Origin of the sequence: Variovorax xiamenensis (assembly GCF_050916385.1) — a bacterium.
Taxonomy (GTDB): domain Bacteria; phylum Pseudomonadota; class Gammaproteobacteria; order Burkholderiales; family Burkholderiaceae_C; genus Variovorax.
On record NZ_CP139038.1, the window covers coordinates 6,193,022 to 6,305,682 of the forward strand.

104 protein-coding genes and 2 tRNA genes (2 of these 106 running past the window's edge) are annotated in these 112,661 nt (G+C 68.3%); 48 read left to right on the forward strand and 58 right to left on the reverse strand.

Going from position 1 to position 112,661, the window contains the following annotated elements:
- The 10 genes from pyk to oxc form a co-directional block, all read right to left on the reverse strand.
- Positions 1–942 carry the 5' portion of a pyruvate kinase gene (gene pyk / locus SFB74_RS28400; RefSeq protein WP_432727767.1) on the reverse strand. 477 nt of this gene lie to the left of the window's left edge, so 942 of the gene's 1,419 nt are visible here — the first part of the coding sequence; the start codon lies at positions 940–942; the stop codon falls past the left edge of the window.
- 4 nt (positions 943–946) lie between these two features.
- Entirely contained in the window at positions 947–1,957 is a 1,011-nt protein-coding gene (locus tag SFB74_RS28405) for a 2-dehydropantoate 2-reductase (RefSeq protein ID WP_432727768.1), read from the reverse strand.
- A gap of 46 nt (positions 1,958–2,003) precedes the next feature.
- A complete protein-coding gene (locus SFB74_RS28410) occupies positions 2,004–2,786 on the reverse strand; it encodes a fumarylacetoacetate hydrolase family protein (protein WP_432727769.1) in 783 nt (260 codons plus the stop codon).
- A gap of 54 nt (positions 2,787–2,840) precedes the next feature.
- Positions 2,841–3,740, reverse strand: coding sequence for a succinate--CoA ligase subunit alpha (sucD, locus tag SFB74_RS28415; RefSeq protein WP_432727770.1), 900 nt, complete (start codon positions 3,738–3,740; stop codon positions 2,841–2,843).
- A 37-nt stretch (positions 3,741–3,777) separates the two neighbouring features.
- The gene (gene sucC / locus SFB74_RS28420) at positions 3,778–4,956 is read right to left on the reverse strand and encodes an ADP-forming succinate--CoA ligase subunit beta (RefSeq protein ID WP_432727771.1); all 1,179 of its coding nucleotides are present in this window, start codon (positions 4,954–4,956) and stop codon (positions 3,778–3,780) included.
- A 31-nt stretch (positions 4,957–4,987) separates the two neighbouring features.
- Positions 4,988–5,305 (reverse strand): hypothetical protein, encoded by a 318-nt coding sequence (locus SFB74_RS28425; RefSeq protein WP_432727772.1) that lies wholly within the window; start codon positions 5,303–5,305, stop codon positions 4,988–4,990.
- A 259-nt stretch (positions 5,306–5,564) separates the two neighbouring features.
- Positions 5,565–6,812: a formyl-CoA transferase gene (frc, locus tag SFB74_RS28430; protein ID WP_432727773.1), complete on the reverse strand. Its 1,248-nt coding sequence runs from the start codon at positions 6,810–6,812 to the stop codon at positions 5,565–5,567.
- Positions 6,809–7,255 (reverse strand): PAS domain-containing protein, encoded by a 447-nt coding sequence (locus SFB74_RS28435; protein WP_432727774.1) that lies wholly within the window; start codon positions 7,253–7,255, stop codon positions 6,809–6,811. The genes frc (SFB74_RS28430) and SFB74_RS28435 overlap by 4 nt, the downstream gene beginning before the upstream one ends.
- Positions 7,256–7,349: 94 nt before the next feature.
- A complete protein-coding gene (frc, locus tag SFB74_RS28440) occupies positions 7,350–8,621 on the reverse strand; it encodes a formyl-CoA transferase (protein ID WP_432727775.1) in 1,272 nt (423 codons plus the stop codon).
- Positions 8,622–8,654: 33 nt separating this feature from the next.
- Positions 8,655–10,484, reverse strand: coding sequence for an oxalyl-CoA decarboxylase (gene oxc, locus SFB74_RS28445; RefSeq protein ID WP_432727776.1), 1,830 nt, complete (start codon positions 10,482–10,484; stop codon positions 8,655–8,657).
- A 151-nt stretch (positions 10,485–10,635) separates the two neighbouring features.
- Here oxc and SFB74_RS28450 point away from each other — a divergent pair, with 151 nt between their 5' ends.
- Positions 10,636–11,244, forward strand: a complete 609-nt coding sequence (locus tag SFB74_RS28450; RefSeq protein ID WP_432727777.1) for a Crp/Fnr family transcriptional regulator — start codon at positions 10,636–10,638, stop codon at positions 11,242–11,244.
- Positions 11,245–11,279: 35 nt separating this feature from the next.
- Here the strand turns inward: SFB74_RS28450 and SFB74_RS28455 are convergent, their stop codons facing one another.
- From SFB74_RS28455 to SFB74_RS28470, 4 genes are all read right to left on the reverse strand, one after another.
- Positions 11,280–12,116, reverse strand: a complete 837-nt coding sequence (locus SFB74_RS28455; protein ID WP_432727778.1) for a cytidylate kinase family protein — start codon at positions 12,114–12,116, stop codon at positions 11,280–11,282.
- A 17-nt stretch (positions 12,117–12,133) separates the two neighbouring features.
- Complete coding sequence (locus SFB74_RS28460) at positions 12,134–13,666, reverse strand: tripartite tricarboxylate transporter permease (protein WP_432727779.1); 1,533 nt, start codon at positions 13,664–13,666, stop codon at positions 12,134–12,136.
- 25 nt (positions 13,667–13,691) lie between these two features.
- A complete protein-coding gene (locus SFB74_RS28465; protein WP_093206545.1) occupies positions 13,692–14,213 on the reverse strand; it encodes a tripartite tricarboxylate transporter TctB family protein in 522 nt (173 codons plus the stop codon).
- Positions 14,214–14,317: 104 nt separating this feature from the next.
- Positions 14,318–15,340 (reverse strand): Bug family tripartite tricarboxylate transporter substrate binding protein, encoded by a 1,023-nt coding sequence (locus SFB74_RS28470; protein WP_432727780.1) that lies wholly within the window; start codon positions 15,338–15,340, stop codon positions 14,318–14,320.
- A 251-nt stretch (positions 15,341–15,591) separates the two neighbouring features.
- On the opposite strand from SFB74_RS28470, the gene SFB74_RS28475 reads away from it, so the two are divergent.
- Positions 15,592–15,666 (forward strand) — tRNA-Arg (locus SFB74_RS28475).
- Positions 15,667–15,767: 101 nt separating this feature from the next.
- On the opposite strand, the gene SFB74_RS28480 is transcribed toward SFB74_RS28475, so the two are convergent.
- Positions 15,768–16,829, reverse strand: coding sequence for an AraC family transcriptional regulator (locus tag SFB74_RS28480; RefSeq protein ID WP_432727781.1), 1,062 nt, complete (start codon positions 16,827–16,829; stop codon positions 15,768–15,770).
- 215 nt (positions 16,830–17,044) lie between these two features.
- Here SFB74_RS28480 and SFB74_RS28485 point away from each other — a divergent pair, with 215 nt between their 5' ends.
- The 9 genes from SFB74_RS28485 to SFB74_RS28525 all read left to right on the forward strand — a co-directional run bounded on the left by SFB74_RS28485 (position 17,045) and on the right by SFB74_RS28525 (position 26,052).
- Positions 17,045–17,893 carry a TauD/TfdA dioxygenase family protein gene (locus SFB74_RS28485; RefSeq protein WP_432727782.1) on the forward strand — a complete coding sequence of 283 codons (849 nt, stop codon included), beginning with the start codon at positions 17,045–17,047 and terminating at the stop codon, positions 17,891–17,893.
- A 49-nt stretch (positions 17,894–17,942) separates the two neighbouring features.
- Positions 17,943–19,001, forward strand: coding sequence for a 3-keto-5-aminohexanoate cleavage protein (locus SFB74_RS28490; RefSeq protein ID WP_432727783.1), 1,059 nt, complete (start codon positions 17,943–17,945; stop codon positions 18,999–19,001).
- 24 nt (positions 19,002–19,025) lie between these two features.
- On the forward strand, positions 19,026–20,003 hold the full coding sequence (locus SFB74_RS28495; RefSeq protein WP_432727784.1) for a Bug family tripartite tricarboxylate transporter substrate binding protein: 978 nt from the start codon (positions 19,026–19,028) through the stop codon (positions 20,001–20,003).
- Positions 20,004–20,033: 30 nt separating this feature from the next.
- Complete coding sequence (locus SFB74_RS28500) at positions 20,034–20,663, forward strand: RBBP9/YdeN family alpha/beta hydrolase (protein ID WP_432727785.1); 630 nt, start codon at positions 20,034–20,036, stop codon at positions 20,661–20,663.
- Entirely contained in the window at positions 20,638–21,609 is a 972-nt protein-coding gene (locus SFB74_RS28505) for a quinone oxidoreductase family protein (RefSeq protein ID WP_432727786.1), read from the forward strand. The genes SFB74_RS28500 and SFB74_RS28505 overlap by 26 nt, the downstream gene beginning before the upstream one ends.
- Positions 21,610–21,722: 113 nt before the next feature.
- On the forward strand, positions 21,723–22,949 hold the full coding sequence (locus SFB74_RS28510) for a porin (RefSeq protein WP_432727787.1): 1,227 nt from the start codon (positions 21,723–21,725) through the stop codon (positions 22,947–22,949).
- A gap of 200 nt (positions 22,950–23,149) precedes the next feature.
- Entirely contained in the window at positions 23,150–24,067 is a 918-nt protein-coding gene (locus tag SFB74_RS28515) for a tripartite tricarboxylate transporter substrate binding protein (RefSeq protein ID WP_432732011.1), read from the forward strand.
- Between the two features lie 34 nt (positions 24,068–24,101).
- Positions 24,102–24,944: a TauD/TfdA dioxygenase family protein gene (locus tag SFB74_RS28520; protein WP_432727788.1), complete on the forward strand. Its 843-nt coding sequence runs from the start codon at positions 24,102–24,104 to the stop codon at positions 24,942–24,944.
- Between the two features lie 49 nt (positions 24,945–24,993).
- Positions 24,994–26,052, forward strand: coding sequence for a 3-keto-5-aminohexanoate cleavage protein (locus SFB74_RS28525; protein WP_432727789.1), 1,059 nt, complete (start codon positions 24,994–24,996; stop codon positions 26,050–26,052).
- 61 nt (positions 26,053–26,113) lie between these two features.
- On the opposite strand, the gene SFB74_RS28530 is transcribed toward SFB74_RS28525, so the two are convergent.
- Positions 26,114–27,139, reverse strand: a complete 1,026-nt coding sequence (locus SFB74_RS28530) for an AraC family transcriptional regulator (RefSeq protein ID WP_432732012.1) — start codon at positions 27,137–27,139, stop codon at positions 26,114–26,116.
- A 241-nt stretch (positions 27,140–27,380) separates the two neighbouring features.
- On the opposite strand from SFB74_RS28530, the gene SFB74_RS28535 reads away from it, so the two are divergent.
- Both SFB74_RS28535 and SFB74_RS28540 read left to right on the forward strand, forming a co-directional pair.
- Positions 27,381–29,045 (forward strand): methyl-accepting chemotaxis protein, encoded by a 1,665-nt coding sequence (locus tag SFB74_RS28535; protein ID WP_432727790.1) that lies wholly within the window; start codon positions 27,381–27,383, stop codon positions 29,043–29,045.
- Positions 29,046–29,282: 237 nt separating this feature from the next.
- Entirely contained in the window at positions 29,283–32,771 is a 3,489-nt protein-coding gene (locus tag SFB74_RS28540; RefSeq protein WP_432727791.1) for a hypothetical protein, read from the forward strand.
- A gap of 212 nt (positions 32,772–32,983) precedes the next feature.
- Here SFB74_RS28540 and SFB74_RS28545 read toward each other — a convergent pair whose 3' ends face one another.
- Positions 32,984–33,310 (reverse strand): hypothetical protein, encoded by a 327-nt coding sequence (locus SFB74_RS28545; protein ID WP_432727792.1) that lies wholly within the window; start codon positions 33,308–33,310, stop codon positions 32,984–32,986.
- A gap of 199 nt (positions 33,311–33,509) precedes the next feature.
- On the opposite strand from SFB74_RS28545, the gene SFB74_RS28550 reads away from it, so the two are divergent.
- Positions 33,510–35,030, forward strand: a complete 1,521-nt coding sequence (locus SFB74_RS28550; RefSeq protein ID WP_432727794.1) for a hypothetical protein — start codon at positions 33,510–33,512, stop codon at positions 35,028–35,030.
- Positions 35,031–35,058: 28 nt separating this feature from the next.
- On the opposite strand, the gene SFB74_RS28555 is transcribed toward SFB74_RS28550, so the two are convergent.
- The 10 genes from SFB74_RS28555 to SFB74_RS28600 form a co-directional block, all read right to left on the reverse strand.
- The gene (locus SFB74_RS28555; protein ID WP_432727795.1) at positions 35,059–35,760 is read right to left on the reverse strand and encodes an EthD family reductase; all 702 of its coding nucleotides are present in this window, start codon (positions 35,758–35,760) and stop codon (positions 35,059–35,061) included.
- Between the two features lie 23 nt (positions 35,761–35,783).
- Complete coding sequence (locus SFB74_RS28560) at positions 35,784–36,944, reverse strand: NADH:flavin oxidoreductase/NADH oxidase (protein ID WP_432727796.1); 1,161 nt, start codon at positions 36,942–36,944, stop codon at positions 35,784–35,786.
- Between the two features lie 12 nt (positions 36,945–36,956).
- Positions 36,957–37,886, reverse strand: coding sequence for a DMT family transporter (locus SFB74_RS28565; protein ID WP_432727797.1), 930 nt, complete (start codon positions 37,884–37,886; stop codon positions 36,957–36,959).
- A gap of 1 nt (position 37,887) precedes the next feature.
- Entirely contained in the window at positions 37,888–38,856 is a 969-nt protein-coding gene (locus SFB74_RS28570) for an MBL fold metallo-hydrolase (RefSeq protein ID WP_432727798.1), read from the reverse strand.
- 29 nt (positions 38,857–38,885) lie between these two features.
- Positions 38,886–39,596 carry an ABC transporter ATP-binding protein gene (locus SFB74_RS28575; protein WP_432727799.1) on the reverse strand — a complete coding sequence of 237 codons (711 nt, stop codon included), beginning with the start codon at positions 39,594–39,596 and terminating at the stop codon, positions 38,886–38,888.
- Between the two features lie 20 nt (positions 39,597–39,616).
- Positions 39,617–41,407 carry a branched-chain amino acid ABC transporter ATP-binding protein/permease gene (locus SFB74_RS28580; RefSeq protein WP_432727800.1) on the reverse strand — a complete coding sequence of 597 codons (1,791 nt, stop codon included), beginning with the start codon at positions 41,405–41,407 and terminating at the stop codon, positions 39,617–39,619.
- A complete protein-coding gene (locus SFB74_RS28585; protein ID WP_081268848.1) occupies positions 41,404–42,327 on the reverse strand; it encodes a branched-chain amino acid ABC transporter permease in 924 nt (307 codons plus the stop codon). The genes SFB74_RS28580 and SFB74_RS28585 overlap by 4 nt, the downstream gene beginning before the upstream one ends.
- A gap of 38 nt (positions 42,328–42,365) precedes the next feature.
- A complete protein-coding gene (locus SFB74_RS28590) occupies positions 42,366–43,565 on the reverse strand; it encodes an ABC transporter substrate-binding protein (RefSeq protein WP_432727801.1) in 1,200 nt (399 codons plus the stop codon).
- Between the two features lie 62 nt (positions 43,566–43,627).
- On the reverse strand, positions 43,628–44,404 hold the full coding sequence (locus SFB74_RS28595; RefSeq protein ID WP_126471209.1) for an SDR family NAD(P)-dependent oxidoreductase: 777 nt from the start codon (positions 44,402–44,404) through the stop codon (positions 43,628–43,630).
- A gap of 41 nt (positions 44,405–44,445) precedes the next feature.
- A complete protein-coding gene (locus SFB74_RS28600; protein ID WP_432727802.1) occupies positions 44,446–46,206 on the reverse strand; it encodes an FAD-dependent oxidoreductase in 1,761 nt (586 codons plus the stop codon).
- A 186-nt stretch (positions 46,207–46,392) separates the two neighbouring features.
- Here SFB74_RS28600 and SFB74_RS28605 point away from each other — a divergent pair, with 186 nt between their 5' ends.
- Positions 46,393–47,190, forward strand: coding sequence for an IclR family transcriptional regulator (locus tag SFB74_RS28605; protein WP_093205606.1), 798 nt, complete (start codon positions 46,393–46,395; stop codon positions 47,188–47,190).
- A 78-nt stretch (positions 47,191–47,268) separates the two neighbouring features.
- On the opposite strand, the gene SFB74_RS28610 is transcribed toward SFB74_RS28605, so the two are convergent.
- The 6 genes from SFB74_RS28610 to SFB74_RS28635 form a co-directional block, all read right to left on the reverse strand.
- Positions 47,269–48,015 (reverse strand): lysophospholipid acyltransferase family protein, encoded by a 747-nt coding sequence (locus SFB74_RS28610; protein WP_432727803.1) that lies wholly within the window; start codon positions 48,013–48,015, stop codon positions 47,269–47,271.
- A 165-nt stretch (positions 48,016–48,180) separates the two neighbouring features.
- Positions 48,181–49,467, reverse strand: a complete 1,287-nt coding sequence (locus tag SFB74_RS28615) for a dihydroorotase (protein WP_432727804.1) — start codon at positions 49,465–49,467, stop codon at positions 48,181–48,183.
- 138 nt (positions 49,468–49,605) lie between these two features.
- Positions 49,606–50,568, reverse strand: coding sequence for an aspartate carbamoyltransferase catalytic subunit (locus tag SFB74_RS28620; RefSeq protein WP_019656265.1), 963 nt, complete (start codon positions 50,566–50,568; stop codon positions 49,606–49,608).
- Positions 50,568–51,065: a bifunctional pyr operon transcriptional regulator/uracil phosphoribosyltransferase PyrR gene (pyrR, locus tag SFB74_RS28625; protein ID WP_432727805.1), complete on the reverse strand. Its 498-nt coding sequence runs from the start codon at positions 51,063–51,065 to the stop codon at positions 50,568–50,570. The genes SFB74_RS28620 and pyrR overlap by 1 nt, the downstream gene beginning before the upstream one ends.
- On the reverse strand, positions 51,062–51,496 hold the full coding sequence (gene ruvX, locus SFB74_RS28630) for a Holliday junction resolvase RuvX (protein ID WP_432732013.1): 435 nt from the start codon (positions 51,494–51,496) through the stop codon (positions 51,062–51,064). Before ruvX ends, pyrR begins: the two co-directional genes overlap by 4 nt.
- A gap of 11 nt (positions 51,497–51,507) precedes the next feature.
- Positions 51,508–52,107, reverse strand: a complete 600-nt coding sequence (locus SFB74_RS28635; protein WP_093205621.1) for a YqgE/AlgH family protein — start codon at positions 52,105–52,107, stop codon at positions 51,508–51,510.
- Here SFB74_RS28635 and SFB74_RS28640 point away from each other — a divergent pair, their 5' ends adjacent.
- Positions 52,108–53,610 (forward strand): cryptochrome/photolyase family protein, encoded by a 1,503-nt coding sequence (locus SFB74_RS28640; protein WP_432727806.1) that lies wholly within the window; start codon positions 52,108–52,110, stop codon positions 53,608–53,610.
- Between the two features lie 49 nt (positions 53,611–53,659).
- On the opposite strand, the gene SFB74_RS28645 is transcribed toward SFB74_RS28640, so the two are convergent.
- The 6 genes from SFB74_RS28645 to SFB74_RS28670 all read right to left on the reverse strand — a co-directional run bounded on the left by SFB74_RS28645 (position 53,660) and on the right by SFB74_RS28670 (position 63,780).
- Positions 53,660–59,821, reverse strand: coding sequence for an Hpt domain-containing protein (locus tag SFB74_RS28645; RefSeq protein WP_432727807.1), 6,162 nt, complete (start codon positions 59,819–59,821; stop codon positions 53,660–53,662).
- 32 nt (positions 59,822–59,853) lie between these two features.
- Entirely contained in the window at positions 59,854–62,163 is a 2,310-nt protein-coding gene (locus SFB74_RS28650) for a methyl-accepting chemotaxis protein (protein WP_432727808.1), read from the reverse strand.
- 45 nt (positions 62,164–62,208) lie between these two features.
- On the reverse strand, positions 62,209–62,742 hold the full coding sequence (locus SFB74_RS28655) for a chemotaxis protein CheW (protein ID WP_176663434.1): 534 nt from the start codon (positions 62,740–62,742) through the stop codon (positions 62,209–62,211).
- A gap of 19 nt (positions 62,743–62,761) precedes the next feature.
- Positions 62,762–63,127, reverse strand: a complete 366-nt coding sequence (locus tag SFB74_RS28660) for a response regulator (RefSeq protein WP_093304503.1) — start codon at positions 63,125–63,127, stop codon at positions 62,762–62,764.
- On the reverse strand, positions 63,127–63,525 hold the full coding sequence (locus tag SFB74_RS28665; protein ID WP_019656274.1) for a response regulator: 399 nt from the start codon (positions 63,523–63,525) through the stop codon (positions 63,127–63,129). Before SFB74_RS28665 ends, SFB74_RS28660 begins: the two co-directional genes overlap by 1 nt.
- An 84-nt stretch (positions 63,526–63,609) precedes the next feature.
- The gene (locus SFB74_RS28670) at positions 63,610–63,780 is read right to left on the reverse strand and encodes a rubredoxin (protein ID WP_007838397.1); all 171 of its coding nucleotides are present in this window, start codon (positions 63,778–63,780) and stop codon (positions 63,610–63,612) included.
- A 111-nt stretch (positions 63,781–63,891) separates the two neighbouring features.
- Between SFB74_RS28670 and thiD the strand changes: the two genes are divergently transcribed.
- The 3 genes from thiD to SFB74_RS28685 are packed head-to-tail and all read left to right on the forward strand — an operon-like array spanning position 63,892 to position 66,628.
- On the forward strand, positions 63,892–64,854 hold the full coding sequence (gene thiD / locus SFB74_RS28675; protein ID WP_432727809.1) for a bifunctional hydroxymethylpyrimidine kinase/phosphomethylpyrimidine kinase: 963 nt from the start codon (positions 63,892–63,894) through the stop codon (positions 64,852–64,854).
- A gap of 4 nt (positions 64,855–64,858) precedes the next feature.
- A complete protein-coding gene (gene hemL / locus SFB74_RS28680) occupies positions 64,859–66,139 on the forward strand; it encodes a glutamate-1-semialdehyde 2,1-aminomutase (RefSeq protein WP_432727810.1) in 1,281 nt (426 codons plus the stop codon).
- 3 nt (positions 66,140–66,142) lie between these two features.
- On the forward strand, positions 66,143–66,628 hold the full coding sequence (locus tag SFB74_RS28685; RefSeq protein ID WP_432727811.1) for a hypothetical protein: 486 nt from the start codon (positions 66,143–66,145) through the stop codon (positions 66,626–66,628).
- A 99-nt stretch (positions 66,629–66,727) separates the two neighbouring features.
- Here the strand turns inward: SFB74_RS28685 and purH are convergent, their stop codons facing one another.
- From purH to dusB, 3 genes are read right to left on the reverse strand one after another with little or no spacing between them, the layout of a single operon-like run.
- A complete protein-coding gene (purH, locus tag SFB74_RS28690) occupies positions 66,728–68,335 on the reverse strand; it encodes a bifunctional phosphoribosylaminoimidazolecarboxamide formyltransferase/IMP cyclohydrolase (RefSeq protein ID WP_432727812.1) in 1,608 nt (535 codons plus the stop codon).
- 16 nt (positions 68,336–68,351) lie between these two features.
- Positions 68,352–68,588, reverse strand: a complete 237-nt coding sequence (locus SFB74_RS28695; protein WP_007838304.1) for a Fis family transcriptional regulator — start codon at positions 68,586–68,588, stop codon at positions 68,352–68,354.
- A gap of 19 nt (positions 68,589–68,607) precedes the next feature.
- Positions 68,608–69,672 (reverse strand): tRNA dihydrouridine synthase DusB, encoded by a 1,065-nt coding sequence (gene dusB, locus SFB74_RS28700; protein WP_432727813.1) that lies wholly within the window; start codon positions 69,670–69,672, stop codon positions 68,608–68,610.
- A 174-nt stretch (positions 69,673–69,846) separates the two neighbouring features.
- Between dusB and SFB74_RS28705 the strand changes: the two genes are divergently transcribed.
- Complete coding sequence (locus SFB74_RS28705) at positions 69,847–70,317, forward strand: YqaA family protein (protein ID WP_125949473.1); 471 nt, start codon at positions 69,847–69,849, stop codon at positions 70,315–70,317.
- Between the two features lie 12 nt (positions 70,318–70,329).
- Here SFB74_RS28705 and SFB74_RS28710 read toward each other — a convergent pair whose 3' ends face one another.
- The 4 genes from SFB74_RS28710 to ychF all read right to left on the reverse strand — a co-directional run bounded on the left by SFB74_RS28710 (position 70,330) and on the right by ychF (position 72,938).
- Complete coding sequence (locus SFB74_RS28710; protein WP_432727814.1) at positions 70,330–71,004, reverse strand: glutathione S-transferase; 675 nt, start codon at positions 71,002–71,004, stop codon at positions 70,330–70,332.
- 112 nt (positions 71,005–71,116) lie between these two features.
- The gene (locus SFB74_RS28715; RefSeq protein ID WP_126471195.1) at positions 71,117–71,302 is read right to left on the reverse strand and encodes a hypothetical protein; all 186 of its coding nucleotides are present in this window, start codon (positions 71,300–71,302) and stop codon (positions 71,117–71,119) included.
- Complete coding sequence (locus tag SFB74_RS28720) at positions 71,299–71,820, reverse strand: zeta toxin family protein (RefSeq protein WP_432727815.1); 522 nt, start codon at positions 71,818–71,820, stop codon at positions 71,299–71,301. Before SFB74_RS28720 ends, SFB74_RS28715 begins: the two co-directional genes overlap by 4 nt.
- A 26-nt stretch (positions 71,821–71,846) precedes the next feature.
- Positions 71,847–72,938: a redox-regulated ATPase YchF gene (gene ychF, locus SFB74_RS28725; protein ID WP_093205654.1), complete on the reverse strand. Its 1,092-nt coding sequence runs from the start codon at positions 72,936–72,938 to the stop codon at positions 71,847–71,849.
- A gap of 208 nt (positions 72,939–73,146) precedes the next feature.
- Here ychF and SFB74_RS28730 point away from each other — a divergent pair, with 208 nt between their 5' ends.
- The 6 genes from SFB74_RS28730 (at position 73,147) to rbsD (ending at position 79,227) form a co-directional block, all read left to right on the forward strand.
- The gene (locus SFB74_RS28730; protein ID WP_432727816.1) at positions 73,147–74,100 is read left to right on the forward strand and encodes a sugar ABC transporter substrate-binding protein; all 954 of its coding nucleotides are present in this window, start codon (positions 73,147–73,149) and stop codon (positions 74,098–74,100) included.
- A gap of 38 nt (positions 74,101–74,138) precedes the next feature.
- Positions 74,139–75,740 carry a sugar ABC transporter ATP-binding protein gene (locus tag SFB74_RS28735; RefSeq protein ID WP_432727817.1) on the forward strand — a complete coding sequence of 534 codons (1,602 nt, stop codon included), beginning with the start codon at positions 74,139–74,141 and terminating at the stop codon, positions 75,738–75,740.
- Entirely contained in the window at positions 75,737–76,732 is a 996-nt protein-coding gene (locus SFB74_RS28740) for an ABC transporter permease (protein WP_432727818.1), read from the forward strand. The genes SFB74_RS28735 and SFB74_RS28740 overlap by 4 nt, the downstream gene beginning before the upstream one ends.
- Before the next feature lie 34 nt (positions 76,733–76,766).
- On the forward strand, positions 76,767–77,867 hold the full coding sequence (locus SFB74_RS28745; RefSeq protein WP_432727819.1) for a LacI family DNA-binding transcriptional regulator: 1,101 nt from the start codon (positions 76,767–76,769) through the stop codon (positions 77,865–77,867).
- A gap of 74 nt (positions 77,868–77,941) precedes the next feature.
- A complete protein-coding gene (gene rbsK / locus SFB74_RS28750; RefSeq protein ID WP_432732014.1) occupies positions 77,942–78,838 on the forward strand; it encodes a ribokinase in 897 nt (298 codons plus the stop codon).
- The gene (gene rbsD / locus SFB74_RS28755) at positions 78,835–79,227 is read left to right on the forward strand and encodes a D-ribose pyranase (RefSeq protein ID WP_432727820.1); all 393 of its coding nucleotides are present in this window, start codon (positions 78,835–78,837) and stop codon (positions 79,225–79,227) included. Before rbsK ends, rbsD begins: the two co-directional genes overlap by 4 nt.
- 22 nt (positions 79,228–79,249) lie before the next feature.
- On the opposite strand, the gene SFB74_RS28760 is transcribed toward rbsD, so the two are convergent.
- Positions 79,250–80,131 (reverse strand): MOSC domain-containing protein, encoded by an 882-nt coding sequence (locus tag SFB74_RS28760; RefSeq protein ID WP_432727821.1) that lies wholly within the window; start codon positions 80,129–80,131, stop codon positions 79,250–79,252.
- A gap of 181 nt (positions 80,132–80,312) precedes the next feature.
- Here SFB74_RS28760 and SFB74_RS28765 point away from each other — a divergent pair, with 181 nt between their 5' ends.
- Genes SFB74_RS28765 through SFB74_RS28775 form a run of 3 tightly spaced genes read left to right on the forward strand, consistent with a single transcriptional unit; the run spans position 80,313 to position 84,035 of the window.
- Complete coding sequence (locus tag SFB74_RS28765) at positions 80,313–81,440, forward strand: FAD-dependent monooxygenase (RefSeq protein ID WP_432727822.1); 1,128 nt, start codon at positions 80,313–80,315, stop codon at positions 81,438–81,440.
- Positions 81,441–81,486: 46 nt separating this feature from the next.
- Positions 81,487–82,209 carry a DsbC family protein gene (locus SFB74_RS28770; protein ID WP_432727823.1) on the forward strand — a complete coding sequence of 241 codons (723 nt, stop codon included), beginning with the start codon at positions 81,487–81,489 and terminating at the stop codon, positions 82,207–82,209.
- Positions 82,209–84,035 carry a M61 family metallopeptidase gene (locus SFB74_RS28775; protein WP_432727824.1) on the forward strand — a complete coding sequence of 609 codons (1,827 nt, stop codon included), beginning with the start codon at positions 82,209–82,211 and terminating at the stop codon, positions 84,033–84,035. The genes SFB74_RS28770 and SFB74_RS28775 overlap by 1 nt, the downstream gene beginning before the upstream one ends.
- Here SFB74_RS28775 and SFB74_RS28780 read toward each other — a convergent pair.
- Entirely contained in the window at positions 84,032–84,625 is a 594-nt protein-coding gene (locus tag SFB74_RS28780) for a DUF2325 domain-containing protein (protein WP_432727825.1), read from the reverse strand. The genes SFB74_RS28775 and SFB74_RS28780 overlap by 4 nt on opposite strands.
- A gap of 134 nt (positions 84,626–84,759) precedes the next feature.
- Here SFB74_RS28780 and SFB74_RS28785 point away from each other — a divergent pair, with 134 nt between their 5' ends.
- The gene (locus SFB74_RS28785; RefSeq protein ID WP_432727826.1) at positions 84,760–85,539 is read left to right on the forward strand and encodes an enoyl-CoA hydratase; all 780 of its coding nucleotides are present in this window, start codon (positions 84,760–84,762) and stop codon (positions 85,537–85,539) included.
- Between the two features lie 15 nt (positions 85,540–85,554).
- On the opposite strand, the gene SFB74_RS28790 is transcribed toward SFB74_RS28785, so the two are convergent.
- Both SFB74_RS28790 and SFB74_RS28795 read right to left on the reverse strand, forming a co-directional pair.
- Entirely contained in the window at positions 85,555–86,970 is a 1,416-nt protein-coding gene (locus SFB74_RS28790) for a hypothetical protein (protein WP_432727827.1), read from the reverse strand.
- Positions 86,967–87,635 (reverse strand): sigma-70 family RNA polymerase sigma factor, encoded by a 669-nt coding sequence (locus SFB74_RS28795; protein WP_432727828.1) that lies wholly within the window; start codon positions 87,633–87,635, stop codon positions 86,967–86,969. The genes SFB74_RS28790 and SFB74_RS28795 overlap by 4 nt, the downstream gene beginning before the upstream one ends.
- Positions 87,636–87,771: 136 nt before the next feature.
- On the opposite strand from SFB74_RS28795, the gene SFB74_RS28800 reads away from it, so the two are divergent.
- From SFB74_RS28800 to SFB74_RS28825, 6 genes are all read left to right on the forward strand, one after another.
- Positions 87,772–89,313, forward strand: a complete 1,542-nt coding sequence (locus SFB74_RS28800) for a vWA domain-containing protein (RefSeq protein WP_432727829.1) — start codon at positions 87,772–87,774, stop codon at positions 89,311–89,313.
- 55 nt (positions 89,314–89,368) lie between these two features.
- Positions 89,369–89,445 (forward strand) — tRNA-Met (locus SFB74_RS28805).
- A gap of 103 nt (positions 89,446–89,548) precedes the next feature.
- Positions 89,549–89,950, forward strand: a complete 402-nt coding sequence (locus tag SFB74_RS28810) for a DUF2946 family protein (protein WP_432727830.1) — start codon at positions 89,549–89,551, stop codon at positions 89,948–89,950.
- Positions 89,951–90,081: 131 nt separating this feature from the next.
- Positions 90,082–90,696 (forward strand): SCO family protein, encoded by a 615-nt coding sequence (locus SFB74_RS28815; RefSeq protein ID WP_432727831.1) that lies wholly within the window; start codon positions 90,082–90,084, stop codon positions 90,694–90,696.
- Between the two features lie 33 nt (positions 90,697–90,729).
- Positions 90,730–91,221, forward strand: a complete 492-nt coding sequence (locus SFB74_RS28820; RefSeq protein WP_432727832.1) for a copper chaperone PCu(A)C — start codon at positions 90,730–90,732, stop codon at positions 91,219–91,221.
- A gap of 312 nt (positions 91,222–91,533) precedes the next feature.
- Entirely contained in the window at positions 91,534–91,989 is a 456-nt protein-coding gene (locus tag SFB74_RS28825; protein WP_432732015.1) for a hypothetical protein, read from the forward strand.
- A gap of 231 nt (positions 91,990–92,220) precedes the next feature.
- On the opposite strand, the gene SFB74_RS28830 is transcribed toward SFB74_RS28825, so the two are convergent.
- Positions 92,221–93,861 (reverse strand): 3-(methylthio)propionyl-CoA ligase, encoded by a 1,641-nt coding sequence (locus SFB74_RS28830; protein WP_432727833.1) that lies wholly within the window; start codon positions 93,859–93,861, stop codon positions 92,221–92,223.
- 121 nt (positions 93,862–93,982) lie between these two features.
- On the opposite strand from SFB74_RS28830, the gene SFB74_RS28835 reads away from it, so the two are divergent.
- The 8 genes from SFB74_RS28835 to SFB74_RS28870 all read left to right on the forward strand — a co-directional run bounded on the left by SFB74_RS28835 (position 93,983) and on the right by SFB74_RS28870 (position 99,358).
- Entirely contained in the window at positions 93,983–94,654 is a 672-nt protein-coding gene (locus tag SFB74_RS28835) for a nitroreductase (RefSeq protein WP_432727835.1), read from the forward strand.
- A gap of 65 nt (positions 94,655–94,719) precedes the next feature.
- A complete protein-coding gene (locus SFB74_RS28840; protein ID WP_432727836.1) occupies positions 94,720–95,514 on the forward strand; it encodes a phosphodiesterase in 795 nt (264 codons plus the stop codon).
- A 128-nt stretch (positions 95,515–95,642) separates the two neighbouring features.
- The gene (locus SFB74_RS28845) at positions 95,643–95,921 is read left to right on the forward strand and encodes a hypothetical protein (RefSeq protein ID WP_432727837.1); all 279 of its coding nucleotides are present in this window, start codon (positions 95,643–95,645) and stop codon (positions 95,919–95,921) included.
- Positions 95,922–95,958: 37 nt separating this feature from the next.
- The gene (locus SFB74_RS28850; protein WP_432727838.1) at positions 95,959–96,723 is read left to right on the forward strand and encodes a helix-turn-helix domain-containing protein; all 765 of its coding nucleotides are present in this window, start codon (positions 95,959–95,961) and stop codon (positions 96,721–96,723) included.
- Positions 96,724–96,778: 55 nt separating this feature from the next.
- Positions 96,779–97,696 carry a DMT family transporter gene (locus tag SFB74_RS28855; protein ID WP_432727839.1) on the forward strand — a complete coding sequence of 306 codons (918 nt, stop codon included), beginning with the start codon at positions 96,779–96,781 and terminating at the stop codon, positions 97,694–97,696.
- A gap of 55 nt (positions 97,697–97,751) precedes the next feature.
- Positions 97,752–98,591: a dienelactone hydrolase family protein gene (locus SFB74_RS28860; protein WP_432727840.1), complete on the forward strand. Its 840-nt coding sequence runs from the start codon at positions 97,752–97,754 to the stop codon at positions 98,589–98,591.
- Positions 98,592–98,624: 33 nt separating this feature from the next.
- On the forward strand, positions 98,625–98,990 hold the full coding sequence (locus tag SFB74_RS28865; RefSeq protein ID WP_432727841.1) for a hypothetical protein: 366 nt from the start codon (positions 98,625–98,627) through the stop codon (positions 98,988–98,990).
- Between the two features lie 23 nt (positions 98,991–99,013).
- A complete protein-coding gene (locus SFB74_RS28870) occupies positions 99,014–99,358 on the forward strand; it encodes a hypothetical protein (protein WP_432727842.1) in 345 nt (114 codons plus the stop codon).
- 22 nt (positions 99,359–99,380) lie between these two features.
- On the opposite strand, the gene SFB74_RS28875 is transcribed toward SFB74_RS28870, so the two are convergent.
- From SFB74_RS28875 to SFB74_RS28890, 4 genes are all read right to left on the reverse strand, one after another.
- A complete protein-coding gene (locus SFB74_RS28875; RefSeq protein ID WP_432727843.1) occupies positions 99,381–100,550 on the reverse strand; it encodes a GGDEF domain-containing protein in 1,170 nt (389 codons plus the stop codon).
- Positions 100,551–100,621: 71 nt separating this feature from the next.
- On the reverse strand, positions 100,622–101,434 hold the full coding sequence (locus SFB74_RS28880) for an enoyl-CoA hydratase-related protein (protein ID WP_432727844.1): 813 nt from the start codon (positions 101,432–101,434) through the stop codon (positions 100,622–100,624).
- A gap of 2 nt (positions 101,435–101,436) precedes the next feature.
- Positions 101,437–102,615: an acetyl-CoA C-acetyltransferase gene (locus tag SFB74_RS28885; protein ID WP_432727845.1), complete on the reverse strand. Its 1,179-nt coding sequence runs from the start codon at positions 102,613–102,615 to the stop codon at positions 101,437–101,439.
- A 47-nt stretch (positions 102,616–102,662) separates the two neighbouring features.
- Positions 102,663–103,445 (reverse strand): SDR family NAD(P)-dependent oxidoreductase, encoded by a 783-nt coding sequence (locus SFB74_RS28890; RefSeq protein WP_093304555.1) that lies wholly within the window; start codon positions 103,443–103,445, stop codon positions 102,663–102,665.
- Between the two features lie 102 nt (positions 103,446–103,547).
- Here SFB74_RS28890 and SFB74_RS28895 point away from each other — a divergent pair, with 102 nt between their 5' ends.
- From SFB74_RS28895 to SFB74_RS28910, 4 genes are all read left to right on the forward strand, one after another.
- Entirely contained in the window at positions 103,548–106,226 is a 2,679-nt protein-coding gene (locus tag SFB74_RS28895; protein ID WP_432727846.1) for a LuxR C-terminal-related transcriptional regulator, read from the forward strand.
- Positions 106,227–106,448: 222 nt separating this feature from the next.
- A complete protein-coding gene (locus SFB74_RS28900) occupies positions 106,449–107,297 on the forward strand; it encodes an AP2 domain-containing protein (protein ID WP_432727847.1) in 849 nt (282 codons plus the stop codon).
- A 239-nt stretch (positions 107,298–107,536) separates the two neighbouring features.
- A complete protein-coding gene (locus SFB74_RS28905) occupies positions 107,537–108,343 on the forward strand; it encodes an AP2 domain-containing protein (protein WP_432727848.1) in 807 nt (268 codons plus the stop codon).
- 73 nt (positions 108,344–108,416) lie between these two features.
- Positions 108,417–108,794, forward strand: a complete 378-nt coding sequence (locus SFB74_RS28910; protein WP_432727849.1) for a hypothetical protein — start codon at positions 108,417–108,419, stop codon at positions 108,792–108,794.
- A gap of 16 nt (positions 108,795–108,810) precedes the next feature.
- Here the strand turns inward: SFB74_RS28910 and SFB74_RS28915 are convergent, their stop codons facing one another.
- The 3 genes in view from SFB74_RS28915 to SFB74_RS28925 are tightly spaced (at most 44 nt apart) and all read right to left on the reverse strand, a layout consistent with a single transcriptional unit that may run on beyond the window.
- Positions 108,811–109,959, reverse strand: coding sequence for an acyl-CoA dehydrogenase family protein (locus SFB74_RS28915; RefSeq protein ID WP_432727850.1), 1,149 nt, complete (start codon positions 109,957–109,959; stop codon positions 108,811–108,813).
- 44 nt (positions 109,960–110,003) lie between these two features.
- Positions 110,004–111,563, reverse strand: a complete 1,560-nt coding sequence (locus SFB74_RS28920) for a long-chain-fatty-acid--CoA ligase (RefSeq protein ID WP_432727851.1) — start codon at positions 111,561–111,563, stop codon at positions 110,004–110,006.
- Between the two features lie 44 nt (positions 111,564–111,607).
- A protein-coding gene (locus SFB74_RS28925) for a CaiB/BaiF CoA transferase family protein (RefSeq protein ID WP_432727852.1) crosses the window boundary here: on the reverse strand, positions 111,608–112,661 show its 3' portion. Its footprint extends 59 nt past the window's final position; the window shows 1,054 of its 1,113 coding nt (coding positions 60–1,113); its start codon lies beyond the right edge, outside the window; its stop codon occupies positions 111,608–111,610.

Sequence of the window (112,661 nt, forward strand, 5' to 3'; positions counted from 1 at the left end):
GGAGGCCGACTCGGCCGAAAGCATCACCGCATCGACGCCGTCGTACACGGCCGTCGCCACGTCGGAGACTTCCGCTCGCGTGGGCACCGGGGAGGCGATCATCGATTCGAGCATCTGCGTCGCCACCACCACCGGCTTGCCGCGCTTGCGGCAGGCACGCACGATCAGCCGCTGCAGCTCGGGCACCTGCTCCGGCGGCAGCTCCACGCCGAGGTCGCCGCGCGCCACCATGATGCCGTCGCACAGCGCGACGATCGCGTCCAGGTGCTCGATGGCCGCCGGCTTCTCGAGCTTGGCCATGATCCATGCGCGCGAGCCGATGATGGCGCGCGCCTCCTCGATGTCTTCGGGCCGCTGCACGAAGGAGAGCGCGACCCAGTCCACGCCCATCGAAAGGCCGAAGGCCAGGTCGTCGCGGTCCTTCGGCGTGAGCGGCGAGATCGGCAGCAGCACGCTGGGCACGTTGACGCCCTTGCGGTCGGAGATCGGACCGCCGACGAGCACCGTGGTCTCGGCGAAGTCGGGGCCGTGGCTGTCCACGCGCAGGCGCAGCTTGCCGTCGTCGAGCAGCAGCTCGGTGCCGTCCTGCAGCGCGGCGAAGATTTCCGGATGCGGCAGCGGCGCACGGCGTGCGCCGCCTGCCGCCTTGTCCATGTCGAGCCTGAAGCGCGCGCCCGCGTCGAGATGCGCGCGGCCGCCCTCGAAGGTGCCCAGGCGCAGCTTCGGCCCCTGCAGGTCGAGCAGGATGCCGATGGGCCGGCCGAACTCCTTCTCGAGGCGGCGGATGGTTTCCAGCCGCCGCGCATGGTCGTGCTGCGTGCCGTGGCTGAAGTTGAGCCTGAACACGTCCACGCCACGCTCGAACAGCTCGCGGATGGCCGATTCCTCGGTGGTGGACGGGCCGAGCGTGGCGACGATCCTGGCGCTGCGCGTGCGTCTCATGGCTTCATGCCATTTCGTGCAGCTTCACGCGGCCGCGCTGGTCTTCCATGGTGCGCGCGAGCAGCTTGACGAGGCTGTAGACGGTGTCGATGTGCGGCGTGGGTGTCTCGGTGAGCCGGGCCAGTTCAACCACGGCGCCGACCAGCGCGTCGATCTCGGGCGCGCGGCCCGCTTCCACGTCCTGCAGCATCGAGGTCTTGTGCTTGCCGACTTTCTCCGCGCCCGCGATGCGCTTCTCGAGCGTCACGCGGAACTCGATGCCGAGCTTGTGCGCGACGGCCTGGGCCTCGCGCATCATCGCGGCGGCCAGCTCGCGCGAAGGCGGGTACTGGCAGATGTCGACGAGCGTCGAATGCGAGAGGCTGCTGATCGGGTTGAAGGTGAGGTTGCCCCACAGCTTGAGCCAGATCTCGGCGCGGATGTTGTCGAGCACCGGCGCCTTGAAGCCCGCGCCGGTGAAGCAGGCCGATACGCGGTTGACGCGCTCGCTGGCCGAGCCGTCGAGCTCGCCGACCGGGAAGCGGTCGCCCTCGATGTGCTTGACCGCGCCGGGCGCGATGAGCTCAGACGCCGGATACACCACGCAGCCGATCACGCGCTGCGCCGGGATCTTCGCCGCGACGGTGCCCGACGGATCGACACTGCGCACCGGCGTGCCTTCGAGCGCGCCGCCGTGCTTGTGGAAGTACCAGTACGGAATGCCGTTCTGCATGGTCACGACCACCGTGTCGGGCCCGAAGAGCTTGGGCACGTCGTTGGCCACGGCCTCGACCTGGTGGGCCTTCATCGCGAGCACGACGATGTCCTGCGGGCCCGCCTCGTCGTAGCGGTCGGTGGCCTTCACGTTGCGCGCCACCTGTTCCTCGCCCTCGGCCGAGACCAGCTTGATGCCGTTGCGCGATATGGCGTCGAGATTCGCGCCGCGCACGATGAACGTGACGTCCTCGCCGGCCAGCGCGAGCTTCGCGCCAACCAGTCCGCCGATGGCGCCTGCGCCGATGATTGCAATCTTCATGTCGATCCCCAAGAGTTGAATTTCTTGCGCGACCCTTCTGCTGCGTTCAGCCGAAGCGGTTGCTGAGCTTTCCGATGCCGCCGATCTCGATCTCCACGAGGCTGCCGGGCTTCATGGAGCCGACGCCGACCGAGGTGCCGCAGAGGATCACGTCGCCGCGGTGCAGCGTCATGTCCTGCGAGATGAGGCTCACCAGCTGCTGCACCGAAAAGCGCATGTCGCTGATCGGATAGTTCTGGCGTTGCTCGCCGTTGAGCGTGGTGGTCACGGTGAGCGTGGCGGGATCGAGGCCGGTGGCGACCACCGGGCCCATGGGGCAGAAGGTGTCGAAGCCCTTGGCGCGCACCCACTGCGCGAAGGAAGCGTCGCGGTTGAGGATGTCGGCCACCGTGACGTCGTTGGCGCAGGTGTAGCCGAACACATGGTCGAGCGCATCGGCTTCCGACACGGCCGTGGCGGTCTTTCCGATCACGATGCCAAGCTCGCCCTCGAACACGACCTTGCCGTCGCACAGCGGCTTGCGGATGGGCGCGCCTGGCGAAAGGTAGGAGTTGGGCGTCTTCAGCAGATAGAGCGGCTCGGCCGGCACCGGCAGGCTGAGCTTGGCACCGAGCGCGTGGAAGTTGTTCCACAGCGCGATCACCTTGGTGGGCTCGGTGGGCGTGAGCAGCTGAAGGCCCGCCAGCGCGAACACGCGGCCCGTGGGCTCGGAGCTGCCGAACATATCGCCCTGCCGCTCATGCACGGCATCGCCTTCGAGCGTGCCGAAGCCGATGCCGCCGGCGTGCTCGAAGCGGACCCATTTCCTCTGCTGGTGCTGCTGTTCCATGTTGTTGTCTTCTTTCTGGATGGATAGATGGAATTCGGGGCCGTCGCCGGTCGGTCAGTCGAACGGGAGGTAGTCGGGAATCACGAGCGAGGCAATCAGCTTTCCCATGTCCGCCGGATTGCGCGTGACGTGGATGCCGCACTCCTTCATCACAGCGAGCTTTTCCTGCGCCGTGCCTCGGCCTCCGGAGACGATGGCGCCCGCATGGCCCATGCGCTTGCCGGGCGGCGCGCTGGCGCCGGCGATGAAGCCGACCACGGGCTTGGTCATGTGGTCGCGGACCCAGCGCGCGCATTGCTCCTCGGCATCGCCCCCGATCTCGCCGACCATGATCACGGCGTCGGTGCGCGGGTCGTCGTTGAACATCTTCAGCACGTCGATGTGCCTCAGCCCGCCGACCGGGTCGCCGCCGATGCCGACCACGGTCGACTGCCCGATGCCGAAGCTCGCGAGCTGGCTCGCGGCCTCGTAGGTCAGCGTGCCCGAGCGCGAGACCACGCCGATGCGCCCGCGCTGGTGGATGTGGCCGGGCATGATGCCGATCTTGATCTCGCCCGGCGTGATGAGGCCCGGGCAGTTGGGCCCCAGCAGCACCGTCTTGCGGCCCTGCATGCGGTGGCGCGTGCGGATCATGTCGCGCACCGGGATGCCTTCGGTGATGCAGATGACGAGGTCGAGCTCGGCATCCACCGCCTCGTCGATGGCGGCCGCGGCGAAGGCCGGCGGCACGTAGATCACCGAGACGGTCGCGCCGGTCTCGGCCTTCGCCTCTTTCACCGTGCCGAAGATCGGGATGCCTGCCATCGACTGGCCGCCCTTCAGCGGGTTTACGCCCGCGACGAAGCAGTGCCTGCCATTGCCGTACTCCAGGCAGGCCTGCGTGTGGAACTGGCCCGTCCTGCCGGTGATGCCCTGCGTGATGACGCGGGTGTGCTTGTTGATCAGGATGGACATGCGACAGGCTCCATCGGCTGTTGGAGGAACGAGGGCTTCATCGCCGGCGCTCCCAGTTGCGGGCCGCGCCGATGGCCCGTTGCGCCGCCTCGGCCATGTCGTCGGCGTTGATGATCGACAGCCCCGACTGCGCGAGGATGGTCCGGCCCAGGTCCTCGTTGGTGCCCTTCATGCGCACGATCAGCGGCACCCTGAGGCCGGTCTCGCGCACCGCATCGACCACGCCGTGCGCGATCACGTCGCACTTCATGATGCCGCCGAAGATATTGACCAGCACGGCCTTGAGCTTCGGGTTGCGCAGCATCAGCCGCACGGCCTCGGCCACCTTGTCGGCCGTTGCGCCGCCGCCCACGTCGAGGAAGTTGGCGGGCGATCCGTCGTAGAGCTTGATCGCGTCCATCGTCGCCATCGCGAGGCCGGCGCCGTTGACCAGGCAGCCGATGTCGCCGTCGAGCGCGATGTACGAGAGGCCGGCGTTCGAGGCTTCGGTCTCCACCGCGTCCTCCTCGTCGAGGTCGCGCATCGCGGCGATGCCGGGCTGGCGGAAGAGCGCGTTGTCGTCGAAGTCGAACTTGGCGTCCAGCGCGATCACGCGACCGTCGCGGGTGAGCACCAGCGGGTTGATCTCGGCCAGCGAGGCGTCGCTGCCGTCGAAGGCCTGCCAGAGGTTCTGCATCAGCACGCGCGCCTGCACCACCGCGCGGTCGGCGATGCCGATGCGCCGCGCGATGCCGTCCGCATCGGCCACGCCGAGGCCGGTGTCGGGGTCGATGAAGAGCCGGTGGATCTTCTCGGGCGTGCGCGCGGCCACTTCCTCGATATCCATGCCGCCTTCGCTCGAGGCCATCAGGGCCACGCGCTGCGAATTGCGGTCGACCACGAAGCCGAGATACAGCTCCTTGTCGATCTCGACGCTCTCCTCCACCAGCAGCTGCCTCACCACGCGGCCCTCGGGGCCGGTCTGCGGCGTCTTCAGCGTCATGCCGAGCATCTGGCCGGCGTGGCGCCGCACCTCGTCCACCGACCAGGCCGGCTTCACGCCGCCGCCCTTGCCGCGACCGCCCGCATGGATCTGCGCCTTGACCACCCAGGCCCGGCCGCCGATGCGGCTGGCGGCATCGGCCGCCTCGTCGGGCGAGCGGCAGACGAATCCGCGAGGGGTCGCCACGCCGTATTGGCGCAGCACTTCCTTGCCCTGGTATTCGTGGATGTTCATGGCCGCAATTGCCTGCAGTTCGAATTGAATTTCAGGCGCCCAGCTCGACGCCGTGGCTTTCGGCCCAATTGAAATAGCTCGACGAGGCCATTTCGCGCTTTCTGTGGATTTCCTTCTTCTGCTCGATGGCGACCGCCAGGAATTCGGCGTCGTAGGCCTTAAGGAGATGCGGTTGATGGGTCTTCAGGTAATGGCCGATTCGCTCGTTCGCGTCCTGGCCGAGGCCCATCAGGCGGTCGTAGGTCTCGCCGTCCCAGTGCCAGCGCAGGCCCAGCTCGAAGAAGGCTGCGTTGTAGGCATTGCGCTCGATTTCGTCGCGCCAGTATTGGATGGGTGACTGGTTTTCCATGATCTTCTCCTTGAATGAATGCCGGACAGGTTGAATTGATCGATTAATTCCGGCGAGTTCAAAATGTAGGATCGATGGACGATAAACAGAAATTAAATGAATTTATAAAAATCATTCATTGCAGGTTATGTGTCGGAATTCCTGCAATTGCAATTCGGTCATTCAGGCGCGCAGCCGCCCGCCGCGCAGCCGGAATGGCAGCGCGCCATAAAGAAAGAAAAACCGGATCGGCGAAGGCAGCGCCCCGCGCCGCCTTGCCTCAGATCACGCGTTCGGCCCGCAGGGTCGCCAGGGCATCCGCGTCGTAACCGAGCTGCCTGAGCACTTCCTCGGTGTGTTCACCGAGCAGCGGCGAACGCGTCACCACCGTCGGGCTGTCGGACATCTTGATGGGGTTGCCCACCGTCAAGTACTTGCCGCGCACCGGGTGGTCGACCTCGACGATGGTGCCGGTCTCGCGCAGCGATTCGTCCGCGGCGATCTCCTTCATCGAGAGGATCGGCCCGCAGGGAATGTCGTACTCGTTGAGGATGTCCATGGCCTCGAACTTGGTCTTGGTCATGGTCCACTGCTCGATGCGCGCGAAGATCGGCTTCAGGTGCAGCAATCGCGCGGCCGGCGTGGCGTAGGCCTCGTCGTTGATCCAGCCCTCCTCGCCGATGACCTTGCACACCGCCGGCCACACGGCCGCCTGCGTGATGAAGTAGATGTACGCGTTCGGGTCGGTCTCCCAGCCCTTGCACTTCAGGATGGAGCCCGGCTGGCCGCCGCCCGATGCGTTGCCCGCGCGCGGCACCGCGTCGCCGAACTTGCCGTCGGGGTACTGCGGGTACTCGTGCATGGTGCCGGTGCGCTCCAGCCGCTGCTGGTCGCGCATCTTCACGCGGCACAGGTTGAGCACCGCGTCCTGCATCGGCGCGAGCACCTGCTGGCCGCGCCCGGTGCTGTTGCGCTGGAAGAGCGCCGCCAGGATGCCGAGCGCCAGGTGCAGGCCGGTGCCGCTGTCGCCGATCTGCGCACCGGTCACCAGCGGCGGGCCGTCCTCGAAGCCGGTGGTGGAAGCCGCGCCGCCGGCGCACTGGGCCACGTTCTCGTACACCTTGCAGTGCTCGTACTTGCCGGGCCCGAAGCCCTTGACCGAGGCCACGATCATGCGCGGGTTGAGCTTCTGGATGTGGGCCCAGGTGATGCCCATGCGGTCGAGCGCGCCGGGCGCGAAGTTCTCCACCAGCACGTCGCAGGTCTTGATCAGGCTGTCGAGAACCTCCTTGCCCTTGGGGTTCTTGGTGTCCAGCGTGATCGAGCGCTTGTTGTGGTTCAGCATCGTGAAGTAGAGGCTGTCCGCGCCGGGAATGTCGCGCAGCTGGCCGCGCGTGGCGTCGCCTTCGCCGGCGCGCTCGACCTTGATCACGTCGGCGCCGAACCACGCCAGCAGTTGCGTGCAGGTGGGGCCGGACTGCACATGGGTGAAGTCGAGGATGCGGACGCCCTCGAGTGCTTGGCTCATTGACTGTCTCCTTCTCTGATCATCGTGGCTTCGACTTCTACCAGACGGGCGCGAAGTTTGCGCTCCTCCGCGAAGCGGGCTGTCTCGTCGCGGACGATGGCGACGATGCCGGTGACCTCGCGATCGGTGGAGAACAGCATCGACACCGTGAAGGCAATAGAGAGCGTGTGCCCGTCCTTGTGCAGCGCGGGCACGCGCAGCAGGTCGGCGCCGTACTTGGTGACGCCGGTTTCCATCGTCTTGTTGTAGCCGTCCCAGTGCCGCTGGCGTTGGCGCTGGGGAATGATCAGGTCGAGCGACTGGCCGAGGGCCTCGGCCTCGCTGAAGCCGAAGATGCGCTCGGCCGCGCGGTTCCACAGCGTGATCGCGCCCTGCGCGTCGCACACCATGATCGCATCGCCGGCGCCTTCGACGAGCTGCTTGAAATCCAGGTTCGCTTGCATGAGTGCCTCCCGGGCGCTGACTGCTGGCTGGGGTCTGTCACTGTGCGGGGGAATCTGGTTGGTGTGAAGCCCCCCGCACAGGGCTGCTGCTGCCCTACACGGCCTTGGCCGCGTGCAGGCTGGCGATCTGGTCCTGGCTGTAGCCGAGCTCAGCCAGCACGTCGTCGGTGTGCTCGCCCAGCAGGGGCGAGGCGGTGACTTCGGGCTTGAGGTCCGAGAACTTGATCGGGCTGCCGATGGTCCAGTAGCTGCCGCGTTCCTTGTGCGGGACTTCCACGATCGAGCCGCTCTTGCGCAGCGACTCGTCGTGCAGCAGTTCCTTCATCGACAGCACCGGGGCGCAGGGGATGTCGTGCTTGCGGAAGATGTCCACCGCCTCGAACTTGGTCTTGTCCTTGATGAAGTCCTCGATGGTGGCGAAGATCTGCTCGATGTGCGGCTGGCGGGCCTTGGCCGTCATGTAGTCGGGGTCGGTCTTCCACTCGGGCTTGCCCAGCGCGTCGCAGATCGGCTCCCAGGCGTGGCCCTGCACCGTGAAGTAGATATATGCGTTCGGGTCGGTCTGCCAGCCCTTGCACTTCAGGATCCAGCCGGGCTGGCCGCCGCCGCCGGCGTTGCCGCCGCGCGGCACGACCTTGTCGGCGAACGCGCCCATCTCGTGCGGGTACTGCGGGTATTCCTCGAGGTAGCCCACGCTGTCCAGGCGCTGCTGGTCGCGCATCTTCACGCGGCACAGGTTGAGCACGGCGTCCTGCATCGAGCAGGCCACCTTCTGGCCCTTGCCCGTCTGCTCGCGTCCGATGATGGCCGTCAGGATGCCGATGGCCAGGTGCATGCCGGTGTTGGAGTCGCCCAGCGCCGCCGCCGAGATCGTCGGGACGGAGTTCCCGCCCTTCCACCAGCCGGTGGTGGAGGCAGCGCCGCCGGCGCACTGCGCCACGTTCTCGTACACCTTCAGGTCCTCGTAGTGGTGGCCCTCGCTGAAGCCCTTGACCGATGCGACGATCATCTTGGGATTCAGCTCCTGGATGCGTTCCCAGGTGAAGCCCATGCGGTCCAGCGCGCCAGGGCCGAAGTTTTCGACCAGCACGTCGGATTCGCGGATCAGCTTCTCCAGCACGGCCTTGCCCTCGGGCTTCTTCGTGTCCAGCGTGATCGAGCGCTTGTTGCTGTTGAGCATGGTGAAGTAGAGCGCGTCGACATCCGGGATGTCGCGCAGCTGCGAGCGCGTCACGTCGCCCGCGCCGGGACGCTCCACCTTGATCACGTCGGCGCCGAACCAGGCCAGCAACTGGGTGCACGCGGGACCGGCCTGCACGTGCGTGAAGTCGATGATCTTGATGCCGTTGAGGGGCTTGTTGCTCATTGGGAAATCTCCTTGAATGAAACGGAACGCGGGTTACTTCTTCTTCGCCGTGGCGGGGTTCAGGCTCGTGATGCGGCCGCTCTCGGTGCCTGCCGTCTCGTCGATGACGGCATTGATGAGGGTCGGGCGGCCCGAGGCGACAGCCTCGGCCAGGGCCTTCTGCAGCTCGTCGGCGGTGGTGGCGTTGACGCCGACGCCGCCGAAGGCTTCCATCAGCTTGTCGTAGCGCGCGTTCTTGACGAACACCGTGGGCGCCACGTCGGGCGTGCCGCTGGGGTTCACGTCGGTGCCGCGGTAGACGCCGTTGTTGTTGAAGACGATGACGCAGACCGGCAGGTTGTAGCGGCAGATGGTTTCCACCTCCATGCCGCTGAAGCCGAAGGCGCTGTCGCCCTCGATGGCGATCACCGGCTTGCCCGTGACCACGGCGGCGGCCACGGAGAAGCCCATGCCGATGCCCATGATCCCCCAGGTGCCCACGTCGAGGCGCTTGCGCGGCTCGTACATGTCGACGATGCTGCGCGCGAAGTCGAGCGTGTTGGCGCCCTCGTTGACGACGATGGCGTCGGGCCGTGCCTTCACCTGGTCGCGGATCACGCTGAGCGCGCTGTGGAAGTTCATCGGCGAGGGCCGCGCGGCCAGCGTGGCGGCCATCTTCGACAGGTTCTTGTCCTTGCGCTCGGCGATGGCGCCGGTCCACTCGGCCGGCGGCTTGGCCCACCTGGCGTCGATGCCGGCCAGCAGCGCGGCCACGCAGGAGCCGATGTCACCGATCACCGGCGCCTCGATGGCAACGTTGCTGTCGATCTCGGTCGGCGCGATGTCGATCTGGATGAAGCGCTTGGCGCCCTTCTCCTGCGCCCAGGTCTTGCCCTTGCCGTGCGAGAGCAGCCAGTTGAGGCGAGCGCCGATCAGCACCACCACGTCGGCTTCCTGCAGCACGTAGGAGCGCGCGGCGGCGGCCGACTGCGCGTGCGTGTCGGGCAGCAGGCCCTTGGCCATGGACATCGGCAGGTAGGGAATACCCGTCTTCTCGACGAGTGCGCGGATGTCGGCGTCGGCCTGTGCGTAGGCGGCGCCCTTGCCGAGCAGGATCAGCGGGCGCTTGGCGCCCTTGAGCAGGTCGAGCGCGCGGTTCACCGCGTCGGCCGCCGGGATCTGGCGCGGCGCGGCATCGATGACCTTGATGAGCGAGGCCTTGCCGGCCGCCGCGTCCATGGTCTGCGCGAAGAGCTTGGCCGGCAGGTCGAGGTACACGCCGCCCGGGCGGCCCGACAGCGCGGCGCGGATGGCGCGCGCGATGCCCACGCCGATGTCCTGGGCATGCAGCACGCGGAAGGCGGCCTTGCACAGCGGCTTGGCGATGGCGAGCTGGTCCATTTCCTCGTAGTCGCCCTGCTGCAGGTCGACGATCTCGCGCTCGCTGGAGCCGCTGATGAGGATCATCGGGAAGCAGTTGGTGGTGGCGTTCGCCAGCGCGGTGAGGCCGTTGAGGAAGCCGGGGGCCGACACGGTCAGGCAGATGCCGGGCTTCTGCGTGAGGAAGCCGGCGGCGGCTGCGGCATTGCCGGCGTGCTGCTCGTGGCGGAAGGAGATGACGCGCAGGCCTTCTGCCTGGGCCATGCGCGTGAGGTCGGTGATCGGGATGCCGGGGAGGCCGAAGATGGTGTCGATGTCGTTGAGCTTGAGGGCATCGATGACGAGGTGGAAGCCGTCGATGGTCTCGCCCGCGGGCGCGTTGTCTTCCGTCACGCTCTTGAGCGCGCGCACCACCGCGTCGCCGTCGGCGTCACGGGTTTTCGCGGACTTGAGGGCTTCGCTCAGCGTGGTGGTCGCCTCTTTCTCTGTTCTGACTGAAGACATGTCTCTCCTTCTGCATGGGTGAATGGCCGGGGCCCGAGCCGCGACTATGATTCGGGCCAAACTTTCGGCCGTTGACCTCGGTCAACTTTCCCGAAAACGGCGGCGGCCCCGATGACCGGCGCTGGCAGCGAAATCGAGCAAGACGGTGACCATGACGACGTTGGAAAACCATCCGGAGAAGAACATTATTCGCGCCCAGCTCCGGCAGAACGTGCTTCTCAAGGACCTGAGCGAAGCCGACCGCGCCGAGCTCGAGGCGCACCTGGTCATCGTGGACGGCAACAAGGGCGAGTTCCTGCTGCACCAGGGCGTGCGGGAAATGGAGCAGTACTTCATCCTCGACGGCATCCTCAAGCGGGTGGTGAGCAACCCGGAGGGCAAGGAAATGATCCTTCGCTTCGCCGACGAGAACGACATGGAGACGAGCTACGCCGCGCTGCGGCTGGGAACGCCCACGCCCTACGGCATCGTCTGCGTGACCAAGGCGCGGGTGGCGAGCCTGCCGCTGAAGGAGTGGATCGCCTTCCTGAACAAGCATCCGCAGACGAAGGAACTCTTCGAGTTCCTGGTGATGCGGGGCATGAGCGAGATCATGGCGCACACGATCACGCTGCACCTGCTCGACGCGGCTGGGCGCGTGCACCGGTTCATGCGCAAGCATCCGGAACTGGAAGACCGGATTCCGAGCAAGGAGCTGGCTTCGTATCTGAATCTCTCAGCGGAAACCCTTAGTCGGCTTCGCAAGCGCGGGAAGATCTGAGCCCGTTTTTCCCCCTCCGAGGGAAGGAGCAAGACCTAGGTCTGCTTCGCCGAAGCAAACCGCCGCGTGCTGGCCATCAGCCTGAGTTGGTTGTGCACCCCCGTCACCCCGACCACTGAACCGGCGATGTTCTCGGCCTGCGACCGCTCCTCGCTGTCGAGCACGATGCCGCGCAGCAGCAACTCACCCTGGTTCGCGGTGATGGTGACGTTGATGTCGCGTGTCGCATCGTCTTCCTTCAGCGCCGCACGCACGCGCGCCTCCAGCGCCATGTTGGCGAGCAGCGCGCGCGAGGCCGGCGTTTCGGCGAACTCGGGGCGATTCACCATCAGCCTGATCTGCTCGACGCAGCTCTCGACCGACAGCCGGTCCGTGTTGAGCACCAGGTCGTAGAGCACCGGGTCGCCCCAGGTCACGCCGAACTGCGCATGCATGCGCGCGGCGTGCGCCTGGTCGCTGCGGCGGATCTCGGCTTCGGCGAATTCGGCGTCGTCGGTCTCGAGGTCGGCCATCAGCCACTCGATGCGCTTCTTCATCGAACGCGTGATGCGCACGCACACCACGTGCGGCACCGCCCGCAGCAGGCAGGTGGCACCCCAGCCGCGCAGCACCACGTTGCCGCGGTCGGCCAGCGCGAACAGCTCCTCGGCGGTGTAGAGCGCCACGCTGCGCCTGTCGGTGGTCAGGCGCTCCACCAGCCCCGCCTTGCCGCTGCGCAGCCGGCCGATCAGGCTCGTGGAGACCTGCATCCGGTCGGCCACGTGCTCGATGACCTCGTGGCGCATCACGGCGAGGCCCAGCGTCTCGGCGAGCTTGAGCGAAACATCCTTCGCGAGGGAACCCATCTCCTGGGTCAGTGCGATCACTGGCATGTGCTCTCCTCCCTGCTTCAATCCACCGGCCGCTCGACCGCGAACTCGTCGGGCTTCTTCGGCTTTCTCACGAAGGCCAGCGCCTTGGAGATCAGCGGCCAGAAGAGCAGCACCAGCGCCAGCGTGGTGATGGTGCCGACCAGCGGGTTCGAGAACATCACCATCACGTCGCCCTGCGACACCAGCATGGCCTGGCGGAACGAGTCTTCCGCCTTGTCGCCGAGCACGAGTGCCAGCACCAGCGGAGCGAGCGGGAAGTCGAGCTTCTTGAACAGGTAGCCCAGCACGCCGAAACCGAGCATGAACCAGATGTCGAGCATCGCGTTGTGCACGGTGTAGGCGCCGATCGCGCAGATCACGATGATCACCGGCGCGATGATCGAGAACGGAATGCGCAGGATCGACGCGAACAGCGGCACGGTGCTCAGCACCACGATCAGCCCGACGATGTTGCCGAGATACATGCTGGCGATGAGGCCCCAGACGAAGTCCTTCTGCTCGACGAAGAGCAGCGGCCCGGGCTGCAGGCCCCAGATCAGCAGGCCGCCCAGCAGCACCGCGGCGGTGGGCGAGCCGGGAATGCCCAGCGCGAGCATCGGCAGCAGCGCGCTGGTGCCGGCCGCGTGCGCGGCGGTCTCGGGCGCGACCACGCCTTCGGCTTCGCCGGTTCCGAACTTCGCGCCCTTCTTCGACATCTTCTTGGCGAGGCCGTAGGCCATGAACGAGGCCGGCGTGGCGCCGCCCGGCGTGATGCCCATCCAGATGCCGATGAGCGAGCTGCGGATCGAGGTCAGCCAGTACCTGGGCAGCTGCTTCCAGGTCTGCCACACCACCTTCGGGTCGATCTTCGCGCTCTTGCCCGAGAACTTCAGGCCCTCTTCCATCGACAGCAGGATCTCGCCGATGCCGAACAGGCCGATCACCGCGATGAGGAAGTCGAAGCCGCGCATCAGCTCGGGCTGGCCGAAGGTCAGGCGCAGCTGGCCGGTGACGGTGTCCATGCCTACGCTGGCCAGCGCAAAGCCCAGCGCCATCGACGCGAGGATCTTGAAAGGCGAGCCCTTGCCCATGCCGACGAAGCTGCAGAAGGTCAGCAGGTACACCGCGAAGAACTCGGGCGAGCCGAACTTGAGCGCGAACTTCGCGACCAGCGGCGCAAGGAACGTGATCATCACCACCGCGAGGAAGGCGCCCACGAACGACGATGTGAAGGCGGTGGTGAGCGCCGCGCCGGCCTGTCCGTTCTGCGCCATCGGATAGCCGTCGAAGGTGGTGGCCACCGACCACGGCTCGCCCGGAATGTTGAACAGGATCGAGGTGATGGCCCCGCCGAAGAGCGCACCCCAGTAGATGCACGACAGCATGATGATGGCCGAGGTCGGCGACATCGTGAACGTGAGCGGCAGCAGGATCGCGACGCCGTTGGCGCCGCCGAGCCCCGGCAGCACGCCGATCAGCACGCCGAGGATGATGCCGACGAACATCAGGCCGATGTTCATCGGCGAGAGGATCACCGAGAAGCCCTGCATCAGGGCACTGATTTCTTCCATTTCGCTTGTGCTCCTTGAGTCGGGTTCAGTAGCCGAGGAATCGAAGCGGATCGAGCGCGCCCTTGAAGAGCGGCACCTTGAACCAGACCTCGAACATGCAGAAGAAGAGCGTGTTCACGGCCAGCGCGGCGAACACGCTCTTGAACCACGCGTACTTGCCCAGCACCACCATGAAGAGCGCGATGTAGATCGCCGACGCCACGTAGATGCCGAGGATGGAGATCGCCAGTACGTAGACCGTGGCCGGCACCAGCACGGACAGCACGCGCTTGAGCTGCACCGAATCGACGAACACCGCGGTGTTGCGGTTCTTGCCGAGCAGCGACTGGTAGAGGATGCCGGCGCCCGAGATCGTGATGATCACGCCGATGAAGAACGGGAAGTAGCCGGCGCCGGGGCCGTCGGTGGTCCAGCCGGCGCCGAGCTTGCGTGCCTCGAAGACGACCACCAGGCCGATGACCAGCAGCGCCACCGCGACCGCCGCCTCTACGAGGTGGGTGGAGATGCCCGTGCGCGCCGGGCCCTCGGATGTTTCGTCGTGCTCCATGGAGCCCCCATCGTGGTTGTGTGGAAGAAGGAAATCGGAGTGCGCTCGCGGCGCACTCGCCCGCTGCCGCAGGGCGCGGCAGTCGTCACCGGCGGTCTGCCCGCCTACTTGTTGCTCGCGAGGAAGCCCGCGTCGGACATCAGCGTGCGGTGCGTGGCCTCGGCTTCGGTGAGCCACTTGGCGAAGGCGTCACCGGTCATGAAGGTCGGGTTGAAGGCACCCTTCTCCATGTACTCCTTCCACTCCGGCGTGGCTGCCACCTTGGTCAGCAGGTCCTTGTAGAAGGCGAGCTGGTCGGGCGTGACGCCGGGCGGCATGAAGATGCCGCGCAGCATCGTGTACTTGGTGGGCACGCCCGCTTCCTTGCAGGTGGGGATGTCGTTCCACGACTGCGTGTCGGTGACCTTGGCCTTGAACGGCATGCGCTCGTCGTCGAACACGCACAGCGCGCGCAGCTTGCCCGCGCGCCACTGCGCCACGGCCTCGATCGGGTTGTTGACCGTCGACTGCACATGCCCGCCCACCAGCTGCACCGCCACCTCGCCGCCGCCCTTGAACGGCACGTAGATGAACTTGGTGCCGGTGGCCTTCTCGAGCGCGACCGTGATGATCTGGTCTTCCTGCTTCGAGCCGGTGCCGGCCATCTTGAACTTGTTCGGCCCCGCGGTCTTCACCGCGGCGACGTATTCGCCGGCGCTCTTGTAGGGCTCGGAGGCGTTGGTCCACAGCACGAACTGGTCGAGCGCCAGCATCGCGACCGGCGTCATGTCCTTCCAGTTGAAGGGCACGCCGGTGGCCATCGGCGTGGTGAAGAGGTTCGACAGCGAGATGACGATCTTGTGCGGATCGCCTTTCGCCTCCTTCACCGCCAGGAAGCCCTCGGCGCCCGCGCCGCCGGACTTGTTGACGACGATCAGCGGCTCCTTCATGAGCTTGTACTTGATGACGATGCCCTGCAGCAGGCGCCCCATCTGGTCGGCGCCGCCGCCGGTGCCGGCGGGAATCACGAACTCCACCGGCTTGGTGGGTTCCCATGCGAGGGCGGGCGCGGCAATTGCCGCCAGTGCGAGAGCGGCCGCGGCAACGACCTTCGTTCTGCCCGGAAAGAGCGAGGCGATCTTCTTCATCAGGGTGTCTCCTGTGTAGTGTTTCGCTCTTTTTTGTTCTTGGATCTGAGCAGAGATACGAACGGGCACGATGGTGCGCGCCGCCGATTCGAGCCGGCTTGATCGCGGTCAACTTTTCGCAGATTTCGTATTCGGGTTAGCCCGCGCTGGCGATGCGCGCGGGGTCGCCGGCGGCCCCGGCCCGGACTGTCATCGCGAACCCTATAAAATCGCGGGCGCGCCGCAGGCTCACCACCTCGCGCATCCATCCGGTCTTCGTAGTTCAATGGATAGAACGGGGTCCTCCTAAGACTCAGATACAGGTTCGATTCCTGTCGAAGGCACCAACAAGCCGTTGATTTTCAACGGCTTTTTTTCGACCGGGACAAAGCCACGACGGGCGCGCATCGAAAACAGCCGATCCAAGGCGACGGACGGCCCTGGCACTTCAAGACCGGCGACCCGTCCTGCCTTTCGCATCGCGCGAACCAACGACTCGTTCCGTGCGACGCGCCGGCAGATCCGATCTGCCGCGCCACGCATCCGGCGAACAGCCGAACTGCGCACCGAACCATCGCGTGAACGCGCTGTGCGTGCTGTAGCCCAGCAGCGCAGCCACCTCGCCCAGGCTGTAGCGGCCATTGGCCACATAGCGGCGCGCGAGCTCTTGCCGGACATCATTGAGCAGCTGCTTGAACGTCAGCTCGCGCGCATCGAGTTCGCGCTGCAGCGTGCGCATGCTCATCCCCAGGCCCAGCGCCACGGACTTGCAGGTGGCGCGCCCCGCCGGCAGCATGAGGTAGATGGCCTTGCGCACTTCCTGGTCGATCGAACGCTGGCGATCGGCGGGGAGCGTTGCGATCAGCTTGCGCGCATAGGCGGCGAGCACGGGATCGGCTCCCGGGTTGGGCACGTCCAGATCCGCGGCGCGGCACACCAGCCCGTTGAAGCCGCCGTCGAACTCGATGCGGCACCTGAAGAAGCGACGGTGGAAGGCCTGGTCGGCGGGTGGTTCGTGCGCGAAGCTCACGCTGGCCGGCTGCCACCTGTCGCCGAGCAGCGCCTCGCACATCCGGTAGAGCACGCCGATCGCCAGTTCGATGGACTGCCGCGCAGGCACCGACACGGCCAGTTCCTCGCGCAGCACGACCATGCTGCCTACGTCCTCCACCTGGATGGCCAGCCTCTCGTTGAGCAGGTGCAGGTGCTCGATCAGCGTGAGCAGCACCTGCCGCAGCGTCGGCTGGTGCATGAGCAACAGGCTGACCATGCCGAAGTTCGACAGCTGGCGCCGCGCCGCGATGCGCAGCCCGAAAGATTCGCAGCCCGTCTGGCTCGCCGCGTCTTCCAGCAGGCGCGCCACGCGATCTGCCTCGATGAGCTGGTCGGGCTCCCTGAGGAGCTGCGCGCGAAGCCCGGCCCTGCGCAGTGCCGCGCCTGGGTCATGGCCGAGTTCCTGCGCCACTTCCGTGAAGTTCGTCAGTGCCGCTGCGCGCACCAGAGCCGTCATGCCGGGCCTTTCACAAGTGCTCAAGTGCGGGGAATTCTGGCATCAAATGCAAAGCGAATGGCACGAAATGCAAAGCGCCGCGGCACTTGCACTCCTACAGTTCCCTTCATGCACTGACCCGGGAACAAGGGCAGGCAAGACAAAAGAAACCCACGACGACAAGACCCTCCGCGGACCCGGCCGCGGATTGCCGCCGGCCCACATGGAGACAAGACATGCGGATCGAACCGTTGACCTGCGTCATCGGCGCACAGCTCATCGGCGTCAGCCTGGCCGATGCGGCGCGCGACGACGAACTGTTCGCGAAAATCAAGGCGCTGCTGCTGCGGCACAAGGTGCTGTTCCTGCGCGACCAGAAAATCAGCCGCGCACAGCACGTGGCCTTTGCCCGGCGCTTCGGTGAGCTGGAGGATCATCCCGTCGCGGGCAGCGACCCGGAGCACCCGGGCCTGGTGCGCATCTACAAGACGCCCGACGCTCCCAACGACCGCTACGAGAACAGCTGGCACACCGACGCCACCTGGCGCGAGGCCCCGCCGATGGGCTGCGTGCTGCGCTGCGTCGAATGCCCGCCCGTGGGCGGCGACACCATGTGGGCGAACATGGCGATGGCCTACGAGCGGCTGCCCGAACATGTGAAGGAGCTGATCGCGCCGCTGCGCGCCCGGCACAGCATCGAATGCACCTTCGGCGCGGCGATGCCGATCGAGAAGCGCCTGGCGCTCAAGGCCCAGTACCCGGATGCGGAGCACCCCGTGGTTCGCACACATCCCGAGACCGGCGAGCGGGTGCTGTTCGTCAACGGCTTCACCACGCACTTCACCAACTTCCACACGCCGGCCAACGTGCGGTACGGCCAGGATTTCACGCAGGGCGCCTCGTCGCTGCTGCAGTACCTCATCAGCCAGGCCGCGATTCCCGAGTACCAGGTGCGCTGGCGCTGGCAGCCCGACAGCGTGGCGATCTGGGACAACCGCGCCACGCAGCACTACGCGGTGATGGACTACCCGCCATGCCACCGAAAGATGGAGCGCGCCGGCATCGTGGGCACGCCGACCTTCTGACCTTCTCGCCTCCCTTCCGACTTTCTTCCGTATTTCCCTGGAGCTCCCGATGAACTTCCTCGACGGCCATCTCTTTCCCGAAAACCAGCAGCCGCTGATCATCACCGCCGCCCCCTATGCGCCCTCCTGGCTGCCCTCGGACTTCCCCGGCGAGATCGCCGTGACGATGGAAGAGCAGATCCAGAAGGCTGTGGACTGCTACAACGCCGGCGCGACCGTCCTGCACCTGCACGTTCGCGAGCTCGACGGCAAGGGCAGCAAGCGGCTGTCGAAGTTCAACGAGCTGATCGCCGGCGTGCGTGCACGCGTGCCAGAGATGATCATCCAGGTCGGCGGTTCCATCAGCTTCGCGCCCGAGACCGACGGCGCCGCAGCCAAGTGGCTCTCGGACGACACGCGCCACATGCTGGCCGAGCTCGACCCCAAGCCCGACCAGGTGACCGTGACGATCAACACCTCGCAGATGAACATCCTGGAGCAGTTCGACCTGCGCGACATCCGGGGCACCTCGATGGAAGACCCGGCCGTCTTCAATGCCTACAAGGAGATGACGGTGCCCGCGCAGCCCGGCTGGGCCGAGGAACACATCCGCCGTCTCACGGCCGCGGGCATCCAGAGCGCCTTCCAGTGCTACAACATCAACAGCTTCGAATCGGTCGAGCGGCTGATGCGCCGGGGCATCTACAAGGGCCCTCTGGTGATGAACTGGGTGGCCATCGGCGGCGGCATGGACGCACCGAACATCTACAACCTCGCCAACTTCGTGCGTGCCGTGCCCGACGGCGCGGTGCTCACCGTGGAGAGCTCGGTGCTCAACGTGCTGCCCGTGAACATGATGGGCATCGCCATGGGCCTGCACGTGCGCTGCGGCACGGAAGACAACCTGTGGAACCAGTCGCGCACGGCCAAGATCGGCACCGCGGCGCAGATCGAGCAACTGGTGCGCATCTCGCATGAGTTCGGCCGTCCGATCGCGACGGCGCAGCAGGCACGCGAGATCTCGAAGATCGGCGTGTTCTACGACACGACGGAAGAGACGCTGCTGGCCAACGGCTTCGCGCCCAACCGCAATGGCGCCCAGCAGGGCTTCCTGCGCAAGGCCGCCTGATCCGCACCGAGTACCGGAGCAGCCATGCCGCGTCCCTGCCTCTCTCGCCTTGCCGCCATGCTCGTCGCCGCCACGGCTGCGCTGGGCTCGCCGTGGGCATCCGCATACACCGACAAGCCCGTGAAGATGATCGTTCCCGCGCCGCCGGGCGGGACCATCGACGTGCTCGCGCGCATCGTGAGCGACCAGCTCTCGCGCGACATCGGCCAACCCGTCGTCGTCGAGAACAAGCCGGGCGCGGGCGGGGCGATCGCCGTCAAGTACATGCTGTCCCAGCCGGCCGACGGCCAGACGCTCATGATGACCGCCAGCAATGTGCTCACGGAGGTGCCGCACGTGCTCAAGGGCGGTTTCGATCCGCTGAAGGACGTGAAGCCCGTTGCGCTGATCGCCCGTTCCTCGATGCTCCTGATCGCTTCCCCGCAGTTCCCCGCCAGGGACGCGAAGGAGGCCATCGCCTACGTGAAAGCCCATCCGGGGCAGGTTTCCTATGCCTCCTACAGCGCGGGCACGGCGTCGCAATATGCCGGCGCCATCCTGAACAAGGCGGCGGGGCTGGACATGCAGCACGTTCCCTATCCTGGCTCCGCCCCCGCGCTGGCGCAGGTGATGGGCGGGCAGGTTCCACTGATGTTCGATGGCGCGGTCACCTCCAAGCCGCTGATCGCAGCCGGCAAGGTGCGGCTGCTGGCCGTCGCGACCAAGGCCCGGCTGCCCGAGTTTCCCGGCGTGCCGACGCTGGCGGAACTGGGCTATCCGGCGATGGATTTCAGCAACTGGACAGGCGTGATCGCCTCGTCGCAGATGCCTGCGCCCCTGGTCGAGAAGATCCATGCGGTGCTGCAGAAGGTCGCTGCCAACGCCGCGGTGCGCGCGAGCGCGTCCAACGCAGGCTTCGAGCCGATGGCGGAACGCACGCCCGCGCAGGCGCAAGTCGAGCTGCGGGAGGAGTTCACCCGCAACGCCGAGATCGTCAAGACCTACGACATCAAGCTGAATTGACCGCGGCAGCGCAGCGGAGACATCGACGACATGAACAAGCAGGCCCACCTGCCCACCGTGCTGATCGTGCCCGGGCTGCGCGACCACGTCGCCGGGCACTGGCAGACGCTGCTGGCCACGCGCCTGCCGCGCGTGCGCAGCGTGCCGCCGATGGGCCGAGAAAACCTCGATTGCATGGCCCGCGTCGAGGCCATCGAGCGCGAGGCGCAGGCCATCGAAGGGCCGCTCGTGATCGTGGCGCACAGCGGCGGCGTGGTCATGCTGGCGCACTGGGCCCGGTACACCTGCCGGGCCGTGCGCGGCGCGCTGCTGGCAACGCCGCCGGACTTCGAGACGCCGATGCCCGAGGGCTATCCGAGCCTGCAGGCGTTGCGCGACGGCGGCTGGCTGCCGGTGCCCATGCAGCCGCTGCCGTTTCCCGGCATCGTCGCCGCCAGCCGCAACGATCCGCTGGCCCGCTCCGAGCGTGTCGAGGCCATGGCCCGGCAATGGCGCTGCAGGCTGGTCGATCTCGGCGACGCAGGCCATCTCAACCCCGCATCGGGCTACGGCGAATGGCCGCGGGCCGAGGCGCTCATCACCGAACTGGCCGAGGCGTCCCAAGCCGACAGGCAGGCACAACAGGAGAAATCACATGACCAAGGCCATCCGCTTCCATGAAACCGGCGGCCCCGAAGTACTGAGGCTCGAGGACGTCGAGGTCGGCGACCCCGGTCCCGGCCAGGCGCGCGTGCGCCACAGCTTCATCGCGGTCAACTTCATCGACATCTACTTCCGCACCGGCCGCTATCCGCTGGCGCTGCCCAACGGGCTGGGGTCCGACGCGGTCGGCGTGGTGGAGGCCGTCGGGCCGGGCGTGACGGAGGTCAGGCCCGGCGATCGCGTCGGCTATCTCCTCGGCCCGCAAGGTGCCTATTCGCAGGCCCGCGTGATGCCGGCCGACGTGCTGATCCCGCTGCCGGAGGGCATCTCCGACAGCACCGCAGCCACGCTGATGATGAAGGGCATGACGGCGCAGTACCTGTTCCGCCAGGTCTACCCGCTCAAGGGCGGCGAGACCATCCTGTACCACGCCGCCGCGGGCGGCGTGGGCCTGATCGCCTGCCAGTGGGCGCGCGCGCTCGGCGTGACGATGATCGGCACCGTCAGCAGCGACGAGAAGGCCGCGCTCGCCCGGGCCAACGGCTGTGCGCACACCATCGTGACCTCGCGCGAGAACATCGTCCAGCGCGTGCGCGAGATCACCGGGGGCCTGGGCGTGCCGGTGGTCTACGACTCGGTGGGCAAGGACACGCTGATGGATTCGCTCGACTGCCTGCAGCCGCGCGGCACGCTGGTCAGCAACGGCACTTCGTCGGGCTCCGTGGTGGTGGACTCGCAGCTGCTCGCGGCCAAGGGCTCCATCTGGATGACGCGGCCGGCGATGGTGCACTACATCCATCCGCGGCCCCACATGCTCGACATGGCACGAGAGCTCTTCGACCACGTGCTGGCCGGGCGCATCGTCAGCGAACCGCAGCAGAGCTTCGCGCTGGCCGACGCGGCGCAGGCGCACCTTGCGCTCGAGTCCCGCAGGACGACAGGGTCGACCGTCCTGATCCCCTGATCCGCTCAAGCCCCTGAACACTGAAGTCCCCGATGCCCTGGTGCCCTCAAAGCACCGGGGTGCTTCATCGCGCCTGCCGCGATCCACCTGGTCCACGTGAGGAGAACATGTCCATGAAAAGAACAATGCTGGCCCTGTCCGTGCTTGCCGCCTCCGGCGGCGCCGCGGCGCAATCGTCGCTCACCGTGTTCGGCGTGATGGACGCCGGCGTCAGCCACTACAGCACGAAGAGCCGGTCCCGGGGTGGCACGCCGCCCCGGCAGGTGACGCAGAGCCAGACGGTGCTGTCGCCTTCGGGCTACGCGTCGAGCCGGCTGGGTTTTCGAGGAACGGAGGACCTCGGAGGCGGCCTGTCGGCCGGCTTCTGGCTGGAAGCGCCGCTGTCCAACGACACGGGCGGCGGCATCGCGAATTTCGGCCGCCATTCCACGCTCAGCCTTGCGGGGCCTTTCGGCGAACTGCGCCTGGGACGCGACTACACCGCATCGTTCTGGAACGACGCGGTGTTCGATCCCTTCTCCGTCAACGGCGTGGGCACCAACCTGATCGCGGTGGTCAACAGCAACATCGCCGCCTCGCGGGCGCTGGCCACCGGGGGCCTGCTCGGCGGCGGGCTCTCCGCAGGCACCGACAGCTACCTGCGCACCAGCAACGCGGTCAGCTACTTCCTGCCGCCGGGACTCGGCGGCTTCTACGGCCAGGTGCAGTACGCCTTTCACGAGAACGTGAAGACGAGCGGCACGACCGACAGCCCCTCCGGGCGCGGCCGCTATGCCGGCGCGCGCGTGGGATGGGCCAGCGGCCCGGCCGACGTGGCACTGGCCTATGGCGAGAGCACGCTCGTCAGCGCCGCGCCCGCCGGCGAGAAGATCAAGAGCCTGAATCTCGGCGGCTCCTACGACTTCGGCGCGGTGAAGGTCTTCGGCGAATGGTCGAGCGTGCGCGACGCGCGCGACAACGCCGGCCTGTTCGGTACACGCTCGACCGACCGCTACGACGGCTTCGTTGCCGGCGTGAACATGCCCGTGGGGCCGGGCGTGATCCGCGCGTCGTTCGCGCGCGTGAACTTCAAGAACGGAAACGGCCTGCCGGACAGCGACGCCTCGGTCGACAAGCTGGCGCTGGGCTACGTGCACAACCTGTCGAAGCGCACCGCGCTGTACGCGACGGTGGCGCGCATCGGCATCCGCAACGGCCACAACAACCCGACGGTGATGGGCGTCACGCCGCTGGTGCTGAGCCTGCCGGCGATCTTCCCGCAGGCGGCCTACATCACCACCGGTGGCATGGAGCCGCGTCGCGCGATCGGCTACGACGTCGGCATCCGCCACGCCTTCTGACGGCCCCCGCGGCACAGGCTGAAGCGCCCTGCCGCAATGTCCCGCACAAGCAAATCGATGTCCCGGATAAGCAAGTCGCAAGCGCGCGATGCGCCGGATACTGACCTCGCCGGCCCTCGAGGCCGCATGACAAGAACCGGAGACAACAGATGAAACTGCAGCAACTCTTGCGCGCCCTGGTGGCGCTGGTCGGATGGTCGATGGCATTCAGCGTCTGGGCGCTGGGTGATCGGCCGGTGAGGCTCATCGTCCCCGCGCCCGCGGGCGGAACGATGGACATCGTCGCCCGCGTCCTCGGGCAGCAGATGGCCATCGACATCGGCCGGCCGGTGATCGTCGAGAACCGGCCCGGCGCCGGCGGGGCGATCGGCCTGCAGACCATGCTGCAGGCGCCTGCCGACGGCAACACCATCGCGATGGCGGCGAGCAACGTGATGGCGGAGACGCCGCAGGTGATGAAGATGCCCTTCGATCCGCTCAAGGATCTCGTGCCCATCGCATCGGTGGCGCGCTCGGGCGTGGTGCTCGTGACTGCGGCCAGCTACCCGGCCAAGGACTTCCAGGGCCTGATCGCCGAACTGAAGGCGCGCAAGGGCAAGACCAGCTTCGCCAGCTACAGCCCCGGCACGGTGTCGCAGTACGCCGGCCTGATCCTCAGCGACCGCGCCGGGCTGGATATGCAGCATGTCGGCTATCCCGGCTCGCCGCCCGCGCTGCAGGACCTGCTCGGCGGCCAGGTCGACGCCATGTTCGACGGCATGCTGACCTCGATGCCTCTGATCAAGGCCGGCAAGCTGCGTCCGTACGCCTTCAGCGGCAAGGCCCGCTCGCGCTACCTCCCCGACGTGCCGACGACGACCGAGCTCGGCTATCCGGACCTGCAGTTCCGGGGCTGGGTCGGCTTCATCGGCTCCAGCAAGCTGCCGCCCGACGTGCTGGCGAAGCTGCACGCCACCATCGAGAAGGCTGCGCAAGTGCCTGCGGTACAGCAGAAGCTGATCGACGTTGGCCTGGAGCCCGAGCTCAGCATCGACACGGCCGCGCTGCTAGCCGAGACCCGGGCGATGTCCGAGCGCAATGCCGCCATCGTCCGGAAGTTCCACATCCAGGCGAACTGACCGGCGCTGCCTGATTTCCACCGGAGACACGCTCATGAACATCAGACCCCTCACGCCCTCCCTGGGGGCGGAAGTCTCGGACGTCCACCTCGGCGAGGCTTCGCGCGACACCGGGCGCTTTGCGCAGATCCGCGCCGCGCTGCTGAAGCACAAGGTGCTCTTCTTTCGCGGACAGGACATCACGCGTGCCGAGCACGTGGCCTTCGCGCGCTGCTTCGGCGCGCTCGAGGATCATCCCGTCGTCGGCAGCGACCCTGATCACCCGGGCCTGGTGCGCATCTATCGCAGCGACAGCAGGCACAGCTACGAGAACACCTTCCATTGCGACGGACTGTGGAGGCAGAGCCCCGCGATGGGTGCGGTGCTGCGCTGCATCGAGTGCCCGGACATCGGTGGCGACACCATCTGGGTGAACATGGTGCAGGCGCACGACGAATTGCCAGACGAGATCAAGCAGAAGATCGGCGGCCTGCGCGCCAAGGCCAGCATCGAGCACTCGTTCGGCGCCGTCATGACGCCCGAGGCGCGCCGCAAGCTGGGCCAGGACCATCCGCCGGTGGAGCACCCCGTGGTGCGCACGCACCCGGAGACGGGAGAGAAGGTGCTCTATGTCGGCGCCTTCACCACGCACTTCGCGAACTACAGCACGCCGGAGAACGTGCGGCACGGCATCGACAAGACGCCTGGCGCGGCGCTGCTGCTGAACTACCTCATCGGCAGGGCCACCATCCCCGAGTACCAGGTGCGCTGGTCGTGGCGGCCCGGCGACGTGGTCGTCTGGGACAACCGCAGCACCCAGCACTACGCACTGAACGACTACTGGCCCGCGCCGCGCAAGATGGAACGCGCCGGCATCGTCGGCGACGTGCCGTACTGAGCCGCGGCACCGAACCCGACCTCACATCGCAATCCGGAGACACGACGACATGAACTTCCTCGACGGCCACCTGTTCCCCGAAAACCAGCAGCCGCTGATCATCACGGCCGCACCCTATGCGCCCGGATGGCTTCCCTCGGATTTTCCGGAAGAGATCCCGGTCACGATGGAAGAACAGATCCAGAAGGCGGTGGACTGCTACAACGCGGGCGCCACGGTGCTGCACCTGCATGTGCGCGAGCTCGACGGCAAGGGCAGCAAGCGGCTGTCGAAGTTCAACGAACTGATCGCCGGCGTGCGCGCTCGCGTGCCCGAGATGATCATCCAGGTGGGCGGCTCCATCAGCTTCGCGCCCGAGAACGAAGGCGCCGCCGCCAAGTGGCTCTCGGACGACACGCGCCACATGCTGGCCGAGCTCGACCCCAGGCCTGACCAAGTGACGGTGACCGTCAACACCTCGCAGATGAACGTCACGGAGCACGCCGAGCTGGCGGACTTCAAGGGCACGTCGCGCGAGATCCCGGCCATCTTCGAGGCCTACAAGGAAATGACGGTGCCGGCGCAGCCGGGCTGGGTCGAGGAACACATCCGCCGTCTCACAAAGGCCGGCATCCAGAGCGCCTTCCAGTGCTACAACATCAACAGCTTCGAATCGGTCGAGCGGCTCATGCGCCGGGGTGTCTACAAGGGCCCGCTGGTGATGAACTGGGTGGCGATCAGCGGCGGCATGGATGCGCCGAACATCTACAACCTGGCCAACTTCGTGCGCGCCGTGCCAGATGGCGCCGTGCTCACGGTGGAGAGTTCGGTGCGCAACGTGCTGCCCGTGAACATGATGGGCATCGCCATGGGCCTGCACGTGCGATGCGGCACCGAGGACGTGCTGTGGAACCAGGCGCGCAGCGCCAAGATCGGCACCGTGGCGCAGATCGAGCAGCTGGTGCGCATCTCGCATGAGTTCGGTCGCCCGATCGCGACGGCGCAGCAGGCGCGCGAGATCTCGAAGATCGGCGTGTTCTACGACACGGCGGAAGAGTCGCTGCTGGCCAATGGCTTCGCGCCCAACCGCCGGGGAGCCAATCAGGGCTTCCTGCGCAAGGCCGCCTGACTCCTCGTGGAGGGCATCGCGCATGCCCTGCGCTTCGAGAACGGGCAGGAGAACACCTTCGTCAGCCCTGGGCAGCCACGCCCTCGGCTTGCCGGCTCCACTGCGAAGCGCTGCACCCGAAGTGATTGCTGAACCAGTGGCTGAAGCTGCTGGGGCCCGAGAAGCCCAGCAGCTCCGCCACTTCGCCCAGCGGCAGGTCGCTGTCGCGCAGATGGCGCCTGACCAGGTCCGCGCGAGCTTCGTCGAGCAGGCCGCTGAACGTGAGCCCTTCCGCCTGCAGACGGCGGTGCAGTGTGCGGCGATCCACCCGCAGATGCCGTGCCACTGTCTGCACGGTGCAGCCCCCGGTCGGCAGCAAGGCCAGGATCAGTTCGCGGCACGCATCATGTGCGCTCTCGCCGCGGTCCTTGAGGGCCGCCTCCAGATACTCGCGCGCGAAACGCGCCTCTGCCTGATCCCCGGATGCGCGTGGCTGGAGAAGATCGGCTGCCAGGCAGACGAGGCCGTTGAAGTCCTGGTTGAACCTGACGCTGCGGCCGAAGAAAAGCCGGTGCGCCGAGACATCGGCCGGCGGCCGGTGCGTGAAGCAGACCTGCTGCGGCCGCCATTGCGGACCGATCAGCTCGCCCAGGATCCGGAACACGATGCCGATGGCAAGCTCCATCGACTGGCGCATCGGCAAGCCCGGGCTCGGCAGCAGGTCTTCGTGGACGATGACCGTGTCGCCCACGTCTTCCAGGCGAAAGATCAGCGAGGCATTCACCAGCTTCAGATAGCGGCTGAGCGCTTCGAGCGCGGCCCGCGGCGTAGGTTCTTCCTTGAGCACGAGGCTGATGGGCCCCAGCGCCGAGAGCCTGCGCTGCGCCGCCAGCCGAAGTGCGAAGTCCTCGGTGCGCGTGGCGCGCGCGGTGATCTCGAGCAGTTCGCGCACGGCATCCCCCGGGATCAGCGTCTCGGGATGCTCCAGCTGTTCCGCCTGAAGTCCCACGCTGCGCATGAACGCATGGGGATCCCGGCCAAGCGACCGGACCAGCTCGACGTAGCCGCTAAGGCTGGCACTGCGCATCAGTCGACCGAGGTTCTTCATGAATGCACTCATGCGCCGTGCAGCCTGCTCCAGGCCGACCTTGCGCTTCAGTTTCCCGATGATGATTCGATTGTGCGCGAGAAGCGGACGGTGATTTTCATTGCCGCCTTTGCGTCTGCGCAATGGCCGCTTCGTAGCGACGCATGGCGCGGCCATCGGCCGATGACTGCGCGAAAACGCGCCATGTCCACAAGCGAGTCCGGGTCAACGCCCAGTCACACGCCCCCGGTCTAATCCGCGCGTGACACCAGACGCCCACCTTCTCCTCCCCTCCCCCGGCTCCCGCAACATCCTCGGTCGCCGCCTCCTGCTCACCTTCTCGGCCGTCCTGCTGCTGACCCTCGCGGGCTCCGGCATCGGCATCCGTTCGCTCGCCAAGGTCGACGACGCCACGCGCGAGACCATCCAGCAGCGCGGCGTGTCGGAGCGCCTCGTGGCCGACGCCTACCGCCTGCAGGCCATCAATGCCGAACGCTACAAGGCGATGGCGCTGAGCTCGGAGCCCGAGGTCGGCGAGATTCTTTCCGCCGACATCCGCGCGACCGCCGCGAGCTACGACGAACTGATGAAGCAGCTCGACCAACGGCTGCAGGACGACGCAGACCGCGCCTTGCTCGCGCAGGCGGACGCCGCCGGCAAGGACTTCGCGATCGCCGTCAAGGAGCTGGTGGCCGCGCGCGACTCGGGTCTTACCGAGCGCATCCGCAATGTGTATTCGCAGCGCTTCCAGCCCAGCTCGGCGGCGCTCCTTGCCGCCGTTTCCAGGCTCGCGCAATCGCAGCGCCAGGCCATCGACACCGCCGGCGAGAACATCGCGCAGCTGAGCGCATCGGCCCGCATCGCGCTGGCGGTGTTCAGCGTTGCCGCCCTGCTGCTGGGCAGCGTGCTGGCGCTGGGGCTGATGCGCAGCATCGGCCGGCCGATCCGGCTCGCGAGCGACACGGCCGGGCGCGTGGCCAGCCTCGACCTGCGCCAGGACATCGAAGGCCACTCCCGCGACGAGGCGGGCCAGATGCTGCAGGCGCTGGGCGCCATGCAGGGCGCGCTGCGCGAGCTGGTGCTGCGCGTGCGCGAGTCGGTGCAGAACGTGCGCACGGCGGCCGGCGAGATCGCGCATGGCAATTCGGAACTCTCGGCACGCACCGAGGGTGCGGCGGCCAGCCTGCAGCAGACTGCAGCGGCGCTGGAGCAGGTCATGCACAACGCGCAGCAGTCGAGCACGGCCGCCGGCGAAGCCGAGCGCATGGCCGGCGCCGCCGCCGTGGTGGCCACGCAGGGCGGCGAGGCGGTCTCGCAGGTGGTGAGCACCATGCAGGACATCCGGCGCGAGTCGCACAAGGTGGCGGACATCACGGGCGTGATCGACGGCATCGCCTTCCAGACGAACATCCTGGCGCTCAACGCTGCAGTCGAGGCCGCGCGTGCCGGCGACGCGGGGCGCGGCTTCGCGGTGGTCGCGTCGGAAGTGCGCCAGCTGGCCACACGCTCGGCCGCCGCGGCACGCGAGATCAAGAGCCTGATCGACCACTCGGTGCAGCGCATCGAGGCCGGCACCGTGCTGGCCGACGACGCGGGCCGGACCATGGGCCGCATCGTGACCTCGATCAGCCAGGTCGCCGACACGGTCGGCGCCATCACGACGGCGACGCAGTCGCAGGTGCAGGACATCGGGCAGATCAACGCCGCCGTCGCCCGGCTGGACGAGATGACGCAGAAGAACTCGGCAATGGTCGAGGAATCGGCCGCCGTGTCGGAAAGCCTGCGCGACCAGGCCCGCAACCTGGACACGCTCATCAGCCAGTTCGTGCTGCCCGACGATGCGCAGCGCACCGTGCTGCCTTCGGCGCCGCGCCGCGACTTCTCGCGCGACATTCCGGTGTCGCCGCGCCTGCGGCCCGTGGCCTGACCCGGGGGCCGGGCGGCCTGCTCCCGCCTCGGCCCTCGTTACGAGCCGGGCACGTAACAGCGCTACGTAACAAGCGCCGAAGCGCGCCCGCCGGAAGCCCCGGCCGCGGTGCCGGCCCGACAGGAATCTTCATTTAAATCAACAGCTTGCGCAGCTGCCACCGCATCGCCGGCAGCTGCGCAAAAAAGCGGCACACAAGTTGCCCCGTCAGTCAGTCCCACTACCGAGGAGGCTGCCATGGCGGATGCCAACACAACGATTTCTTCGATCGCCGGAGGCGCCGACAGCAGTGCCGCGCCGGTGATCCTCGCGCAATCGACGGTCAGGCCCATCGCGCCTGTCGCACCCATGGGCGGAAGCGCCGCCGCGGCATCGTCCGCCGCGCCGGCCGGCATCGGGTCGCTGTCCAATGCCACGCCCGGCACGGTCGTCATGCGCGACGGCGTGGCGATTCCGGTGTCGGGCAGCCAGTCGCTGATGGCCGGCGACCGCGTGATCGTTCCGCAGGACGGCCACGCCAATGTTCTCTTTCCCGGGTCGGCCACCAACAAGGCTCCGCTGGCCGGCGTGTTCACCGGCGGCACCGACGCCACCATCAGCTCGACCAAGCTCGCCAGCGGCCTGGAGCAGGTGAACGTGGACGTGGCTTCCGGCGACCTCGAGGTGACCGCCCCCGACAGCGATGCCGAGGCGGCCGCGCTCGCGGTGAGCAAGAAGACCGCCGCCGGCAGCGGCATCGGGCTGGGCGAATTCGCGCTCGGCGCGCTGGGCGCCGCCGGCCTCGCTGCCGCGCTGGGCGGTGGCGGCGGCAGCGATGGCGGCGCTGTCCCCTTCTTCGTTCCGGGCATCGGCGAAAGCGATGCGGATGCCGACGCGGACGCAGATGCCGACGCCGATGCGGACGGCGACTCGGATGCCGATGCGGACGCAGACGCCGATTCGGATGCCGACTCGGACTCCGACGCCGATTCGGACGCGGACTCGGATGCCGATTCCGACGCCGATGCGGACGCCGACCACCTGCTCGATCCGGGCGACAGCGCAGCCGGCCATCTGGTCGGCGCCCTCGACAACCTGCTCGGCCTGGGCGGCAGCGGCGGCGGAAGCGCGGCCGCCGCGCGCAGCGCCGCGGTGACGAGTTCCGCGGGCACGCTGTCTTCGCTGATGCCCACGGTCGACGGCCTCACGGACCTGGTGGACAACGTGCTCTCGCCGGTCGCGGGCAACGAATTCAGGCCCAACGATCCGAACGCGTTCGACCCGGTGGACAACACCGTCGACGGCATCACCGCCGACCTCGGCGGCGTGCTCACTCCCGTGGTCGACGGCCTGCTGGGCAGCGGCCTGACCGATGCGCTCATCGGCTCGCTGAACGGCCAGGTCGACTACCTGACCGACGCGCTCAACAACATCCTCGAAAACGTGCTCGGCAGCGACGGCCTGCTCGGCGGCGTCACCACCGGCCTGGGCATCGACGGCCTCGTGGACCAGCTCATCGGCAATGACGGCGTCGTCAGCCAGGTGCTCGAAGGCCTGCTGGGCGACGGCAGCCTCGTGGGCAGTGTGCTCGGCGAAGACGGATTGGTCGGGCAGTTGCTGGGCGATGGCGGGCTGCTGGGCGGCGTGCTGGGTGATGACGGCCTGCTGGGTGGTCTCCTCGGCGGTGATGGCGGCCTGCTCGGCGGCGTGCTGGGCGACGATGGCCTGCTGGGTGGCCTCCTCGGTGGCGACGGTGGCCTGCTCGGCGGTGTGCTGGGTGACGACGGCCTGCTGGGTGGTCTCCTCGGTGGCGACGGTGGCCTGCTCGGCGGTGTGCTGGGTGACGATGGCCTTCTGGGCGGCCTGCTCGGTGGCGACGGCGGTCTGCTTGGTGGCGTGCTGGGTGACGACGGCCTGCTGGGTGGTCTCCTCGGTGGCGACGGTGGCCTGCTCGGCGGTGTGCTGGGCGACGACGGTCTGCTGGGCGGCCTCCTCGGTGGCGACGGCGGTCTGCTTGGTGGCGTACTGGGTGACGACGGCCTGCTGGGCGGCCTGCTCGGTGGCGACGGCGGTCTGCTTGGTGGCGTGCTGGGTGACGACGGCCTGCTGGGTGGCCTCCTCGGTGGCGACGGCGGTCTGCTTGGCGGCGTGCTGGGTGACGATGGCCTGCTGGGCGGCCTCCTCGGCGGCGAAGACGGCCTGCTCGGTGGCGTACTCGGCGGCGACGGCTCGCTTGCCGGTTTGCTGGGCAGCGACGGTCTCACCGGCGGCCTGCTCGGCGAAGGAGGCGTGGTCGACAGCCTGCTCGGACCTGATGGCGTGGTCGGTGGGCTGCTGGGTGCGACACCCTTGGGCGGCCTGCTCGGCGGCGACGACGGGCTGCTCAGCGGCGTACTGGGCGACAACGGCCTGATCGGCGGCCTGCTCGGCGGAGACGGCCTGCTGGGTGGCGTTCTTGCCGACGATGGCCTCCTCGGCGCCGACGGTCCGCTGGGCGGCCTGCTCGGTGGCGATGGCGGCCTTCTGAGCGGCGTGCTGGGGGACGACGGCCTGCTGGGCGGCGTCCTCGGCGGCGATGGCGGTCTGCTCGGCGGTGTGCTGGGCGACGATGGCCTGCTGGGCGGTCTTCTCGGCGGTGACGGCGGCCTGCTCGACAGTGTGCTGGGTGACGACGGTCTTCTGGGCGGTGTACTCGGCGGGGACGGTGGTCTCCTCGGTGGCGTGCTCGGCGAAGACGGTCTCGTGGGCGGCCTGCTCGGCAGCGTCACCAATGGCGATGCCGGTGGCTTGGTCGGTGGGCTCCTCGGCGAGGATGGCCTCGTCGGCGGCCTGCTCGGCAGCGTCACCAACGGCGACGCCGGCGGTCTGGTCGGCGGCCTCCTCGGCGAAGACGGTCTCGTGGGCGGCCTGCTCGGCAGCGTCACCAACGGCGACGCTGGCGGTCTGGTCGGCGGTCTCCTTGGGGAGGACGGCCTCGTCGGCGGCCTGCTCGGCAGCGTCACCAACGGCGACGCTGGTGGCCTGGTCGGTGGTCTCCTCGGCGAGGATGGCCTCGTCGGTGGCCTGCTCGGCAGCGTCACCAATGGCGATGCCGGTGGCCTGGTCGGCGGTCTCCTCGGCGAGGACGGCCTCGTCGGCGGCCTGCTCGGCAGCGTCACCAATGGCGATGCCGGCGGTCTGGTCGGCGGTCTCCTTGGCGAGGACGGCCTCGTCGGCGGCCTGCTCGGCAGCGTCACTAACGGCGACGCCGGTGGCCTGGTCGGCGGTCTCCTCGGCGAAGACGGCCTCGTCGGTGGCCTGCTCGGCGGCGTGACCGGTGGCGGCAGCTCCGGCGGCCTGCTGGGTGGCGTGCTCGGCGAAGACGGGCTCGTGAACAACCTCCTCGGCGACGACGGTCTTGTCGGCAGCGTGCTGGGGGCGGATGGCCTCGTCGGCCGCCTGCTCGGCGCGCTCGGCGGCGACGACGGCCCGGTGGCCAACGTGCTGCAGTCGGCGACTAGCGACGCGGCCGCTCCGGCGGCTCACGCGGCCTCCACCGCCGCTGCTCCGGCAACCGACATCCTGGCGGGCTCCGCCGGCACCGTGGCGCCGGTGGTCGAGACGGTGGCGCACGTGGCCGAAGGCGCGGTCGGTGCCGTCGCCGCCGGCGTGGGCGAAGTCGTGGCACCGATCACCAGCCAGGTCGAGCAGACGGTGAGCCACGTGGTGAGCCCGGTCACCAACATCCTGCACGGCCTGCTGGGCTGAGCGGACCATCCGCTCGCCAGCCAGCCCGTCGAAGCGAGGCGAGGCGAGGCGAGGATGCTGTAGGCAGGCGCTCACGCACTTGCCTTGCCCCGTCCCGCATGCGCGGGCGGTGCGCAGAGTCAATGTGGAGGTTCCGTGGATCCCGGTTCCTCCTCACGGCGCATCCGTGCGTCGTTAAGCGCTCCCTCGAGGGGCGCTTTTTTTTGCCCGCCTCAGCGGATCAGGCTCATCGGCGCGACCTGCGGCGTCACCTTGGCCTCGGTCGCCGTCAGCAGCTGGCCGTTCGACTCCTTCCAGCACATGAGGTTGGTGATGCCCGAGCCCGCCGGGCCCGGGGCCTGTATCGACACCGCCTTCCACCCCTTGCACGCGCCGCCCACAGTGGTGGGCCGGTCGAGAAACACGTAGTCGGTGCCGGCGTCGATGCGCATCACGCCGACCACGCCGGGCTGAAGAGGCTTGCGCGTCTGGGCGGATGCCGCGCATGCGGCGGTTGCCATGACGAAGGAGAAGGCCAGAAGGAAAGTGCTGCGCCCCATGCGTGCTGCTCCGGTATTGCCGAGCGCCGATGTTACTTTTGGCCTCCTTTCCGGCGTCGCGGCGCATGCCCTCCCACCCTCCCCTGTTTCGGTTATGGCCCGAAGACGCGCGAGCCATTCCAATCGGCGCCTTGCGGTCGCGACCGGCGCGCCGTGATGGATGGAACTGTCTTCAGAAAAATCGACGAGGAGCTCGGGCATGGATCGGAGAAGGTTTGCGCTCACCGCGGTGAGCGTCGCGGTGTTGAGCGGTTGCGGTGGTGGCGGAAGCGGAGGCGGCGGTGGATTCGCCTTCCCGCCGGTCGGCGCGCCACCCGCCCCAGCTCCCGCACCGGGCGAACCGCCGGCACCGCCCGCTCCGCAGCCGCCGGCCCCGCCCGCGCCCAATCCGCCGGCACCGGCTCCCGGCCCCGAGCTCGCAACGCCGACCTCGCTGCCTGCATCGACGATCCTCACGCAGAGCCTCGCCATCCACGACGACGACATCAACGCCGCCGTCGGCCCCGGCCAGGCGAACTTCTGGGACCTGACGCCCGACTTCTCCATCGGGAACGGCTGGAACGACCAGTTCGCGGGCTCGGGTGTAGGCGCGGGTTCGGGCGCATTGACCTTGGGCGTGACCGTGGGTGGCGGCTTCGCGGGCTTCAAGGTCAACCAGACTTTCGCCGAACTGACGCCGCTGGGCCCCGAGATGACGGCGGCCGACGGCCTGAAGGTGGTGTCGGTCACGACCGACCCGCAGTTCCAGTCGAACGGCGTCGCGGCGTTCCTGCACGCGGTGCCCGATGCACGGCTGCAGCAGACCCTGGACCTGCGGCAGACCACCGGCCGCGTGAGCCTCGGGTGGACCGGCAAGTGGGGCGTGGAGCGCGGCAACTTCCGCGACGAGTCGGCCTTCATGCAGGTGGTGCTGCGCGACACCAGCGGCGGACTGCTCTCCACGCTCTTCAGGGTCGACAGCAGTGGCCCGTCGGGCACGTGGGGGCTCGCCTGGCTCACGTCCTTTTCCGGCCAGGTGGTCGTGCTGTCGTTCGAACAGTGCAACCGCGGCCAGGGCACGTCGATCGAGATGGTGTCGGTGGACGACGACGCCGCGCGCAGCTTCATCGTCAACGGCGACTTCAGCAGGGGACTGACAGGCTGGACCGTGTCGCCCACGCGCGGCGCGCAGAACATCCGATCCGGCGTGAGGACGCTGCGCGGCCTCGACGTGCAGCGCACCTTCTACGCGCAACCCGACCAGTCATGGGGGCGCATGACGGACACCTTCCACAACCCCACGGCATCGTCCATCACGGCCAAGGTGACGTACACCAGCTTCCTGGGCTCCTACGGCGCGGGCGTGATCTATCCGCCGGCTGGCGCGCCGCAGAAGTCGCTGGCGGTGTGGGACGGCCTGGGCAAGGGCCGCGACGCGGGCTTCGTCTTCGGCGCGGCGGACCACGTGGACTACGCCTCGACCTCGGCGCTCAACAGCTCGGACGGCAGCAACGTGGTGACGATGGACTTCGACATCACCGTGCCGGCCGGCGGCACGGTCACGCTGGTGAATTTCCTGATCCTGACGGGCACGAACACCTGGATCGGCGCCGCGGGCATCGCGACGCGCGCCACCGACGTGGACGCGCAGGCCGCCGCCATCGCCGCGGACTTCCGCACCAATGTGCTCTACCAGCGCGGCCTGACGCAGCTGCAGATCGACACGCTGAAGAACTTCTGAGCAGCAGGGTGCGGGTGCCTCGCGGCACTCACACCACGCGGTGCTCCTCCACCACGAAGGCCGTGATTTCCGCCAGGAAGGTGAGCGCGTGCGCCATCGTCACCTGCCCCTGCGGCGAGGCGAAGGCGGCGTTCAGCGTGTCGGCGCTCTCGAACCACAGCTCGACGATGCCGTCGATCGGCAGTTCCGCATAGCCGCAGGGCGTGCCCTTCACGAGCTCGCGCGCCGTCACCACGTTCTGGCGGTAGCCGCTCACGCCGGGCATGCGGCGCACGTGGTCGGCGTGCACCTTCCACTCGCGACGGAAGTCGTCCTCCGACTGCTCGATCGGCCGGCGCAGCAGCGAGATGCGCTTGAGCAGGCCCTCAGGCTTCGGCGGCAGCGCGATCACCTCGGTCTGCGCGACGGTCACGATGTGCAGCCCGCCAAGAAAGCGCTCCTCGTCGGCGCGGATGGCGGCGGCGAGCTCGCCGCGGTTGAAGGCCGCGTCGGCCTGCGCGCCCTCGTCGAAGCGCAGTTGCGAGAAGCCATCGAAGTCCCACGGCCCGCGCGCGAAGTCGATGCCGCGCTGCAGCCGGTCGACCACGAGGTTCTGCCGGTAGCCGCGCAGCGTGGGCAGCTGCGCCACCAGCGGGCCGTGCCTGTCGCGCCAGTGGCTGCGAAACGCCTCGTCGGTCCATTCGGGTTTCTTTCGGATCAGGCCCATGCGCAGGGTCATCGGTTCGGTCATCTGCTTGTCTCCTTGTTGTCGGGTTACTGTTCGCCGGCTTCGGCGCGCGCACGCGCGAGGCCGGGCGCGCGCTTGGCCAGCCACACGCCGTGGCGCACCGGCCATCGCTGGAAGCCCGGGTCCGCGCCGAGCGCGGCGGCCGCGTGGTGCGGCCAGTAGGGGTCGAACAGGGCCTCGCGGCCCAGCGCGATCAGGTCGGCATCGCCGGCGGCGAGCACGGCCTCGGCCTGTTGCGCGTCGACGATCATTCCCACGGCCTGCGTGGGCACCTGCGCCTCGCGCCGGATGCGCGCCGAGAACGGCACCTGGAAGCCCAGCCCGCGCGGCACCGGCAGCGCACGCGTCTCCTCGGTGAGCCCGCCCGAGGAGCAGTCGATCACATCGACGCCGCAGCGCTTGAGTTCGCGCGCGAGCACCACCGAGTCGTCGAGGCTCCAGCCGTCGAGCGTGCCGTCGACCGCCGAGAGCCGGCAGAACAGCGGCTTCTCCGCCGGCCATGCGGCGCGCACGCGCTGTGCGATTTCCAGTGCGAGCCACATGCGGTTGTCGCGGCTGCCGCCGAGCGCGTCGTCGCGATGGTTGGCGTTGGGCGACAGGAAACTCGCGACCAGGTAGCCGTGCCCGAAGTGCAGCTCGACCACGTCGAAGCCAGCCTTGTCCGCGCGCACCGTCGCATCGACAAAGCGCTGCACCACCGCCGCGATGCCGTCGGCGTCGAGCGCGCGCGGCGCCGACCAGCCCGGCCCTGCCGCCAGCGCGCTCGGGCCCAGGCGCTCCCACGGCTCCTCGTCGGCGGCCATGCGTGCATCGCCCAGCGCCGCGCCGCCTTCCCACAGCGGCTCGCTGCCGGCCTTGCGCCCGGCATGTGCGAGCTGCACGCCGATGGCGCCGCCCTGGGCATGCACGAAATCGACCACGGCCTTCAGCGGTGCTATCTGGCTGTCCTTCCACAGGCCGAGGTCGGCCGTGCCGATGCGCCCGCGCGGATCGACCGCGGTGCTCTCGGTGAGGATCAGCCCTGCCCCGCCGAGCGCGAACTTGCCGAGATGCACCATGTGCCACGGCGTGGCATGGCCGCGGTCGGCGGCGTGCTGGCACATCGGCGAGATGACGACGCGGTTGGACAGCGTGAGGCCGCGCAGTTGCAGGGGCTGGAAAAGCAGGGGGAGAGAGTCGGAAGACATGGATGAAAGGAATCAGGTCACTGTGGCCGCGGGAGGCCGCGTACCCAGCCAGGTGCCGCTCATCACGGCCGCGAAGCCGAGCAGGTGCCACCAGGTCAGCACCTCGCCGAGCAGCAGCGCCGCGACCCCGACGCCGAACACCGGCACCCAGTAAAGAAAGACGGCGGTGCGCGCCACGCCGATGACGGAGATGGCGCGGTTCCAGATCAGGTTGCCGGCGGCAGTGGCGGCCACGCCCGAGAACAGCACCAGTGCCCACGGCCACGCGCCCGGAAAGATCTGCGCTGCGCCCAGCGGCGAGGGCCCGAGCAGCGTGTGCAGCACCAGCATCGCGGTGCCCAGGACGTAGATGCCCCAGCTCATCGACAGCGGATCGATCTGCCGCGCCAGGCGCTGCACGCCCACGCCGCCGACGGCGAAGCTCACCACCGAGAGCGCGAGCATCAGGTCGCCCAGGCCCGCGCTCGACAGGCTCGCGCCCGGATGGCTAAGCACTACAGCCGCGACGCCCGCGAAGCCGAGCGCCACGCCGAAGAGGCGCCGCGCCGTGAGCGCCTCGCGGAACACCAACGCCGCCATCAGCGCAGACACCAGCGGACTCAGCGCCATGATCAGCGCGCCGTTGGTGGCCGTGGAACGCTGCAGGCCCAGCGCGAACAGGATCTGGTTGGCGTACACCATCAGGAAGCCGCAGCCGGCCAGCGCCGCGAGACGGCGCATGCCGAACACCGGCACCCCGCCGCGCCGCCACAGCACGATCACGCTCAGCGCCAGGCAGGCCACCGCCATGCGCAGCGCCGCCAGCGGCAGGGTGTCGAAGAAACCCGTCAGCACCTTCACGGCCGACACGTTCACGCCCCACACCAGCATCGCCAGCAGCAGCCAGGCCTGCACGGCGGCGGGTGTCGCGTCCGGTGCGCGCGCGGCGGGGGCGGGACTCACCTCAGCCTTCGAGTTCGTTCCACATCTCGATGTCGCGCTCTGCCGTCCAGATGCGCGGGTGCACATAGCCCGTCGCTTCGTCGTATGCGCGGGTCACGTCGAAAGGCATGCAGTGGTCGAAGATCACCCAGTGGCCGTAGGTGGGGCGCAGCGCCGCCACGGTTTCCTTGTAGATCGCGTTCAGCGTCTTGCCCTGCGCCACGCCGTTGTTGACCAGCGTGTACACGTCGGAGATGAAGGCGCGCGTGGAGGCGATGGCCTTGCGCACGTCGGCTGCGTTCTCCAGCGCCGCGCCGCGGCCGGGCACCAGCTTCTCGAAGCCGAAGCCCGCGAGGCGGTCGAGCGTGGTGGGCCAATCGCGGAAGTAGCAGTCGCCGGCGTAGGCCGTGCTCTGGTATTCGACGAGGTCGCCCGCGAAGCAGATCTTCTGGTCTTCCAGGTAGGCGATGGTGTCGCCCTTGGTGTGGCCGCGGCCGACCTGCGCGATCTTCACTTCGAGCTTCTTGCCCAGCCACACACTCATGGTGCCGTCGAAGGTCATGGTGGGCCAGGTCAGGCCCGGCGGCACCGATTCGACGTTGCGGAACAGGCGCGGGAAGCGGCCGATCTCGCTGGCCTTGTCCTGCTCGCCGCGCTCGACGATCAGGTCGTAGGTGTCGCGGCTGGCGATGATCTGCTCGGCGCCTTCCTTGAAGTAGGCCGACGCGCCCAGCACGCGCACCGCGTGGTAGTGCGAGAGCAGCACGTACTTGATCGGCAGCGGCGTCACTTCGCGGATGCGGCGGATCACGTCCTGCGCCATCGCGGGCGTGGCCTGGGTGTCGACCACCATCACGGCTTCGTCGCCGATGAAGATGCCGGTGTTCGGGTCGCCCTCGGCGGTGTAGGCGTAGGCGTTCTCCGAGAGGCGGGTGAACGAGACCTTCTTTTCCTCGAGGTCGGCGTGGCTGGCGAATTTCTTGGTGGTCATGCGAGTTCCTTTGAAATGAGCGGTGAAAGTCAATGCGTGCCGAGGTACGCGGACTTCACCTTGGGGTTGTCGAGCAGCTCGCGCCCGGAGCCTTCGAGCGTGATGCAGCCGGTCTCGAGCACGTAGGCACGGTCGGCCACGCCCAGCGCCTGCTTGGCCATCTGCTCCACCAGCAGGATGGTCAGGCCCGAGCTGCGCAGCTGGCGGATGGCGTCGAAGATGTCCTTGATGATGAGCGGCGCGAGCCCCAGCGAGGGCTCGTCCAGCAGCAGCAGGCGCGGCTCGCTCATGAGCGCGCGCGCGATGGCCAGCATCTGCTGCTCGCCGCCCGACAGCGTGCCCGAGGGCTGGTGCTGGCGTTCCTTCAGGCGCGGGAAGCGTGCGAACTCACGCTCGATGGCGCGCTCCACGAAGGCCTTGTCGTTGCGGCGCGAGTAGGCGCCGAGCATGAGGTTCTCGCGCACCGTCTGATCTGGGAAGACGCCCCGGCCTTCGGGCGACAGCGCCACGCCCACGCCCACGCGCTTGTGCGATGGCACGTGGGTGCAGTCGTTGCCGTCGATCAGCACGCGGCCCTCGGCCACGGGCTCCAGCCCGACGATGCTCTTGAGCAGCGTGCTCTTGCCGGCGCCATTGGCGCCGATGATGGTGACGACCTCGCCCGCGCGCACTTCCAGGCTCACGCCCTTGACGGCCTCGATGGCGCCGTACGAGACCTTCACCGATTCGATTTTCAGCATGATGGTTTCGGTCTTTCTGCTCAGGCCGGCATGGCCGTGGCCAGTGCCTCTTCTTCTTCGTCGTCCACGCCCAGGTAGGCCTCGACCACGCGCGGGTTGGCCTGCACCTCGGCGGGCTTGCCCTCGGCGATCTTGATGCCGTAATCGAGCACCATCACGTGGTCCGAGATCGACATCACCAGGTCCATGTGGTGCTCCACCATCAGGATCGACACGCCGCACTTGCCGATGCGCAGCAGCAGTTCGCCGAGCTCGGCGGTTTCCTGCGGGTTCAGGCCGGCGGCCGGTTCGTCGAGCAGAAGAAGCTGCGGTTCGGTGGCCAGCGCGCGCGCCAGCTCCACGCGGCGCTGCAGGCCGTAGGGCAGGCTGCCGGCGGGCCAGTGCGCGAGGTGGCCGAGGTCCACCAGGTCGAGCAGCTGCAGGGCCCGCTCGCGCGTCGCCTTCTCCTGGCGGTTCGCCGTGGGCCACGCCACGAGCGACGACAGGAAGCCGTTGCTCATGCGGCTGTGGCGGCCCAGCATGACGTTGTCGAGCACCGAGAGATCCGCGAACAGCCGCAGGTTCTGGAAGGTGCGGCCCATGCCCAGGCAGCAGATGGTGTGCGCCGGCTGGCCCACGATGTTGCGGCCCAGGAAGCGGATGGAGCCCGCGTCGGGTTCGATCACGCCGGTGAGCATGTTGATCATCGTGCTCTTGCCCGCGCCATTCGGTCCGATCAGCGCATGGATGTGGCCGCGCTGCAGGCGGAACGACACGTCCTGCGCCGGCTTCACGCCGCCGTACGACTTGGTCACGCCCTGCACCACCAGCAGCTCGCCTTCGCCGCCGGGGCCGATCTGGCCCGGCACGCCGTTGCCGCCCGCGCCTTCGCCGCGATGGCGCGACTTCATGAACCACTTGTTGAACAGGCCCACCACGCCGCCAGGCATGACGTACAGCGCGAACAGCAGCAGGAAGCCGTACAGGAAGTGCTGCGCCGAGGGCCAGCGCGCCAGCAGCGCGTCGGTCAGCGTGAGCAGCACCGCGCCCACCAGCGGGCCGTACATCGAGCCCGCGCCGCCGAACAGCACCAGAAGCAGGATGAAGATCGACAGGTGGAAGGTGATGAAGTCGGAATTGATGTACTGGTTCTGCTGCGCCACCAGCGCGCCCGCGATGCCGCAGGTGACGGCCGCGACCACGAAGGCCATGACCTTGGCGCGGTACACGCGCACGCCCACGGAAGACGAGGCGATCTCGTCCGCCTGCAGCGACAGCAGCGCGCGGCCGAAGCGGCCGCCCAGCAGGTTGCGCAGCAGCAGGTGCAGCGCCGCGCACAGCACGATGCCGAGGATGACCCACTGCGTGGTGTCCAGCGGCGCGCCCTTCCAGGTGAGCGGGCGGATGCCGTAGATACCCTGCGCGCCGCCGAACACGTCGGTCCATTCGCCCACGAGCTTCTCGACCACGATGCCGAAGGCCAGCGTGACCATGGCCAGGTACGGCCCCTTCACGCGCAGCGAAGGCAGCGCGATGAGCACGCCGCACAGGCCCGAGATGACGGCGGCCAGCGCGAGCGCGAGCCACGGGTCCATGTCGGTGCGCGAGGTCAGCAGCGCCACGCCGTAGGCGCCGGCCGCGAACAGCCCGGCCTGGCCGAGCGATTTCTGTCCCGCGTAGCCGACCAGCACGTTCATGCCTGCGGCGCAGAGGTAGTAGACGCACATCATGAAGGCGATGCGCAGGTAGTAGTCGTTGCCCGACATCGAGACGATGCCGACGAGCACCGCGGCGACAAGCACCACGGCAAGGGGATGGGCCAGGCGCTTCATACCTTCTCCACCGTCGAGCGGCCGAACAGGCCCGTGGGACGGAAGGCCAGCACGAGGATGACGAGCGCGAACACCGCCACCTCGCGCCACTGCGCCTGCCAGAGATTGACCATCGACTCGAGCACGCCGAGCAGGAAGCCGCCGATCACGCAGCCGCGCGGGTTGCTCAGGCCGCCGATCATCGCGCCGGAGAAGCCCTTGAGCCCCACGGTGAGGCCCATGAAAAGAGAAGCCTGCGCGATGGGCGCAAGCAAAAAGCCCGAGAGCCCCGCCAGCGCCGAGCTGACGACGAAGGCGCCGATCATCATCGCGTTGGTGTTGATGCCCATCAGGCTGGCGACGTTGCCGTTCTGCGCGACGGCGCGCATCGCCTTGCCGACCATGGTGCGGTTCATGACGCGATCGAAGCCGAACATCACGACCACGGCCACGCCCAGCGTGAGCAGTTCCTGCGGGCGCACGCCCACGCCGAACATGCGGATCACCGTGTCGCCCACGGGCGCGGGCACCACCACGGGCTTCGGGCCCCAGATGGCGAGCCCCACGCTCTGCAGGATCACGCCGAAGCCCAGCGTGCTCATCACCCAAGCCATGCCGGGGCGGCCCGCGAACGGACGCACGCCCAGCACGTACAGCAGCCAGCCCAGCAGCCCCATCACGCCGAGCGCGGCCACCAGCGCGAAGAGCTGTGCGCCCGCGCCGGGAATGGCGTCGCCGAAGGTGGTGGAGTCGAAGGGCTTGCCCAGCACCAGGAACAGGGCGCTCATGCCGATGAACGCGCCGGCGGAGACGAACTCGCCGTGCGAGAAGTTCAGCGTCTTGGTCGTCGTGAACGTGATGCTGAATCCGAGCGCCACCAGCGCATAGGCACCGCCGACGGCGAGCCCGCTGATGAGCGCCTGCAGGAGCGCTACAACCATGGTCTTTGTCTCTTCTTGCTTCTGGCTTCCGGCCGTGCTTACTGCTTGAAGTCGGCGGGCTTCAGGCCGCCGATCAGCGCGTCGCTGTAGGGCAGCAGCTTGCCGTCCTTCCAGCGGATCCAGACCAGGTCCTTCGCGGTCAGCGCTTCATGGTTGGTCTTGCTGAAGGGCTTGTCGTAGGTCTTCAGCACGCCCTGCACGGGCGTCTTCAGGTCTTCGAGCGCCGTGCGCACCGCCGCGCCATCGGTGCTGTTGGCCTGCTTCATGGCCTGCGCCAGCAGCTGCATCGAGTCGTAGCCGTGCAGCGCGAACGAGAACGAGCCTGGAGCCTTCAGCTTGCTGCCGATGCGGTCGAACAGCTTCTGCTGCGCGGGCGTGCGGGTCTCGCTCACGGTGCGCATGAAGATCGGCTTTTCCGCCAGCGCCTTGCCGGCCGCGTCGTAGAAGGTGATGTTGTCTGCGGCCCAGGAGGTGAGCGTCAGCGGGAAGTAGTTGATCTTCTCCATGCTGCGCACGAGCTGCGCGATCGGCGTGCCCTGCGCCCACACCACCACGGTGTCGACGTTGGCGGCCTTCATCTTGCTCAGCTGCGAGGTCATGTCGGTGTCGCCGACGCCGAAGCGCTCGGTGGCCGCGATCTTGATGTCCTGCAGCTTGGCGATCTCTTCCATGTCCTTCAGGCCGCCCTGGCCGTAGCCGGTGGTCTCGGCCATCAGGCCCACCACCTTGGAGCCGGCGGTGTTCTTCTTCACGTAGGCCATGAGCGCTGCCACCTGCTCGCGGTCGACCATCGAGACGCGGAACATGTAGTTGTCGGCGCCGGGGCTCATCGGCTTGGTGATGTCGGTGCCCGAGCCCACGTTGCCCAGAACGGGGATCTTCTTCTGGTTGGCGATGTGCTTCCACGCCATCGCGTTGCCCGAGTTGGTGGGACCAAAGACGGCGACCACCTTCTCGTTGTCGATCAGGTCGCTCATGTTCTGGATCGACTTCGGCGGCGCCGACACGTCGTCGCGCGTGACCAGCGCGAGCTTCTTGCCGAGCACGCCGCCGGCGGCGTTGATGTCGGCGATGGCCGCTTCCATGCCCAGCACCGCGGCCTGGCCGCTCTGCGCCGAGGGCGACGCGGAAAGGTCGCCGTTGTAGCCGACCTTGATGTCCTGCGCCATGGCGCCTGCCGTGAAGGTGGCGAACGCGGCCGTGGCGAGCAGCGTCTTGTACAGACGGATGGTTTTCATTTTTTGTCTCCTGAGGTTGACGGACGAGGAAGCGGAAAGGAAAGAGGGAAGAAAAGCGCGGCTCAGACGGCGAGGAAGCCGCCGTCCACCGGCAGCACGATGCCGGTGACGTATCGCGACATGTCGCTGGCCAGGAAGATCACCGGGCCGACGAGGTCTTCGGTCTGGCCGACGCGGCCCATGGGGATGCGCGTCATGAACGACTCCAGGCGCTGCGGGTTCTCGCGGGTGGCCGCGGTCATGGGCGTCTCGATCACGCCGGGGGCCAGCGCGTTGACGCGCACGCCGGCGGGCGCGAGCTCCTGCGCGAGCGACTGCGTGAGCATCTTGATCGCGCCCTTCGACGGCGAGTAGCCCAGGCTCGCGCCCTGCCCCGCGTAGGCGGCGATGGAGGCGATGTTGATGATCGAGCCCTTGGTCTGCTTGAGCACCGGGATGAAGGCCAGCGTGGTGTTGAAGGTGCCGTGCACGTTCACGTCGATGGTCTTCTTCCAGTTGGCCGCGGCGTTCGGGCTGCTGGTGTTCTCGCGGATGATGATGCCGGCGTTGTTGACCAGCAGGTCGACGTTGCCGATCTCCTTGCCGACGCGCTCGGCCAGCGCCTGGCAGGCCTCGGGCGCGGTGACGTCGAGCACGAAGGACCAGGCCTCGCCGCCGGCGTCGCGCACCAGTTGCGCGGTTTCGCTGACGGTGGCGTCGTTCATGTCGGTGACCACGATGCGGGCGCCGGCCTGGGCCAGGCCCAGTGCGAGCGCACGGCCGTTGCCCTGGCCCGCGCCGGTGATGAAGGCGAGGCGGCCTTCGAGCAGGCGGGGTGCGACGTTGGATGGAAAGGCCATCGGTGTCTCCTTCTTTCTGTCTATCTATGTATGTATGAAGCTCAGGCGGTGCGGCTGACGGGCACGGCCTCGCGCTGCTCCACCTTCAGCTGCGCGCCGGCCTTGGCTTCGGCCTGCGCGACCTGCAGCCCGGCGACGTAGCCGAAGGTGAGCGCCGGGCCGAGGGTGATGCCGGCGCCGGGGTAGTTGCCGCCCATGACGCTGGCCGCGTCGTTGCCTACCGCGTAGAGGCCCTTGATCGGCTGGCGGTTGGCGTCGAGCACGCGCGTCTTCTCGTCGGTGACGAGGCCGGCGAAGGTGCCGATGTCGCCGATCACCAGCTTGATGGCGTAGTACGGGCCGTTCTCCAGCGGCGCCACGCACGGGTTCGGCATGATGTTGGCGTCGCCCTGGTAGCGGTTGTAGGCCTTGCTGCCCTTGCCGAAGGCGGGGTCGTCGCCGGTGCGCGCGCCCTTGTTGAACTCCTGCACGGTGGCCTCGAGCGTGGCCGGCGCGATGCCCAGCTCCTTGGCCAGTTCGCCGACGCTGGCGCCGCGCTTGAGGTAGCCGCTCTTCAGATGCCGCCCGATGGGCAGCGGCGCGGGAGCGACGCAGCCCAGGCCGTAGTCGCGCAGCGCCTTGTGGTCGCACAGCAGCCAGGCCGTGACCTCGGGCTCGCCCTCGCAGGCCTTGACCATCGCCTGCACGAAGTCGTGGTACGAGTTGCCTTCGTTGGTGAAGCGGCGGCCCTTGGTGGTGACCGCGATCACGCCGGGCTTGGCGCGGTCGATGAAGTGCGGCATCACGCCCTTGCTGCCGTCGGGGCGCGTGGTGACCGACGCCGGCACCCAGGCCGCGGCATGCGGAATGGTGCCGTCGACGCGGCCACCCACGGCCTCGGCCAGTCGCAGGCCGTCGCCGGTGTTGGTGGAAGGCGAAGGCGAGTAGTGCTCCTTGCCAGTGGGCGCGTGCGGGAAGAGCTGCTTGCGGCGTTCCACGTCGTAGGGAAAGCCGCCGCAGGCCAGCACCACGCCACGCTTCGCGACCACGCGCACGTTCTGGCCCTCGTGCTGCACCACGGCCCCGGAGACGCCGTCGTACTCGACCACCAGCTTCTTCACCGGCGAGGAAAGCCACACCGGAATGTTCTTGTCCATCGCGGCCTTGGCCAGGCGGCCGGCCAGCGCGTTGCCGTTGGTCAGCGTCATGCCGCGGCCGTGGCGCAGCACGTCGAGGAAGTGGCGGCTCAGGCGCTTGGTCACGTACCAGAACGAGGTCGGAGACTTGAAGGCCCGCATGAAGTGTTTGATCTCGGGGCCCGAGCCCAACATCATCCCGAACACGGTGAGCTCGGGCAGCGGCGGCGCCAGCTGCTTGATGCGCTTGCCGAGCTCACGGCCGTCGAACGGGCGCGTGACCATCGAGCGGCCGCCCTGCTGGCCGCCGGGCGCTTCGGCGTGGTAGTCGGGGAAGACGGCCGGCATGTCGAACTGCACGCAGGTGTTGCGCGTGAAGAAGTCGATGGCCTTGGGGCCCATGTCGAGGAAGGCACCGACGCGCGCGGCGTCGAAGTGCGTCGTGGCCTCGTGCTTCATGTATTCGAGCGCGGCGCCCTCGGGCTCGTGGATGCCCTGCTCCGTGGCCAGGCGCGTGCCCGGAATCCACAGCCAGCCGCCCGAGCGCGCGGTGGTGCCGCCGAAGCGCGGCTCCTTCTCGACCACCAGCACCTTCAGCCCCTGCGATGCCGCGGTGACCGCGGTGGCCATGCCCGATGCGCCGCTGCCGACGACGAGCACGTCGCATTCAAAAGTGTTCTGTTCCATGTCTCTGTCTGTTCGCGAGTTTGTGTAAGACCAAAGTTGCGCCGCAGTTTAGGCAGCGATATTGATATGGTCAAGTCTCTTCGTTACTATCAGATGATCAATCATCATCGATTGAATACGACCATATCAGTAGAAACCCCGATGGCTATACTCGCCCCCACCCTCACTCCCCACGCCGGGCGCCCCATGGAAAAGCCAAGACGTGGCATTCAGTCCGTCGAAATCGGAACGCAACTGCTGGTGGCGCTCGGGCGCCATGTAGCGCCCATGGCGCTTCGCGACCTGGGCAAGGCCGCGGGCGTTCCCGTCGGCAAGGCGCACCCCTATCTCGTCAGCTTTCTGAAGGTCGGTTTCGTCGTGCAGGACAGTGCGGGCCGCTACGAGCTGGGCCCGCTGGCGCTGCAGCTGGGGCTGGCCAAGCTGCAGCGGCTCGACCCGATCAAGGAGGCGTCGCCCCTCATCGAGCAACTCGCCTCCGAGACCGAGCAGAGCATCGCGGTGGCCGTGTGGGGCAACTTCGGGCCGACCGTGGTGCGGCTGGAGGAGCCGATCCATCCGCTGCACGTGAACCTGCGCACCGGCACCGTCATGTCGCTGGCCTACACCGCGACGGGCCGGCTCTTCGCGGCCTACCTGCCGCCCAAGGTGGTCGAGAAGATGATGCTGGAGGACCTCGCGCGCGCACGTCCGGCGGACGGCCGCGGCTCCACCGTGGAGCTGTCGCGCGCGGAGATCGAGGCGCTGCTGGTCGAGACTCGGCTGCACGGCATGTCGCGCACGCTGGGCCAGCCGATCCCGGGCATCGACGCCTTCTGCGCGCCGGTGTTCGACTCGACCAACAACCTCGTGCTGGGCATCACCGCCATGGGCCCCGAAGCCACCTTCGACCGCGAATGGGACGGCCGCGTGGCCGCGCCGCTGAGGGCCTGCGCGCTGGAGATCTCACGCCGGCTGGGCTTCGTGCCGACGGGCGAGCAGCCCTGAGCACGGGGCGCCACGGCCCCTTCAACATTGAAAAAGGCGCTTCGTGAAGCGCCTTTTTTCATGGTTCCGAAGAACCGGTCAGTGCGTCTCGCGACGCAGCTGCTGCACGTCTTCATGCAGCGAGTGCGCCCATTCGCGGCGGTCGCGGCCGTGCGGGTCCTGCGGCTCGCCGAAGCGCACGATGGCCAGCAGCGGCGGCGCGCGCAGCGTGTTCCACAGCGAGACGACGAGGTTGTCGTCGTCGATGTAGCGCGGTGCCTGGCTGGTCTCGCCGGTGGCGGCGTCGGCGAAGCGCAGCGCGGCGGGCAGCACCGGCGCGCCCGAGGAGATGGACGCCTGCAGCAGGTTGGCATGAAAGGGCAGCAGCCCCCGGCCGTCGCTGGTGGTGCCCTCGGGGAACACGCCGATCAGGTCGCCGTTGCGCAGCGCGTCGGTCATGTGGTGCACCACGCGCAGCGCGTCGCGGCGGCGTTCGCGCTCGATGTAGAGCGTGCCCGAACCGTTGGAAAGCGTGCCGATCAGCGGCCAGCCCTTCACGTCCGACTTCGACACGAAGCGCACATGCCGCGCCGCGTGGATGGTCGTGATGTCGAGCCACGAAAGGTGGTTGCAGATCAGCAGCACCGGCCCCGCGGGCGGCGGCGTGCCCTGCACAACGAGCGTGATGCCCATGAGCTCGAGCATGCGCCGCGACCACGCCTGCACGCGCGCGTTGCGCTCGGCCTGCGTGAGCTCCGGAAAGGTGAAGCGGATCGTCCACCAGCCCGAGGCCGCGTGCGCCACCGCGCGCGACAGGCGCCAGCAGGCTTTCAGCGAATGAATCATCGAACGGGCCCCTTCCCCGCTACGTCAATGCGTGGTCGCAAAACACCGCGGAACCGGCTCCGCCGGGCCGCTGGTGTTGCCCCCTGCAAGGGGGTTGGCGTAGCGACACGAAGTGCGCGAAGAGTGCGCGAAAAATGCGCGAAGACTGGGGGGTGAGAGTCATCTCTAGCCGTGGACGATGCGGCCGGCCACCAGCGTGTGGCGCGCGCGGCCCTGCAGCGGGTAGCTTGCGAACGGCGTGTGCTTGCCCTGGCTCCTGAGCGCCTCGGGCAGCACCTGCCATTCGAGCCCTGGGTCGGCGATGCACAGGTCGGCGACGCCGCCTTCCTGCAGGCGGCCGATGCCGGTGCCCGCGTCGGCGGCGCTCAGCAGGCGCGCGGGCGCGGAGGTGACGACCTCGATGGCGCGCGCAATGCCCGCGCCGCTGCGCTCGCCCCACTGCAGCGCGAGCGGCAGCAGCAGTTCGAGCCCGGTGGCTCCAGCCTCGCTCTCGGCGAAGGGCAGCGTCTTGGCGTCGGCCTCGACCGGCGTGTGGTCGGACACCAGCGCGTCGATGGTGCCGTCGGCCAGCGCGGCCGAGAGCGCGTCGCGGTCGCCCTGCTGGCGCAGCGGCGGGTTCAGGCGGGCGCGGCTGTCGAAGTAGCCGATGTCGGTGTCGGCCAGATGCAGCGAGTTGATGCTGACGTCGCAGGTGATCGGCAGGCCCTGCGCCTTGGCCTGGCGCACCAGCTCCACGCCGCGGGCGCTGGAGATGCGGCACAGGTGCACGCGCGCGCCGGTGGCCTTCATCAGCTCGACGATGGTGAAGATGGCGATCGTCTCCGCCGACACCGGCACGCCCGCCAGGCCCAGCCGCGTGGCCAGCGGACCGCTGGCGGCGACACCCTTGCCGAGGTCGCGGTCCTGCGGACGCAGCCACACGGTGTAGCCGAAGGTGCTGGCGTACGACAGCGCGCGCTGCAGCACCTGCGTGTCGGCCAGCGGCACGTCGGCCTGGCCGAAGCCGATGCAGCCGGCCTCGGTGAGTTCGGCCATCTCGGTCAGCACGCCGCCGGCAAGCCCGCGCGTGAGCGCGCCCAGCGGGAACAGGCGCGCGGCCTGCAGCTTCTCGGCGCGGAACTTGAGCATCTCGACCAGGCCGGGCTCGTCGAGCACCGGGTCGGTGTCGGGCGGGCACACGAGGCTGGTGACGCCGCCTGCGATGGCCGCGGCCATTTCGCTTTCGAGCATGCCCTCGTGCTCGTAGCCGGGCTCGCGCAGCCGCGCGGCCAGGTCGACGAGGCCGGGGACGACGATGCAGCCCGTGGCGTCGATGGTGCGTTCGGCCTTGAAGCCGGCGGGGATGCCGGAGCCGATGCCGGCGATCTTTCCGTCGGCGACGGCGATGTCGGCCTTCCTGTCGGTGCCCGACGCGGGATCGACGACGCGGCCGTTGGTGATGTGGATGTTCATGCGTCTGTACTTCCGGTGACAGTCATGGCCTTTTCGGGAAACACCGTGGAACCGGCTTCGCCGGGCCACTGGTGTTGCCCCGGTAGGGGGTTGGCGAAGCGACACGAAGTGCGCGAAGACTGGGGGCGAGCAACATTTCTATGCTTCGTTACCTGCGACGATGCTCATTACTGCCATCCGCACCGCGATGCCGAAAGTGACCTGCGGAAGGATCACGCTCTGCTTGCCGTCGACCACGGCGGAGTCGATCTCCACGCCACGGTTGATGGGCCCCGGGTGCATCACGATGGCGTCTGGCTTGGCCAGCTGCAGCTTTTCCTGCGTGAGGCCGAAGGTCTTGAAGAACTCCTGCGACGAGGGCAGCAGCGCGCCGCTCATGCGTTCGTTCTGCAGGCGCAGCATGATGACCACGTCGCAGTCCTTGATGCCCTCTTCCAGCGTGTGGCACACGCGCACGCCCATGCCGGCCATGTCGCCGGGCACCAGCGTCTTCGGGCCGACCACGCGCACCTCGGCGCAGCCCAGCGTGGTGAGCGCGTGGATGTCGGAGCGCGCCACGCGCGAATGCAGCACGTCGCCGACGATGGCGACCGTGAGGTTCGAGAAGTCCTTCTTGTAGTGGCGGATCGTGTACATGTCGAGCAGCCCCTGCGTCGGGTGCGCGTGGCGGCCGTCGCCGGCGTTCACCACGTGCACGTGCGGCGCGACGTGCTGCGCGATCAGGTAGGGCGCGCCCGACTCGCTGTGGCGCACCACGAACAGGTCGGCGGCCATCGCGCTCAGGTTGGCGATGGTGTCGAGCAGCGATTCGCCCTTGGTGGCCGAGGAGCGCGCGATGTCGAGGTTGATGACGTCGGCGCTCAGGCGCTTGGCCGCGATCTCGAAGGTGGTGCGCGTGCGGGTGCTGTTCTCGAAGAACAGGTTGAACACGCTCTTGCCGCGCAGGAGCGGCACCTTCTTCACCTCGCGGTCGCTCACGCTCGTGAAGTTGGCGGCCGTGTCGAGGATGTGCGTGACGATGTCCTTGGGCAGGCCCTCGATCGACAGCAGGTGGATCAGCTCGCCGTTCTTGTTGAGCTGGGGGTTTCGCTTGTAGAGCATTACTTGCTTTCCTCCACCTTGAGGCTGAATGCGCCGTCGGCGGCGCGGGCCAGCGCGAGCAGCTGCGAATTCGGCAGGGTGAGCTTCTCGGCCGCGAAGTCGGCGGCCACCGGCAGCTCGCGGCCACCGCGATCCACCAGCACGGCGAGGCGCACGCTGGCCGGGCGGCCGAAGTCGAACAGCTCGTTGAGCACCGCGCGGATGGTGCGGCCGGTGTAGAGCACGTCGTCGAGCAGCAGCACGTCGGCGCCGTTCACGTCGAAGGGCAGCGCGGTCTGCGCGCTGGCCGAGAGGCCGCGGCGCGAGAAGTCGTCGCGATGCATGGCCGACGAGATGATGCCGGGCGCGCCGGACAGGCCCAGGTCTTTCTGGAGCCGCTCGACCAGCCAGGCACCGCCGGAGGTGATGCCCACCAGCTTCGTTTCGGGGCGCATCAGCGGCTTCACGCCGGCCAGCAGCTTCGTGTAGAGCGCTTCGGCATCGGGAATTGAACTCACGGGAGACTCCTCAGGAATTGCTCCAGGATGATGCAGGCCGAAGCCGCGTCGGCATCGCGCGCGCCCAAGGCCAGCGCCTCGGTGGTGCTGTAGCGCTCGTCGACCTCGAACACCTGGAGATTGAAACGGCCGCGCAGCTGGCGCGCGAACTTCTGCGCGCGGCGGGTGTTCTCGTGCGCGGCGCCGTCGGGGTGGTAAGGCACGCCGATCACCAGCGCGTCGGGCTGCCACTCCTTGATGCGCGCCCCGACCTGTGCGAAGCGGGCGTCGCCCTCGGCCTTGATAGTGGGCTGGGGAGTGGCGGTGCGCAGCAGCCGGTTGCCGCTGGCCACGCCCGTGCGCTTCAGGCCGAAATCGAAGGCCAGGAAGCTCTGGAAATGGGCGGGAACGGGAACGGGGGAAGAAACGGCGGGAGCAGGGGCGTCGGGCATGACGGCTGCGCTCATGCGTGTCCGGCGTCCGGCGACAGCTTCCAGGCCTCCAGGCCCAGCAGCATCAGCGCCTTGTCGTAGCGCTGCTCGATGGGGGTGTCGAAGATCACGGCCGGGTCGGCGCCCACGGTGAGCCAGCTGTTCTCGGCCAGCTCGGACTCGAGCTGCCCCTCGCCCCAGGCCGCGTAGCCCAGCGAGACCAGCACCTTGCGCGGGCCCGCGCCGGTGGCCAGGGCCTCCAGCACGTCCTTGGAGGTGGTCATCTCGAGCCCGCCGGGGATGGTCATGGTCGAGGCGTAGACCGACTCCTCGGGCTTCTCGGCCTGGGTGAAGACCGGCTCGTGCAGCACGAAGCCGCGCTCGGTCTGCACCGGGCCGCCCTGGAAGACGGGGGCTTCGCCCAGCTCGGGGCGGGCCAGGTGCAGCTCGATCTTCTCGAACAGCACCTTGAGGTTGATGTCGCTGGGCTTGTTGATCACCAGGCCGAGCGCACCGCGCTCGCTGTGTTCGCAGAGGTACACGACGCTGCGGTTGAAAGTTTTGTCTTCCATCCCGGGCATCGCTATCAAAAAGTGATGCGTGAGGTTCATCGGGGCAGAATCGGCGGCCATATGCCTCCGATTTTACTGGCCGTCGACAAGACCTATCCCAAAGGGCTCATGTGGTTCCGCCGCGACCTGCGCGTGGACGACAACGCCGCCCTCTACCGGGCGCTGCGTGCCTGCCGGCAGGTGCTGTGCGTCTTCGTGTTCGACAAGGCGATCCTGGACGCCCTGCCCTCCGTCGACCGGCGGGTGGAATTCATCCGCGAATCGCTGGTGGAGCTCGAAGCGGAGCTGCGCGCCCTGGGCGGCGGGCTGATCGTGCGGCACGCCGTGGCGGCGCAGGAGATCCCGGCGATTGCCCGGGAGCTGGGCGTGCAGGCGGTGTTCGCCAACCGCGACGACGAACCCGACGCGCTGGAGCGCGATGCCAAGGTCTTCGGCGCGCTGGCCAATGCCGGCGTGACCTTCCACACCTACAAGGACTCGACCGTCTTCGACCGAGACGAGGTCATGACCAAGACCGGCCAGCCCTACACGGTGTTCACGCCCTACAAGCGGGCCTGGCTGGCGAAGCTCGATTCCTTCTTCCTCAAGTCGTACCCGGTGCGCAACCACGCCGACGCGCTGGCGCCCTCTCCCCAGGGCTGGGGCGAGCCGGTGCCGGCGCTGCGCGAGGTCGGCTTCGAGAAGAGCAACCTGTCGGCGCTGGAGATTCCCACCGGCACCCGAGGCGCCGGCCAGCTCTTCGAGGACTTCTTCGAGCGCATCGACCGCTACGACCAGGCGCGCGACTTCCCCGCCGTGCGCGGCCCCAGCTACATGGGCATCCACCTGCGCTTCGGCACGGTGTCGATCCGGCAGATGGCCAGCCTGTCGCACCAGCTCTCGCTGCAGGGCAACACGGGCGCCGCGACCTGGCTGAGCGAGCTGATCTGGCGCGAGTTCTACTTCCAGATCCTGGCGCACTTCCCGCATGTGCACACGGGCGGCCAATCGAAGAGCTTCCGCCCCGAGTACGACAAGATCCAGTGGCACCACGGCAAGCACGCCGACCAGCTGTTCGACGCCTGGTGCAACGGCCGCACCGGCTACCCGCTGGTGGACGCTGCCATGCTGCAGGTCAACCAGAGCGGCTACATGCACAACCGCCTGCGCATGGTGGCCGCGAGCTTCCTGTGCAAGGACCTGGGGCTGGACTGGCGCCGCGGCGAGGCTTACTTCGCGCTGCACCTGAATGACTTCGAGCTGGCCTCGAACAACGGCGGCTGGCAGTGGGCCAGCTCCAGCGGCTGCGACGCGCAGCCCTACTTCCGCATCTTCAACCCGGTGACGCAGAGCGAGCGCTTCGACCCCGAGGGCAAGTTCATCCGCCGCTACCTGCCGCAACTGGCGGGGCTGTCGAACGCGGCGATCCACGCGCCCTGGCTGGCCTCGCCGGTGGAACTGGAGGCGGCCGGCATCAAGCTGGGCGAGACCTACCCGAAACCGGTGGTCGACCACGCGGAGGCGCGCGAGAAGACGCTGCAGCGCTACGGGGTGGCGCGGGCGAAGACGCTGCAGAAACAATGAAAAAGGGGCCGCGAGGCCCCTTTTTCTTCTGCGCGATCGATCTGCCGGCTCAGGCGGCTGCCGCCACCAGCGTCGGCTCGCTCGTGTACGCACGCACCAGGCGCAGCAGTTCCTCTTCCGAGTACGGCTTGCCGAGGTAGTGGTTCACGCCCAGAGTGCGGGCGTAGTCGCGGTGCTTCTCGGCGATGCGCGAGGTGATCATGATGATCGGCAGCTCGGCCAGCGCGGCGTCTGCGCGGATGTTGCGGGCCAGGTCGAAGCCGTCCATGCGCGGCATCTCGATGTCCGACAGCACCACCGCCGGGCGCTCCTGCTGCAGGCGCTCGAGCGCCTGCAGGCCGTCGGCCGCGAGCGATACGCGATAGCCTTCGCGCTGCAGCAGACGCTGCGTGACGCGGCGCACGGTGATGGAGTCGTCCACCACCAGCACCAGCGGGATCTGCGGCACCACCGGCGTCGGCGCCTGCGAGGGTTCCTGCGGCGCGCCTTGTTCGACCGCGGCGGTCGCGGCATGCGCCGACTGGGTCGTCGTGAGCGCGGCGGCGGCCTGGCGCTGGCGCGCCTGTTCACCGTGCACCGCGGCCAGCGCCACCGGGTTGTAGATCAGCGCCACCGCACCCGAGGCCAGCACCGAGATGCCGGCCAGGCCGGGCAGCCGCGCGAGCTGCGGGCCGAGGTTCTTCACCACGACTTCCTGGTTGCCCAGCACTTCGTCCACGTGCAGGGCCACGCGCTGGGCCGCGCTTCGCACGACCACGATGGTGTTGTTCTTGGCCAGCCCGTGCTCGCTGCGGGTCGAGGACTGCAGCAGCGCGCCGGTCCAGTAGAACGGCACCTGCTCGCTGCCGAAGGGATGGCCGTTGTTCAGGTAGGCCGCCTCGAGGTCGGTGCTGCCCACGCGCTGGACCAGTTCCACCAGGTTCGACGGAACGCCGATGGACACCTCGCCCGCGCGCAGCATCACCACGTGCGTCACGGCGGTGGTCAGCGGCAGAACCAGCTTGAAGGTGGTGCCCTGGCCCTGGGTGCTGTGCGTCTCGATGCGGCCGCCGAGCGCCGCGATCTGCGCGCGCACCACGTCCATGCCGATGCCGCGGCCGGCCAGTTCGGAAACCTGCCCCGCCGTCGAGAAGCCGGGCTTGAAGATCAGCTCGGTGGCTTCTTCGGCCGTCAGTTCCTGGTCGGCACCGAGCAGGCCCAGGGTGCGGGCACGCTCCGCGATGCGCTTCTGGTCGAGGCCGGCGCCATCGTCGCGGAAGCTCACCGAGACGTCGTTGCCTTCATGGTGCAGGTCGATGACGATCAGGCCGCTGGCGTCCTTGCCGGCCTTCTCGCGCACGGCCGCGTCCTCGATGCCGTGGGCCACGCAGTTGCGCAGCAGGTGCTCGAAGGCGGGCGTCATGCGGTCCAGCACGCCGCGGTCCATTTCGATCGAGCCGCCGACGATGTCCAGGCGCACCTGCTTGCCGGTGTCCTTCGAGGCCTGGCGCACCACGCGATAGAGGCGGTCGGAGATGCCCTCGAACTCCACCATTCGCGTGCGCAGCAGGCCGCGCTGCAGTTCGCGCGTCTGGCGCGCCTGCACGCTGAGGTCGTCTTCCGTCGCCTGCACCGTCTTCTGCAGGGTGCGCTGCACGGTGGCCACGTCGTTCACCGACTCGGCCATCATGCGCGTGAGTTCCTGCACGCGGGTGAAGCGGTCGAACTCCAGCGGGTCGAAGCTCTGCTGCGAGTCCTTGGCCTGCGCGAGGCGCGACTGCATCTGGCTTTCGGCCTGCACCTCGATGTCGCGCAGCTGCTGGCGCAGGCGGTCCAGGTTGCCCGTGAGGTCGGACAGCGAACCGCGCAGCTGGCCCAGTTCGGCCTCCAGACGCGAACGCGTGATGATGACCTCGCCGGTCTGCGCGACCAGGCGGTCGAGCAGCTGGGTGCGGATGCGCACGGCCTGGCCGGTCGCGGCGCGCAGCGGTGCCACCAGGGCGGCCGGCGCGGGGCGCGGCTGCAGCGTGGCGGGTGCGTCCGCTGCCGGCGCGGCGGCAGCAGCCTCGACGGCCGGCTGGTCGTCCAGGCTCGCCACGGGGGCGGCGGTTTCGTCGTTCGCCGGCACGCCGGCTTCGGGAGCCTGCGAAGCGACGGTAACGGGTGCGGCCGAGGTGGCCGCGGCCACGATCTGGGCCAGTTCGACCTGCGTGGCGTCGTCGGCCGCGCGCAGCGCGTCGAAGGTGGCCTGCAGCACGTCGAGGCGCGTCAGCAGCTTTTCGATGTCGGCCCGCTCGGCGCCTTGGGAGCCCAGGACTTCGATCTCGGACTCCATGCGGTGCGCGCGCTCGCCCAGGCGCATGGCGCCTGCAAGCCGCGCGCTGCCCTTGAGCGTGTGCAGCGTGCGCAGCACCGAAGCACGCGGCGCGCTGTCGTCGGGGTGGTGCGCCCACTGGCGCAGCGCCTCGCCGAGCTGGGGCAGCAGTTCGGCCGCCTCTTCCTCGAAGATGGGGAACAGGTCGACGTCGACCGCGTCGGCCAGGTCGATGGCATCTTCGGAATCGTCCAGCGCCACGTCGGCAACGGGCTCGCTGGCCACCACCTGCTGCAGCGGCCGGGCTTCCGCGCGCATGGCGACTTCGGTCGGCATCGGCGAGTTGGCGATGTCGCGCAGCGCCTGCAGCGTGCCTTCGGCCGGGTCGCGCAGCAGGCCGACGGCGAACTGGTGCAGAAGGCGGCGCAGTTCGTCGGCGGCCGCCACGAGCACCATGCCCTGCTCGCGCGTGCCGCTGCCCTGCATCTGCAGGTGCTGCAGCGCGGCTTCGAACAGGCGGGCCATGCCGGAAAGGCTGTGGAAGCCGACCGTGGCCGAGCTGCCGGCCAGCGAGTGGGCCAGCGCGACGGTCGAGTCGGGCAGGCGCTCATGCGATTCGAGCGCCCATTCGCCGACGTCGGTGGCGAGCTGGCGGGACCATTCGTCGGCCTCATTGAGGTAGACGTTGTAGAGCTGGATGCCGATGCGCAGCGGGCCGATGACCTTGACCTGGTCTTCTGCGCTCTCCTGTGCAACGACCGCGGGCGCGGCGGCTTCGGCCGGTTCGATGGTCGTCAGGGGCTCCGGTGCGGGGGCCTGCACCGCGTCGGCGACGAGGATCTGCGCTTCGGCGGAAACGGCCGGTGCCTCGAAGATGGGCACGACCGTTTCCTCGGCTGCAGCCGGGGCGGGTTCGGGTTCAGGCTCGACCGCGGCTTGCTCGGGCTCGGGCACGACGGCCGGCTCTTCCATGGGCAGCGGCACTTCGACTGCCTCGACGGGCTCGACCACTTCGGGAGCTGCAGCCTGCTGCACGGGCAGCGGCTCGGGTTCCCATTGCAGGTCGGGCAGGCCGGCGGTGGTCGGCACGGTGGCGGTGATGGGTTCCGCGGCAGGGGCGGCCGGCTCGGCGGGCTCCTGCTTGAGTTCCACGGTCGCGGGCGTCTTCGCCGGCGGCGCGAGGAAGTCGAACATCTCGCCGCTGGGCAGGACCAGAGGCGCGTGCTCTTCGGTCTGCGGCTTCGACTCGAAGTCGATGAAGTCGGTCGAGGTGAAATCGTCGTCGGCCTCGGGCGTGCCGGCCTTCACCGGCTCCTGCCAGTCCAGGGTTTCGAGCGGCGGGATCTCCGGGGCGGCGACCGGTGCGGGCGCGAGCGCCGGGGCATCGGTCGTCAGCGACAGGTCCGGCAGGTCGGGCATCCGCAGGGGCGGCAGTTCCGCCGCAACAGGTGCCGGTACCGGAACCTCCAGCGGCGCGGGCGCGGACATCGGCGCTTCGGCTGCGATGTGGCGCGCGGCGACCGCCAGGGCCTCCGCGTCGGCCACGCGCACCGGCGGGGGCACGGGCTCGCCGGCCAGCAGCGCGTTGGCAACGCGGCTGAACGGCGCGGACTGCCAGCCCTGCGCGGAGCCGGAGGCGATGGCTTCGACCCACTGGCCGAAGTCCTTCATCGTGCGTTCGGTGCCTTCCAGCAGCGCCGGCGTGGCGGCGCGTTGGTCGGCCAGCCAGGTGTTGAGCACCTGCTCGAGCGACCAGGCGGCATCGCCGAACTCGGTGAGGCCGACCATGCGCGAGCTGCCCTTGAGCGTGTGGAAGGCGCGACGCAGGATCGTGAGTTCTTCGGTGTCGTCCGGATAGCTGGCGAGCTCGGCGATGGCGGCCAGGCCGTTCTCCACCACCTCGCGGGCTTCCTCGAGGAAGATGTTCTGCAGGTCGTCTTCTTCGAGCTCGGTGACTTCGGTGTCGGGCAGCTCGGCCGGACCGGAAATCTTGTGGGTCCAGCTGTCCGCCTTGCTGCTGAATTCCTCGATCGGCGAAGGCTTGGCCTTGGGCGCGGCGAGCGCCGCGAGCTTCGAGGCGATCTGGGCGTCGACTTCCTCGATGCTGAGAACCGGGGCGGCCGGTGCCTGGCTGGGCGCGGCGCCCTCGCCGGCCGTGGCGTCGGTGGCCTGGCGGCCCATCAGCGGCTTCAGTTCGCCCGCGTCTGCGTCGAACACGAACAGGCGCTTGGCCAGCGCGGGCTGGTAGCCCAGCATGTCGATCAGGAAGCCGAGCGCGCCGAGGTTGTTGCCCAGCGCGTCGAAGCCGGCCATTTCTTCGGCCGGCGAGGTGCTGACGAGCATCGCCTCGACGTCGTCGCGCATGCGCTGAACGGTGAGCGCGGCCTGGTCGAGGCCGAGCACCGAGAACACGCCGCGCATCTGCATGAGCTGCGTCGGCACGGTGCGCAGCAGGCCCTTTTCGGCGGGGCGGCGGAAATACTGGTCGAGCGACTTCTCGAGCTCGCTCAGGTGGCTGCGCAGCTCGTCGACCACGGTGCCCATGGTCTGGCGGTCGCTCACGCGGCGGTAGAGGTCCTCCATCCACGGCTCGAGCGGCTCGGAGTGGCCGCCGGCGCGCACGCGCTCGATGCGGCCCGCCAGTTGCAGCGTGCGGGCGGTGAGTTGCGGATCGCTCGGGTCCAGGTCTTCGAGTGCGGCTTCCAGGTAGAGCACCGAGGTGGCGACTTCCATCGCGAGTTCGGTGCCCGGCGCCTGGCCGGAACGCACGGAGGCCTCGACCGCATGGGTCAGGGCCTGCACCATCGGCAGGCTCGGCGGATGCAGCTTCTGCAGCGATTCGCCCAGCTGCGCGAAGGTGTCGGCCACCTGGCGGGTGCGGGTGATGTCGCCGCCCGAGAGCGCCGACCACATTTCCTTGGCGGTCTCGATGCGCTTGCGTGCCTGTTGCAGCACCAGCGGATCGTAGCGGCCGAACTGCTCGACGTTGTAGTCGACGCGCTGCTCGCCCGTGATGCCCCAGGCGCTGCGCACGGTGCGCAGCGTGGCGGCATCGTCGCCCGCGGCGGGCACGGCCTGCGCGCAGAAGAAGAGAAGGTCCTGCCCGAGGCGGTCGGACACGAGGCTGTCGCCGCGCGCGAGCGTGGCGTACTGCAGCAGCACGCGCGAGGCGGCGCGCTTGACGTAGGCGTCGGGCTGGACCAGCCCTGCGGCCAGGGCCTCGAAGAAGCCGGCAGCCAGGGTCCAGAAACTGGCGACGCGAGGCAGCAGCGCGCCGCGGCCGAGGCCCAGGCACAGCGCATGCAGCCGGCGCGCGGCCTGCGTGTCGCCGCTCTTGACTAGCTGCAGCACCTCGCGGTCGAGCCGCGAACGCACGGCCGGGTCGTAGGCGACGGCCGCCTGCGTGACCGCGGGCTTGATCTCGACCCAGCGCCAGGCGGTGCTCCAGAGGTCGGCCGGGTGCACGCGCTCGTTGCCGACCAGCTCCAGGACATCGCGGTACTGCGGGAACAGCGCAACCGACGACACCGGCTTGCCGGCCAGCAGCGCGCCGAGGAAGTCGGTGACGGCGAAGCCCGCACGCTCGATCTTGAGCACAGCGGCTTCGGTGCAGCGCTGCGGCTCGGCGATGAAGCCCTGCACGGCGAACTCGATGGCGCCGAGCACCAGCGCGGGCGAGGAATGCCCCACCATCTGGAGCGCGCCGACGGCCTGGTGCAGCTGCTGGCGGGCCATCTGCAGCGGGCCGGCCTCGGGCTCGCTCGCGGCATCCACTTCGCGCACGAAGCGCCGCAACGACTTGCCTACACCGTCGAGGGATTTCTGGATTTCTCCCAGCACCCAGGCCAGCGGCCCGAGGTCTTCGGTGACCGGCGCGGTGCCGGCGTGAGGGGCCGTGGCAGGGGTTTGAATCGACACGTTGGGTGCTCGCCGTTCTTATCTATCTGTTGTCAGGCAATCTTGAAACGGGCCACCGAACGACGCAGTTCTTCGGCCATCTGCGAGAGTTCGCGCACCTGCTGGGCCGTGGTACGCGTACCTTCTCCGGTCTGTTCCGTCACCGCGAAAATGTGCTGGATGTTCGCGGCCACCACGTTGGCCGAATCGGCTTCGCGGGAGGCGGATTGCGAAATCTGCTCGATCAGGTCGGCGAGTCGGCGCGACACGCGGTCGATCTCGGACAGCGCGGTACCCGCGTTGTCGGACAGCTTGGCCCCTTCGACCACACCCTGCGTGGAACGCTCCATGGCGCCCACCGCGTCCTGCGTGTCGGTCTGAATCGCCTTCACCAGCGCCGAGATCTGGCGCGTGGCGTCCGCGGAGCGCTCGGCCAGTCGCTGAACTTCTTCCGCCACCACCGAGAAGCCCCGACCGGCTTCACCGGCGGACGCTGCCTGAATGGCGGCGTTCAGAGCCAGCACGTTCGTCTGTTCGGTAATGTCCGAGATCAGCTCGGTGATTTCACCGATCTCCTGCGAGGATTCGCCCAGGCGCTTGATCCGCTTGGAGGTTTCCTGGATCTGGTCGCGGATGGAGTTCATGCCGCCGATGGCGTTCTGCACGGCCTGCAGGCCCGAGGACGCGGCCTGCAGCGACTGGCGCGCCACCGTGGCGGACTCTTGCGCCTGCGTGGACACGCCGTTGATTCGTTCGGCCATGGTCAGCACCGACTGGCCGGTTTCGCGAATCTCGCGCAGCTGTTCGGTGGAAGCCGCCAGCAGTTCGGTCGAGGTGCTTTCCACCTGCGACGTCGTCTGCGCCACGCGGGTCGCCGTGTTCTGCACGTTGCCCACCAGCAGTCGCAGTTCTTCCACCGTGTAGTTCACCGAGTCGGCGATGGCGCCGGTGATGTCCTCGGTCACGGTCGCTTCCTGCGTCAGGTCGCCTTCGGCCACTGTCTGCAGTTCGTTCATCAGCCGAAGAATGGCGGCCTGGTTGGCGTTGTTCACGCGGCTGGCTTCGTCGGAAGCCTGTTCGGCGGCCAGACGCTCGCGTTCGGCGACGGCGGCGCGTTCGCGGCCTTCGCGCACCTGCACGAAACCGATGGCACCGGCGAGTGCCAGGGCGGCCAGCGACAGCACGAACAGCAGCACGATGGTGCCGGCGCCCAGGCCGGTGCGGGCGGAGAGCTTTTCCTGCAGGTCGCCGAGCGACTTACGCAGCGGCTCGCTGTCGGTCAAGATGGATGCCTGCGCTTCGCGCGCGGCCACCAGGCCCTGCAGGTTGCCCAGAATGGCCGATGCCTGCGTGCGCATCTGCTCGTAGGTCTTCAGGATGGCTTCGAGCTGCTGGCGCGTCTGCGGGTCCTTAGAGCCGGGGAAGCGCTGCTGCGCATTGCCGTCGAGCAGGCCGCGGGTGGTTTCCTGGAAGGTGTTCAGGTCCTTGCCCAGCAGGAACACGGCGTCGGGGTTCACGCCCTCGACCGTGAAGAACTCGTTGGTCGACTTGCCGATGCGCTGCGTCAGCATCACGAGCTGGCCGGCGGCCGAGATCTCGGGCAGCGTGGCGTTCTGCTGCATCTTCAGCGAGGCGACGGTTTCCGTCATCTCGAGCAGCGTGGACGACTGCTGGTTGATGTCGCGCAGAGCGGCGCCCACCTGCGTCAGGATCTGGCGCTGGGCCAGCACGACCTTGGCGCTCGCGTCGGCGCGGCTGACGAGAGGATTGATCTTGTTCATCTCCTCGTCGTACTGGTTGCCCACGCGCTCCAGGCGCAGGGAGTCGTCGCCGTTGGTCAGGCCCTGCACGCGGCGCGTGAGGTCGTCCGCGGCGTCCTTCACTTCGACGAAGGCCGACGCGCTGCCGACGAGGGCCTGCGAGATCGACTTGGCGAGACGCTGCGACTGCATCAGCGACTGGCCGGTGGCCGCCACCTGCTGCGCGAGGCGTTCGGCGCGAAGAATTGCGGAGCCTGCGACCAGCAGCAGCAGCAACACGACGATCGCCAGCATGATGGCCAGGATACGCTGCTGCTTCGCGGGGTTGGAGCCCGCACGGCCGCCGGTGGCGTCGGGCAGTGCCTCGACGGCCGCGGCGCCGGGTTCGTTGGCGGCGTCGCCGCCGCCGGGCAGGTCGACGTCGCCGAAGCTGGTGTCGGCGGGCGCGGCGCCCTTCTTGGCGAGGCGCACGGTTTTCTCGTCCGGAACCTGGACGGTGTCGACATCGTCGATCGATATCGAACCGGAGCCATCGACGCGGGCCTTGTCGTTCCCGTTGCTCACGGGCAGTAATTTCTTGAACTTGTCGGCGATCGAGCTCACGGTCGGTCCTTCAGGTGGTTTCCGGTACGGCGTGCGGGGGCACTGCTACGCACCAATACTCAAAAACTGGGGTTGCTGCGAAAGCGCCTGCAGGTTGACTTCCTGCCAGCGCTCCCCCGCCGCGTCGGTAAACAGATGCCCATGCCAGGCAGGTGCTTCTGCGCCAGGAGGCTCGGACGCCGTGAAGGCCTCCGCCCCCCGCAACCCCGCCAGTCGATCGACCAGCAATGCGCAGTTGACTTCGAGCAGCTCGTTGAAAGCAACGAGCCGCGACTGGATGCGGGCCGCCTCGGTGGCGGCCAGCGCGGTAGGAACGCCGGTGGCGAATGCCGAAAGCTGCACGACGCCGTACAGGCCGCCGCGCAGGTTGGCAACGCCGAGGAACCACGGCTCCGTGTAGGGCACGGGCTGCGGTGGCGTCCAGGGAAAGATTTCGCCGGCGTGTCCCAGCGGAAAGAGGTATTTGCCCTCGCCAGCCTCGACCGCCAGCCACGTGGCGGCCACGCCCGTCGTGCGAGCGGCCTGCAGGCGGCTCGCCAGCCGGGACTGGAAGGCTCTCAGAGCATCGCGATTCGCCATGGACTCGGCAGGCTTTCGCTCAGTTCAGCGCGCTGATCTTGGACATCAGGTCGGCTGCGTTGACCGGCTTCACGATGTAGTCGCGAGCGCCCTGGCGCATGCCCCAGACACGGTCGGTTTCCTGGTTCTTGCTGGTGCACAGGATGATCGGGATGGCGGCGTACTTCGGGTCGCGGGCGATGGCGCGCGTGAGCTGGAAGCCGTTCTGGCCGGGCATGACCACGTCCATGAGGATCAGGTCGGGGTGCTCTTCCTCGAGGCGGCGCATGGCGTCGTCGGCGTTTTCCGCCGTCTTGACGGCAAAGCCGTTCTTCTGGAGGAGGTCGGACAGGAACACCAGTTCCGTCTTGGAGTCGTCGACGACGAGGATTTTTCGAATAGGCATTACTGCGCTTCCTGTTGAACGGTGCCAAACTGCTGCACGGCCTGCAGCAGCTGGTCTTTGGTGAAAGGCTTGGTCAGGTAGTCCTGGGAACCGACCATGCGGCCGCGTGCCTTGTCGAATACACCGTCTTTCGAAGACAGCATGACGACCGGGACGTTGGAAAAGTGGGCGTTGCGCTTGATGATGGCGCAGGTCTGGTAGCCGTCGAGACGCGGCATCAGGATGTCGCAGAAAATCAGATGCGGCTTGTGGTCGTTAACCTTGGAGAGCGCGTCGAAGCCGTCTTCCGCGAGAAGAACCTCGTGCCCACCCTGCTTCAGAAAAATCTCGGCACTGCGCCGGATGGTGTTGCTGTCGTCGATGACCAGCACCTTGTAACCAGATCCATTCGGGCCCATTGCAAACGCTCCTGCTCATGAGACTTGGAAGCCCGCCGCGCCGAACACCGACGCAGACCGCGTAGCTCTATCTATGCCATGCTTTCAGATTTCAACCATTTCGAAGTCTTCCTTGCGCGCACCGCACTCAGGACAGGTCCAGTTCATCGGGACATCGGCCCAGGCCGTGCCTGCCGCGATGCCGTCTTCCGGTACACCAACCGCTTCGTCATAGATCCACCCACAAATCAGGCACATCCAAGTTTTCGTATTCATCGGAGCTTAAAGTCCTTGTTCATTAAATGCAACGAGTGTATCTATGCGTATCTCTCTGGCAGACTGTAAACGTCGCGCCTATGCCACCATCCAGGGGATTCCGCACGGCGTATGACCATCTACTTACTTCCAGCAGACAACGCCCGTAAACCGGGCGATCTTAACGACCCCTCGCAGGATGACGGCCAGCCGGCCGAACACGACCTGAATCCCCCCTGCGTGCTGGTGTTCAATGCCAGCGATCCCAGCGGCGCGGGCGGGCTGGGCGCAGACGCCCTGGCCATGGGGTCGGTAGGCGCACACATCCTGCCGGTCGTCACGGGGGCCTACGCCCGCGACACGGCCGAGATTTTCGACCACTTCCCCTTCGACGAGGAAGCCATCGCCGAGCAGGCGCGCTCGATCCTGGAGGATGTTGAGGTCCAACTGATCAAGGTTGGCTTCGCCGGCACCACCGAGGCGCTCAGCACCATCGCGGAAACCGCCGCCGACTATCCGGAAGTGCCCGTGGTGGCGTACATGCCCAACCTGTCGTGGTGGGACGAGAACCTGATCGAGCCCTATCTGGACGCTTTCCGGGAGCTTGTTCTGCCCCAGACGACGGTGTTGGTTGGAAACCACAGCACCCTGTGGCGCTGGCTGCTTCCGGACTGGAACGGCGATCGCCCGCCCGGCGCGCGCGACATCGCCAAGGCCGCCGGCGAGTTCGGCGTGCCCTACACGCTGGTGACCGGCCTGGTGCTGCCCGACCAGTTCATCGACAACGTGCTAGCCTCGCCGCAGTCGGTGCTGGCCAGCGAGAAGTACGAGCGGCTCGAGGCCGTCTTCGCCGGCGCGGGCGACACTCTTTCGGCCGCGCTGGCCGCCCTGCTCGCCAGCGGCACCGACCTGGTGGCCGCGACCACGGAGGCGCTGGCCTACATGGACCGCTGCCTCGACGCGGGCTTCCGCCCGGGCATGGGCCACGTGCTGCCCGACCGCCTGTTCTGGGCCGAACCCGAGGACGACGAAGACGGCGAGGACCCCGACGCCCCGCCCGATTTCGCCCTCCCCCCACACGACACCCGACACTGATCCGATGACCGACCGCAACGACATTCTTTTCGAGCGCGCCCGCGCCGTGATTCCCGGCGGCGTGAACTCGCCCGTGCGCGCCTTCAAGGCCGTGGGCGGCACGCCCCGCTTCGTCCAGCGCGCCCAGGGCGCCTATTTCTGGGACGCCAACGACAAGCGCTACATCGACTACATCGGCTCCTGGGGCCCGATGATCCTGGGCCACGGCCACCCCGCCGTGGTCGAGGCGGTGCAGAAGGCCGTGCTCGAAGGCTTCTCGTACGGCGCGCCGACCGAACGCGAGGTCGAGCTGGCCGAGGCCATCCTCGCGCTGGTGCCGTCGATGGAGATGGTGCGGCTGGTCAGCTCCGGCACCGAGGCCGCCATGAGCGCCCTGCGCCTGGCGCGCGGCGCCACCGGTCGCAAGAGCATCGTCAAGTTCGAGGGCTGCTATCACGGCCACGCCGACGCGCTGCTGGTGAAGGCCGGCTCCGGCCTCGCCACCTTCGGTAACCCCACCTCCGCCGGCGTGCCGCCCGAGGTGGTGCAGCACACCATCGTGCTCGAGTACAACAACCTGCAGCAGCTGGAAGAAGCCTTCGCGCTGCACGGCAACGACATCGCCTGCCTGATGATCGAGGCGATCGCCGGCAACATGAACTTCGTGCGCGCCACGCCCGAGTTCGCCCGCCGCTGCCGCGAGCTCTGCACGCAGCACGGCGCACTGCTGGTCTTCGACGAGGTGATGACGGGCTTTCGCGTGGGCCTGCACGGCGCGCAGGGCGTGCTGGGCATCAAGCCCGACCTCACGGTACTCGGCAAGGTCATCGGCGGCGGCATGCCGCTCGCGGCCTTCGGTGGCCCGCGTTCGATCATGGAGCAGCTCGCGCCGCTGGGGCCGGTCTACCAGGCGGGCACGCTGTCGGGCAACCCGGTGGCCACGGCCTGCGGCCTCGCCACGCTGAAGGAAATCGCGAAGCCCGGTTTCTACGAGGCGCTCGGCAAGAAGACGCGCTCGCTCGTCGACGGACTGAAGGCCGCAGCCGCGGCCGAAGGCCGGCCCTTCAGCGCCGACAGCGAAGGCGGCATGTTCGGCTTCTTCCTGATGAACGACCTGCCCCAAAACTATTCCACCGTGATGACAACCGACAACGCGAAATTCAATGCGTTGTTTCACGGTTTGCTGGATCGCGGCGTGTATATTGCGCCCGCGCTTTACGAAGCAGGTTTCGTGAGCGCAGCCCACAGCGACGACGACATCGCCGCCACCATCGAAGCCGCACGACAAATCTTCAGGACACCCTAGCCCATGAACTCCCTGCGCACGCTGCCGGTTCTGAGCATCGCTCTTCTCATTCCCGGCTTCGCGGCAGCGCAGGAGTCGTCCTTCGATCCGAAGAACATCTGGATCAACCCGGGCTTCTATTCCGCGCACTTCGACAGCGGCAAGGGCCTGGAGAACGTCAACCAGGGACTGGGCTTCGAGTACCCGCTGAACGACACCTTCCGCGTCACGGCGGGCACCTTCCGCAACAGCGATCGCCGGCAGTCGAACTACGTGGGCCTGTACGCGCTGCCATTCGAGTTCTACGGCGTGAAGTTCGGCGCCGTGGTGGGCGGCTTCGACGGCTACCCGAACTACCGCAACGGCAACTGGTTCCCCGCCATCCTTCCGGTGGCCGCCATCGAAGGCAAGAACTGGGGCCTCAACATCGCCTACGTGCCGACGATCAAGAACCGGCTGTACGGCGCGGTCACCTTCCAGCTGAAGTACCGCTTCGGCAACCACGAGTAGCGGCAACCGCAACCTTCGTCGCCCATTGAAAAAGCCGGCATCGCTGCCGGCTTTTTTCGTGGAGGCCGCTCTGCCTGCAGGACGGCTGCGCCTTCATCGTCAGTGGCGGAAATGCCGCACGCCCGAGAGCACCATCACCACGCCGCGCTCGTCGGCAGCGTCGATCACTTCCTGGTCGCGCATCGAGCCGCCCGGCTGGATCACGCAGCTCGCGCCCGCGTCCACCACCACGTCGAGGCCGTCGCGGAACGGGAAGAAGGCGTCGCTGGCCACGGCCGTGTCCTTCAGCGACAGGCCGGCGTGCTCGGCCTTGATGCTGGCGATGCGCGCCGAATCGAGGCGGCTCATCTGGCCCGCGCCCACGCCCATGGTCATGCCGTTGGCGCAAAACACGATCGCGTTGCTCTTCACGTACTTCGCGACCTTCCATGCGAACAGCAGGTCCTGCAGCTGCTGCGGCGTCGGCTGCTTCTTGCTGACCACCTTGAGGTCGCTGGCGGCGAGCTCGTGGTTGTCGGCCGTCTGGATCAGCAGGCCCGAGCCCACGCGCTTCACGTCCATGGCGTTGCGGCCGTTATCCCAGTCGGTGGAGCCGCCCTTGGGCAACGCGATCTCGAGCACGCGCACGTTGAGCTTGGCCTTGGTGGCCTGGAACACCTCGAGCGCCTCGGGCGTGTAGCCGGGCGCCATCAGCACTTCGACGAACTGCTTGGCGATTTCCTGCGCGGTCGCGCCGTCCACCGGACGGTTGAAGGCGATGATGCCGCCGAAGGCCGAGGTCGGATCGGTCTTGAAGGCCTTGGAGTAAGCCTCGGCCGCGTCCTTGCCGATGGCCACGCCGCACGGGTTGGCGTGCTTCACGATCACGCAGGCGGGCACGTCGAAGCTCTTCACGCACTCCCACGCCGCATCGGCGTCGGCGATGTTGTTGTAGCTCAGCTCCTTGCCCTGCAGCTGCTTCGCCGACACCAGCGAGCCGGGCGCCGGATGCAGGTCGCGGTAGAACGCGGCCTGCTGGTGCGGGTTCTCGCCGTAGCGCAGGTCCTGCACTTTCACGAAGCGGCCGTTGCTCTGCGCCGGGAAGAGCGAACGCTTGGGCGCGGGCTGGCCGATGCTGGCGTCGAAGTCGATGGCCGAGAGGTAGTCGCTGATCGCGCCGTCGTAGTCGGCGATGCGGTTGAACGCGGCCACCGAGAACGCGAACTTGGTCTTGTCGCTGAGCTTGCCGTCGGCCTTCAGCTCGGCCAGCGCCACGGCATATTGCGAGGAGTCGGTCAGCACGCCGACGTCCTTCCAGTTCTTGGCAGCGCTGCGCACCATGGCCGGGCCGCCGATGTCGATGTTCTCGATCGCGTCTTCCAGCGTGCAGCCGGGCTTGGCCACGGTGGCCTCGAACGGATAGAGGTTGACCACCAGCAGGTCGATGGTGTCGATGCCGTGTTCCTTGATGGCGGCCACGTGCGCGGGCAGGTCGCGGCGCGCGAGCAGGCCGCCATGGATCTTCGGGTGCAGCGTCTTCACGCGGCCGTCGAGCATTTCGGGAAACCCGGTGTGGTCCGCCACTTCGGTGACGGGCAGACCCGCGTCGGCGAGCAGCTTGGCGGTGCCGCCGGTGGACAGCAGCTTGATGCCCAGCGCATGCAGCGCCTGGGCGAATTCGAGAATGCCGGTCTTGTCGGAAACGGAGATGAGTGCTGTCTGGGCCATTGGATATGCCGTGGGGTTATTTCAGGAGTTTGTGTTCGACCAGCTTCTTGCGAAGCGTGTTGCGGTTCAGGCCCAGCCATTGCGCGGCCTTCGATTGATTGCCCTCGGCGCGCGTCATCACGACATCGAGCAGGGGCTTCTCGACCACGCGCACGAGCATTTCGTACATGCCGTCGGGTTCGGTGCCGCGCAGATCGCGAAAGTAGCTGTCCAGACTGGTGCGCACGCAGTCCTCGATGTGTTTCTTGCTCATTGCTTCTTCTTTTCCTCTCTCAATGGACGGCGCAGGCCGCCTCCTCTTCTTCGCCCGGCATGTCGTCGCCCGCCGGGCTCTGCACGGGCATGCGGTCCATGTGGTCCGCCAGCCCGTCGAAATAGTCGCCGACCGCGCGCAATTGCTCGGCACAGTCCTCGATGGTGTTCATGCGTGCGCGAAACGCCTCGCCCTCGGGCAGCGTCCGCACGTACCAGCCGATGTGCTTGCGCGCCGTGCGCACACCGCTGTAGTCGCCGTAGAGCGCATAGTGCTCCACGAGATGGTCGAGCAGCAAGCGGCGAACTTCCACCACCAGCGGCGGCGCACGATGCGTGCCGGTTTCCAGGAAGTGCGCGATCTCGCGGAAGATCCACGGCCGGCCCTGCGCGGCGCGGCCGACCATCACCGCATCGGCGCCGGTGGCCGCGAGCACGTCGCGCGCTTTCTCGGGTGAATTGATGTCGCCGTTGGCCACCACTGGCACGCGCACTGCGGCCTTCACGGCGGCGATGGTGTCGTACTCGGCGAAGCCCTTGTAGCCCTGCTCGCGCGTGCGTCCGTGCACGGTGAGCATCTGCACGCCGGCCGATTCGAAGTCGCGCGCCAGCTTCACCGCATTGCGATGCTCTTCGCTCCAGCCGGTGCGCATCTTGAGCGTGACCGGCACGCCGAAGGGCTGCGCCGCGTCGACCACGGCCTGCACGATCTCGAGCGCCAGCGGCTCGTCGCGCATCAGCGCCGAGCCCGCCCACTTGTTGCAGACCTTCTTGGCCGGACAGCCCATGTTGATGTCGATGATCTGCGCGCCGCGCTCGATGTTGTAGACCGTGGCCTCGGCCATCATGGCCGCATCGGTGCCGGCGATCTGCACCGCGATGGGGCCCGGCTCGCCGTCGTGGTTGGCGCGGCGCGATGTCTTGAGCGAACCCCAGAGTTCCTTGCGCGAAGTGACCATCTCGCTGACCGCGTAGCCGGCGCCGAGTTCGCGGCACAGCATGCGGAAGGGACGGTCCGTCACGCCGGCCATGGGCGCGACGAACAGGCGGTTTTCCAGCGTGTGGTTGCCGATCTGCAAGGTCATTTGGAAGGGGAGCGTGCGCGTTCGGCTGCTGAAAAATGAGGCACGATTGTAGCCACGCCGCATTTCAGCGACTGAAACGATTTGCGCCTCGGTACCCCGTACAAATACCGGTGCGCGCCGGGGCTTTCTCCCACGCAGTTGCGGCACCGCCGCTGCCTATACTGCGCCGACCTTATGGAAGCCTGGCTCGACTCCCTCCTTGCACTGCTGGCGCTGCCGCAATACGGTCTCTCGACCCTGTTCGTGGCCGCCTTCGTCTCGGCAACGCTTCTGCCGGTGGGCTCCGAGCCCTTTCTCTTCGGCCTGCTCAAGCTCAACCCCGAGATGTTCTGGCCCGCCATCGCGGTCGCCACGGTAGGCAACACGCTGGGCGGCGCGGTCGACTGGTGGATGGGCTACGGCGCGCACAAGGTGGCCGACAAATACTCGCACTCGAAACATCATGTGCGCGTTCTGGGTTGGCTCGAGAAGCTCGGCCCGAAGGCCTGCCTGCTCAGTTGGCTGCCGCTGGTGGGCGATCCGCTGTGCGCGGTAGCGGGCTGGCTCAAGCTGCCGTTCTGGCCATGCGTGGCCTACATGGCGATCGGGAAATTCCTGCGCTACGTCACGATGACGGTCGCGCTGCTCTACGTGTTCCCCTCCTGAGGAACCGGGAGCTCAGTTCAGCAACTCGTAGGGCCCGCCGCGCTCGAGCGCGCGCTTGTATGCGGGGCGCGAATGGATGCGCTCCAGATACGCCATCAGCTTCGGCCGCTTCGCATCGAGCCCGCCACGCGCCCGCGCGGCCTCGACCACGAAGCTCATCTGGATGTCCGCGCCCGTGAACGCATCGCCGGCGAACCATTCGCTCTTGCCGAGCTCGGCTTCCATGTAGTTCAGGTGGCTCGCGATGTTCGGATTGATGAACGCCGACTTCGTCTTCGCCGCGATCGCCTTGGCGATCGGCTTCGCGAAGAAAGGCATCTTCGCCGTCTCGATGCGATCGAACACCAGCTTCAGCAGCAGCGGCGACATGGCGGTGCCTTCGGCGAAGTGCAGCCAGTAGCGATAGCGAAACGCCTCCGGCGAACCCGCCGCGGGCGCGAGACGGCCGTTGCCGTAGCGCTCGATGATGGTCTCGATGATCGCACCCGACTCCGCGAGCGTCTGTCCGTCATCCGTCGTGACAACCGGTGACTTTCCCAGCGGATGAACGGCCCGCAGCGAAGCGGGCGCCAACATGGTCTGCGGATCGCGCTGGTAGTGGACGATCTCGTAGGGCAGCTCGAGCTCTTCGAGCAGCCAGAGCACGCGCTGCGAGCGGGAGTTGTTGAGGTGGTGGACGGTGAGCATGAGGTGGATTTGGCTAGCAAGAAAGGAGCGCGCGGAGTCTAGCGCCGGGTCTGCTAGACCGACAGATGGCCTGCGATATCGTGCCGACAGCTGCCGGCACGTTGATCGGTGCCTACTTCACTCCAGCCTTGCGCAGTTCTTCAGCCGTGATGCGAACCGGCTTCTGGCCCCGCTGCACCACGATGGCGGTGTTGGTGCGCACTGCGGCTTCGCGCGCCGCCCGCGCTGCGCGCCGGATCGCGATCAGCGAAGCGGCGAGATCCTTGTCCTTTGCCTGCGCGAGTTGATCACTGGTCACGGTGCTTCACCCCATTCAATGAGAGCCGGCTCCTCACCGGCGTTGTCGTACAGCGCCCAGGCATCCACAGCAGCGCGATAACTGCCATCGAAGTTCCTGCGTCCTGCCTCGAAGCGGCGGCGAATCACATCTTCAGGAATGTGATGCCCGCCCTGCCGGACACGTTCTGCCACGCGTGCAACAGCAAATTCTGCCGTCGGGAGTGCCAGAAAGAAAAGACTCACGTGATAGCCCGATGCTCTCCATGCGCCGATGTGGCGCAGGTAGCTCAGCCCCGACAACGTGGTCTCGAAAGCAAAACTCTCCCGGCGACGCACGCATTCCGCGATCTCTTCCAGCATCAGACGACCGGCCTTGATAGCTTCCGCTTCCGGGGCGAAGGGCGACAGTCCCGCCGCAATCAGATCGGCATTGATGAAGCGCGAGAGCTGCGCTTCCTGCGGAAGAAAAGCACGGGCGAAGGTGGTCTTGCCCGCGCCATTGGGGCCCGCGATGATGACGATCTTGGGACTACTCATCAACGGGGCATTTCACCCGGCGGGTATCAGGAACTGAACAGGAAGTTCATCACGTCGCCATCCTTCACGACGTATTCCTTGCCTTCCGAACGCATCTTCCCCGCGTCCTTCGCGCCCTGCTCGCCCTTGAAGGCGATGTAGTCCTCGAAGGCGATGGTCTGGGCGCGGATGTAGCCCTTCTCGAAGTCGCCGTGGATCACGCCGGCGGCCTGGGGGCCGGTGTCGCCGATGTGAATGGTCCAGGCGCGCACTTCCTTCACGCCGGCGGTGAAGTAGGTCTGCAGGCCCAGCAGCTTGAAGGCCGCGCGGATCAGGCGGTTCAGGCCCGGCTCTTCCTGGCCGATCTCGGCGAGGAACATCTTCTTGTCCTCGTCGTCCATCTCGGCCAGGTCGGCTTCGATCTTGGCGCAGATGGCGACCACGGGCGCGTTCTGCTTGGCGGCGTATTCGCGCAGGCGGTCGAGGTACGGGTTGTTCTCGAAGCCGTCTTCCGCCACGTTGCCGACGAACATCGCGGGCTTGGCGGTGATCAGCGTGAAGCTCTTGACCAGGGGCTGCTCTTCCTTGGTGAACTCGAGCGCGCGCACCGGCGTGTTCTCGTTCAGCGCGGCCTGGCAGCGCTCGAGCAGGCCGACGAGCTTCTGCGCATCCTTGTCGCCGGAGCGGGCCACCTTGGTGTGGCGGTGCAGCGCCTTCTCGACCGTGGCGAGGTCGGCCAAGCACAGCTCGGTCTGGATCACTTCGATGTCGGAGATCGGGTCGACCTTGCCGGCCACGTGCACCACGTTCTCGTCGTCGAAGCAGCGCACCACGTTGACGGTGGCGTCGGTCTCGCGGATGTGGGCCAGGAACTTGTTGCCCAGGCCTTCGCCGGTGCTGGCGCCGGCCACCAGGCCTGCGATGTCGACGAACTCGACGATGGCGGGCACCACGCGCTCGGGCTTGACGATCTCGGCGAGCTGGTCGAGGCGCGGATCGGGCACTTCCACCACGCCCACGTTGGGCTCGATGGTGCAGAAGGGATAGTTTTCCGCCGCGATGCCGGCCTTGGTCAGCGCATTGAAAAGAGTGGATTTACCGACGTTGGGCAGGCCGACGATGCCGCATTGCAAACTCATGGGAGGTCCTCTTGGATAACCGCGGATTTTAGGCGAGCATGGTTTCGCGCCCGCCGGGCAGGTCTTCGGCCAGCATTCGCCCAACCCGGATGCATCAGGGTAAGACCCGACTGGCAAACGTTTGCGCAAACGTTTCCCTCAGTTAACATCGGCGCCCCGGCCAAGACCGGCGCACGTTCCGATCAACCAATCCCAGGAGACATCCACCATGAAGTTCACCCGCCGTACCCTGCAAAGCGCTGCCGCACTGACGCTGCTGGGCGCCATGGCCGGAACGCCCGCCTTCGCTCAGGAAAAGCCAAAGGTCGCGCTGGTCATGAAGTCGCTCGCCAACGAGTTCTTCCGCACCATGGAAGACGGCGCCAAGGCGCACCAGAAGGCCAACGCCTCGAAGTACACGCTGGTGGCCAACGGCATCAAGGACGAGACCGACACCGCCGCGCAGATCAAGATGGTCGAGCAGATGGTGGCGCAGAAGATCAACGCGCTGGTCATCGCTCCGGCCGATTCGAAGGCGCTGGTGCCGGTGGTCAAGGCGGCCATCGACAAGGGCATCCTGGTGGTCAACATCGACAACCAGTTCGACGCCGCAGCGCTGAAGGAAAAGGGCATCCAGGTTCCGTTCGTCGGCCCCGACAACCGTGCCGGCGCCAAGCTGGTGGGCGACGCGCTCGCCAAGGAGCTGAAGTCGGGCGACAAGGTCGGCATCATCGAAGGCGTGTCGACCACCTTCAATGCGCAGCAGCGCACGCTGGGCTACCAGGACGCGATGAAGGCCGCCGGCGTGACGGTGGTGGGCGTGCAGTCCGGCCAGTGGGAAATCGACAAGGGCAACACCGTGGCCGCCGGCATGATGCGCGAGCACCCCGACCTGAAGGCGCTGCTCGCGGGCAACGACAGCATGGCGCTGGGCGCCGTGGCCGCCGTCAAGGCCGCCGGCAAAACCGGCAAGGTGCTGGTGGTGGGCTACGACAACATCGGCGCCATCAAGCCGATGCTGAAGGACGGCCGCGTGCTCGCCACCGCCGACCAGTTCGCCGCCAAGCAGGCCGTCTTCGGCATCGAGACCGCGCTGAAGGCGCTGGCCGAGAACAAGAAGCAGGCCGACATGCCTGCAGAAGTGAAGACCGACGTGGTGCTGGTCACCAAAGACTCCAAGTAAGAAGCCAGAAAGCGCAGACGTTGACCGCATCCGCCGCCATGAACCCATCAACGGCCCTGCCCGTGCTCTCGCTGAGCGCCATGGGCAAGGACTACGCGGCGCCGGTGCTGGACGACGTCTCGCTCGTGCTCAACCCCGGCGAAGTGCTGGCCCTCACGGGCGAGAACGGCGCCGGCAAGAGCACGCTGTCGAAGATCGTCTGCGGCCTGGTGCATCCCACGCGCGGCCAGATGCTGCTCGACGGCAAGCCCTTCGCGCCCACCTCGCGCCGCGACGCCGAGCGCCTGGGCGTGCGCATGGTCATGCAGGAGCTCGGCCTCGTCACCACGCTGTCTGTGGCCGAGAACCTGCTGCTCGACCGCCTGCCCAACAAGACCGGCTGGATCCGCCGCGGCAAGCTGCACGAGTTGGCCGCGCGCCAGCTCGCCAAGATCGGCATGCAGAACATCGACCCGGCAACGCCCGTGGCGCGGCTGGGCATCGGCCAGCAGCAGATGGTGGAGATCGCGCGCAACCTGCAGGACGACACGCGCGTGCTGGTGCTCGACGAGCCCACCGCCATGCTCACCCCGCGCGAAACCTCGCACCTGTTCGAGCAGATCGACCTGCTGAAGGCGCGCGGCGTGGCCATCGTCTACGTGTCGCACCGCCTCGAAGAGCTTCAGCGCATCGCCGACCGCGTGGCGGTGCTGCGCGACGGCCGCCTGGTGGACGTGCGCCCCATGGCCGGCGTGCGCGAATCCGAACTGGTGCAGCGCATGGTCGGCCGCGCGGTGCACGAGCACGAGGGCCGCGACCGCCGCGTGGCGGGCCCGGTGCTGCTGAGCGCGCGCGGCATCGGCCGGGCGCAGGTCGTTCGCGATGTCGACATCGACCTGCACGCGGGCGAAGTCATGGGCCTGGCCGGCCTCGTCGGCTCGGGGCGGACTGAACTGGTGCGCCTGCTGTTCGGCGCCGACCGCGCCGACCGCGGCGAGATCACCCTTTATGAAAACAACCAGCCCGTGCAGCAGGCGCGCAAGGGCTGGCGCTCGCCGATGCAGGCCATCCGCGCCGGCATCGGGCTCGTTACCGAAGACCGCAAGTCGCAGGGCCTGCTGCTGCCGCAGTCGATCCGCGTCAACGCCACGCTGAGCGACCTGGGCGCGATCTCGCACGCCGGCTGGCTGCAGGGCGCCAAAGAGCGCGGCATCGCGCGCAAGCTGGTGGAGCTGCTTCGCATCCGCTCGCGCAGCATCGAACAGCCGGTTTCCACGCTCAGCGGCGGCAACCAGCAGAAGGTGGTTTTCGCGCGCTGGCTGCATCGCGAATGCAAGGTGCTGCTGCTGGACGAACCCACGCGCGGCGTGGACGTGGGGGCGCGCGCCGACCTCTACGCCGAGCTCGACCGGATGACCGACGCCGGCAAGGCCCTGCTGATGGTGTCGAGCGACCTGCGCGAGCTCATGGCCATGTGCGACCGCATCGGCGTGATGAGCGCCGGCCGCCTGGTCGCCGTGTTCGAGCGCGGAGAATGGACCGAGCAGTCGCTGCTGGCCGCGGCATTCAGCGACGCGACGGGACACGCAGCAGCAGCAGCCAATCCGCCGACGGTATCCCCCGTTTCCGATCCGACCCCGGTCACCGCCGACACACCATGAACGCCGCCGCCACCCCGAAAACCAATCCGCCGCCCGCGCCCTCCGCGCTGAAGGGCCAGCTCGGCACCTACCTGGGCCTGACGGTCGTGCTCGTGGGCATGATCGCGCTCTTCGGCTCGCTCAGCGAATACTTCCTGACGCGCGAGACCTTCGTCTCCATCGCCAACGAGATTCCCGCGCTGGCCGTCATGGCGGTCGGCATGACCTTCGTGCTGATCATCGCGGGCATCGATCTCTCGGTGGGCTCGGTGCTGGCACTGAGCGCCGCCGTCACCGCCGCGGCCATCCTCGAGTGGAAGCTCTCGGTGCCGCTGGCCGCCGCGCTCGGCCTGGCCACCGGGCTCGTCTGCGGCACGGTCACCGGCGCGGTGTCGGTGGCCTGGCGGCTGCCGAGCTTCATCGTGTCGCTGGGCATGCTCGAGGCGGTGCGCGGCGGCGCCTACCTCGTGACCGATTCGCGCACGCAGTACGTGGGCGACGCCATCTCGGGCCTCGCGGCGCCGTGGATCGGCGGCATCTCCGCCGCCTTCGTGCTGGCCGTGGTGCTGGTGGTCATCGGGCAGATGGTGCTCACGCGCACCGTGTTCGGCCGCCACGTGGTGGGCATCGGCACCAATGAAGAGGCGATGCGCCTGGCGGGCGTCGATCCGCGCCCGATCCGCATCATCGTGTTCGCCGTCACCGGCCTCCTGGCAGGGCTCGCGGGCCTGATGCAGTCGGCGCGCCTGGAGGCCGCCGACCCGAACGCCGGCGTCGGCATCGAGCTGCAGGTGATCGCGGCCGTGGTCATCGGCGGCACCAGCCTCATGGGCGGGCGCGGCTCGGTGATCAACACCTTCTTCGGCGTGCTGATCATCGCGGTGCTCGAGGCCGGCCTGGCGCAGGTGGGCGCGAGCGAGCCGAGCAAGCGGATCATCACCGGCGCCGTGATCGTGGTGGCGGTCATCATCGACACGCTGCGCCAGCGCCGCGCGGAACGCCGCCTGGCCTGACCGCCCGGCTCACACAGGAACAGGAAGAAAAGCCATGGCCACCATCAAGGACGTCGCGCTGAAGGCGGAGGTGTCGGTCACCACCGTCTCGCACGTGGTCAACGACACCCGCCACGTGAGCGCCAAGGTGCGCGAGCGCGTGGAGCTCGCCATCCGCGAACTGGGCTACGTGCCCAACGCGATGGCGCGCAGCCTGAAGAGCAACACCACTTCGACGCTGGGCATGCTCATTCCCAACAGCTCGAACCCCTACTTCGCCGAGATCGTGCGCATCGTGGAAGACCGTTGCTTCGGCGCCGGCTACACGCTGGTGCTGTGCAACACCGACGACGAGCCCCGCCGCCAGAGCGTGTACCTGCAGGTGCTGGCCGAGCGCCGCATCGACGGGCTGATCGTGGTGTCGACCGGCGAGAGCGGCGACAACGACCTGGCCAAGCAGCTGAACGGCCTGCGCGTGCCGACCGTGCTGGTCGACCGCGAGATCGCCAACCCGGTCTGCGACCTGGTCGAGACCGCGCACATGCAGGGCGGCCTGCTCGCCGTGCGGCACCTGCTGTCGCTGGGCCACAAGCGCATCGCCTGCATCGGCGGACCGGTGGGCGTGATGCCCAGCGAGCAGCGCATCGAAGGCTGGCGCATGGCGCTGGCCGAAGCCGGCGCCACGCCCGATATCGCGAAGGCCGACACGCTGCTGTGGCGCGGCGGCTTCACCAGCCAGGGCGGCTACGAGGCGATGCACGCCATCCTGCGCACCGAGCAGAAGCCCTCGGCCGTCTTCGTCTGCAACGACCTGATGGCCATCGGCGCATTGCGCGCGGCGCACGAAAGCGGCGTGCGCGTGCCTGACGAACTCTCGATCGTCGGCTTCGACGACATCGAACTCTCGGCCTACACCAGCCCCGCGCTCACCACCGTGGCGCAGCCCAAGGAGCGCATCGGCGCACTGGCTGTCGACATGCTGCTGGAGCGCGTGGGCGGCAAGCGCCGCGACGCGCGCAAGGTGGTGCTGCAGCCCGAGCTGTGCGTGCGCGCCTCGACCGCGCGGCACGCGAGCTTTCGCGAAGCCACGGCCCCCGCCACGTCCGCCGCGGCCGAAACGGCCTCCCCGCAAACCCGAAAGTCCCGCACCTCGTGAGCCTGAAGTCTTCCTCCAGCGGCAGCAAGAGCCCCGCCGCCGCACCGCGCATCGTGGTGTTCGGCAGCCTCAACATGGACCTGGTGGTGCGCGTGCCGCATGCGCCGGCCGCGGGCGAAACCCTGCTGGGCCACTCGATCGCCGACATTCCCGGCGGCAAGGGCGCCAACCAGGCCGTGAGCTGCGCGCGCGAAGGCGGCAGCGTGCGGATGATCGGCTGCGTCGGCGACGACGCGCACGGCGCGGCCCTGCGCGCTTCGCTGCAGCGCGACGGCATCGACACCACCGCCCTGCGCACAGTGGCCGGCGAGCCCACCGGCACGGCGCTGATCCTCGTGGAGGACAGCGGCCAGAACCGCATCGTGATGATTCCCGGTGCCAACGCCAGGCTCGAGGCCGACGAGGCCGCGCTGAAGCAGCAGGTGCAGGGCGCCGCATTTCTGGTGGCGCAGTTCGAGACGCCGCTGGAGCAGGTCGCGCGCGCCATCGCGGTGGCGCACAAGGCGGGCTGCAAGGTGCTGCTGAACCCCTCGCCGGTGCAGCCCATCGCCGAGCCGCTGTGGCCGAAGATCGACACGCTGGTAGTCAACGAGATCGAGGCGCAGACGCTGTGCGGCCAGTCGGCCGACAGCCCCGAGGAGGCGGCCCGGGCCGGACAGGCGCTGCGCGCCAGGGGCATCGCGCGCGTGGTCGTCACGCTGGGCTCGCGCGGCGCGGTGGCCGTCGATGCAGACGGCGCGCGGCATCACCCCGCGCCGAAGGTGCAGGCCGTCGACACCACGGCCGCCGGCGACACATTCCTGGGCGCGCTCGCCGTCGCGCTGGGCGAAGGCCAGAGCTTCGACGAGGCCGTGCGCCTGGGCATCCGCGCCGCGGCGCTGTGCATCCAGCAGCCCGGCGCCCAGCCCTCCATTCCGCAGCGCGACGCCGTGCTGCGCAGCCCCATGCCTCCCGACTGGATCAAGCTGTGAAACGCTCTCCCCTGCTGCACGCCGAACTGTCCCACGTGATCGCCTCGCTGGGCCACGGCGACATGCTCGTGCTCGGCGACGCCGGCCTGCCCATTCCGGACGGCCCGCGCCGCATCGACCTCGCGGTGGCACGCGGCGTGCCGCGGCTCGATGATGTGCTGCAGGCAGTGCTGTCGGAAATGCAGGTGGAAGGCATCGTTGTGGCCGACGAGGCGCTGGGCGATGCGAAGAATCTGCCGGGCTGGTATCCGCAATCGCTTGGCATCGAGCCGCAGACGGTGTCGCACGAGGAATTCAAGCGCCGCACCGCGAAAGCGCGCGCCATGGTGCGCACGGGCGAATGCACGCCCTACGCGAACATCATCCTGATAGCCGGAGTGAAGTTCTGAGGCGCCGCCCCGGCGCCGTCGCTCATTCGAACCTGTAGTTCGCGCCCACCGGCTGCCCGACCTTGAGCGTGTGCTCCACGCCCTGGATCACGATGCAGTTCATGCCGAAGGTGATGCCGCCGTCCACGCGCGCATCGGCTCGGTAGGTGCGCAGCGTGTTGCCGACCTCGGGGCTGCTCAGCGCGGTGGCCGGGTCGATGTCGGGAATGGGGCAGCGCGTGCAGGGCTTGACGGGGCGCAGCTCGGCCTCGCCTTCGCCGGTCGTGATGTGCAGCGCGTCGACGCGGTCTTCGTCATGCGACTCGATGCCGGCCAGCACGATGTTCGGGCGGAAGCGCTCGATGCCCACGGCTCCGTGGCCCTGGGCCGCGAGGCGGTCGTTGAGTTCGGCGAGCGAGCCTTCGCTCGCCACCAGCAGCGCGTAGCCGTCGGCGAACTGGGTCTGGGCTTCCACCCCGTCGGTCCATTTCATGCTCGACAGGCGCCGGTGCTCGGGGTCGAAGCGCACGAGGCGCAGGGTCTGCGGTTTGCCGGGCTCCGAGAGGAAATCGCTGAACCACTGCGCGGCGATGTCGCCCATGTCGTAGGCGGCGACCTCGTCCTTCCACACGCGCACCCGCACCGGCTCCTCGACCCGGTCGAAGGCCAGGTGCAGCGCCAGCATGCCGGGCGCGCGCAGCACCACTTCCGTGTGCTTCATTTGCGGCTGGATGAGCGCCATGCGCGGCAGCTGCCGCTGGGTGACGAACTCGCCCTGCTCGTCGACCACCATCCAGGCGCGGTCGAACTCGAGCCCCGTCTCGGTCAGCAGCATTTCGGGGAGCTCCACGCCGGCGCAGGACTTGACGGGGTAGACGAACAGACGCGAGATGGTGGCCTGGAGATCGAAGGCGGGCTGGGACACGGTGGGGTTTCCTTGGAATTCGGCCGAGATTGTCCTGCAGCTTTCGAAAATTCCTGGTTCCTTCCAGGGATACCGCGGAACCGGCTTCGCCGGGCCGCTGGTATCGCCCCCGTGAGGGGGTTGGCGAAGCGACACGAAGTGCGCGTAGCCTGGGGGCGGCCGCAGTCCATACAATCCTTCGATGGCTCTCCCCCCCGAAGTTTGCATTCGCGGCGCCGGCATCGTCGGCCGTACGCTGGCCCTGCTGCTCGCACGCGAGCGCGTGCGCGTCGCGCTGGTAGTGCCGCCGGCCGCGCAGGGCAAGGAAGACATCCGCGCCTACGCGCTCAACACCGCCTCCCGCGCGCTGCTCGAATCGCTGCGTGCCTGGCCCGACGCGGCCCACGCCACCGCCGTGCGCGAGATGCTGGTGCACGGCGACGAAGGCGGCCGGGTGCAGTTCAGCGCCGCGCGCCAGAAGGTCGATGCGCTGGCCTGGATCGTCGACGTGCCCGCGCTCGAACGGCAGCTTGCCGACGCGGTGCGCTTCCAGCCCCTGATCGAAGTCGTGGCCGAGCCCGTGGCTGCGCCGCTCACCGTGGTGTGCGAAGGCAGGACCAGTGCCACGCGCGAAGCGCTTGGCGTGAGCTACGAGGTCACGCGCTATCCGCAGCACGCGATCGCGGCCCGGCTGGAAGCTGCGCAGTCGCACGACGGTATCGCGCGCCAGTGGTTCAACGACAAGGGCGAGGTGCTCGCGCTGCTGCCCCTCGACGGCACGCACGGCAAGACGGTCGCGCTGGTGTGGTCGGCCGACCAGCTGCGCGCGCCCGGACTGCTCGCGCAGGGCGACGAGGAATTCGCCGCCGCCGTCACCGAGGCCAGCCACAACGCGCTCGGCGCGCTCAGGCTCACGAGCGAGCGCGCCGCCTGGCCGCTGGCCCGCGCCATCGCCGACCGCTGGACCGGCGCCATGCCCGGCCAGCCGAACCGCTCATGGGCACTGGCGGGCGATGCAGCCCACACCGTGCACCCGCTGGCCGGACAGGGCCTGAACCTGGGACTGGCCGACGCGGCCGAGCTGGCCGACGTGATCAAGAATCGCGACTACTGGCGCAGCGTTGGCGACGCTCGCCTGCTGCGCCGCTACGAACGCGCCCGCCGCGCCGACGTGCTGCAGATGAGCCTGGCGACCGACGGGCTGCAGCAGCTCTTCGCGCACGACCTGGGCCCGCTGCAGGCATTGCGCAACTGGGGCATGCGCGGCTTCGACCGCACCCGCCTCGTCAAGCACTGGATCACCGCGCAGGCGATGGGCCTGAAGGCCTGACGCCCCACCCTTCGACCGAATACCGACCGAACCGACGGATCTCCCGATGACACTCGTACGCAACCTTCTTCTCGCCGCCTGCACGCTTGGCGCGGTCGTGGCCGCCACCGCAGGCGAAGCCGAGATCCGCAAGAACCTGCCGGCGCGCATTCCGCAATTCCCGGCCATCGACGAGGTGTCGAAGTCGCCGATCCCGGGCGTGTACGAAGTGCGCGTGAACGGCTCGCAGATCTTCTACACCGACGAACAGGGCAACTACCTCTTCCAGGGCAACCTGATCGACGTGAAGGCGCGCAAGAACCTGACCGAGGAACGCGTCGAGAAGCTCAGCGCCGTCGCCTTCGACCAGCTGCCGCTGAAAGACTCGATCAAGATCGTGCGCGGCAACGGCAAGCGCAAGCTCGCGGTGTTCGAAGACCCGAACTGCGGCTACTGCAAGCGCTTCGAGAAGGACATGAAGACGGTCGACAACGTCACCGTGTACCTGTTCCTGTACCCGGTGCTCGGACCCGATTCGAACGTCAAGTCGCGCGACATCTGGTGCAGCAAGGACAAGGGCAAGGCCTGGAGCGACTGGATGGAATCGAGCACCCGCCCGGCCTCCGCGCCCGCGAGCTGCGACGTGACCGCGCTGCAGCGCAACGTCGAGTTCGGCCGCAAGTACAACATCACCGGCACGCCCACGCTGATCTTCAGCGACGGCACGCGCACGCCGGGTGCCATTCCCGCGGAGCAGGTCGAGAAGCAACTCGCGGCTTCGTCCAGCTGATGGCGACGAAGGCTCAAGCGCAGCACGCGGCAGGCGTGCACTACCGCGTCGAATGCGCCGACCCGCACGCGCATCTGTTCGGCGTCACCCTCACCATCGACGCGCCGGCCGCACAGCAGCGCGTGTCGTTGCCGGTGTGGATTCCGGGTAGCTACCTGGTTCGCGAATTCGCGAAGAACCTGCAGGGCCTGCGCGCCGCGCAGGGCCGCCGCAAGCCGGCGCTGACGCAGCTCGACAAGTGCAGCTGGCTCGTCGAATGCACGCCCGGGCAGCCGCTGGTGCTGAACTACCAGGTCTGCGCGTACGACAACTCGGTGCGCACCGCCTGGCTCGATGCCGAGCGCGGCTTCTTCAACGGCACCAGCGTGTGCCTGCGCGTCGAGGGCCAGACCGAGACGCCGCATGCGCTGGAGATCGTTGCCCCCACTCTGGCCGACGACGCCGCGCGCTGGTCGTGCGCCACGGCGCTCGTGCCGCAGAAGGCCGACAAGCACGGCTTCGGCAGCTACCTGGCCTCGGGCTACGACGAGCTGGCCGACAGCCCCGTCGAGATGGGCGCCTTCTGGAGCGCCGACTTCGAGGCCTGCGGCGTGCCGCACCGCTTCGTGGTCGCGGGCGCCGCTGCATCGTTCGACGGCGACAGGCTCGTCGCCGACACCAAGGCCATCTGCGAAGCGGAGATGCGCTTCTGGCACGGCGACAAGGTCGGCAAGCGCGGCGGCCCGAAGCCGCCGATCGACCGCTACGTGTTCATGCTCAACGTGGTCGACGACGGCTACGGCGGCCTCGAGCATCGCCACTCCACCGCGCTGATCTGCAACCGCCGCGACCTGCCGCAGCGCGGCGAGAAGAAGAAGCAGCCCGAGGGCTACACCACGCTGATGGGGCTCATCAGCCACGAGTACTTCCACACCTGGAACGTCAAGCGCATGCGGCCTGCCGAGTTTGCGCGCTACGACTACAGCCAGGAGAACTACACGCAGCTGCTGTGGTTCTTCGAGGGCTTCACCAGCTATTACGACGACCTGTTGCTGCGGCGCGCCGGGCGCATCGACGACGTGGGCTACCTGCGCCTGCTGAACAAGACCATCAACCAGGTCATGCAGACGCCGGGCCGGCTGGTGCAGCCGGTGGCCGACGCGAGCTTCGACGCCTGGGTCAAGTACTACCGCCAGGACGAGCAGACGCCCAACAGCACGGTGAGCTACTACACCAAGGGCGCGCTGGTGGCGCTGTGCTTCGACCTCACGCTGCGCCACGAAGGCAAGGGCTCGCTCGACGACGTGATGCGCCACCTGTGGCGGCAAAGCGGCGGCGGGCCGATCAGCGAGGAAGACATCGCAGCCGCGCTCGAAGCCGTGGGCGGCCGTTCGTACAAGGCGGAACTGGCGCGCTGGGTGCATTCGACGGAAGAACTTCCGCTATCGCTGCTGCTGCGCGCGCACGGCGTGGCCACGCTCGAAGACCCGTCGCAGCAGGCTCAGGCGCTGGGCCTGCGCGTGGCCGAGGCCAACGGGGGCGTGCAGGTGAAAGTGGTGCTGCGCGGCGGCGCCGCGGAAAAGGCCGGCTTCTCGGCGAACGACGAGTGGATCGGCATCGAGCTGCCCGCGGCCGGCAAGAAGGGCCAGCAGCGGCCGGCCCAGGCCTGGCGCATCGCCAAGCTCGACGACCTGTCGCTCTACCTGGGCGATGCGACGAAGTGCACCGCCATCGTGGCGCGCGACCGCAAGCTGATCAGGCTGCCGCTGGTGCTGCCGGCCGGCGCGACCACCTGGCGGCTGTTCTCTCACGACGCCGCCAAAGTGACGAACTGGCTGGCAGGCTAGGCGTTTTCCGCCGCCGCGGCCGGATGCCGCACGAACATCATCGGCTGGGGTTCGCCCACCAGCACGCAGGGCTTGCCGGTACGCCGGCAGTGGTCCTGCACGCGCCAGTAGGCGCCGTGGCTCACACAGCCGGTCTGGCAGATCACGAGGTCGGCCGCGCGCAGGCTGGCTTCGAGCGCGGGGTCATCGTCCGCGTTGTCGCCGCCGTCGTGATGCAGGTAGCGGCCGCCGGCGATCTCCACCAGCTGGCGCGCGAGCGACGTTGGCGCCTCTTTCCCGTGTCCCACGCAAAGCACTGCCTTCTCACGCAGGTCGGCGGGCGGAGGCGGCACGGACGGCTTCAGGTAGCGCTTGCTGCCCGGCGCCAGGAGCGCATGCAGCCGCTTCGGTAGCGCGCTGCCGGCCGATGCGCGGGCGGCGAGCTCTTCGCGCACGATGGCAATGGCCGAATCCCGCGCCACCAGCGCGCCGCGCAGGCGCACGATCTGCGCCTCGAGTCTTTCGACGAGCGCGGCCTGTTCGACCAGCAGGCGCGAGCAACGCTCCTGCACCCGGGCATAGGCCCGCAGCAACACGGCATGTTCTTGCATCGGGAACTCCATGGCGGGCATTCTAGATGAGAGCAATTCTCAATTGGAGCAATTCACCACGGATCACCCCGCCGGCCATGCTGGGTATAGTGAAGCGCGTTTTTCTTCCCCTTTCCCGTTCCCCCGGAGACACCATGAGCTACGAAAACATCGAAGTGCGGACCGAAGCAGGCAAGGTCGGCATCATCACCCTCAACCGCCCCAAGGCCCTGAATGCGCTGAACGACGCGCTCATGACCGAGCTGGGCCACGCGCTCAAGGCCTTCGATGCCGACGACGCCATCGGCTGCATCATCCTCACGGGCAGCGAGCGCGCCTTCGCCGCCGGCGCCGACATCGCCGCGATGGCCAAGTACAGCTTCATCGACACCTACAAGGGCGACTACATCACCCGCAACTGGGAAACCATCCGCTCGATCCGCAAGCCGGTGATCGGCGCGGTGGCCGGCTTCGCGCTGGGCGGCGGCTGCGAGCTGGCGATGATGTGCGACTTCATCATCGCGGCCGACAACGCCAAGTTCGGCCAGCCCGAGATCAAGATCGGCGTGATCCCCGGTGCCGGCGGCACGCAGCGCCTGCCGCGCGCGGTGGGCAAGAGCAAGGCCATGGACATGGTGCTCACCGCACGCATGATGGACGCGGCCGAAGCCGAGCGCGCCGGCCTCGTGAGCCGCGTGGTGCCCTTCGAGAAGCTCGCCGACGAGGCACTGGGCGCGGCGCTGGTGATCTGCGGCTTCTCGCAGATCTCGGTGATCGCGGCGAAGGAATCGGTCAACCGCGCCTTCGAGAGCGGCCTGAGCGACGGCGTGATGTTCGAGCGCCGCCTGTTCCACGCGCTGTTCGCCACGCAGGACCAGAAGGAAGGCATGGACGCCTTCCTGACCAAGCGCCAGCCGGACTTCAAGAACGCCTGACGACGGGCCTGCCCGTCAGCGCTGCAGCAGAGAGCGCAGCGCGTCGAGCGCCTGGGCCGGCGGCGTGCCGACCAGGGCCGCGCCGCCAGGCTGCGGCGTCCAGCGCACCTGGCTGCCGGCGATCTCCAGCACGGCGACCAGCGACTTGCCCCGATAGAGCTCGAGGCGCGCCTCGACAGGCGCGGCCAGCGGCTCGTCGGCCGCCGTGGCCGAGCGCGCCACGGTGCTCACCAGGGCCGGCAGGCCTTCGATGTCGCCACGCTCATGGCGCACGCTCGCGCCGTTGCGCGTGAAGGCGAAGGAAGTCCAGCGGTCCAGCGCGGAGAACGGTGCCACGCTCCGCGGCACGATGGCCTTGGCCGCGGCCGGGCTCGATGGCGCGGGGCGCAGTCCGCCTGTGGCCCCAGCGCTTGCGCCGCCGGAGTTGTCCTGGCTCGCGAGTGCCGAGCTGGAATCCCGTTGTGACTCGCGATACGGTGGTGGAGCCGCACCGGGTGCCGGCGCGATGGCAGGCGCGGGAGCGACCGCCACCGGCGGCAATGCTGGCGCGGCCGCTGCGGGAGCCTCCGCCGCATAGGCACGACGGCGCTGTTCGCCTTCCACATACGCTTCGCGACGCTCGTCCCGCGCGATGGGCGCGGGCTGCGGTGCTGGTGCCGGTGCAGCCTGCCCGGCCACGACCGGAGGCGGCGGAACAGGCGCAATCGATGCAGACGGCGCAGGCGACTCGAGCGGAGCCGGAGGCGTAGCGGGAGCGACAGGCGCGGCGGGCGCCGCCTGCTGAACAGGAGGTGCCGGCTCGGCTTTCCGGGCGGCGTCCGCGCTCGCCATGGTGGCGGCCTCCTTGGCTGCCCTCTTGGTGGACGAATCCACCGAATCGCGCGCAATCCTGGCGCGCCGCTCCGCTTCGGGCGCAGGCGCCACGGGTGCTCTTGCAGGAGCCGGTGCCGCCGCAGCGGGCGCGGCCTGCAGCTCTGCCTGCGGAGCGGCGGCGTCCGCCGAAGGCTGGGCCGGCGCGGGCGCTGCGGGTGGTGGTGGCGCGGCGGCAGGCGCTTGTGCCGGCGCTGGCGCGGTCGCCTCGCCAACGCGCGCCTCGCCATCGAGCCGTGCATCCGGCACGGGCTCCCGATGCCAGAGCACCGTCACGAAAGTTGCAACCAGCACCGTGGCGAACGCGGCGTTCCAGGGCATGCGCGCGTGCGGTTCGCCACCGCCGAACAGGCGGCGCCACCAGGGCGCGGCACTCGCGTTGTTGGCTGCGGGGCCTGCGTCGACCGGCGCGGGCGCGAGGTTGTGCGCCATCTTCAGGATCGCATCGCGCGTGCGCGGATGCGGCGTGGCCTCGCTGTCGGGCGCGTGGTCCAGCGCGCGGCGCAGCGCCGGGTCGCGCAGGTCGTCGTCGAAACCGGAGTTGCCGTTGCCGCCGCTCATATCTGCTTCTCCAGCACCGACAGATAGCGCTCCATGCATCCGCGCAGCTTCTGCAGGCCATAGCGCAGCCTGCTGCGCACGGTCTCGAAGCCGATCTCCAGGCTCGCCGCCAGCGCCTCGACGGTCAGGCCGTCTTCGTGGTGCAGCAGGAACGCGGCGCGCTGCTCGGCCGGGAGTTCGTCGAGACAGGCCAGCAGGCGGCGGCCCGCGGCGCGCCAGAACGCGAGTTCTTCGGCCGATGGATGCGCCGCCGCATCTGCGGCTGCTCCGCGCACGCCGCGTTCCAGCGTGGGCACGGGGTCGCTGTCGTCGTCCGTGTGAGCATCGAGTGCCACTTCGCGCCCGCTCACGCGCAGGCGGTCCATGGCCAGGTTGTGCGCGATGGTGAAGGCCCAGGTGCGCCATGTCGCGCCCTGCGGCGAGAAGCTCTCGCGCGCCGTGATGATCCGCACCCAGGTGTCCTGGAAGACCTCGTCGGCCTGCGCGGCGAGCCGCGCGCCCAGCAGCCGCTTGACGAAGCGGAACAGCCCGCCCTCGTGGCGCGCGTAGAGCACGTCGAACGCGGCGGCATCGCCCTGCGCGTAGGCCAGCATCAGCTGATCGTCGGGCATGGCCTGGCGCTCGGGGGCGTTCTTGGCTGAAGGGGCGCGGGGAAGCGCGGACATCGGAGGATTTTCACCCGAGCTTGTACGGGCGAAGAGGCGCACCGGGGTTCGAGGCGGCAAAAAAACTCACGACTGACTAACCCCGAAGGCGCAAGCGGGCCGTATCAGCCAGCACCCAACCACCCGGAGTGCCTCCATGACCCAGCCTTTCGTCCCCCGGTTTCGCCGCCCGCTCGTCGTGCTGCTGTGCGCCCAACTGCTGCTGAGCACCAGCGGCGCCACGGAAATGCCCGCAATCGGAAGCTCCGTGCGCTGGCCGACGCCCGCGCCCGACAGCCGCACGCTGCCGACGCAGACCTTGCCGAACTTCGAGGCGCCCTCCGCCACGAACTGCGCACGGCCGGTGCGCACCTACGAGACGCCGGGCATGCCGCGCGTTTCCGGCGCGCGGGAGGAACGCAGGTACGCCGAGACATCGAAGGAATACAGGGCGAGCCCTGCCGTCGTGCCTTCGCCCACGGCACCGAAGCCGATGGCGGCGCCGGCGGCCAGGTCGGCACTGGCTGGAGCCGCTGCCGCCGATGCCATCGCGGAGGCACCGCCGGCTTCGGCTGCGCCCGTTGCGCCAGGCGCGCCCCCACCCACGGCCCGCGCGTCAGGTGAACTTCAAGCGCCTGTGCAGGCGCAGCGCCCGGCCAACGAACCCGTCACCGCCGGCATGGTCGACGACAACGCCGACTTCGGCGAATACCTGGCCTTCCACGGCCGCACGCAGGTCCCGCACCGCGAGCGCGACATCAGCGCGCGCTACCTGCTGCAGGTGCGCGACGCACGCGGCGCGGTCGTGCCCGATGCCGAAGTGGCGGTGCAGGCCGCGAACGGCGCCGCGATGTGGGCCCGCACCGATGCGGGCGGCCGCGCATGGCTGCATCCGAACGCCTTCGACAAGGCGCAGAGCGCCGTCTATGAAGTCACCGTGCGCAAGAACGGCCGCCTGGGCACGGCCTTCCTGCAGCGCGGCCAGAAGAACGCGGTCGACGTGGTGCTGGGCGGCAAGCCGGGCGCCATACCGCCGCGCGCCAGGCTCGACCTGGTCTTCCTGATCGACGCCACCGGCTCGATGGACGACGAGATCGCCAAGCTCAAGAGCACTCTGCGCACCATCGCCGACCAGGTCGCAAGGCTGCCCAGCCGCCCCGACACCTGCTTCGGCCTCGTGGCCTATCGCGACCGAGGCGACGAATTCCTCGTGCGCCGCCACGACTTCACCAACGACCTCGACGGCTTCCAGCGTGTGCTCGACGCACTGCGCGCAGCGGGCGGCGGCGACTACCCCGAGGCAATGAACGAGGCGCTGAACGAAACCGTCCACAAGCTCAGTTGGCGCGGCAACGACACCACCCGCCTCGTGGTGCTGCTGGCCGATGCGCCGCCGCACCTCGACTACGGCGGCCCACAGTACGACGACGACATGGTCGCCGCGCTCGGCAAGGGCATCAAGGTGTTCAGCGTGGGCGCATCGGGGCTGGACAAGCAGGGCGAATACATCCAGCGCCAGATCGCGCAGTACACCGGCGGGCGCTTCGTGTTCCTGACCTACAGGGAAGCGACGCAACCGGCGAGCGGCCCGGGAACGCAGACGGTGCACGACGTCGGCAACTACTCGGTGCAGACGCTGGACAAGCTGATCGTGCGGCTCGTTTCCGAAGAATTGGGCAAGTTGCCGTCGGGTAGTTGAGCAACGCCTTCGGCGTGGGCTATAATCGCGGGCTCGGTGTGCAACACCACCGAACGGCTCTTTAGCTCAGTCGGTTAGAGCGATGGAATCATAATCCACAGGTCCGCGGTTCGAGTCCGTGAAGAGCCACCAATAAAACAGAAAAGCCTTGTGAGTCAACGACTTACAAGGCTTTTTTCTTTGCCTGACGGGGTCGGGAGCAAGCCCGATGAAGGCTGGCCGATAATCCGGACCGATGCCCGCGTCTTCTTTCCAGGCCACCCCCAACCGCCCCGGCACGGGATTGCGGCGCCCGGGCGCGGGCCTGATCCGCTGGGCGCTACTGTGGTTTGCGCTGTCGCTCGGCGTGGCCATCGCCTCCCCGCTCGTGCATCCGCAGACGGTGGAGCTGGTCTGCTCGAACGCCGGATCGGTCAAGGTCATCGTCCACACCGACGACGGCGCGCAGGAGATGGGCGCGGGCCACATGGATTGCCCGCTGTGCGTGCTCAACGGCGCCCCGCCCGCGACGAGGCCCGTTGTCGATCTGCCGACGCTCGCGCCCCTGGCTCGCGTTGCGCAGCCTGTTGCGTCCGCGCACATTGCCGCGGTCACCGCCGCGCCGCTGCCGGCGCGCGGACCTCCCTCGCTCGCCTGAGGCTTCTTCCCCAGTTCCCGCACGCGTGATGCCGCGGCGCGCCTCTGCACGAGGCCCGTCGCTCATCCAACGCATGCGCTTCTGCAACGAATCCATCGGCGCCCCGACAGGCGCCGGAGCGAGTCCCTTCAATGACCAGAAAAGAATCCAGCCACCCGACGCGGCGACGCCTGCTGCTCACCGGCAGCGCCATCGCCGCGCTCGCAACCCTTGCGGCCTGCGACAAGGTGTTGCCGGTCAGCTTCAACGGCGTCGACATCACCGGCGCCAACTATGCGCAGGACTTCCGCCTGAGCGACGCGGACGGCCGCGAACGCACGCTCGCCGACTTCAAGGGCAAGGCCGTGATGATGTTCTTCGGCTTCACCCAATGCCCCGACGTCTGCCCCACCGCCCTCGTGCGCGCAGCGGAAATAAAGAAGCTGCTCGGCGCCGACGGCGATCGCCTGCAGGTGATCTTCGTCACCGTCGACCCCGAGCGCGATTCGCCCGTCGTGCTCAAGGCCTACACGCAGGCCTTCGACCCGAGCTTCATCGGCCTGTACGGCGACATGGAGCGAACCAGCCAGACCGCGAAGGACTTCAAGGTGTTCTACCGGAAGGTGCCCACCGGCTCCTCGTACACCATGGACCACTCGGCCTTCAGCTACGTCTTCGACCCCAAGGGCAAGATCCGCATCGTGCTGCGCCACGAACAGAGTGCGCAGGAGTGCGCCGACGACCTGCGCAAGATCCTGCAGGCCTGACTTTCATCATTCCAACCCAAGGAGATCTTGATCATGAAGAACCGTATCGCACACATCCTCGCCATCACCAGTGCAGCCTTGCTGCTCACCGCGAACGCCGCGAACGCGCAGGTCACCGTCAAGGACGCGTGGGTGCGCGCCACCGTGCCGCAGCAGAAGGCCACCGGCGCGTTCATGCAGATCAGTGCTGCACAAGACACGAAGCTGGTCTCGGCCAGTTCACCCGTCACGCCCGTGGTCGAAGTGCACGAGATGGCCATGCAGGACAACGTGATGCGCATGCGCCAGATCCCCGCGCTCGACCTGCCCGCAGGCAAGACCGTCGAGCTCAAGCCCGGCGGCTATCACGTGATGCTGCTCGACCTCAAGCAGCAGGTGAAGGAAGGCGACACCGTGCCCCTCACGCTCACCTTCGAGGGCAAGGACGGCAAGCGCGAGACGGTCGAGGTGAAGGCGCCGGTGCGGGCGCTGAATGCTTCGGCGCAACCGGGGCAACCGGCGGGGCATGGCGGTCACAAGCACTGAGTTCGCCAGTACCGCCGGCCAGCGGCACTTCAGGACTGGCCGGAGGGAATACCCTTTTTCGGTGATGGCGCTCGCCCCCGGACCTCACAAGAATTGTTGACAAATATTCACAATCCATCCCCTCCCCGGCCGGCTCCATCGTGAGCCGGATTCACCGGGGCGCATGAGTTGTCCAGGGAGCCGGGGGGCGTTCTCGCCTTTTCTGCTCCGGCTGGGCGGCATGGCGCGGCATCGACGGCCGAGGGAGGTGATCACAGGGGTCCTTCAGTGCCGCTCAGATACCTTCTCCATCTGGAGCATGCTCGATTGCCGATGCACGTGACCGACGCGCAGGACGTGCGGCGCGTCTCCGTCCTGAAGGCCACAGGCCTCATCGAGGCCGCCATCGATCCGGCATTCGACACAGGCCTCGGCAGCTACAGGCTGGCACAGGCCGCGCTGGTGGTCTGCATCACCGAGGAAGGGCATGCCGAGATCGACAAGCTGCGCGGCGGTCGCGGCAGCGTCGGTGCGGCATCGGGAAAAGCGAAGACGGGCCTCGAGCCGCTGGACTACCTGCGCACCATAGAACGTTCGGCCTTCCCCCTTCGGGTGGAGGACCCGCAGGAGATCGGCTGCGTCGGGGTGCTGAAGCAGGCCGGGTTCGTCGATGCGGCCATAAGCCCCGAACTCGCCTGGAAGGACACCGACGGATCGCCGCAGGAGCTGGCGGTGATCCGCCGCATCACGCCGTTCGGACGGGCGCAACTTGCGCGGGGCACCAAGTAGTTTCGCGGTGTCGGGAAGATCACGAATGAGCAGGCACGCGCCGCGCCCTCCGGTTTGTATACATTCGCGCCCGCATTGGGCCTTTGGACTACCCGCCGCAAGGCCGCCGATGCGGCTGCCTATTCAAGAGGCAACGTGGTGGGAAGCCACGCCAGTTCTAGCTCTGCCTCCCTACCTCCACCCACAACTCACAGAGTTGTCCACAGAAAATTCGAACAAGTCACTGAACTGTCAAAGAGATGTCGTCGCAACGTAACCTTTGAACTGTTCGCGCAGCTTTGTCTTCAGCAGCTTGCCGGTGGCTGTATGCGGCAGGCTGTCGACGAAGACCACGTCTTCCGGTAGCCACCATTTCACGACGCGCTCCGCGAGGAATGTGAGCAGTTCCTCGCGCGTGGCTTCCATGCCTGCACGCTTGACCACGATGAGCAGCGGACGCTCCTGCCACTTCGGATGCGCGATGCCGATCACCGCCGCCTCGGCCACCGCGGGGTGCAGGCTCGCCGCGTTCTCGAGATCGATGGACGAGATCCACTCGCCGCCCGACTTGATGACGTCCTTCGCGCGATCGACCAGTTGCACGTAGCCGTCCTCGTCGATGTTGGCGACGTCGCCCGTCGGAAAGAACCCTTCCGCATCGAGCACCGGCCCGCCCTCGCTCTTGAAGTAACCGCTCGCGATCCACGGCCCGCGCACGTGCAGGTGGCCGAAGGCCTTGCCGTCGTGCGGCAGGCGCTGGCCGTCCTCGCCGACGATCTTCAGCTCCACGCCCCACACGCCGCGGCCCTGGCGCATCTTCACGCGCATCTGTTCTTCCTTCGGCATCGACAGGTGCTTGGGCAGCAGGTTGCCGATCACGCCAATGGGGCTGGTCTCGGTCATGCCCCAGCCCTGCACGAAGTCGGCGCCGAAGTCGCGCTCGAAGCGCTCGATCATGCTGCGCGGCGTGGCGGCGCCGCCCACGCCGATGCGCTTGAGGCCGATGGCGCGCGTGTCGATCTCGGGATGCGCATCGAAGTACTGGAACAGCATCAGCCAGATGGTCGGCACGGCCTGCGAGAAGCCGACCTTCTCGTCGCGCATCAGCTCGTACAGGCTCTGGCCGTCCATGTGCGGACCGGGCATGACCAGCTTCATGCCGGTCATCGCCGCCGCATACGGCATGCCCCATGCGTTGGCGTGGAACATCGGCACCGCGAGCAGCAGCGTCATCTGCGAGTTGACGCCGAAGGTGTCTGGCGCGCATTCCATCAGCGAGTGCAGCACGGTGGAGCGATGCGAATACAGCACGCCCTTCGGGTTGCCCGTGGTGCCCGAGGTGTAGCAGAGCGACGAGGCGGTGCGCTCGTCGAACTCGGGCCAGTCGTACTGCTCGCTTTGCGAACCGACGAGCTCGTCGAAGCACAGCAGGTTGGGCACGTCGATGGCCGGCATGTGCGCACGATCGGTCATCGCGATGAAGGCGCGCACCGACTTCAGCGCGGGCGCGAGCTTCTCGACCAGCGGCGCGAAGGTGGTGTCGAAGAACAGCACCTTGTCCTCGGCGTGATTGACGATGTAGTCGATCTGCTCAGGAAAGAGCCGCGGGTTCACGGTGTGCAGCACCGCGCCCGAACCCGACACGCCGAAGTACAGCGCCAGGTGCCGCCAGGTGTTCCAAGCGAGCGTGCCCACGCGGTCGCCGGATTCGATGCCGAGCGTCTTCAGCGCATTGGCCACCTGCTTGGAGTGGCGCTGTATCTGCGCGTAGTTGGTGCGATGCACCGGCCCCTCCACGGTGCGGCCCACGACTTCGGCATGCGGGTGGAAGTTGGCCGCGTAGTCGATGAGCGACGAGATCAGCAGCGGGCGGTCTTGCATCAATCCGAACATGTCTTGTCTCCTGTACGCTGGGCGGATGCTAGGCAGCGGCCATGCTCCGCGGCATCGTCGGAAGAGACGATTGAGGCCATCCGAGGGTTGCCCCTAGCATCGGCCTCGAGAGGACTTTTGCATGAACGTTCAGGACGCCATCGCCACCCGCCGCTCGGTGCGCGATTTTCTAGACACGCCGGTGCCCGGCGACGTCATCCGCCGGGTGCTCGAACAGGCGTTGCGAGCGCCCTCCGGCGGCAACCTGCAGCCCTGGCACCTGCACGTGGTGGGCGGAGAGAAGCTCGCCGAACTCAAGGCGATCATGCGCACGCGCGTGCACGAGGCGCCCGCCGGCGAAGGCAGCGAGTACGACATCTATCCGCGCGAGCTGGTCGCGCCCTACCGCGACCGCCGCTTCGCCGTGGGCGAGGCCATGTACGCACGACTGGGCATTCCGCGCGAGGACAAGGCGGCGCGCCGCGAATGGTTCGCGCGCAACTACCAGTTCTTCGGCGCGCCGCTCGCTCTCTTTTGCAGCGTCGACCGCCGCATGGGCCCGCCGCAGTGGTCCGACCTGGGCATGGTGCTGCAGAACGTGATGCTGCTGCTGCGCGCCGAGGGGCTGGACAGCTGCCCGCAGGAATGCTGGGCGATCTACCCGCAGACCATCGGCAGCTTCATCGGACTGCCGCCGGAGCGAATGCTCTTCACCGGCATGTCCATCGGCCATGCCGACCGCAGCCGCCCGCTCGACGCGCTGGTGACCGAGCGCGCGCCGTTGTCGGAAGTGGCGGAGTTCGTCGGCATCTGAGCTTCGGGCCCCGCTGCGGAACGGATCGTGCTTGCCTTCGTGGCGACAGCAACACGAGACACCGCATGCTCATCGCACAGATCTCCGACCCGCACATCCGCCCCGCAGGCCAGCTCTACCAGGGCGTGGCCGACTCGAACCGCATGTTCGAGCAAGCCATCGACCACATCCACGCACTCGACCGCCGCCCCGACCTCGTGCTGCTGACGGGCGACCTCGTCGACGAAGGCCACCCCGAGGAATACGCGCAGGCGCGGCGACTGCTCGCAAAGCTGGAGATCGCGTACCTCGTGATTCCCGGCAACCACGACCACCGCGAGAACTTCCGCGCGGCCTTCGCCGACCAAGGCCACCTGCCGGCCGAGGGCGCTCTGCACTACTGCATCGACGAGCACCCGGTGCGCATCGTGGCGCTCGACTCGTGCATTCCCGGCCTCCACCACGGCGGTATCGACGCGCAGGGCCTCGCGTGGCTGCGGCGCACGCTGGAGGCCGACCGAAGCAAGCCGACGCTGCTGATGCTGCACCACCCGCCCTTCGTCAGCGGCATTCCCTACATGGACGCCTATCGCTGCATGGACACGGCGCCGCTCGAAGCCATCGTGCGCGGCGCTCCCAACATCGAGCTCGTGCTGTGCGGCCATGTGCACCGCGCCATGCTGCGACGCTGGGCGGGCACCGTCGTGTGCGCCTGCCCGAGCAGCACGACCGAGATCGCGCTGCGGCTGGACCCCGGCGCGGCGCCGGCCTCGTACATGGGCAGGCCGGGCTGCATGCTGCATTTGTGTAGCGAAGCGCATGGCATGGTGAGCCACGTCAGCCACATCGGGGCGATGGAAGGGCCGTTTCCGTTCGCCTGAGCAAGCCGGCGTTCGGGCGCTCAGGATCTCTTCAGGCAATGCGGACAGAATCCGCCCGGGTTCCGCCAGGAACGCCGCGGTCATGAGAAAAACACGAAGAGGCTGCCCGATCGACAAGGAGAAACTCGATGCAGAAACAGCAACAGCCCTACTGGTTTCCCGCCAAGCGCTACGGCTGGGGTTGGGGCCTTCCCACCCGCTGGCAGGGTTGGTTGGTGATCGCCGTCTACGCCGCGCTGGTGCTGACGGCGGTGTACTCACTTCATCCCGAGCGCGAACCGTTGCGCTTCTTCTTCGGCCTCATGATCCCGACCCTCGCGCTCGTCTTCGTCTGCTGGCTCAAGGGCGAACCGCCGCGCTGGCGCTGGGGCGACGACAACGGCGACAACGGCGACAACAGCAAGTAGCCGCCGGCAGCCGTCAGGCGCGCAGAATGACGGCGCCATGCCCCACGACCGCACGCTCCTCTACGCCGGACACGAGTTCACGGTGGAGCACCTGCGCTCGCATGCGAAGGAAGAGCCCGGCTGGAGCGGCCCCTACACGCTCGAATCGCGCCGCATCATCTTCCCTGCAGGCCGCACCGTGCTCGATGTGCGCTGGAGCGACAGCACCTGGCAGGTCGACGGGCTGACCGCGATGCATCTGGTCGATGCCATGGTCTACCAGCTGCGCCCCGTGGTGCGCGCGACACGGCAGAGCGTGGTGGTCAGCCGCCATCGGCTCGCTCGCCCCGATGCAACGCCCGCGTTCTGCCTGCTCTCACCAAGGTCGCTGTACCGGGTTCACGCTGCTCGGCGGCAACTTCGCGCGGGCGATGGCGGCGCACAGGCCATCGCATCGCTTGTCGACGAGCTCGAAGCCTCGCGGCAACAGTTGCCGCTGACGGGCGCGGTCGCACGCGCCAGGCGACTGCTCGCGGAAACCGTCGACCGCGAAGCACGGCTTTCATTGCACGAGCTCGCCGACGCAGTCTCGCGCTCCCCCTTTCACCTCGCGCGCAGCTTCCGCGAGCAGACCGGCCTGAGCCTTCACCAGTACCGCCAGCACCTGCGCCTTGCTTCGGTGATGGAGCGCCTCGCCGACGGCGACACCGACCTCGCCGGCCTCGCGCACGACCTCGGCTACTGCGGCCAGAGCCACCTGGGCGCGGTGTTCAGGCGCGAAGTGGGCGTGACACTGGGCGAAGCCAGGCGCGCCCTGGCCTGATGGCCGGCGCACGAATTTGATAGCCGCCAGCCGGCGCGGTCGCGAGACTCACGCGATGCTGGACCGCAATCTCCTCACCGGCCTGCTGGCCGCGCTGGCCGCCGCCTTCATCGGCAGCGCATGGCAACTCGTCTCGCGCCACGGCGTGACCACCACGCTCGGGCCCATCGACCTGGCACTGCTGCGCTACGGCATTCCGGCCCTGCTGCTCGCGCCGCTGTGGTTCGGCAGGAAGCGCATCGCGCCCAAGGCATCGCTGCCCGTGCTCGTGCTTTTCGTCGCGGGCGGCGGCCTGCCCTTCGGCCTGCTGGTGCTGGCAGGCGCGCAATGGGCACCAGCGAGCCACATGGGCATCTTCATGGCCGGCAGCCTGCCGCTTTTCACCGCCATCGGCGCGTGGCTGCACAAGGGGCAGAAGATCGGAGGCATCAGGCTCGTCGGACTGGCCTGCATCGCGATCGGCATGGTGCTGTTCGCGGCGGACGGCCTTCGCGCCGGCAACGGTTCGGGCGACTGGCGCGGCGACCTGCTCTTCCTTGCCGCGGCCATGCTGTGGGCCGCGCACTCGCTCGCGTTCGCGCACTGCGGCCTCACGCCATGGCAGGGCGCGGCATTCGTGAACGGATGGTCGGCGCTGCTGCTGGTCTTGCTCGTGCTGCCATTCGCCGGAGTGCCGAAGCTGCTGACGGCCCCATGGCCCGATGTCGCGCTGCAGGCCACGACGCAGGGCGTGGTCGCCGGCCTGCTCGGGCTGGTGATCTACATGGTCGCCGTCGCCCGACTGGGTGCGCCGCGCGCATCGCTCTCGGCCGCACTGGTGCCGGTGCTGACCACGCTGGGTGCGGCGGCGTGGATGGACGAGCCCGTCACCGGCGCGGTGCTGATCGCCCTGTCGCTGGTGGTGCCGGGGATCGTGCTGGCGAGCGGTGCGGTGAGGTGGGTTGGGAAAAAGGCAACGCGCCCTTCGGCATAGCAGCTTCAGGAGGCACGAGCAGAATGCGGCGATTCGCCAGGACAAATGCACTCCAATGAAAAAGCTGCTTCTTCTCGCCGCCTCGCTCGCCTTCGCGACGGCGTCCTGCTGGGCACAGGAACGCGGCACCGTCCGAGTACCCACGCCCTTCGTCGAAGGCGGTGCGCCTGTCACGCTGGAAATGGTGATCTACAAGCCGGAGGGCACCGGGCCATTCCCCGTGGTGGTTTTCAATCACGGCTCCACCGGCATCGGCAACAACCCGGCATTGTTCAAGGATACGTGGGCACCCGAGCGTCTCGCGAGATGGTTCACTCAGCGCGGCTGGCTGGTGGCGTTTCCGCAGCGGCGCGGACGCGGCCAATCGGACGGACTGTATGACGAGGGTTTCACTCCCAAGCGCGAGCACTACAGCTGCGATCCCGCTCTGTCACTGGCGGGCTTCGACCACGCGCTCGCCGATATTGACGCTGCCGTCGCATGGCTGCTGAAGAACCCCGATGTGGACACGAAACGCATGGAGATAGCCGGTCATTCGCGCGGCGGTATCCTTGCGATCGCCTACGCGGGCACCCGACCCGGCGTGTTCCAGGGCGCCATCAACTTCGTCGGTGGCTGGATGAGCGACAAGTGTCCCGACAACACAGCGAATGCGATCAACCCGGTGAGCTTCAGGCGAGGTTCAGTGTTCCCCCGCCCCACGCTCTGGCTGTACGGCGAGAACGACAGCTTCTACGCCATGGCGCACAGCCGGAAGAATTTCGAAGCCTTCACGGCCGCGGGCGGCAAGGGCATCTTCCAGAGCTACACGCTGGAACCCGGCACGAACGGCCACATGCTGATCGCGCAGCAAGGCCTGTGGGGACCGGCGGTAGAGGCATACCTCGCGCAATGATCGCAGCAACTCCTTCTTGAAACAGTTCAACCCATGCCCCGCACCCTCTACTGCTGGCGTTGCCGGACCGACATGCCGATGCTCACGGAGGAAGAGTGGGAGATCGCTCACCCCGTCGGCTACATCGCGCAGATGACGCAATACCGCGAAGAAACCGGCTGCAGCCTGGCCGAAGCCCGGGAGCGTGGCCTGGGTTACCAGACCTTGGCCGCCTACGAACGCATCACCGGCTTCAAGGAAACCAATCCGAATGCGATCCTGCATCACCGTCTGAGCCTGTACGGCCCGCCGTGCCATGTGTGCGGCAAGCCGCTTCGCACGCCATCGGCCCGCTCCTGCGCAAGCTGCAATGCCGAGCGCTCCGATGGAGCAGCGCTCGACGCGGGCACGCCCGCATGAAGCGCCACTCGTTGCGCATCCCTTTGGCATCCGCCCTCTTGCTGGCATGCGCAACCCAGGCCTTCGCCACCGGCAGCATGCAGTGCGAAGGCCGCCCCTACTCGGCGGAGATCCAGTTCCGGCTCTCGACCGGCGAGCCGATGGCGCTGCTCGTGGCACGCACAGATCGCGAAGAAAAATCCGCGCCGGAGAGGTTCGAGCTGCGGCACAAGTCCGTCGACCACACACGCCAGGTGATGAGCCTCAAGGGAACAAGCCTTGAAGCGCCCGCCCGCGCGGCGATGCTGAACATCTCGAAGACCCGGGGCACGCTGACCTACGCCGGGTCGCGCCACAGGCTGCGCTGCGACTGGGACGGCGCCGGCTGACGGGGCCGTCCTCGCTGGCAGCTCAGGCGGCCGCGATCACCCTGTCGCGCCCCATCGCCTTCGCCCGGTACAGCGCGGCATCCGCCAGCGCCAGCACGTCGTCGATGCCGGTGCCGCCGGCGCTGCTCCCGCCGGCCGCCACGCCGATGCTCACCGCCATCGAGCCGACGACGGCCATCGGCGAATCCGCCGGGAAGGGCTCGCCCACGGCCTGCCTGAGGCGCGCCGCGATTTCCATCGCCTCGGCCTGGCCGGCTTCGGGCAGCAGCACGACGAATTCCTCGCCGCCGTAGCGTCCGAGTACGCCCTTGTCGCCCACGGCGCGCTGCATGCGGCGCACCGCTTCGCGCAGCACCGCGTCGCCCATCTGGTGGCCGAAGCGGTCGTTGATGTCCTTGAAGTGGTCCAGGTCGACCATCAGCAGCGCGCCTCGGCGCTCGCCCGAGGCGAAGGCGCCGTGGCAGGCGTCGAGCACGGCGCGGCGGTTGAGCGCCCCGGTGAGCGGGTCACGCGTGGCCAGGTATTCGAACTCGGTGTGCACGCGGTCGGTGGCCATCAGGATCACGGCGATGGACAGCAGCAGCACGGTGAACGAGTACATGCTGATGTAGAGCGACTGGATCCAGGTGCCCTCCATGAGCCCGCTGCCCGCCATGCCCGCCACCACCGACACGAATCGCAGGCCCGCCACCAGCGCCTGCGCCAGCAGCAGCCCGGTCATCAGCCGCTTGCCGAACACGCGGCCCGCGTGGCGCATGTAAAGCAGCGCATGCCGGAAGAACAGCGCCGACACCGCCAGGGTGACGAAGAGCAGGCGGGTCTCGAAGTCGGGCCTGACGATGCCGAACCAGATCATCGCCAGCGCCAGCAAGCCGTTGAGCACCGTCCAGCCGCGGGTGTCGCTGTGCCCCAGCAGGAACTTCTGGCTGCCGGCGTAGTACAGGATGCAGGCCTGGTACAGCACGAAGTTCGCGACGACGATGGTCATGAAGTCCGGGAAGAACCCGCGCGCCGCGAAGAGCAGCGTGCTCACGAACGCCACCAGCGGCGCCCGCGCCCATTCGCCCAGCCCCTGGATGCTGCGCGGATAGCTGCGCTGCATGAAGAAGACCACGAGCGCCATCACGACGCCCATGACGCCGGCCAGCAGGATGACGGACCGTGGATCGAGGATGGATGGCGAAGCGCCCATGGGGTCCGATTATGTTGGCATCGGCCATCCCCTACCCCGGGGCCGGTCCCGCGGGCCGCGGTCCGCCCGGGTCAGCCCCGGCGGAACACCGGCTCGCGCTTCTCCAGGAAGGCCTTCACGCCCTCGGCGAACTCGGGCCGGTCGAGCAGTTCGCGCTGGCGCTGCGCCTCGTGGCGCATCTGCTCCACCAGCGGCTGGCTGGCCGCCGACTCGTACACGGAGCGGATCTCGCGCGCCGCGTGCGCGGGCAGCCGCGCGAGCCGCTGGGCCACCGACACGGCCTGCGCGCGCAGTTCGGCATCGTCAACGCAGGCCCAGACAAGGCCCCACTGCGCCGCCTGCTCGCCCGACAGGCGCTCGCCGAGCAGCGACATGCCCACGGCCCGCGCGCGCCCCACCAGCCGCTCGAGGAACCAGGTGGTGCCCAGGTCGGGCACGATGCCCAGCCGCGGCATGAAGGGCAGGTAGAAATATGCGGAGCGCGCCGCGATCACCACGTCGGCCGCCAGCGCCACGCCGACGCCAGCGCCCGCCGCCGGGCCGTTGATGGCGCTGACCACCGGAAAGGGCATGCCGCGCAGGTCCTCGATGAGCCGGTTCGAGAGCGACTCCATCGCATCCGCCGTGCGCTGGCCGATGCTGCCGCCGCCGGGGCCCATGCTCGAAAGATCGGCACCCACGCAGAAGGACTTGCCCACGCCGGTCAGCACCAGCGCTCGCACCGTGCCTGCCTCACCCTCCTTGCGCAGCTGCGCGAGCCTGTCGCGCAGGGCCTGCTGCAGCCCCTCCGTCAGCGGATTGAGCCGCTTCGGAATGTTGAAGCTGAGGATCTCGACGCTGCCGTCGCGCTCGCTCAGGAGGGGATCTTCATCGGCGCCGCTCATGCTCACAGCCGCTCGACGATGGTCACGTTGGCCATGCCGCCGCCCTCGCACATGGTCTGCAGGCCGTAGCGCTTGCCGCGCTGGCCGAGCGCGTGCACGAGCGTGGTCATCAGCTTGGTGCCCGATGCGCCCAGCGGGTGGCCCAGCGCGATCGCGCCGCCGTTCACGTTGAGCCGCGCCGGGTCGGCGTCCAGCGTCTGCAGCCAGGCCAGCGGCACGGGCGCGAAGGCCTCGTTGACTTCGTACAGGTCGATGTCGGAGATCTTCATGCCCGCCTTCTTCAGCGCGCGCTGCGTGGCGGGCAGCGGGGCCTCCAGCATGATCACCGGGTCGTGCCCCATCACGCTCAGGTGGTGGATGCGCGCGAGCGGCTCCACGCCCAGCGTCTTCAGGCCGCGCTCGTTGACCACCATCAGGCCGCTCGCTCCGTCGCAGATCTGGCTGGCGGTGGCGGCGGTGCAGCGCCCGCCCTCGGCGATGAGCTTCACCGCGGCGATGCTCTCCAGCGTGGCGTCGAAGCGGATGCCTTCGTCCACGGTGTGCTGCTCGCCAGGCTCGGTGCCGTCGGCCATGCGCACCGCAACCGGCACGATCTCGCGCTCGAAATGGCCTGCCTGCGTGGCGGCGATGGCGCGCTTGTGGCTCTCGAGTGCATAGCGGTCGAGCTCGTCCTTCTCGATGCCGTAGTTCCTCGCGATCATCTCGGCGCCGGTGAACTGGCTGAACTGCACGTCGGGATAGCGCTTCGCCATGAGCGGGCTCACGTAGAAGCCCAGCCCGTTCTTCAACGGCAGCGTGACGGGCATGCCCATGGGCACGCGCGTCATGCTCTCCACGCCGGCCGCGATCACTATGTCCATGGTGCCCGACATCACGGCCTGCGCCGCGAAGTGCAGCGCCTGCTGCGACGAGCCGCACTGCCGGTCGACCGAGGTGGCCGGCACCGATTCGGGCAGCTTCGAGGCCAGCACCGCGTTGCGCGCGATGTTGGAAGACTGCTCGCCGGCCTGGTCGACGCAGCCCATGATGACGTCCTCGACCAGCGCCGGGTCGGCGCCGGTGCGCTCCACCAGGGCATCGAGCACCTGCGCGGCGAGGTCGGCCGGGTGCCAGCCGGCGAGGCGGCCGTTGCGGCGACCGCCGGCGGTGCGCGCGGCGGCGACGATGAATGCTTCGGGCATGGGGTTCTCCTGTCTGTTCCGTATCTGTGCGGGTGCGGGGGTTCGTGTCAGCGCGGCGCCATGCGGATGGCCCCGTCGAGCCGCACGCTCTCGCCGTTGAAGTAGCCGTTGGTGATCATCAGCTCGGCCAGCGTCGCGTACTCCGCCGGGTTGCCCAGCCGCTTCGGGAACGGCACCGACGCGGCCAGCGCGGCCTTCACGTTGTCGGGTGCGCCCTGCAGCAGCGGCGTGTCGAAGATGCCCGGCAGGATGGTGTTCACGCGGATGCCCTCGCTCATGAGGTCGCGCGCGATCGGCAGCGTCATGCCGACGATGCCGGCCTTCGAGGCGGTGTAGGCCGCCTGGCCCATCTGGCCGTCCTGCGCGGCCACCGAGGCGGTGTTGACGATGGCTCCGCGCTCGCCGTCCTGCAGCGTGTCGAGCGTGAGCATGCCCGCCGCCGACTTGGCGATGCAGCGGAAGGTGCCGACCAGGTTGATCTGGATGATGCGGTCGAAATTCGCGAGCGGAAAGTGCTTGATCTCGCCGGTGGCCTTGTCGCGGCTCGCGGTCTTCACGGCGTTGCCGGTGCCGGCGCAGTTCACGAGCACGCGCTCCTGGCCGTGCGCCGCGCGGGCCCTGGCGAAGGCGGCGTCCACCTGCTCCTCGGAGGTGACGTCGACCTTGCAGAAGATGCCGCCGAGCTCCCTGGCCAGGGCCTCGCCCTGCTCGGCGTTGAGGTCGAAGAGCGCTACTTTCACGCCGTGGCCCGCGAGGCGGCGCGCGGTGGCGGCGCCGAGGCCCGAGGCGCCGCCGGTGACGACGGCCGCAATGCTGGAATCGAGTTGCATCTGCTGGTGTCCTTGAGGTGTCTTGGATGGTTTGTCCACATCCAGTTTAGGAAGCAGAATCGGCCGCACACATCGTCGGAAACGACGGGATTTCAGCGCCGCATGCAGTCCCCCACACCCCGGATCCTCGAAACCAAGCTCAATCCCCCGGCCTTCGTCGCCACGCAGGTGCAGCGCACCGCGATCGGGGAAGAGGTCGCCTCTGCGGCCGTGAAGCTGGTGCTGGTGCGCGCGCCCGCCGGCTTCGGCAAGACCACCGCCATGGCGCAGATCCGCGAGCGCATGGAGGCGCAGGGCATCGCCACCGCCTGGCTCACGCTGGACCGGGCCGACAACGACGTCTCACGCTTTCTCGACTGCCTGGCCGAGGCCGTGCAGCGCCTGGGCGTGGAGGAGCCGCGCGGCAACAACAACAGCAACCCCTTCGACGCGGTGGCCGCGCTGGCGGCGCACGAGTCGCCCTTCACGCTTTTCCTGGACGACTTCGAGCGCGTGCAGGAGCCGGCCGTGCTGGGGCTGGTGCGCGAGATCGTCGAGCACCTGCCGCGCCGGGGGCAGATCGTGATCGGCTCGCGCAGCCTGCCCGACCTGGGCCTGGGCCGGCTGCGCGCACGCGGGCAGCTGACCGAGATCGACACCGACCGGCTGCGCTTCAGCCTGGAGGAAACCAGCGCCTTCTTCGGCCTGCGCCAGCCGCAGGCGGCCCAGGCGCTGCCGGCCGGCATGCTCTCGCTGCTGCATCGCAAGACCGAGGGCTGGGTGGCTGCGATCTGGCTCGCCTCGATGGCGCTGGAGCGCCACGGCACCGGCACCGCGACCGGCTTCGTCGAGCGCTTCTCGGGCTCCGACCGCGCCGTGGCCGAATACCTTGCCGAGGACGTGCTCGCGCACCAGCCCAGGGAGATCCGCGACTTCCTTCTGCGCACCAGCATCCTGCGGCAGCTCGACGCATCGGTGTGCCAGGCGCTGTGCCCGCGCGCGGACTGCGCGGCCATCCTCGAGCGGCTGGCCACGTCGAACCTGTTCCTCACGCCGGTGAGCGGCGACGGCGACGCGTGGCGCTATCACAGCCTCTTCGCCGACTTCCTGCGCGCGCAGCTCGCGCGCGAGATGCCCGGCGAGCCCGCGCGACTGCACCTCGCGGCCTCGGGCTGGTACGAGTCGCATGGCCGTCCGGTGCCCGCCATCGACCATGCCATCGAGGGCGGCGACCATCCGCATGCGCTGAACCTGCTCGACAGCCATGCCGCGCAGTTCCTCGAGGAGGGCCGCATGCGCATGCTGGCGCGCTGGTTCTCGGCCATTCCCGATCACCAGCTGCGCGAACACCCGTTCCTGCAGCCGATCTCGCTGTGGGCCACCTGCTTCACGCACGGCCCTTGGGACGCGATGCGGCAGCTCGATGAGTCGGGCTGCCTCGACAGCCCCATCGCCGAGGTGCGCGCCAGCGCCCACACGCTGGTGCCGCTGCTGCTGGCCATGCAGGACCGCCACGACGAGGCCTACGAAGCGGGCCGCCTGAGCCTCGCGCGCCTGCCCACCGGCCTGGCCTTCGCCGACAGCGTGCTGCTCAACGCGATGGCGCACATCCTCGCGGTGCGCGGCGACCAGCACGAGGCGCGGCGCCTGCTCGACGCGGCGCGGCGCCAGCAGGGCAACAGCGCCTTCAACCGCATGTACACCGAGTCGCTGGCGGGCCTGTTCGACCTGCACGAGGGCCGGCTGCGGCAGGCCACCGCGCGGCTGCGCATGGCGGTCGATTCGACGCACGCGGTGTCGTACAACCACAGCCACGGCAACGCATGGGCCGGCGTGCTGTACGCGGGCGCCGTGTACGAGACCAACCAGCTCGTGCAGGCCGAGCGCCTGCTGAACGTGTACCTGCCGCTGGCGCGCGACGTGGGCCTGCCCGACCACATGATCCTGAGCCACGTAATGCGCTCGCGGCTGGCCTTCCACGCGGGCGACATCGACGCGGCCTTCCAGGCCCTGACCGAGCTCGAGTACCTGGGCCACGCGCGCCAGCTGCCGCGCGTGGTGGCGGGCGCCAAGCTGGAGCGCTCGCGCATGCTGCTGCTGCAGGGCAACGGCCCCGCGTCGCACGACGAGCTGCTGCGCGCCGACGAACCGGCCCTGTGGGAACGCGAGCGGCGCCAGCGCCTGCCGGCGCACGACCTCGACTACCTCGCGCTCGCGAAAGCGCGATGGGAGATCGCCTTCGGCGACGCACGCGCGGCGCTGGCGGTGCTCGACGCCGAGCTCCACGCCGCGCTCGCAGTGGCCCGCAACCGCCGCGCGCTCAAGCTCAGGGTGCTGCGCGCGCTCGCGCTGCAGCGCGCCGGCGACCCGGCCGCCGCCACCGAGGAGTTCGCCGAGGTGCTGCAGGCCGCGAGCCAGGAGGGCTTCATGCGGCTGATCCTCGACGAGGGCCCGGCCGTCGGAACGCTGGTGCACCGCTGCGCCGCGGCGATGCAGGAAGGCGGCGGCGACCCGATCCTCGCGGACCACCTGCAACGGCTGCTTCAGGCCGTCGGGCCCGCGGCGCCGGCCGCCGAATCGGAAGCGCCGGCCGGCGACGCGATCAAGGAACCGCTCACGCGCAAGGAGATCCGCGTGCTGCAGCTGCTGGCCGAGGGCTACTCGAACAACGCGATGGCCGAGAAGCTCTTCGTGTCCGACAGCACGGTGCGCACACACCTGCGCAACATCAACATGAAGCTGGACGCGAAGAGCCGGACGCAGGCGGTGGCGATCGCGCGCAGGCTCGGTGTCATCAGATAGCTCTAAAGCCGGCTCCTTTATTGCGCCGGCTACCCCCTGAACTACGGATTCCGGTGATACCCCGCTGGCGCCTGCGTCCCTAGCATTTCCCTCGAGTGTTCCAACTGCCGCGATAGCGCAAGCCGCATCGCGGCGGCATGGGAGCCCGCACCCGGCGGCTTCGAAAAAAGCGCCGGGCGAGCACCGATGCCACACCAGAGAGCGGACTCGAGCCGAAGCACCATGCCAAAAGGAATCCCCAACCCCGCAGCCATGTACGGCATCTACCCCCGCAGCTGGGGCTACGAGGTGTCGATCGTGCGAAACGGAAAGCGCTACTTCAAGCAGTTCGGCCGCGCCAGCTACGGCGGCGACGAGCAGGCGCTGCGCCAGGCGCAGGACTGGCGCGACGGCGTGGTGCGCAGCGTGCCGCCGGTGCCGCGGCGCACGCGGGCGGAGAAGCTGCGCATCAACAACACCACGGGCGTGTCGGGCGTGTTCTGCCAAGTCGCGCCGGGCGGCAGGGTGCGGGCCTGGGTCGCCAAGACCTACATCGGGCAGGATGAGATCCTGCGCACCGACTTTCCCGTGAACTCGATGGGCGAGGCCGCGCAGACGCTGGCCATCGAGGAGCGCGCGCGCCAGCTCGACCGCATGGACGGACTGGCGAAGCTGCATCCGGCCGAGGAGACCATCCGCAAGAGCCCGCCGGCCTTTCCGGCCGATCTGCTGACGCCCAAGCGCTCGAAGTCGGAGATCAGACGCAGCACCAATTCGAGCGGTGTGAGCGGCGTGCACTTCAAGGCGCCGAACCCGGGCCATCCCGGCTATTGGCTCGCCATCACCTACACGGCCGGAAGGGGCAGCGTGAGCAAGGCCTTTTCCATCAAGGAGCACGGCCCCGAGAAGGCGAAGCTGCTGGCCATCGAGGAGCGCCGGCGCCAGCTCGAGGAAAAATTCGTGTTCATGCAGGGCAACGCGGCGGCCGCCAGCACGGCAGCGCTTTCCATTCCGTTCCTGCTGGAACAGCCTGCGCAGGCTTCTTCCCTGCAGCACGGCATGGCCGCCGCCGAGGCGAGGCCGCCGCAGTGATCGCGCCGATGTCCGGGGCCGGCCCCGTTCGCACGGCGGCCGGCGGATCTGCGCGCCCGGTACACCCGGCATTCCTCGCCGAAGATATTTTTCCGCGCTCCGATGTTCGGGTGAATTTGTCGTGGTGCTTCGGCCAAAATAGCTGCGAGAAATGCGCGCCGAAGAGCAATGCGCAAGCCGGGGAGCCCATCGGAATCAGCAGCAACGCTGAGTACGTAAGTAGCAGCATCACGTCGAGAATGCCCAAAGGTATCCCGAACCCGGCAGCCATGTATGGCATCTACTCCAGGTCCTGGGGTTTCGAAGTTTCCATAGTCCGCAACGGCGTCCGCCATCACAGGCTGTTCGGCAAGGCCAGCTACGGCGGCGCGGAGCAGGCACTGCTCCACGCGCAGGACTGGCGCGACCACATCGTGCGCAGCGTGCCGCCGCAGGCGCGCAGCGAGCGTGCCGAGAAGCAGCGTGCCAACAACAGCACCGGCGTGACCGGCGTGTTCCACCATCTCGCGCCCGGCGGCCGCGTGCGCGCATGGATGGCCAAGACCTACATCGCGCACGACGAGATCCTGCGCACCGATTTCTCCGTCGCCGAACTGGGCGACGCCGCGCACGCGCTTGCGGTGCAGGAGCGCGCCCTGCAGCTCAAGCGCATGACGGGGCTGGCGCGCATCCACCCGGCGGAGGAAGCGATCCGCATGGGGCTGTCGGCCCACCCGGCCGGGCCGCGCACGGCCAAGCGCTCGAAGTCCGAGATCACCCGGCGCAACAACACCAGCGGCGTGAGCGGCGTGCATTTCAAGACGCCCAACCCGAGCCATCCCGGCTACTGGCTGGCCATCACCTACACCGCCGGCAAGGGCAGCGTGAGCAAGGCCTTCTCGGTGAAGACATACGGCGCGGAGGTGGCCAGGACCATGGCCATCGCCGAACGCGCGAACCAGCTTGCCGACAAGCGGCGCGCGGCCGAGGAAAAAGAACAACAGCAGAGAGGAAAAGCCAAGGCCGGGGCCCGCGCGGCATCCGGCGCAAGGCGGAACGACGGATGAGGTTATTGCAAGGAACCGGCTTCGCAAAAGCTGCGAAGCCAGGCGGCGGTCGCCCGCACGGAGCGGATCGCCCATGACGCACAAGCATCTGCACCAGCTGCTGCGCGTGGCGTCGCACCTGATGGACCAGGCCGCGACGCAGGTGCGCGCAAGCGATCTGGGCCCCGTGGACGAGAACATCCAGCGCATCGGCCGCGCGCTGATCGAGGTGATCGAAGTGCAGCGGCGGATCTACGCCGAGCAGCCCGAGCTGCAGCCCAAGACGCTGGCCGCCACGTCGCGCGAGACCGACGCCAACCGGCTCTTCACCCAGTTCACGATGGAGGCGCTGGAACTGGAGGACGCGGGCAACCCCGAGGCGGCGCGCGAGAAGTACACGCAGTTCATCGGCCTGTCGCCCTCGTACCACCACCGCGAGATCGCGCGGGCGGAGATCAGGCGGCTGTCCTGAGTGGACTGGCCGGGGCTCAGAGAGCCCTGGCGATCACTTCCTTCATGATCTCGTTGGTGCCGCCGTAGATGCGCTGCACCCGCGCATCGGCGTACATGCGCGCCACCATGTATTCGTTCATGAAGCCGTAGCCGCCGAAGAGCTGCAGGCATTCGTCGATCACGCGGCCCTGCGCTTCCGAGCCCCAGAGCTTGGCCATGGAGGCGGTGGCGGTGTCGAGCGTGCCGGCCACGAGCTCTTCGATGCAGCGGTCGATGAAGGCGCGGCCCACCTTGATCTGCGTGGCGATTTCCGCCAGCTTGAACTTCGTGTTCTGGAATTCGGCGATGGGCTTGCCGAAGGCCTTGCGGTCGCGCACGTAGTCGAGCGTGGCCTGGTAGGCGCCTTCCATGGTGGCCAGCGCGCTCAGGCCGATGATGGTGCGCTCGTAGGGCAGGTCGCTCATGAGCTGGAAGAAGCCCTGGCCCTCCACGCCGCCGAGCAGCGCGTCGGCCTGCACGCGCACGTCGTCGAAGAAGAGCTCGGAGGTGTCCTGCGCCTTCATGCCGATCTTGTCGAGCACGCGGCCCACGCGAAAGCCCTTGCAGCCTTCGGTCTCGACGATGAGGATCGACGTGCCCTTGGCGCCCTGCGTCGGATCGGTCTTGCACACCACCAGCACCACGCCGGCCAGGAAGCCGTTGGTGATGAAGGTCTTGGAACCGTTGACGACATAGCCGCCATCCTTCTTCTCGGCGCGGGTGCGCACGCCCTGCAGGTCGGAGCCCGCGCCGGGCTCGGTCATCGCGACGGCGCCCACCAGCTCGCCGCGCGCCATGCGCGGCAGGTAGCTGCGCTTCTGCTCCTCGGTGCCGTGGTTGAGGAAGTAGTGCGCCACGATGCTGTGCACCGAGGTCGCCATGCCGGTGAGCGCGCGGCGCGACATCTCCTCGTAGAACACGGCCTCGTGGCGGAAGTCGCCGCCGGCGCCGCCGTACTCCTCGGGAATGTCGGCGCACAGCAGGCCGAGCGCGCCGGCCTTGCGCCAGACCTCGTGGCCCACGTGGCCGCGCTTGCGGGCTTCCTCGTCGTGCGGGAGCACTTCGGTCTCGATGAAGCGCACCACGTTGTCGCGGTACAGCTCCAGGTCTTCGTCGCTCCAGGAGCGGCGGAAATCGATGGCCATGATGTTGTCTTCCTTTGCTTTCTTTTCTGTCGCGTGCGCGGGGCTCAGCCGACGCGGCGTTCCCTGCCGGCCCAGAAGGGCTCGCGCAGCTGGAACTTCTGCAGCTTGCCGGCCGCCGAGAGCGGCAGCGCGTCGCGGAACTCCACGCTGCGCGGACACTTGTAGTTCGCGATGTGCTCGCGGCAGTGCGCGATGACGGCCTCGGCCTCCAGCGCCATGCCTTCGCGCCGCACGATCACCGCGTGCACCCGCTCGCCCCACTTGTCGTCGGGCACGCCGATCACCGCTGACATCAGCACCTGCGGCATCTGCGCGATGGCGTTCTCAACCTCGGCCGAATACACGTTCTCGCCGCCGCTCACGATCATGTCCTTCATGCGGTCGACCACGTAGACGAAGCCGTCCTCGTCCATGCGGCCGCCGTCGCCGGTGTGCATCCAGCCGCCGCGCAGGGCGGCCTCGGTTTCCTTCGGCTTGTTCCAGTAGCCCTTCATCACCATCGGGCCGCGCGCCACGATCTCGCCGACCTGCCCGGGCGGCAGCTCGTTGTCTTCGCCGTCGACGATGCGCACCTCGGCGACGGGCACCGGCGTGCCCGCCGAGCGCAGCAGCCGGTCGCGGTCGGGGCCAGGCAGATGGCAATGCGGCGCCAGCGCGGTGACCACCGGCGACAGCTCCGTCATGCCATAGACCTGCGCAAAGGCGGCGCCGGGAATCGCGCGCATCGCCTGGTCGAGCAGCGCGGCGTCGATGGGCGCCGCGCCGTAGAACAGCAGCTGCAGGCTCGAGAGGTCGAACTCGGCAAAACGCGGATGCTCGACCACGCGCTTGATCATGGTCGGCACCATGAACATCTCGGTGATGCGCGCGGACTGCACGGCCTGCAGCACGGCCAGTTCGTCGAACATCGGCAGCACGTGCGTGGGCGTGAGCCGCAGCATGTTCTGGATCGTGGCGCCGCAGCCGGCCACATGGAACATGGGCGCCGCGACGAGCGAGACGGCATGCTGCGCGTCGCGCGGCAGCGCGGCGACTGTGCTCAGCGCGTTGATGCACAGGTTGCCGTGCGTGAGCATCACGCCCTTGGGCTGCCCGGTGGTGCCGCCGGTGTACATGATGGCCGCGAGCTCGTCGGTATCGTGCGGCGCGTCTTCGGAGGGCTGGGCTTGTGCCAGCAGCGCCTCGTAGCCGACCATGCCCTCGGGCACCGCGCCGTCGCCGCAATAGACCACGGTGCGCAGCGAGGCCGAGAGCTGGCGCAGCGCCGGCACCATGGGCACGAACAGGTCGTCGACCAGCAGGATGCGGGTGTCGCAGTCGTCCAGCGAGTAGGCGACCTCCTTCGGGTTCCAGCGGATGTTGACCGGGTTGATCACGCCGCCGCCCCACCAGGTGCCGAAGAAGTATTCGACGAAGCGGTGCGAGTTGAGGCTCATCATGCCGACGCGGTCGCCGCCGGCCATGCCGAGTTGCTTGAGCACGGTTCCCAGGCGGGAGACGCGATCGGCGAGCGTGCCGAAGTCCAGGCGCGTGGCGCCGCAGACGATGGCGGTGGCCTTCGCCTTCTCGCGCCGGCCCTTGTGCAGGGGTTGGGTGAGGAACATGGGTGGCTGTCTCCGTTCTTGTCTTGTCTTCTCTTCTTCTTTTTTCAAGCCCCGCACAGGGGCGCGATGGCTTCAGCCGCCACGCCCCAGCGACGCAGCACCGTCGGGCCGTCGTCGCGCGCAGTGGCCTGCGGCACCGCCGGCGCCGTGCGGCTGAAGCGCGGCGCAGGCGCGGGCTGCACCACGCCGCCCACGTTGGCGAAGGTGCCGCGCGCCACGTTGTGCGGGTGCTCCGGCGCCTCGTCCCAGTCGAGCACGGGCGCGAAGCAGGCGTCGCTGCCTTCGAGCAGCACGCACCATTCGTCGCGCGTGCGGGTGCGGAACACGTCGGCCATGCGCAGCTTGAGCAGCGGCCAGCGGTCGGCGTCCATCTGCGCGTCGAAGGCGGTGTCGTCGGCGATGCCGCAGCGCTCGCGCAGCAGCGCATAGAACTGCGGCTCGATGGCGCCCACGGCCACGTACTTGCCGTCGGCGCAGGCGTAGGTGTCGTAGAAGTGCGCGCCGCCGTCGAGCATGTTCTCGCCGCGCTGGTTGCTCCACTGGCCGGCCGACCTGAAGCCGTACATCATGGCCGACAGCAGCGCCGCGCCGTCGGTCATGGCGGCATCGACCACCTGCCCCTGCCCCGAATTCTTCGCCTCGTGCAGCGCGGCGAGGATGCCGAAGGCCAGCAGCATCGCGCCGCCGCCGAAGTCGCCCACGTAGTTCAGCGGCGGCACCGGCGGCTCGCCCGCGCGGCCGATGGCGTGCAGTGCGCCGCTGATGGCGATGTAGTTGATGTCGTGCCCCGCCGCATGCGCGAGCGGGCCGTGCTGGCCCCAGCCGGTCATGCGGCCGTACACCAGGCGCGGGTTGCGCGCGTGGCATTCGGCAGGGCCCAGCCCCAGCCGCTCCATCACGCCGGGGCGGAAGCCCTCGACGAGCACGTCGGCCCTGGCGATGGCGTCCAGCACCGATTGCGCAGCGCCTTCCGCGCGCAGGTCGACCTGCAACGTGCTGCGCCCGCGCGCGAGGATGTCGTGCGGCGCGGTGCGCGTGCCCGGGCGCTCGATGCGGATCACCTCCGCGCCCATGTCGGCGAAGAGCATCGCGCAGAAC

Coding starts and splice junctions, on each gene's coding strand:
- SFB74_RS28465 (WP_093206545.1), bottom strand. CDS start 14,213: ATGGAGCACGACGAAACATCCGAGGGCCCGGCGCGCACGGGCATCTCC.
- SFB74_RS28905 (WP_432727848.1), top strand. CDS start 107,537: ATGCCCAAAGGTATCCCGAACCCGGCAGCCATGTATGGCATCTACTCC.
- SFB74_RS28880 (WP_432727844.1), bottom strand. CDS start 101,434: ATGAGCGGCGCCGATGAAGATCCCCTCCTGAGCGAGCGCGACGGCAGC.
- rbsK (WP_432732014.1), top strand. CDS start 77,942: ATGGACCTGGTGGTGCGCGTGCCGCATGCGCCGGCCGCGGGCGAAACC.
- SFB74_RS28730 (WP_432727816.1), top strand. CDS start 73,147: ATGAAGTTCACCCGCCGTACCCTGCAAAGCGCTGCCGCACTGACGCTG.
- SFB74_RS28580 (WP_432727800.1), bottom strand. CDS start 41,407: ATGAAGCGCCTGGCCCATCCCCTTGCCGTGGTGCTTGTCGCCGCGGTG.
- SFB74_RS28550 (WP_432727794.1), top strand. CDS start 33,510: ATGGATCGGAGAAGGTTTGCGCTCACCGCGGTGAGCGTCGCGGTGTTG.
- SFB74_RS28910 (WP_432727849.1), top strand. CDS start 108,417: ATGACGCACAAGCATCTGCACCAGCTGCTGCGCGTGGCGTCGCACCTG.
- SFB74_RS28850 (WP_432727838.1), top strand. CDS start 95,959: ATGCCCCACGACCGCACGCTCCTCTACGCCGGACACGAGTTCACGGTG.
- SFB74_RS28405 (WP_432727768.1), bottom strand. CDS start 1,957: ATGAAGATTGCAATCATCGGCGCAGGCGCCATCGGCGGACTGGTTGGC.
- SFB74_RS28610 (WP_432727803.1), bottom strand. CDS start 48,015: ATGATTCATTCGCTGAAAGCCTGCTGGCGCCTGTCGCGCGCGGTGGCG.
- SFB74_RS28515 (WP_432732011.1), top strand. CDS start 23,150: ATGGCATTCAGCGTCTGGGCGCTGGGTGATCGGCCGGTGAGGCTCATC.
- SFB74_RS28525 (WP_432727789.1), top strand. CDS start 24,994: ATGAACTTCCTCGACGGCCACCTGTTCCCCGAAAACCAGCAGCCGCTG.
- SFB74_RS28490 (WP_432727783.1), top strand. CDS start 17,943: ATGAACTTCCTCGACGGCCATCTCTTTCCCGAAAACCAGCAGCCGCTG.
- SFB74_RS28875 (WP_432727843.1), bottom strand. CDS start 100,550: ATGGGCGCTTCGCCATCCATCCTCGATCCACGGTCCGTCATCCTGCTG.
- SFB74_RS28785 (WP_432727826.1), top strand. CDS start 84,760: ATGAGCTACGAAAACATCGAAGTGCGGACCGAAGCAGGCAAGGTCGGC.
- SFB74_RS28820 (WP_432727832.1), top strand. CDS start 90,730: ATGAAGAACCGTATCGCACACATCCTCGCCATCACCAGTGCAGCCTTG.
- SFB74_RS28720 (WP_432727815.1), bottom strand. CDS start 71,820: ATGAGTAGTCCCAAGATCGTCATCATCGCGGGCCCCAATGGCGCGGGC.
- SFB74_RS28510 (WP_432727787.1), top strand. CDS start 21,723: ATGAAAAGAACAATGCTGGCCCTGTCCGTGCTTGCCGCCTCCGGCGGC.
- SFB74_RS28765 (WP_432727822.1), top strand. CDS start 80,313: ATGGCTCTCCCCCCCGAAGTTTGCATTCGCGGCGCCGGCATCGTCGGC.
- SFB74_RS28865 (WP_432727841.1), top strand. CDS start 98,625: ATGCCCCGCACCCTCTACTGCTGGCGTTGCCGGACCGACATGCCGATG.
- SFB74_RS28735 (WP_432727817.1), top strand. CDS start 74,139: ATGAACCCATCAACGGCCCTGCCCGTGCTCTCGCTGAGCGCCATGGGC.
- SFB74_RS28615 (WP_432727804.1), bottom strand. CDS start 49,467: ATGAACATCCACATCACCAACGGCCGCGTCGTCGATCCCGCGTCGGGC.
- SFB74_RS28685 (WP_432727811.1), top strand. CDS start 66,143: ATGAACTCCCTGCGCACGCTGCCGGTTCTGAGCATCGCTCTTCTCATT.
- dusB (WP_432727813.1), bottom strand. CDS start 69,672: ATGACCTTGCAGATCGGCAACCACACGCTGGAAAACCGCCTGTTCGTC.
- SFB74_RS28890 (WP_093304555.1), bottom strand. CDS start 103,445: ATGCAACTCGATTCCAGCATTGCGGCCGTCGTCACCGGCGGCGCCTCG.
- thiD (WP_432727809.1), top strand. CDS start 63,892: ATGACCATCTACTTACTTCCAGCAGACAACGCCCGTAAACCGGGCGAT.
- SFB74_RS28740 (WP_432727818.1), top strand. CDS start 75,737: ATGAACGCCGCCGCCACCCCGAAAACCAATCCGCCGCCCGCGCCCTCC.
- SFB74_RS28605 (WP_093205606.1), top strand. CDS start 46,393: ATGGAAAAGCCAAGACGTGGCATTCAGTCCGTCGAAATCGGAACGCAA.
- SFB74_RS28895 (WP_432727846.1), top strand. CDS start 103,548: ATGCAGTCCCCCACACCCCGGATCCTCGAAACCAAGCTCAATCCCCCG.
- SFB74_RS28745 (WP_432727819.1), top strand. CDS start 76,767: ATGGCCACCATCAAGGACGTCGCGCTGAAGGCGGAGGTGTCGGTCACC.
- SFB74_RS28620 (WP_019656265.1), bottom strand. CDS start 50,568: ATGCTCTACAAGCGAAACCCCCAGCTCAACAAGAACGGCGAGCTGATC.
- SFB74_RS28790 (WP_432727827.1), bottom strand. CDS start 86,970: ATGAGCGGCGGCAACGGCAACTCCGGTTTCGACGACGACCTGCGCGAC.
- SFB74_RS28585 (WP_081268848.1), bottom strand. CDS start 42,327: ATGGTTGTAGCGCTCCTGCAGGCGCTCATCAGCGGGCTCGCCGTCGGC.
- SFB74_RS28845 (WP_432727837.1), top strand. CDS start 95,643: ATGCAGAAACAGCAACAGCCCTACTGGTTTCCCGCCAAGCGCTACGGC.
- SFB74_RS28900 (WP_432727847.1), top strand. CDS start 106,449: ATGCCAAAAGGAATCCCCAACCCCGCAGCCATGTACGGCATCTACCCC.
- ychF (WP_093205654.1), bottom strand. CDS start 72,938: ATGAGTTTGCAATGCGGCATCGTCGGCCTGCCCAACGTCGGTAAATCC.
- SFB74_RS28410 (WP_432727769.1), bottom strand. CDS start 2,786: ATGGAACAGCAGCACCAGCAGAGGAAATGGGTCCGCTTCGAGCACGCC.
- SFB74_RS28575 (WP_432727799.1), bottom strand. CDS start 39,596: ATGCTGAAAATCGAATCGGTGAAGGTCTCGTACGGCGCCATCGAGGCC.
- SFB74_RS28455 (WP_432727778.1), bottom strand. CDS start 12,116: ATGCCAGTGATCGCACTGACCCAGGAGATGGGTTCCCTCGCGAAGGAT.
- SFB74_RS28500 (WP_432727785.1), top strand. CDS start 20,034: ATGAACAAGCAGGCCCACCTGCCCACCGTGCTGATCGTGCCCGGGCTG.
- SFB74_RS28495 (WP_432727784.1), top strand. CDS start 19,026: ATGCCGCGTCCCTGCCTCTCTCGCCTTGCCGCCATGCTCGTCGCCGCC.
- SFB74_RS28815 (WP_432727831.1), top strand. CDS start 90,082: ATGACCAGAAAAGAATCCAGCCACCCGACGCGGCGACGCCTGCTGCTC.
- SFB74_RS28540 (WP_432727791.1), top strand. CDS start 29,283: ATGGCGGATGCCAACACAACGATTTCTTCGATCGCCGGAGGCGCCGAC.
- SFB74_RS28520 (WP_432727788.1), top strand. CDS start 24,102: ATGAACATCAGACCCCTCACGCCCTCCCTGGGGGCGGAAGTCTCGGAC.
- SFB74_RS28835 (WP_432727835.1), top strand. CDS start 93,983: ATGAACGTTCAGGACGCCATCGCCACCCGCCGCTCGGTGCGCGATTTT.
- SFB74_RS28860 (WP_432727840.1), top strand. CDS start 97,752: ATGAAAAAGCTGCTTCTTCTCGCCGCCTCGCTCGCCTTCGCGACGGCG.
- SFB74_RS28505 (WP_432727786.1), top strand. CDS start 20,638: ATGACCAAGGCCATCCGCTTCCATGAAACCGGCGGCCCCGAAGTACTG.
- frc (WP_432727773.1), bottom strand. CDS start 6,812: ATGAGCCAAGCACTCGAGGGCGTCCGCATCCTCGACTTCACCCATGTG.
- SFB74_RS28640 (WP_432727806.1), top strand. CDS start 52,108: ATGCCTCCGATTTTACTGGCCGTCGACAAGACCTATCCCAAAGGGCTC.
- oxc (WP_432727776.1), bottom strand. CDS start 10,484: ATGTCTTCAGTCAGAACAGAGAAAGAGGCGACCACCACGCTGAGCGAA.
- SFB74_RS28635 (WP_093205621.1), bottom strand. CDS start 52,107: ATGGCCGCCGATTCTGCCCCGATGAACCTCACGCATCACTTTTTGATA.
- SFB74_RS28425 (WP_432727772.1), bottom strand. CDS start 5,305: ATGGAAAACCAGTCACCCATCCAATACTGGCGCGACGAAATCGAGCGC.
- purH (WP_432727812.1), bottom strand. CDS start 68,335: ATGGCCCAGACAGCACTCATCTCCGTTTCCGACAAGACCGGCATTCTC.
- sucD (WP_432727770.1), bottom strand. CDS start 3,740: ATGTCCATCCTGATCAACAAGCACACCCGCGTCATCACGCAGGGCATC.
- SFB74_RS28920 (WP_432727851.1), bottom strand. CDS start 111,563: ATGTTCCTCACCCAACCCCTGCACAAGGGCCGGCGCGAGAAGGCGAAG.
- hemL (WP_432727810.1), top strand. CDS start 64,859: ATGACCGACCGCAACGACATTCTTTTCGAGCGCGCCCGCGCCGTGATT.
- SFB74_RS28810 (WP_432727830.1), top strand. CDS start 89,549: ATGCCCGCGTCTTCTTTCCAGGCCACCCCCAACCGCCCCGGCACGGGA.
- SFB74_RS28670 (WP_007838397.1), bottom strand. CDS start 63,780: ATGAATACGAAAACTTGGATGTGCCTGATTTGTGGGTGGATCTATGAC.
- SFB74_RS28695 (WP_007838304.1), bottom strand. CDS start 68,588: ATGAGCAAGAAACACATCGAGGACTGCGTGCGCACCAGTCTGGACAGC.
- SFB74_RS28800 (WP_432727829.1), top strand. CDS start 87,772: ATGACCCAGCCTTTCGTCCCCCGGTTTCGCCGCCCGCTCGTCGTGCTG.
- SFB74_RS28485 (WP_432727782.1), top strand. CDS start 17,045: ATGCGGATCGAACCGTTGACCTGCGTCATCGGCGCACAGCTCATCGGC.
- SFB74_RS28915 (WP_432727850.1), bottom strand. CDS start 109,959: ATGGCCATCGATTTCCGCCGCTCCTGGAGCGACGAAGACCTGGAGCTG.
- SFB74_RS28780 (WP_432727825.1), bottom strand. CDS start 84,625: ATGCAAGAACATGCCGTGTTGCTGCGGGCCTATGCCCGGGTGCAGGAG.
- SFB74_RS28570 (WP_432727798.1), bottom strand. CDS start 38,856: ATGACCACCAAGAAATTCGCCAGCCACGCCGACCTCGAGGAAAAGAAG.
- SFB74_RS28560 (WP_432727796.1), bottom strand. CDS start 36,944: ATGTCTTCCGACTCTCTCCCCCTGCTTTTCCAGCCCCTGCAACTGCGC.
- SFB74_RS28770 (WP_432727823.1), top strand. CDS start 81,487: ATGACACTCGTACGCAACCTTCTTCTCGCCGCCTGCACGCTTGGCGCG.
- SFB74_RS28450 (WP_432727777.1), top strand. CDS start 10,636: ATGACGACGTTGGAAAACCATCCGGAGAAGAACATTATTCGCGCCCAG.
- SFB74_RS28590 (WP_432727801.1), bottom strand. CDS start 43,565: ATGAAAACCATCCGTCTGTACAAGACGCTGCTCGCCACGGCCGCGTTC.
- frc (WP_432727775.1), bottom strand. CDS start 8,621: ATGAGCAACAAGCCCCTCAACGGCATCAAGATCATCGACTTCACGCAC.
- SFB74_RS28830 (WP_432727833.1), bottom strand. CDS start 93,861: ATGTTCGGATTGATGCAAGACCGCCCGCTGCTGATCTCGTCGCTCATC.
- SFB74_RS28885 (WP_432727845.1), bottom strand. CDS start 102,615: ATGCCCGAAGCATTCATCGTCGCCGCCGCGCGCACCGCCGGCGGTCGC.
- SFB74_RS28660 (WP_093304503.1), bottom strand. CDS start 63,127: ATGCCTATTCGAAAAATCCTCGTCGTCGACGACTCCAAGACGGAACTG.
- SFB74_RS28705 (WP_125949473.1), top strand. CDS start 69,847: ATGGAAGCCTGGCTCGACTCCCTCCTTGCACTGCTGGCGCTGCCGCAA.
- SFB74_RS28665 (WP_019656274.1), bottom strand. CDS start 63,525: ATGGGCCCGAATGGATCTGGTTACAAGGTGCTGGTCATCGACGACAGC.
- SFB74_RS28795 (WP_432727828.1), bottom strand. CDS start 87,635: ATGTCCGCGCTTCCCCGCGCCCCTTCAGCCAAGAACGCCCCCGAGCGC.
- SFB74_RS28435 (WP_432727774.1), bottom strand. CDS start 7,255: ATGCAAGCGAACCTGGATTTCAAGCAGCTCGTCGAAGGCGCCGGCGAT.
- SFB74_RS28530 (WP_432732012.1), bottom strand. CDS start 27,139: ATGAAGAACCTCGGTCGACTGATGCGCAGTGCCAGCCTTAGCGGCTAC.
- SFB74_RS28595 (WP_126471209.1), bottom strand. CDS start 44,404: ATGGCCTTTCCATCCAACGTCGCACCCCGCCTGCTCGAAGGCCGCCTC.
- SFB74_RS28460 (WP_432727779.1), bottom strand. CDS start 13,666: ATGGAAGAAATCAGTGCCCTGATGCAGGGCTTCTCGGTGATCCTCTCG.
- SFB74_RS28470 (WP_432727780.1), bottom strand. CDS start 15,340: ATGAAGAAGATCGCCTCGCTCTTTCCGGGCAGAACGAAGGTCGTTGCC.
- SFB74_RS28600 (WP_432727802.1), bottom strand. CDS start 46,206: ATGGAACAGAACACTTTTGAATGCGACGTGCTCGTCGTCGGCAGCGGC.
- SFB74_RS28855 (WP_432727839.1), top strand. CDS start 96,779: ATGCTGGACCGCAATCTCCTCACCGGCCTGCTGGCCGCGCTGGCCGCC.
- SFB74_RS28555 (WP_432727795.1), bottom strand. CDS start 35,760: ATGACCGAACCGATGACCCTGCGCATGGGCCTGATCCGAAAGAAACCC.
- SFB74_RS28545 (WP_432727792.1), bottom strand. CDS start 33,310: ATGGGGCGCAGCACTTTCCTTCTGGCCTTCTCCTTCGTCATGGCAACC.
- SFB74_RS28655 (WP_176663434.1), bottom strand. CDS start 62,742: ATGGCGAATCGCGATGCTCTGAGAGCCTTCCAGTCCCGGCTGGCGAGC.
- ruvX (WP_432732013.1), bottom strand. CDS start 51,496: ATGCCCGACGCCCCTGCTCCCGCCGTTTCTTCCCCCGTTCCCGTTCCC.
- SFB74_RS28710 (WP_432727814.1), bottom strand. CDS start 71,004: ATGCTCACCGTCCACCACCTCAACAACTCCCGCTCGCAGCGCGTGCTC.
- SFB74_RS28840 (WP_432727836.1), top strand. CDS start 94,720: ATGCTCATCGCACAGATCTCCGACCCGCACATCCGCCCCGCAGGCCAG.
- sucC (WP_432727771.1), bottom strand. CDS start 4,956: ATGAACATCCACGAATACCAGGGCAAGGAAGTGCTGCGCCAATACGGC.
- SFB74_RS28775 (WP_432727824.1), top strand. CDS start 82,209: ATGGCGACGAAGGCTCAAGCGCAGCACGCGGCAGGCGTGCACTACCGC.
- SFB74_RS28480 (WP_432727781.1), bottom strand. CDS start 16,829: ATGACGGCTCTGGTGCGCGCAGCGGCACTGACGAACTTCACGGAAGTG.
- SFB74_RS28825 (WP_432732015.1), top strand. CDS start 91,534: ATGCACGTGACCGACGCGCAGGACGTGCGGCGCGTCTCCGTCCTGAAG.